This is a genomic window from Phaeobacter sp. JH20_26 (assembly GCF_048056275.1).
GTDB classification, from domain to species: Bacteria; Pseudomonadota; Alphaproteobacteria; order Rhodobacterales; family Rhodobacteraceae; genus Phaeobacter; species Phaeobacter bryozoorum.
Map to the genome: position 1 here is coordinate 56,860 of NZ_JAYMWL010000025.1, position 111,754 is coordinate 168,613.

A 111,754-nucleotide genomic window follows, 5' to 3' on the forward strand; every position below is an offset into this window, starting at 1 on the left:
GGTCAATGGCGAGAATGCCTCAAACGGTATGGGGCTCAATGGCGAACACGCCAAGCTGCTGCTGGATGCCGGGGCCGATTGCCTGACGCTTGGCGATCATGCCTTTGACCAGAAGGACATGTTGCAGGCCATTGAGAAAGAGCCGCGCATCATCCGGCCGCTGAATTTTGCCAAAAACGCGCCGGGGCGCGGCTACCGGCTGTTCAATGCTCCGGGCGGGCGCAAGGTGCTGGTGGTGCAGGCGCTGGGGCAGGTGTTCATGAAACGGGCCTATGACGATCCCTTCGGCGCCGTTGAGGCGGTGCTGAAATCGCACCCACGCGGTGGGCTGGCGCAGGCGGTGATCGTGGATATGCACTGCGAGGCCACCTCCGAGAAGATGGCGATGGGCCATTTCTGCAATGGCCGCGCGTCGCTGGTGGTGGGCACCCATACCCATGTGCCGACGGGCGATGCGCAGATCCTGTCGGAGGGCACCGGCTATCTGACCGATGCTGGCATGTGCGGCGATTACAACTCGGTGATCGGCATGGAGAAAGCCGAACCGATGCGCCGTTTTCTCACCGGCATGCCCAAGAACCGCTTTACCCCGGCCGAAGGCCCGGCAACCCTGTCGGGTGTTTTTGTCGAAACCGATGATCGCACCGGGGCGGCCAAATCGATCCGCATGATCCGGGTCGGCGGCCTTCTCGAGCAGGCAACTCCCTGACGCTGGCCACCCGATCCAGGCCCCCTAGTGCAGGCCACGGCAACCCCGCCCGTTCCATGCGCGAAATCTGGGCAGGCGGGGCGGGATATTCGCCCGCCAAACCCCTCAAATTCCGAAGCTTATTCGCAAAGGACCGCTAAATAGGGACCAGATGCTCCCATCGTGTTGCGAAACACTTGCCTCCGGTGACCGGATCAGGTTCACTCCCTTGGGCCGCGCGATATGCGAGGCGGTTCGCGCAGTTCTTTCAGGTCGCCGATGATTGATCTCTCAACCTCTTGGATGTCTTTACCCCTGATGCAGTTCATTCCCCTTGGCGAAACCGGTGGCGCGGTTCTGACGTTGCTGATCGTGGTGGCCATGTTTGCCGCTTTCCTGCGGGAAACCTTCCCGACCGAGGTGGTGGCGCTGGCCGGTGTCTCGGCGATGCTGGCAACCGGCGTTCTGCCCTATCAGGCGGCATTGCCCGTGCTGTCGAACCCGGCGCCCTGGACCATTGCGGCCATGTTCATCATCATGGGCGCGCTGGTGCGCACCGGCGCGCTTGATGCCTTTACCGCGCAGGCCCGCAAACAGGCCGAGGTCAATCCGAAACTGGCCATTGCGCTCTTGATGGTCTTTGTCGTTGCCGCCTCGGCGGTGGTGTCGAATACGCCGGTAGTGGTGGTGATGATCCCGGTGTTCATCCAGATCGCCCGCACAATGAACGTTTCCGCCTCCAAGATGCTGATCCCGCTCAGCTATGCGGCCATCCTGGGCGGCACGCTGACGCTGATCGGCACCTCTACCAACCTGCTGGTTGACGGTGTTGCGCGGGCGCAGGGGCTGACGCCTTTCACCATCTTCGAAGTGACACCGCTTGGCATCATTCTGGTGATCTGGGGCATGATCTACCTGCGCTTCATCGCGCCGCGCCTGCTGCCGGATCGCAGCAGCATGGCCAGCCTGCTCAGCGACCGGTCCCGCATGAAGTTCTTCACCGAGGCGGTGATCCCCCCGGACAGCAACCTGATCGGCCGCGAAGTCACCGGCGTGCAGCTGTTCAAACGGCCCGGCGTCCGTCTGGTCGATGTCATTCGCGGCGATATCTCGCTGCGCAACGCGCTGAAAGGGGTTGAGCTTCAGGTCGGCGACCGCGTGGTGCTGCGCACCCAGATGACCGAACTCCTCAGCCTGCAACGCAACAAGGAACTGAAGCGCGTCGATCAGGTCTCCACCGTGGAAACCACAACCGTGGAGGTGCTGATCACCCCCGGATGCCGCATGGTGGGACGGTCGCTCGGCGCGATGCGCCTGCGGCGGCGCTATGGCGTTTATGTGCTGGCGGTGCATCGGCGCAATCAGAATATCGGTGTGCAGCTTGAGGATCTGGTGGTGCGCGTAGGCGATACCCTGCTGCTGGAAGGCAATGTCGAGGATATCCAGCGACTGGCCGCCGATATGGATATGGCGGCCGTCTCGCAACCCTCGGTGCGCGCCTATCGCCGGCGCCACGCCCCCATTGCCATTGCCGCGCTGATCGGGATCGTGCTGCTCGCCGCGCTCAATGTGGCGCCAATCCTGCTGCTGTCGGTGCTGGCCGTCTCCACCGTGCTGATCACCCGCTGCATCGACGCGGATGAGGCTTTCTCATTTGTCGATGGGCGCCTGCTGACGCTGATCTTTGCCATGCTCGCGATCGGGGCCGCCCTGGAAAGCTCGGGTGCGGTGCGTCTGATCGTGGATGCCGTGGCCCCCTCGCTGTCGCTGCTGCCGCCGTTCCTGCTGGTCTGGGCGGTCTATCTGTTGACCTCGATCCTGACCGAGCTGGTCTCCAACAATGCCGTGGCGGTGGTGGTCACGCCGATTGCGGTCGGGCTGGCACAGGCCATGGGCATTGATCCGCGCCCGCTGGTGGTTGCGGTCATGGTTGCGGCCTCGGCCTCTTTTGCGACGCCAATCGGCTATCAGACCAATATGCTGGTCTACGGTCCGGGCGGTTACAAATTCACCGACTTCCTGCGCGTTGGCATTCCGCTGAACTTCAGCGTCGGCCTTCTGGCCTCCATCCTCATCCCCTTCTTCTGGCCGCTTTAACAACGGCCGGTAAGGGTTTGTTAACCATGAGTTACCGCAGGTTTTGGCCGCTCATGCGATGGCGCGGGACCGGCCTGCCTGACGACCGGTAAACAGGCAGCCGCCCAGAAAGCTGCCCTCCAGCGCGTTGTAGCCGTGATAGCCGCCACCGCCAAAGCCTGCGACCTCTCCGGCGGCAAACAGTCCCTGCACCGGCGTGCCATCGGCGCCAATCAGCTGCCCGTCAAGATCGGTCTGCAAACCGCCCAGTGACTTGCGGGTCAGGATATTCAGCCGCACCGCGATCAGCGGCCCATTGGCGCGGTCCAAAATCCGATGCGGCTTGACGGTGCGGATCAGCCGGTCGCCCCGGTAGTTGCGCGCGGCATTGATGGCGATGATCTGCGCATCCTTGGCAAAGGGATTGTCGGCCTGGGCATCGCGCGCTTCGATCTGACGCCGCAGGTGGGTTTCCTCCAGTGCGACATCGCCGATCTCGTTCATGCCCGCCACCAGCTCGCTCAGCGTGTCGGCCACCACAAAATCCGCACCATGTTTCTTGAAGGCCTCAACCGGGGCAGGGGCCATGCCCCGCGACAACAGCCGGGCGCGCAGCACCTCGCCCCATTTGCCGGAGGTGAGATCGGGGTTCTGTTCGGACCCCGACAGGGCGAATTCCTTCTGGATGATCTTCTGGCTCAGGATGAACCAGCTGTAATCATGGCCCGTCTTCAGGATCTCGCGCAGCGTCCCCAGCGTGTCGAACCCCGGCAGATAAGGCGCAGGCAGCCGGTCGCCTCTGGCGTCAAACCACATCGACGATGGCCCGGGCAGAATGCGGATGCCGTGGTTGGGCCAGATCGGATCCCAGTTGCGCAGCCCTTCGGTGTAATGCCACATCCGGTCGGCATTGATGACATGGCCGCCCGCCGCCTGCGCAATCGGGATCATCCGCCCATCGACGTGAAAGGGCACGCCTGCCACCATGCGGCGCGGTGCAGGTCCCAGCCGCTCCACCGGCCAGTTCTGGCGCACCGCATCCAGATTGCCGCCAATCCCGCCCGAGGCGACCAGCATCGAGGGAGCATAGACCTCGAATTCGCCGATTTCCTGACGGTTGGTGCGGGCCCCCTGCGGCGCGTCATCTGCCGCCAAGACCTCGCCGGAGACACCTTTGACAGTGCCGCCCTGAGTGATGATATGGCTCACCTGATGGCGAAAGCGCGGCTGGATCAGACCAGCCTCGATATGGGCTTCGACCCGCGCGGCAAAGGGGGCGACCACCCCCGGTCCGGTGCCCCAGGTCAGGTGAAAGCGCGGCACCGAATTGCCATGCCCCTCGGCGTCGCCACCGCCCCGTTCGGCCCAGCCGACCACCGGAAACCAGCGCATTCCCAGACCATGCAGCCAGGCCCGCATCTCGCCGCTGGCAAAGTCCAGATAAGCGCGCGCCCAGCGTTGCGGCCAATGGTCTTCGGGGCGGTCAAACTGGGCGCTGCCGAACCAGTCGCGCCGCGCCAGATCGGGACAGTCGCGAATGCCCATGCGGCGCTGCTCGGGCGTGTCGATCATGAACAGCCCGCCCAGGCTCCAATGCGCCTGACCGCCCAGGAAATGTGCAGGCTCCTGATCCAGCAGGATCACCCGCTTGCCCCGGTCGCCCAGTTCGGCTGCCGCCACCAGTCCGGCCAGCCCGGCCCCGACGATGATCACATCTGCGCTGTTGTCCGTCGGCTGTCCCATGGCGTGCCTCTGCTGTTGGTCCCGGTTGTGGGATCAGCCTAAGCGTGCAGAGGGGCGCGGCGCAAACCCTGCGGTCCCTGCCGTTGGGTCACAGCAGCGCCACAGCGCCGATCACAGCGCCGATCACAGGGGCCAGAACAGCAGGATTGCGGGGATGGAGACCGCGATGATCAGCACCTCCAGCGGCAGGCCAATGCGCCAGTAATCGCCAAAGTGATAGCCGCCCGGACCCAGCACCAGCGTGTTGTTCTTATGCCCGATGGGGGTCAGGAACGCCGCCGAGGCCGCCACCGCCACCGCCATCAGGAACGGATCCGGCGACACGCCCAGACCATTGGCCATCTGGATCCCGACCGGGGCCGCGACAATGGCCGTAGCGGTGTTGTTCAACACATCCGACAGCGTCATGGTGACCACCATCAGCACGGTCAGAATGGCCCAGGCGGGCATGCCTGCGGTCAGCGTCAGCAGGCTCTCGGCGATCAGCGCAGTGCCGCCGGCACTGTCCAGCGCCGCCCCCAAGGGGATCATCGAGCCGAGCAGAACCACCACCGGCCATTCGATATGGTCGTATAATTCCGCCAGCGGCAGGATCTTGGTCAGCACATAGGCCACCACCACCAGCCCCAGCGCAATCGGCAGGTAGATGATACCCAGCGAGGCCGCCAGCACCGCGCCTGCAAACAGCGCGATGGCAAGCCAGGTCTTGTCATTGGCCGTGACCGACAGGCCGCGTTCCGCCAGCGGCAGGCAGCCCAGCCATTCGGTGACATCGGCGCCGCGATCGCGCGGGCAGAGCAGCAGCAGGATATCCCCCGCCTCGATCTGTTCCTGCCGGATATGCCGGGTCAGGCGGCGGCCCTGCCGCGCCAGCCCCATCAGCACGGTGTTCTGCCGCCAGGCCAGACCCAACGCCTGCGCGCTGCGCCCCTTGATACGGGCGGTTTCCGGCACCACCACCTCGACCAGCTCCAGCCCATCACCCGCGGCGCCCAGCTTCTCCTGCCGGGCGGCATCGGCAAAATCGAGCGAGGCGGCGGTGCGGAATTCATCCAGCGCCTCGGGCGTGGCCTCCAGCACCAGCGCATCACCGGCCCGCAGCAGCTGACCCGCCGCGCGCCCATAGAGCCGCTTGCCGTCGCGGATCAACCCGAGGATCGCCACATCGGCCTTGTCGGCTTCCGCGTCCAGCTCGCCCAGACGCTGACCGATCAGGCCCGATCCTTCGGGCACCGTCAGCTCGGCGATATACTGCGACAGCTGTGCCTCCGAGTCGCCGGCCGCATTCTGGCGCAGCGGGATCAGCCGCCAGCCGATCAGCGCCACAAACAGCAGCCCCGCCAGCGCCGCGATGCCGCCCACCGGGGCAAAGTCGAACATTCCGAAGGGTTCGCCCAGAGTTTCGGCCCGGATCGACGCGATAATGATATTGGGGGGCGTCCCGATGAGCGTCACCATACCGCCCAGAATGGTGGCAAAGGACAGCGGCATCAGGCTCAGCCCCGGCGCCCGCCCGGCCTTGCGCGCGGTCTGGATGTCCACCGGCATCAGCAGCGCCAGCGCCGCCACATTGTTCATAAAGGCCGACAGCACCGCGCCAATACCGCCCATCAGCGCGATATGTGCGCCCAGATTGCGGCTGCTGTCGACCAGCGTGCGGGTGATCAGAAACACCGCACCCGAGCGCACCAGCCCGGCCGAAACCACCAGCACCAGTGCCACCACCAATGTTGCCGGATGGCCAAATCCAGCAAAGGCGTCATTGGCAGGCACCACCCCCAGCAGGACCGCCACCATCAATGCGGAAAAAGCCACGATATCATAGCGATACTTGCCCCACAGCAGCAGGCCAAAGACAGCAGCGAAGAGGGCGAACAACACAATCTGGTCAAATGTCATGGCGCCACTCTAGCGGTTGCGCGCTGCGGGACAAGCGCCTCCCTGCACGCCGGATGCAGTGCGGCTCACGGCTGTCACCGCCCGCATGGTGCGCCGGGCCGGATATGGGGCGCTTGAAAGCCCCCCGGTGTCGGGGCTATATGGGCGCCAGATCCGAAATTGAATTAGCAAGGATGCACCATGGCAGGCCATTCCAAATGGGCGAACATCCAGCACCGCAAGGGCCGTCAGGACGCCGCGCGGTCGAAACTGTTCTCGAAACTCTCCAAGGAAATCACCGTCGCCGCAAAGATGGGCGACCCCGACCCGGACAAGAACCCGCGTCTGCGTCTGGCCGTCAAAGAAGCCAAGAGCCAGTCCGTCCCCAAGGATGTGATTGACCGCGCGATCAAGAAAGCCACCGGCGGCGACGCCGAGAACTACGACGAAATCCGCTATGAGGGCTATGGCCCCAACGGTGTCGCCGTGATCGTCGAAACCATGACCGACAACAAGAACCGCACCGCTTCCAACGTGCGCTCCACCTTCTCCAAGAACGGTGGCAACCTCGGCGAAACCGGTTCCGTGGGGTTCATGTTCGAACGCAAGGGCGAGGTGACATATCCCGCCGCTGTCGGCGATGCCGATACCGTCATGATGGCCGCCATCGAAGCCGGTGCCGAGGATGTCGAAAGCGCCGAGGACGGGCATCTGATCTACTGCGCCGACACCGACCTCAACGAGGTCTCCACCGCGCTTGAGGCTGAACTGGGCGAATCTGAATCGACCAAGCTGGTCTGGAAACCCACCACCACAACCGAGCTGGATCTCGAAGGCATGCAGAAGCTGATGAAGCTGGTGGATGCGCTGGAAGATGACGACGACGTGCAGCGGGTCACCACCAATTTTGAAGCCTCCGACGAGGTGATGGCGCAGCTCTGAGCCAGCGTCCGATGCGATTTTCAAGGCCCGCCAGCCCGGCGGGCCTTTTTCTTTGAACCCCTTGGGAATGCTGTAGAAAGGCCGCCCGATGCAGATCAGAGAGTTCCGCGCCGAAGATGCCGCCGCAGTGGCGCAGATCTTTCATGCCGCCGTGCATGGTGTTGCGCGGCAGGACTACACCGCCGCTCAATGCGCCGCATGGAGCCCGGAAGCCGCCCCCGCCACGGTCTGGCAAAGCCGCGCTCTGGACGGGCGGGTCATCTTCGTTGCGGTTGACGGCCGCGATCAGCCGCAGGGCTTTATCGAGCTGGAGCAGGACGGCCATATTGATTGTTTCTACTGCCACCCGGATGTGGCGGGCACAGGCGTCGGCGTGGCGCTCTATCGTCAGCTGGAGATCCGGGCGCGCGATCTGGGGCTGAAGATCCTCTATGTCGAGGCCAGCGAGGCCGCAAAGCGCTTCTTCACCCGGCAGGGCTTCAGCGATGAGGGGCGGCGCGATTTCGAACGGCGCGGCGTGATGCTGCACAACTACCGAATGACCAAATCGCTGCAATAAACCCGCGCCTTAGGGCCGGGTCAGCACACCTGCGCGCCGCAGCTCGTCCGCATCCGGTGTCCAGAGCTGGCGATGGTCGGTGGCAAACAGCCGCTCGGCAAAATCGGCGCTGACCCCCTGTGCAATCAGAAAATCGCGGTCGCGGGCCTGTTCGCGGTTCAGATCGACCTGCGGCAACCCGCCGGGAAAGGCCAGCGCATAAGAATGGAACCCAAGGCTGCCTCCCTTGGCGAGCCTGCGCTGCTCTCCGGCGGCAAAGACCAAGGTGCAGGCCGAGGCGCAGGCACCCTCGGCCACCGTGTCCAATGCGCGCTCCCGGATCAGCCGGGCCACACCTCGCGCCTCATAGATCAGCCCGCCCGGACCGCTCAGCGCCACCTCGCGCAGGGCCGGGGCCTCGGCCATCATCGCCGCCACCCGGCGCGTCAGCCCATGCGGGATTTCCCCGGCAAAGACCAGCCGACGCCCATCCGGGGTGATCGACAGATCATATAGCGCCTCGCGCGCCAGCCGTTCGGTTTCGGCATAATCCGGCTCCTCCGGGGTGGTTGCGATCAGCACTGCGTCCCACCACAGGGTCACCGTGGCAAAACCGGCGAAGAGAATGGCCAGATAGCCGCCCCAGACCGGCGCCAGATGACCGGTGTCGCGAATATGGGCATCGGCGCTGCGCAGGAAACTGCGCGCCTGCCACAGCAGCAACAGCCCATCAATCAGCACCAGCGCATAAAGCAGCCGAAGCGGCAGCACGACAACCGTGTTCAGCAGCGCCCATGTCAGCAGCACCAGCAGCCGTGGCAACACCAGCTGCCACAGGAAACTGCGGCCCAGCGTCAGCATATGCAGCCGCTCCGGCGAGCTGCGGGCGGGATCTGTCTTCAGGCTGGATAACCTGCCGTCCGTTCTGTTGCCTTTGTGGTCCTCTGGCACTGTATTCGTGCCCCCGGTGGTTAGATCGGCGTCAGATGCCGACGGGCTGATTTGAGCACGGCACGGGTCACATCGGCAAGGGCCGGGGCCAGAACCCGGCTCACCTGCCAGGTCAGCGGTACATCCAGCGGGGTGTCTGGGATCAGCGGGCACAGCTGCTCGGCCGTCAGATAGGGCGCAGCCAGCTGCTCGGGGTTCATCCCCCAGCCGACGCCCGCCAGCGCCGCATCGACGAATCCCTGGCTCGACGGCAGGAAATGCGCAGGCGGCGCAATCCCCGGTCCCACATGCGCGCCAAGCCAGCGCGCCTGAAGCTGATCCTTGGCGTTGAAGATCAGACAGGGCGCACGACGCGCCGTCTCCGGGGTCACGCCGCTGGCAAACCAGCGGTCGCGGAACGCAGGCGAGGTGGTCGCGATATAGCGCAGCGCCCCCAGCGGGTGGGCATCGCAGCCGGTCACCGGCTTGGCGCGGGCCGTCACCGCTGCCGAAACCTCGCCCCGGCGCAGCCAGTCGGCGCTGTGGTCCTGATCGTCGATCACCAGATCAAACAGCAGCCCCTCGCAGGCCGCCATCACCGGAACGAACCAGGTCGCCAGACTGTCGGCATTGATCGCCACCCGCAGCCGCGAGGCACCGGGCGCGCGCTCCAGCCGCAGATCGTCGGACACTGCCGCCTCCAGCAGGGCGACATCCTCGGCATGTTTGGCGATCCGCAGACCGGCCTCGGTGCCCAGACAGGGGCTGCCGCGTTGCACCAGGCTGCTGCCAATGCGATCCTCCAGCGCCCGGATCCGCTGCGAGATCGCCGACGGCGTCACCCGCAAGGCCTGCGCGGCCGCCTCAAACGAGCCGAGCCGCAAGACAGCCGATAGCGCGGCGAGCTGATTGGGATCGAATTGCATTAGCAGATCTTAATTTGGGTAAGTCAGATTAATTTGCTTACACCCGCTCAGCGCCTTAGTCAAAGCACAGGCCACGACCACCACCAGGTCACCTGTTGGACCAGGCCGCCTGCACCAAGATAACAAAGGACAGATCCCATGCCTTCCAGCCTGATTGCCGGTTTCTTTCTCGGCCTGAGCCTGATCATGGCCATTGGCGCGCAGAATGCCTTTGTGCTGCGGCAGGGGCTCAGACGCCAGCATGTGTTCTGGATCTGCCTCACCTGCGCCAGCTCCGATGCGCTGCTGATTACCGCAGGTGTGCTGGGCTTCGGCTCGCTGGCGCTGGCACTGCCGTGGTTCGAGCTGGCGATGCGGCTTGGCGGCGCGGCCTTCCTGCTGTGGTATGGCGCGCGCAGCCTCAGGTCGGCATGGCGCGGCGGCGCGCATCTGGACAGCGCAGACGGGCAGGGCGCGCCGGTGACACTCTGGCCGATGCTGGCCACGGTGCTGGCGCTGACCTGGCTCAACCCGCATGTGTATCTCGATACCGTGGTGCTGCTTGGCTCGATCTCGGCGCAATATCCGCAGCCGCTGGTCTTTGGCCTTGGTGCGGCGCTGTCGAGCTTTGCCTTCTTCTTTACGCTTGGCTACGGGGCCAGCCTGCTGGCACCGGTCTTTGCCCGACCCCGAGCCTGGCAGCTGCTGGACGTGCTGGTGGGGCTGACCATGTGGGCCATCGCCATCAAGCTGCTAATGATGTGACAGTGCGGGGTGTCATACAGGTTCTGATGCGCCTCTGTGCGCGTCACGCACAAACCCGGTCTTGCCGCCTGGGACAAGAACATATTTCATATGTGAAGGGTTGTTCTGCGACCGCCCCGGTGCTCTCATGCGCGCCATGACCACTCCATCCGACGACCACCCCACATCCGACCGCGCCGCCGCCGCCGCCGCCGTAAGGCCGCCGGCGCCCGCCGTCGGCAACCCGGTAAAAGGGGTGTTCTGGATGCTGGTGACGGGGCTGTGTTTTGTCGCGGTGACCGCCCTTGTCAAATACCTCGGCAATCGCATCCCGCCTGCGGAATCGGCCTTTCTGCGCTACCTGATGGGGCTGGTGTTTCTGGTGCCGATGGTCGCGACGCTGCGCCGGTCGCGGCTCACCGCCCGGCTCTGGGGGCTGTTTGCCATGCGCGGCTTTGTGCATACGCTGGGGGTGATCCTGTGGTTCTTTGCCATGACGCAGATCCCATTGGCCGAGGTCACGGCGATGAACTACCTGTCGCCGATGTATGTCTCCATCGGTGCCGCCCTCTTTCTGGGCGAACGGATGGCCCTGCGGCGTGTGGGCGCCATTCTTGTGGCGCTGCTGGGCGCGCTGATCATCCTGCGCCCCGGATTTCGCGAGGTAGAGGCAGGCCATCTTGCCATGCTCTTTACCGCGCTGGCCTTTGGCGCGTCCTACCTTCTGGCCAAAACAACGGTTGATGGCACCAACCCGGTGGTTGTCGTGGCGATGCTGTCGATCTGGGTCACGGTGTTTCTGGCTCCCTTTGCCGCCGCGGTCTGGGTGACCCCGAACATCTGGGAGCTGGCTGTCCTCTTTGCGGTCGCCTGTTTTGCGACAGCGGGGCATTTCACCATGACGCTTGCCTTTGCGTCAGCGCCGGTGACGGTGACCCAGCCGGTAACCTTTCTACAATTGCTTTGGGCGACACTTCTCGGCGCCCTCGTCTTCGAAGAGGCGGTGGATATCTGGGTTGTCGCCGGTGGCTGCCTGATCCTGGCGGCTGTCAGCTTCATCACCTGGCGGGAGGCGGTGCTGAAACGCCGGGCGCTGACACCTGCCAGCCTCGCCACAAAGGTCTGATTTCGCAAAACCGTCACAGAGCACTGATAGGGACACCGGAATAATTCGAGAATAGAGGTGAACGACATGCGCGTCCGATGGATCTTGGCTCTTCTGATTGCACCGGCGGCGCTGGTGCAATCGGCTTGGGCCGACACCGGTCATGTCGGGCTGGAGATCTGCAATGACACCGCAGTGCCGCAGTCGCTCAGCCTGGCGTTCCGCGATGACGGGCGCTGGATCTCCCGTGGCTGGTGGCAGTTGCCACCCGCCACCTGCGAGCGGGTGATCGACGCCCCGCTGCGCAACCGCTTCTACTACTTCCGAAGCGAGGCACAGGACTGGCAGTTTCAGGATGAGCGGATTTCCTTCTGCACCGCGCCGGATGAGTTCACCATCTATGGCGACCATGATTGCGCCATACGTGGCTATGACAGCGCATTTTTTGCCAAGATCGACACCCAGGCGCCCGCCACCACCACCGATGCCCCCGGCGCCAAAATCGCCTATGTGGCGCAGCTCAGCGAACATTCCCGCCCGCGTCACGCCCCGCCTGAAAGCGCGGCGTCAGGTGCCACCGCGCCGCCGGGCAGCGGGTTTGATCGGGATGTCACCTTTCAGGGCTGCGAAGTCCGGCAGAGCGACGGGCGGGTGATCTGCAAGCTGGTGATGGAGGAGGGGCAGATCTGCGTCATCAATGACGGCGCGACAGAGCCTGCCATCATCGAGCGTCTGCTGACGCTGGATGCAGGCGCTCCGGTGCGGGTGGCCGGCAATCGTCTGGCGATCGGGGATCGCGTCATCCAGGCCAGCATCAGCGCGCTGACAGAGCGGGACGAGACCCGATATGACACCCTGCTTACTCAGCTGGCGGGCAGGTGGGTCTCACAGTCGGATGCCTACGATCTTTTTGTGGTCGAAGGGGCGGCGCGGCGCAATTTCTACGGCTCGGTCGAAACCATGACCGAACTGCTTTCGGTGCAGACCGCCTGCGCAGATGCTGCGGGTGCGGGCCCGTTCCTCGTCGCCCAGGCCGAGGACGGCGGGCCGACCCATTGTTACCGCATCCTCTCCCTCACGGAGACCGATCTGGTGCTGGGCTACATGCCGCGTGACAGCCGATTGCACTATCGCCGTCAGGACCTGCCGCTGAACTGAACTGCCATCCGGTCGACGGGCCAGATCGTCGGGCAACGGCCCGGCTCAGTGGCTGTCAGCCGATCGCCAGATCCACAACCCGATGTGCCGCCCGGCGCGCCTGTTCGGGATCCAGCGGCGTTTCGGACTGGGCCGCCTGAAGCCAGACACCATCCATATAACATTGCAGCGCCTGACGGGCGGTTTCGACCCGGTCCTGCGGCAACAGGCATTTCAGCTCGGCCCGGAAATGGCTGCGCACGCGGCTGCGGTTGATTCTGTGCAGCCGCGACAGACGACTCGAATAAGGCGCGCTGGCCCAGAACTGCATCCACAGGCTACAGGGCGCGACACGAAACAAATCATCGTCAAAATTGGCGTCCATCACCGCATAAAGCCGCTCTTTTGGCGTCTGCGCCGTGGCATATCCACGAATCATCGCCAGGCGCAGCTTGTTCAGCAGATGGCGCATCGTGGCCTCCATCAGCCCTTCCTTGGAGCCGAAATAATAGTTGATCGAGGCTGCCGAGGCCCCCGCTTCCTTCGCGATTTCCGCCATGGTAACAACACCATAGCCGCGGCGGTGGACCGCAACGATGGTTGCTTCGATCAGCTCTTCGTTCCGGATGTCGCGAATTCTTTTTCTAGCCATATAGAAGTCTTGCGCCAGCTCGGTCTGCGTTTCAACTCCTGTTATGACTATTCCGGATCTTGAATGGTCATTTAAAAACTATTTGGGGACCTCCCGTTTTCTGCTATGTCTGTCGCACACGTCAAAAGGGCGACCAACGCCCATCCAAGGGAGGGACGTATGACAACAATCATCTCAGCCGGGATCTTGCTGGCCTTTGCGCTGGTGATTTTCTGCGTGATCAAATGGTGGAACATGCGCATCGTCGGGGTCACCCCGGTGCCGCTGTTCACCTTCATCGCTATTCTTTTCACCTCGGGTCTGGATGTGGGGCTGATCATGTTCCCACTCGCCTTCGACTTCCCGCTTTACGCGGATACGGCGACAGAGCCCGCCTATGCCTTCACCAATCCGCTGGCGCTCGAATTTGGCTTCTGGGGCTTCCTGATCTGGGCGTTCTACTTCCTGACCGCCTTCTATTTCTGCGCCATCGAGCCGCGGGTGAAGTTCTTTGAAATCGGCATCGTGAAGCTGCTGAACAATCTGGTGATCATCACCACCTGCGCCTTCACCGGCGCGCTGTTCCTGATCTACATGCCATATTACATCGCCGAAGTCGGCGACGGCGAGACGGTCATCCCGGCCTTCTATGTGATCTGCTTCCTGGTGATCCTGGCGGCGGCCTATTCCTCGACCGATATCAAATACGTCCGTATCCTGTCGGTGGCCTCCACCTTCCTGTTCTTCGCGCTGATCCTCGGCATGTGGGCCTATGCAGGTATGGGGCTGGGTGAGTTTGTCACCACGGCCGGCAATATCGGCGGCTACTTCGGCAATATCCACAAATTCATCCTGCCGCTGACCGAATACCATGAATTCTACCTGTTCTGGTGGTTTGCATGGTCGATCATGATCGGCCAGTTCACCTCGCGCTTTGTCGGTGGCCTGACCACATGGCAGCTGCTGGCCTCACTGCTGGTGTTCCCGTCGATCCCGCTCGCGGTCTGGTTCTCGGTGCTGTATTTCTACCACCTCAACACCATTCCCACCGCTGGTCTGATCAACTGGTCCATGACGGTTGTTGGCATCCTCTTCGTGATCAACTCGTTTGACTCGCTGATCCGCCTTTACACCGACAACATGAACCTCAGCGCCGAACGTCTGGGCAAGCTGCCTTACGTGCTTGGCAACGCCGTGGCGCTCTTTGCCCTGACCCTGGCCTTCCAGAGCCAGTGGCTGCAGATCCAGTGGGTCGGCACCGTGGTGATCGGCATCTACATCGCCTGCCTGATCTACATCTTCATGAAGAAGCGCAGCGAAGTTGCGGCCATCACTGCCTCGCCTGAGGAAAACACCCTCGATTTCGATCGTATCAAGACAGCCCACTAAAGACCGGGCGCCCCGGCCCGCCAGATGGCAGGGCCGGGGCCTTTCGCGGCATCGCCGCACCGAGATATCCGACAGGTTTGGTCTTTTGCGCCATGGGCCTCGCGCCTTGGCTCTCTCCAATCTGTCGCCCCAGATCACCCGGCCACAGGCCGCATCGCAGACCATAAGGAGCGCTTCGACATATGACTGCCCCGAACATCCTGATCGTGATGGTTGACCAGTTGAACGGCACGCTGTTCCCCGATGGTCCCGCCGAGTTCCTGCATGCGCCGAACCTGAAAAAACTGGCCGCCCGCTCCACCCGTTTTGCCAATGCCTATACCGCCTCGCCCCTCTGCGCGCCGGGGCGGGCGTCTTTCATGTCCGGCCAGCTGCCCTCGCGCACCGGCGTCTATGACAACGCCGCCGAATTTCGCAGCGACATCCCCACCTACGCCCATCATCTGCGCCGTGCGGGCTATTACACCTGCCTTTCCGGCAAGATGCACTTTGTCGGCCCCGACCAGCTGCACGGGTTTGAGGACCGGCTGACCACCGACATCTATCCGGCCGATTTCGGCTGGACGCCGGATTACCGCAAACCGGGAGAGCGGATCGACTGGTGGTATCACAATATGGGATCGGTCACCGGCGCAGGCATCGCCGAGATTTCCAACCAGATGGAATATGACGATGAGGTCGCCCATCACGCCAAGGCCAAGCTCTACGATCTGGCCCGTGGCAAGGACGATCGCCCCTGGGCGCTGACCGTCAGCTTTACCCATCCTCATGACCCCTATGTGGCGCGCCGCAAGTACTGGGACCTTTACGAGGACTGCGAGCACCTGCTGCCCGAAATCCCGGCAATGGCCTACGCCGACCACGACAACCACGCCAAACGGATTTTCGACGCCAACGACTGGCGCAGCTTTGATATCTCGCAAGAGGACATCAAACGTTCCCGCCGTGCTTATTTCGCCAATATCTCCTATCTTGATGACAAGATCGGCGAGATCCTTGAGGTGCTGGAAACCACACGGCAAGAGGCGATCATCCTCTTTGTCTCTGATCACGGCGACATGCTGGGCGAGCGTGGATTGTGGTTCAAGATGACCTTCTACGAAGGCTCCGCGCGGGTGCCGCTGATGATCTCCGCGCCGGACCTGCCCGCGGGCCGGATCGACACCCCGGTCTCCACCCTCGATGTGACGCCAACGCTGGGCGCGCTGGCCGGTGTGGATATGGCAGAGATCGAACCCTGGACGGATGGGCAGAACCTGCTGCCTTTGGCCCTTGGGGAGGAGCGCAGCGCACCCGTCGCCCTGGAATACGCAGCCGAGGCCTCTTATGCGCCGCTGGTCTGCCTGCGCTATGGCAAATGGAAATACACCCGCTGCGCGCTCGATCCCGACCAGCTGTTTGATCTGGAGGCCGACCCGCACGAGCTGACCAATCTGGCAGCGGACCCGGCCCATGCCGGCACGCTGAACTCCCTGCGCGCCAAATCCGAGGCCCGCTGGAACCTTGAGACTTTCGACGCAGAGGTGCGCGCCAGTCAGGCCCGCCGCTGGGTCGTCTACGAAGCCCTGCGCCAGGGCGGCTATTTCCCCTGGGACTACCAGCCGCTGCAAAAAGCATCCGAACGCTACATGCGCAACCATATGGATCTGAACGACGTTGAGGACGGCAACCGCTTTCCTCGCGGCGAATAGACCACTCACACATACTCGTACGCCAGTTCTTCTGGCCCTAAATATCCCCGCCGGAGGCATAAAATCATGACACACCCCGCACAGCCCAAAGCCAGCCATTTCATCAATGGCGCATATGTCGAAGACACCAGCGGCACCCCGATCCCGGTGATCTATGCCGCCACCGGCGAGCAGATCGCCACGGTCTACGCGGCCACGCCCGCAATCGTCGAACAGGCGCTCTCCACCGCCAAAGCCGCGCAAAAGGCATGGGCCAAGATGACCGGCACCGAGCGCGGCCGCATCCTGCGCCGGGCCGCCGACATCATGCGCGAGCGCAACCATGAACTCAGTGTGCTGGAAACCTACGACACCGGCAAGCCGCTACAGGAGACGCTGGTGGCCGACGCCACCTCCGGCGCCGATGCGCTGGAGTATTTCGGCGGCCTTGCAGGCTCCCTCACCGGCGAGCACATCCCGATGGGCGAAGACTGGGTCTATACCATCCGCGAGGCACTGGGCCTGTGTGTGGGCATCGGCGCGTGGAACTACCCGACCCAGATCGCCTGCTGGAAAGGCGCGCCTGCGCTGGCCTGCGGCAACTCGATGGTATTCAAACCCTCCGAGACCACGCCGCTCTGCGCCCTCAAGGTGGCTGAGATCCTGCATGAGGCGGGCGCTCCGGCCGGTATCTACAATGTCATTCAGGGCATGGGCGAGGTCGGGGCTGCGCTGGTCACCGACCCGCGCGTCGACAAGGTCTCGCTGACCGGCTCGGTGCCGACCGGCAAGAAAGTCTATGCGGCGGCGGCTGAGGGCATGAAGCATGTCACAATGGAGTTGGGCGGCAAGTCGCCGCTGATCATCTTTGACGACGCCGATGTGGAAAACGCCGTCGGCGGCGCCATCAATGGCAACTTCTATTCCTCCGGTCAGGTCTGCTCCAACGGCACCCGCGTGTTTGTGCAGAAGGGCATCAAGGAAAAATTCCTGGCCCGTCTCGCTGAACGCACCGGCAATGCAATCCTCGGCGACCCGATGGATGAGGCCACCAGCTTTGGCCCGATGGTCACCGAAAACCAGATGAACATCGTGCTTGGCTACATCGAGAAGGGCAAAGAAGAGGGCGCCCGCCTGATCTGCGGCGGCAAGCGCGCAGACATGGATGGTTTCTTTGTCGAACCGACCGTCTTTGCCGATGTAACCGACGATATGACCATCGCCCGCGAGGAGATCTTTGGCCCGGTGATGTCGGTCCTCGACTTCGACACCGAGGAAGAGGTGATCGCGCGCGCCAATGACACCGAATTCGGCCTGTCGGCTGGCGTCTTCACCAATGACTTCAGCCGCGCCCACCGGGTGATCGGCCAGCTGGAGGCGGGCAGCTGCTTCATCAACTCCTACAACGACGCGCCGGTCGAGGCGCCGTTTGGCGGGGTGAAAGCCTCCGGCGTGGGGCGAGAGAACTCGAAAGAGGCGATCAAGCACTTCAGCCAGGTGAAATCGGTCTACGTCCGCATGGGCGACGTCGAAGCGGCGTTCTGATTGCCCTTTTGGGCAACGCCCACCCACCCGCCCCGTTGCCCAAAAGGGCAAGAGGGAAGGGGATGCTGAGGGCGCTTCGCGTCCTCGGCGGACCACAACAATGATGAGGCAGATTCGGGGTGCCTCAAGGACAGGCCGCGCCATGGCGCGGTGCCACAGGCATCCTTGACCCAACCCGGATCCGCAATGGAGAGACGCAATGAACGCGGATTATGTGATTGTCGGTGCCGGCTCTGCCGGCTGTGCCATGGCTTACCGCCTGTCCGAGGCAGGAAAATCGGTTCTGGTGATCGAACATGGCGGCAGTGATGCCGGACCGTTCATCCAGATGCCGGGGGCGCTGAGCTACCCGATGAATATGTCGATGTACGACTGGGGCTACAAATCGCAGCCGGAACCGCATCTGGGCGGTCGCGAACTGGTCTGCCCGCGCGGCAAGGTGATCGGCGGTTCCTCCTCGATCAACGGCATGGTCTATGTGCGCGGCCACGCAGGCGATTACAACCACTGGGCCGAGACCGGGGCGACAGGCTGGTCCTATGCCGACGTGCTGCCCTATTTCAAACGTATGGAAACCTGGGACGATCGCGGCCATGGCGGCGATGCGGACTGGCGCGGCACCGACGGCCCGCTGCATGTGACCCGCGGCCCCCGCGACAACCCGCTGCACGCGGCTTTTGTAAAGGCGGGCGAACAGGCCGGCTATCCGGTGACCGAGGATTACAACGGCGAGCAGCAGGAAGGCTTCGGCCCGATGGAAATGACCGTCTACAAGGGTCAGCGCTGGTCCGCCGCCAATGCCTATCTGAAGCCCGCGCTGAAGCGTGACAATTGCGATCTGATCCGCGCCTTTGCGCGCAAGGTGGTCATTGAAGAAGGGCGCGCCGTCGGCGTCGAGGTCGAGCGGGGCGGCAAGATCGAGGTGATCCGCGCCAACGCCGAGGTCATTCTTGCGGCTTCATCGCTGAACTCGCCCAAACTGCTGATGCTCTCGGGCATCGGTCCGGCCAAACATCTGGCCGAGCATGGCATCGACGTTGTCGTCGACCGTCCCGGCGTGGGCCAGAACCTGCAGGACCATCTGGAATTCTATTTCCAGTTCGCCTCCAAACAGCCGATTACCCTGTTCAAATACTGGAACCTGCTTGGCAAGGCGATGGTGGGGGCGCAGTGGCTGTTCACCAAAACCGGTCTGGGCGCTTCCAACCAGTTCGAAAGCGCCGCCTTCATCCGCTCCGACAAGGGCGTCGATTATCCGGATATCCAGTACCACTTCCTGCCCATCGCGGTGCGCTATGATGGTCAGGCCGCAGCCGAGGGCCACGGTTTTCAGGCCCATGTCGGCCCGATGCGCTCGGACTCGCGCGGTGAGGTCACGCTGGCTTCCAGCAATCCCAAGGATGCGCCAAAAATCCTGTTCAACTACATGTCGACCGAGAAGGACTGGGAGGATTTCCGCAAATGTATCCGCCTGACCCGCGAGGTATTTGCACAGGATGCGATGAAGCCGTTCGTGAAATATGAAATCCAGCCCGGCGATGGGCTGCAATCGGATGACGAGCTGAACGGCTTTATCCGCGAACATGTCGAAAGCGCCTATCACCCCTGCGGCACCTGCAAGATGGGCGCGGTGGAGGATCCGATGGCGGTGGTTGATCCCGAATGCCGCGTCATCGGCGTCGAGGGGCTGCGCGTCGCCGACAGTTCGATTTTCCCGCGCATCACCAATGGCAATCTCAACGGCCCCTCGATCATGACCGGCGAGAAAGCCTCCGACCACATCCTCGGCCGCCGCCTGCCGTCGTCAAACGCGCAGGCCTGGTTCAACCCGAATTGGCAAACCTCCCAGCGCTGAACAGCCGGGGGATAGCCCTGAAACGCCCGCTGCACCCCGTTGCGCGGGCGTTTTTTGGTCGGACGAAGCTGCCGGTTTGATCCGCGTCAAAGTGGGCAGGGGCAGGGCTGGCTAAGGTCCGTCTGACGCTGAAAAATCAAGGAGCGAGCAGATGTCCAATACCCCCCACGAACTGGCCGAAGAATTCCCCGACAAGCAGTCGCAGATCCATGCGCTGAAGCAATCGGACGCCCATTTTGCCAAGCTTGCGGACAGCTATCACGCGGTGAACCGCGCGGTGCATCGCGCCGAAACCAATGTCGAGCCGATGTCCGAAACTGCCGAAGCCGACCTGCGCAAACAGCGCGCCGCCCTTAAGGATGAGATCTGGGGCTTGTTGTCAAAGGCGTAAGAAACCCAGCCAACAACAGCAAAGAGGGGCGCCGCCGGTGCCCCTCTTTTCCTGTCACCCGCGCGATTATTCCTGCGATATCATGCCGAAGACCGGGGCCGAGATATCGCTCAGCCCATTTCTTCCTGACATTCGATTGCCGCTTCAAGCGCCTTGTAACTCCCGGTGAGGTCAATCGACATGACTTCGCCCTCGGTCGTGTAGAGCGTCATCGTCTGTTTGATCGCGAGGTCGAACAGGAAATCGGGGTTGTCAAAGGCGATATCCGCCCCGGGCACATCCTCAAGATAGATGCCCGTGGCATCGGCATCATAATCCTGACCGTCAAGCGAGAAGAGAACCGGATAGGAGGCCCCTTCCTCGATGTCCCCCCAGCCCATGTTGAAGGCAGTGACATAGCCCGTGCCTTCGGTGCGGTCAAAACCGATGCGGACAACGGATCCATCGGTGAATTCCGACTGGATCAGGCAGCCGTCGCCCAGTGAGGGATCAATCAGAACATCCCAGTAATCAGAGGCCCCCCATTGCTCCAGTGTCTGGGCACCGACGGCGTTGGTATGGACCGCACCGATCAACAAGAAACTGGCGGCAATAGCTGGGATTTTCATGTGGTTACTCTCTTTTCCGGGGGACACTCGTATCTGGCTGCCGAGCTTGGAGGCTTGCCCCTGTTTCTGCAAGAAACTTTTCTGCCGGGGCGCTCAGGTCCTGCTGGGCACCGCGGCTGGGTGTTCCGCATCCTTTCAGCTCACCTCATAAGGCAGCACGCCGCGCTGGTCGGTGTTGATGCTCAGCCGCCGTTCCAGCGGTGGCACCGATCGCTGATGGCAATCGCGTCGTTCGCAGATCCGGCAGGAGATGCCAATCGGCTCATAGGCGCTGTCCTGACTCACATCCAGCGTATCGGCATAGACCAGAGCGTCGGCATGGCGCACCTCGCAGCCCAGGGCAATCGCGTAGCGCCGGACAGGAGAGCCAAAGGAACCGCCCGGTTTCGACACATCCCGCGCCAATGAGATATAGCGCACCCCGTCCGGCGTCTCCGCCAGCTGCCGCAGGAACCGGCCCGGCGTCTCAAAGGCGCGGTGCACATTCCACAGAGGGCAGGCGCCGCCAAATCGCGCAAATTGCAGCCGCGTGGCCGAGTGCCGCTTGGTGATGGTGCCCGCCTGATCAACCCGGACAAAGAAGAACGGCACCCCCTTGGCGCCGGGGCGCTGCAATGTGGACAGGCGATGCGCCACCTGCTCGATCGATGCGCCAAAGCGGGTGGCGAGCAGCTCCAGATCGTGGCGGCAGTCCACGGCGGCATCCAGAAACTGCCGGTAGGGCATCATCGCGGCCCCGGCGAAATAGTTGGCGAGGCCGATCTTGGCGATCGAGCGGGCCGCCTCGCTGTGAAACTTGGCAAAGTCCAGCGTGGCCTCCAGCAGGTCGTTCTGATGCAGCAGCGCCACCTGCAACAGCAACTGGAACAGCTGCGTCTGCGGTGAGGCACGGTTGGACAACCGCAGCACCTTGCCTGCCGGATCAAACTTTCGCAGCCCGTCGATATCGCCGAAAACCACGCTGATCCCGGCCTGATCCAATGCGGCGATGGCGGCGCTGCGGGCATCTAGCCTGCCGCTGAAATTCTCTGCCGCGCGATCCACCGCATCAATGTAGTTGTCACAATAATGGAAGAAATCGCGCACCTCTTCCCAGGGCGAAGCCTGAATGCGCGCATCCTCGCGCCCCAGCGCCTCATCCAGCGAGGCCAGCCGCTCATGGGTCTGACGGTAGGCGCGATGCAGCGTCAGCAGCGCGCGCGCCAGCGCCGGCGCGTTGGAAGCCGTCAGCCGCAGATCCGCCATTGGTACTGCCGCATCGGCAAAAACCGGGTCGGCCATCACCTCTCGCATGTCGCTGACCAGTCGTTCGCTGTCACCGGTGGACAGCTCGGTGACATCCAGCCCGAATTCCTGCGCCAGCGCCAGAACCACGGTCGTGGAAACCGGGCGGTTGTTGTTTTCCATCTGGTTGAGATAGGGCAGGGAGACCCCCAGCTTGGCGGCGAACTCCTTTTGCGTCAGCGACAGGCGCAGCCGCATTTCCCGCAGCTTGGCTCCGGCATAGAGTTTCTGTTGCGCCATGGGTATCCCCTTTGCAAATCTTGGATATTGCAACTGTAGAATTGCAAATCATGCGGTGCAAGAGCGGCACGCCCATCGGACGCGCTGGCGGGGAAAGTGCAAGGTGATGATGGGAGGGCGTTATGCGAACACCCGAACCGGGCAGGGCGGCGCAAATGCCGCTCAGATCCCGAGGTTTTTCTCGCGGCGGATAACCACCTGGATCGACACAAAGCCCAGAACGGCGGTGGCCAGCATGATGGTCAGCAGCGGCACCGGCGTCGATCCCGGCACCAACAGGTAGCCCGCATAGGCGCTAAGCCCGGCGCCAACGCCAATCATGATCGCACCGGCAAGCCCTGAGGCAGTGCCCGCGAGATGGGGCCGCACCGAAATCGCACCGGCGGTGGCATTGGGGATCGCCATGCCGTTGCCCAGCCCGACAAAGGTCATGAAGCCAAAGAAGGAATAGACGCTGTCGGCACCCGCCAGCGCCAGTGTGAGCGACAGCGCCACGCCGATGCCGTTGATCAGACAGCCCCAGAGCACCATCCGATTGAGCCCGATCCGGGTCGAATAGCGCCCGGACAGGAAATTGCCGATGAAATACCCCACGGCCGGCGAGGCAAAATAGACCCCAAGCTCGGCAGCAGACAGACCATAGACCTGTGTGCCGACAAAAGGCGCGCCGCCCAGATAGGCAAAAAACGCGCCCGACGACAGGCCCGAGGCCAGCGAATAGCCCCAGAACCGCGGCGACCGCAGCAGCTCGGGATATTCGCGGAACTGCGCCATCAGGGTCTTGCCGCTCTTGCGGGCGGTTTCGCCAAGGTCGAGATAGGCAATCACGAATGTTGCCGCCCCCAGCACCATCAGCAGCCAGAAATTGGCTTTCCAGCCGAGGGTCTCTTCCAGCGCGCCACCGATCACCGGGCCGATCATCGGCACCACCGCCATGCCCATGGTGACATAGCCGATCATGCTGGCGGCGGCATCATTGTCGTAGATGTCGCGCACGGCGGCACGGCTCAGCACCATCGCAGAGGCGACAATCGCCTGACACATCCGAAACAGCAGAAAGATCTCCGCCGTCGGCGCATAAAGACAGCCCAGCGTCGCCAGCAAGAACAGCGCCACGCCCCACAGGATGACCGGGCGGCGCCCCAGCTTGTCGGAAATCGGCCCGACAAAAATCTGCACCGCCGCGCTGACGGCAAGGTACAGCGCGACCGACAGCTGCATCAGGCTGTAATCGGCATCAAAATATCGGGCCATCCCGGGCAGGGAGGGCAGAAAGATATTCATCGCCAGCGCCGACAGCCCAGAGAGCAGGATCAGCGTGCCGATATTGGGGTTGGACCGACGGTCCAGAAATCGCCGCGGAATGGTTCGCATGTGAACGAATTAGGTCACACCGCGGCGATTGTCCATAATGCGCAGCCTCAGACCAGCAGATCGTCGCTGATCTGATCCAGGGTCATATTGCGCAGCGTGATGCTGTTGTTGCCATCAAGGTCGAAGTATAGATCGTCGCCCACCTCGCTGGCGCGGGCGAGCACCTCGGCTCTGCTGCCGTGGCCGACGATGCGCAGCGTGTCGATGTCGTCCTGAAAGTCGCGGATGGTGTCATTGCCGCCATTGCGGGCAAAGATGAAGATATCGGCGCCGCTGTTGCCCACCAGACGATCATTGCCGCCGGCGCCGTTCAGGCGGTCATTGCCGCCGCCACCGATGAGCAGGTCAATCCCGCTGTTGCCGTTCAAGGCATCATTGCCGCCATCGCCGCGCAGGGTGTCCCGTCCGCCGCCGCCGACCAGCCGGTTGTTGGCGTCATTACCGATGATCAAATCCCGGCCTCGCCCGCCGATGGCGTTCTCGATGGTGACGCCATGTGCAATTGTCACATCGCTTTCGGTGTCAAAGCTCGAGAAATGCATCTCGCGCAGATCCAGTGTCACCGCCGTGCTGCGGTCGCTGGCGTTGAAGGTGTCGCGGCCACTGGTGTCCCAGATCACATCCACGGTGTCGGTGCGCGATCCGCGATAGGTAGAGTTGCCGGTGTTGTAATCGACGGCACCCCAGATGTCCTGCAGCGCCAGCACGTCAAACAGCATCATCGCATCGCTGTCCTGACCGTTCAGCGGGTTCTCGCGGTAGGACATCACCGAATAGAGGTTGCTGTCATAGCCTTCGGGCAGGCTTGAATCATGGGTGTGCTGAAGACCAAGAGCATGTCCCAGTTCATGTAGGATGAGGCTTTCACGGCTGTCCTGTGACATATCCAGGGTGTTGTCAAAAACCGCATAGCCGTCCCAGCTGCTGATATCACTGCCGCGAAAGCTCATGCTGTAGCCGCCGATCCCGACCGTGCTGCCGGGGATGGTGACGGAGCCGAGGTTCAGGTCGGGATCAGCCGCGCCCCGCACCTCGACAAAATCGACGTTCAGGAAGGTTTCGATATGGTCGAACGCCTCGGCAAAGGCAGCCCGTTCCGCGGCGCTGAAACTCTGCCAGCCGGAATATGTGCTGCCGGTCGGCAGATCGCCGGGCGCGGAGCTGCCCGCGAATTGATAGGTGATGGTCAGCCGGGGGGCGTTATCCGTGTTGATCGGATTGCGGGTGTAGAACCCGTCGAACTGCATGGCCTGTATGATCTGGGAAGGGTGTAACATGGGGGGTGTTCCGTCTCCGTTGCTCGGCCCCGGTGATACGAGCACATCGGTCAGCACATCAAGAACACCCGCCGCTTCGGCGGTTTCTGCGCGGTTCCGTGCCTGTTTGCAAATTAGCGCATCTGTTACGCAAATGCTTTGCAAATTTGCCATTATTGACTTTGGCTTCTCCTGTGCAGCGTCTATGGTCGCCTGAAATTCAACAGGGGGCATGGCCATGAAAGATATCCTTTCCGAGCTGGAAGACCGTCGCAACGCAGCGCGACTGGGGGGCGGACAAAAGCGGATCGACGCTCAGCATGGGCGCGGTAAACTGACCGCGCGCGAGCGGATCGAGCTGCTGTTGGACGAGGGCAGTTTCGAAGAATTCGACATGTTCGTGGCGCATCGCTGCACCGATTTCGGCATGGAAAAACAGCGCCCGGCGGGCGATGGCGTGGTTACCGGCTGGGGCACCATCAATGGCCGGATGGTCTATGTCTTCAGCCAGGATTTCACGGTGTTTGGCGGCTCTCTGTCGGAAACCCACGCGCAAAAGATCTGCAAGATCATGGATATGGCGGTGCAGAATGGCGCGCCGGTCATTGGCATCAACGATTCCGGTGGCGCCCGTATTCAGGAAGGTGTCGCCTCGCTTGCGGGCTACGCCGAGGTGTTCCAGCGCAACATTATGGCTTCGGGCGTGGTGCCGCAGATTTCCGTCATCATGGGCCCCTGTGCCGGCGGCGCGGTCTACTCGCCCGCGATGACCGATTTCATCTTCATGGTGAAGGACACATCCTACATGTTCGTGACCGGCCCCGATGTGGTGAAGACCGTCACCAACGAGGTCGTCACCGCCGAGGAGCTGGGCGGCGCCTCGACCCACACAAAGAAGTCCTCGGTGGCTGATGGCGCCTTTGAAAACGACGTCGAAGCCTTGGCGGAGGTCCGCCGGCTGGTCGACTTCCTGCCACTGAACAATCGCGAAAAACCGCCGGTTCGCCCCTTCTTTGATGAGCCGGGCCGCGTCGAAGCCTCGCTCGATACGCTGATTCCAGAGAATCCCAACACGCCCTACGACATGAAGGAGCTGATTCACAAAGTCGCGGACGAGGGGGATTTCTACGAAATTCAGGAAGATTTCGCCAAGAACATCATCACCGGCTTTATCCGCCTTGAAGGGCAGACCGTGGGTGTTGTTGCCAACCAGCCGATGGTTCTGGCGGGCTGTCTCGATATCGATTCCAGCCGCAAGGCGGCGCGGTTCGTGCGCTTCTGCGACTGTTTCGAGATCCCGATCCTGACGCTGGTTGATGTGCCGGGCTTCCTGCCGGGGACCAGCCAGGAATATGGCGGCGTCATCAAACATGGGGCAAAGCTGCTGTTTGCCTATGGCGAGGCGACGGTGCCGAAGGTTACCGTGATCACCCGCAAGGCCTATGGCGGCGCCTATGACGTGATGGCCTCCAAACATCTGCGTGGCGATTTCAACTACGCCTGGCCGACGGCGGAGATCGCCGTGATGGGGGCCAAGGGCGCGACCGAAATCATCCACCGCGCTGATCTGGCGGATGCCGACAAGATTGCCGAGCACACGAAGGATTACGAAGAACGCTTTGCCAATCCCTTTGTGGCGGCGGAACGCGGCTTCATCGACGAGGTGATCATGCCGCAATCCACCCGCAAACGCGTCAGCCGTGCCTTTGCGTCGCTGCGGGGCAAGCAGCTCAAAAACCCGTGGAAGAAACACGACAATATCCCGCTGTAACACCCGGACCCGTTCCGGATTTCCTGACCCAGACCCTTGCGGCCAAAGGTAAATATCGCCTTGGTTGCGAGGGGTGATGAGGATACAACTCAGATGTCAGCGCCTGCCTATGCCGCGATCTGCCGCCACCCCGATGGCAAAAGCCTGTTGGAAATCAGCGGGCTGGAACCAATCGCCGGCATATCGGGTGGATTGTTCGCAAAATGCGATCAATTTGAACAATCTCAGATGTTTGCGCCCACATTTGTATCTTTGTTTGACACCGGAACCGAATCTGACACATGATCCGCGCCAGCTCATATCGGACAGCGCGCACCGCGTGTGCAGCGCCTGCAGCCCCGACAGGAGGAGCCCATCGTTTTTGGGGTCGGGGCTGCGGTATTGGGCCTGCCATCAAATCTGCCGTGACGGCCTCCGGGGTCTCGGTTCTGCTTGCCCTTGGCGCGGCTGCGCAGGCCGGATCGCTGCCGATTGATCTGCCATCGGGGCAGGAAGTCGATCTGCATGAGGTTCTTCTGGACGACAGCACCGGCGAGCTTTGGGTGCGCTTTCGCTTTCTTGCGCCGCAGATTGCCCGCGACGCGGCGCTGATCAGCTATGAGCAGGCCGCCCCGGATATGGATCACCTGTGCCAGACCCTGGTTCTGGCCTATCTGCACCAGCATGGGCTGGAGCCGGTCCGGGTGGTGATCTCGCTGTCGGACCGCGAAGTGCCCTTTGGGGCGGCGGATGCGGCGGCGACACAGTTCTTTGAAAGCTACCGCCCCGAGGGTGACAGCTGCATCTGGGAGGCATTCTGATGATCTGTTGTCTGCCCCGCGGGCTGCGGGCCACTACAGCCCGGCAGCTGCCGCCGGTTCTGGTGCCCCCCGGTGTCACAAAGACGCCGATGCAGGCTGAAAACTGGCGCTTTTTTGCAGCTTTGCCCGCCGAAGTGTCGTCGGATCCGGCTTTGGGATGTGAAACCCCGCGCATCTCCGCTACTCTCTCGTCAGATCACATGAGCGTGATCTGTTATTTGAGGATGAGGCAGGCGCCGGCCGTGGCCCGCGCAGGTTTCAAAGACACAATTGGGAGACAGAAATGTCCAAGAGCATCAAACTCGTTGCCCTGGCGGGCCTGCTTGCAGCCGCCGCAGCCTGCGCACAGCAGGAAGAAGAATACGTCGTTGTCGAGCCCGAGCCGATTTCGGCTGAGCCCGTTTACACCGGCAAATACAAGTAATCACGACAGGGGTCCGGCCCTGCGGCCGGACTCTACCGTCCCGCGGGGTGCCGGATCGGAGGCACCATCATGCTAAAACACCGCGGTTTCCCCGGCCGTCTGCCGGGCACCGATTTTCAATTCGTCATCCGCCGTCCCAATCCCAAGGGGGTTACGCCGATCACCCGTCGCGAACGGTTCCGCGACCGTCGCCCGGCAGACCGGCGCGCCGATGCGGGCTTCATGCAGGCGCTGTGGGACTGCTTTGGCGATCAGCCCTTTGAACGTGGTAATCTGGATGCAGGTCGTCTGAGCTGGCTGTTCGGCCGCGAAGTGATCCCGGCCGAGGACCCGTTTGATCCCGAAAGCTATGAGGCGCTGCTGGTCATCAATGTCGATGTTGCCCAGCTGTCCTTTCCCGAAGTCTTCGACGGGAGCGCGCGCTGAGATGTTTGCCGGGCCTGACCATATCCCTGTGCAGAGCTGTCGTCGCCTCGCGCGACCGCCGCGCGGTGGCTGTGATCGGGCCCCGGCGAATCTCTTGACCCTGCGCGATGTGACGAGCCCCGCGGCAAACCCGGCCGCAGGGAGGGTCAGATCGCGGGGCGGTGACACTATATGCGGCGCGAGCCGGGCATTCCGGGCCGATTTCGGCGTAATCCTGCAGGGCAGATCCCGGTTTGCGCAACTTCTCGCCAAATTGGCGTGTTTTGCAACTCAGGGGATGTTTCTGTGGCGCGGGCTGTGCACTCTGGTCGTGACAGGTCAGCCTGTCGTGCATCTGATCCAGCCCCTTCGCCTGGAAGGGCAGGTTTGCCCCCCCAATCGCGGCCTGCCCATTTTTTCCTTGGATGCAAAGGCGGAAGCTTGCCAATTGCCCCCCAGTGTTTGGCAGGCTTCTGCGCATTCCCCTGATCCGCAACAGAAATCCTTGTTTGCTCTGGACCGTGCTGCGAACAGTTGCGCAGAGCTTGGATCACAAAACGAAGGATCATTCCAATGCAGGCAAAACTCATTCTTGCGGCTTTTGGCCTCTGCACCGCGCTTGCGGCCTGTGGCGACACCACCGGCGAACAGGTTGTTTACGGGGCCGGTGCCGGTGCCGTCGGCTCGGCGCTGCTCAACGGCAACCTGGTCACAGGCGCCGCTGTTGGTGCTGCGGCCAACGTCATCTACTGCAAGGAAAATCCGCGCAAGTGCTAGGCCTGCCGGTGGCGCCGCAGGCACGCGCCTGTATCGCCGCAGCCATGCCCTGACAGCAACGCCGTCTGACCGCCTCGCCGCAGGGGCGGTGGCCGCGCGCCACATATATATCACCGCACAAAGGCCGCACCCGGAGACCCCTCCGGCGCGGCCTTTTTTGTGTTCTGACGAAGCCAAGACCGTGACGGGGCAGGGCTCCGTCACCCACCGAAGACAAGGGACAGCCAATGTTTGAAAAGATCCTGATTGCCAACCGGGGCGAAATCGCCTGCCGGGTCATCAAGACCGCCCGCAAGATGGGCATCAAGACCGTTGCCATCTACTCGGACGCCGACAAGCAAGCCCTGCATGTCGAAATGGCTGATGAAGCTGTCCACATCGGCCCGCCGCCCGCCAACCAGTCCTATATCGTCATCGACAAGGTGATGGAGGCGATCCGCAAAACCGGTGCGCAGGCGGTGCATCCGGGCTATGGCTTCCTGTCGGAAAACGCCAAATTCGCCGAGGCGCTGGCCGCCGAAGGCGTCGCCTTTGTCGGCCCGCCGGTGGGCGCCATCGAAAGCATGGGTGACAAGATCACCTCGAAGAAGATCGCGCAGGAGGCTGGCGTCTCCACTGTGCCCGGCTACATGGGCCTGATTGCCGACGCTGACGAGGCGGTGAAAATCTCCAACGAGATCGGCTATCCGGTGATGATCAAGGCCTCTGCCGGTGGTGGTGGCAAAGGGATGCGGATCGCCTGGTCCGATGAGGAGGCCCGCGAAGGGTTCCAATCCTCCAAGAACGAGGCGGCGAACTCCTTTGGCGACGACCGGATCTTCATCGAGAAATTCGTCACCCAGCCGCGCCATATCGAAATTCAGGTGCTCTGCGACGGCCATGGCAATGGTATTTATCTGGGCGAGCGCGAATGCTCGATCCAGCGCCGCAACCAGAAAGTCGTCGAAGAGGCGCCGTCGCCCTTCCTCGATGAGGACACCCGCCGCGCCATGGGCGAACAGGCCGTCGCCCTGGCCAAGGCGGTGGGCTACGCCTCTGCTGGCACGGTGGAATTCATCGTCGATGGCGACAAGAACTTCTACTTCCTGGAAATGAACACCCGCCTTCAGGTCGAACACCCGGTCACCGAGCTGATCACCGGTGTCGATCTGGTCGAACAGATGATCCGCATTGCCGGCGGTGAGCCGCTGTCGATCACCCAGAACGACGTCAAACTGAATGGCTGGGCCATCGAAAACCGCCTCTATGCCGAAGATCCCTATCGGGGTTTCCTGCCCTCCATCGGCCGCCTGACCCGCTATCGTCCGCCCGCCGAAGTCGCCGCAGGCCCGCTGCATGACAGCGGCAAATGGCAGGGCGACGCCCCTGCGGGCGAACTCGCCGTGCGCAATGACACCGGCGTCTTTGAGGGGGGCGAGATCTCGATGTATTATGACCCGATGATTGCCAAGCTCTGCACCTGGGGGCCGACACGCGAGGCGGCGATTGCCGCCATGCGCGATGCGCTTGACGGCTTCGAGGTTGAAGGCATCGGTCACAACCTGCCGTTCCTCAGCGCGGTGATGGATCACCCGATCTTTATCGCGGGCACCATGACCACCGCCTTTATCGAGGAGCAATATCCCGAAGGGTTCGTCGGGGTGGAGCTGCCGGAGCAGGATCTGCGCAAGATCGCCGCCGCTTCTGCCGCCATGCACCGGGTTGCCGAAATTCGCCGTACCCGCGTGTCGGGCCGGATGGACAACCACGAACGCAAGGTTGGCAGCGACTGGGTGGTCTCGCTTCAGGGCATGGATTTCAACGTCATCATCGACGCTGACCGCGACGGCTCCACCGTGCGGTTTGACGATGGCAGCACCCTGCGCGTCACCTCGGACTGGACCCCCGGCGATCAGCTCGCCCGGCTGACGGTTGGCGGTGATGCTCTGGTGGTGAAGGTCGGCAAGATCTCCGGCGGGTTCCGCATCCGCTCGCGGGGGGCCGATCTGAAGGTTCATGTGCGCACGCCACGACAGGCGGAACTGGCCAAGCTGATGCCCGAGAAAGTCGCCCCCGACACCTCCAAACTGCTGCTCTGCCCGATGCCGGGTCTGGTGGTGAAACTGGAGGTCGAAGTCGGCGACGAGGTTCAGGAAGGTCAGGCGCTCTGCACCATCGAGGCGATGAAGATGGAGAACATCCTGCGCGCCGAGCGGAAAGGCGTCGTCAGCATGATCAACGCCGCCGCCGGTGACAGCCTCGCCGTTGACGAAGTGATCATGGAATTCGAATAACACCAGATGATGTTGGTGCAGCCATATCGCAAACTGGCGCGTGTCGCCTGTCTGGCGCTGGTCCTTTCGGGGCTGGCGGGCTGTGCCATGCAAGATGAGGCGGCGGCCCGTGCCGCCGTCGGCGACTGGGTGCAGCTGGGGGAGACACAGTATTACTTCTCCCGCCGCAACTGCGCCGCAGGCGTGTTCGAAATCAAGGCCACCCGGATTTCATCGCTGCTGACCAAGGCACGGTCGGTCCGGGCGGGGCTGCGTCATCTCGATGACGACAAACCCGTCGCCTTTGAGGTGCCCGGACTGTCGCCCAATATGGTTTCGGTTCAGGTGATGACGATGGATCAGGGGCGCGGCAATGGCATCTTTGCCGCCGGGATCGTCGGCAAGGACTGCATGTTGGAGGAGGTGAGCCGCGCCTATCTGATCGCGCTGCTCGATCCGACATCGGTGTTGATCTATGAGCCACGCGCCCGGTTCATGGCGGTGGTGGACCGCACCAACAGGCGTCTGTTCTACGCGCAGGGCGGGGCAGTGTGATGGGCCTGCGATCTGCCATCCAGCCGCTGCGGGACGCGGCCCCGGATCACGGCGCGTTTCATCGCGCGGGTGCGGGGCACGGTGCATCGGCGGCGGCTCAGCTGCCGCGCCGTTCCTTCACCTCGCGCAGCCGGTCGGGGAATTTGTCGATCGTCCGGCTCAGCTCGCGCACGGTCCAGGGCTGCGGCTTGCGCAGTTTGACGCCGCCGTCCTTGCCGATCAGAACCAGCATGAACCCGCGCGGCCGCAGTGTTTTGCGCAGCGCAGACGTCACGCTTGGATTGGTATCGGTCAGCACGATGACATCGCGATCCAGCAGCGCCTCGGCGCCGTCGGTCAGCCGCTCCATCTGCTCGTGGAATCGCGGATCGGCAGGGCTGTCGGCAAAGACCACGATGGGGCGGTATACCCACAGGAGACTGTCCAGATCGACGCTGTCACCGGCGCGGATCAGCTGGGTGATGGGATCCTGCGCCAGGTTTTCTGCGGTCTGCGGCAGCTCCTGCGCGGCGCTGGCGGGATCGGTGCCTTCGACCATCATCGTTGCGGTCTCACCGCGCGCGCCATCTGCGGCCTCGGTTGTTGCAGGTTCCTGCGCCATGGCCGGGCCGGGCAGCGCCAGCAGCAGCGCCAACGCGGCGCCCGCAGCTGGGACTGCGGGCCAAAATCGGGTTTTTCCAAAGACAAACAACTGTTTCATCGGCTCTCCTGTAGCGATGAATATATGCTCCGCCCCGCCAATTGCGATGGGCAATCCGGCTTGCCGGGCAAAAAAATCCACCCCGCACTTCGGGGCCAAAGCCGCCGTTAACCCTATTGTCAGCCTGCCCATGTCATCCTCCCGGCCTCTGCAAACCGGGCTGTCCGCCTCGCGCGGCGCCACCAACGGGACGGGACCGGCTATGGATATCATGCTGCACATCGGCGCACATCGCTGCGCTACGGGATATTTTCAGGGCTTTCTTGCCCATCATGAAACGGCGCTGCGCCGTGACGGGCTGGCGGTCTGGGGACCGGCCCAGACCCGCGACGGGCTGTTCCACGGCATCCATCCCGGCCCGGCCCCGGTAACAGGCCGTGACCTGGCAACCCGCGCCCGTGGTCGTCTGCGCCTGCGCCTCGCGACCGAGGCCGCCAGCGGCAGCACGCGGCTGCTGATCAGCGACGCCAATATGATGGGCAGTCCCAATGACCTGCTGCAACAGAGCCAGCTATATGGCAGCATCGGCGTGCGTATGGCGCGGTTCGATGCCGCCTTTGACGGGCAGGTGCGCGATGTGATGCTGAACCTGCGCAGCCCGGAGCGGTTCTGGACCTCGCTGCTGACCCGGATGGTGACCAATGGCCACCCGTTGCCCTCGGCCGCGCTGCTGGGGCGGATCGCCGCCCATCCGCGCAGCTGGCGCGATGTGATCACCGATATCGCCTGCGCCATGCCCAATGCCCGCATCCGGGTGCTGCCCTATGAAACCTATGGCGACCGGCCAGAGGTGCAGATGGCGCTGCTGACCGGGACGCGGCTGGCGCGGTTCACCTGTTCGGATCGACTCAACCGCTCAGACGGGCTGCCGACCCTGCGGCATCGCCTGTCGGCAGCCGTCGCCCGCGACCTGCCGCGCGGCGAGGGCCGCTGGACCCCGTTTTCCGACATTCAATCCGCAGCGCTGCGCGAGCGCTACGCCGATGATCTGATGTGGCTGCAAGGCGGCGCGGACGGTCTGGCAGAGCTGATGCGTGACCCTGACAAACATGCGGTGGGCTCGAACCCGCCCTCATACGACCTGACAAGAGGAACTTCCGATGACGACCAAAACCGACGATTGGCGGGCTCTGGCTGAAAAAGAGCTGCGCGGACGCCCGCTGGACGCGCTGACCTGGAATACGCTGGAAGGCATTGATGTAAAACCGCTTTATACTGAGGCCGACAGCAAGGATCTGCCTCATATGGGCACGCTGCCCGGCTTTGGACCCTTTACCCGGGGCGTGAAGGCCACGATGTACGCAGGCCGCCCCTGGACCATCCGCCAATATGCGGGCTTTTCCACGGCTGAGGAATCCAACGCTTTCTACCGCCGCAACCTCGCGGCCGGGCAGCAGGGCGTTTCGGTGGCCTTCGACCTTGCCACCCACCGCGGCTATGACAGCGACCACCCCCGCGTGATGGGCGATGTCGGCAAGGCCGGTGTGGCCATCGACAGCGTTGAGGATATGAAAATCCTGTTTGATGGCATTCCGCTGGATCAGGTCTCGGTCTCGATGACGATGAACGGCGCAGTGATCCCGATCCTGGCCAGCTTTATCGTCGCGGGCGAAGAGCAGGGCCATGACAAGGCGCTGCTGGCAGGCACCATTCAGAACGATATCCTGAAGGAGTTCATGGTCCGCAACACCTATATCTATCCGCCGGAACCCTCGATGCGGATCATCTCGGACATCATCGAATATACCTCGAACGAGATGCCGAAATTCAACTCCATCTCCATTTCCGGCTATCACATGCAGGAAGCCGGCGCCAATCTGGTGCAGGAGCTGGCCTATACGCTGGCGGACGGTCGCGAATATGTCCGCGCCGCGATTGAGGCAGGCATGGATGTTGACAAATTCGCAGGCCGCCTGAGCTTCTTCTTTGCGATTGGCATGAATTTCTTCATGGAAATCGCCAAACTGCGCGCCGCCCGCACGCTCTGGCACCGGGTGATGACCGACTTTGGCGCCAAATCCGACCGCTCCAAGATGCTGCGCACCCATTGCCAGACCTCGGGCGTGTCCTTGCAGGAGCAGGACCCCTACAACAACGTGATCCGCACCGCCTATGAGGCGATGTCGGCGGTGCTGGGCGGCACGCAGTCGCTGCACACCAACGCGCTGGACGAAGCCATCGCGCTGCCCACCGATTTCTCTGCCCGCATCGCCCGCAACACCCAGCTGGTGCTGCAGGAGGAAACCGGCGTCACCAATGTGGTCGATCCGCTGGCTGGCTCCTACTATGTCGAAAGCCTCACCAATGAGCTGATCGAGAAAGCCTGGGCGCTGATGGAAGAGGTCGAGGAGATGGGCGGCATGACCAAGGCCGTGGCCTCCGGCATGCCGAAACTGCGCATCGAGGAAAGCGCGGCCCGTCGTCAGGCGATGATCGACCGGGGCGAAGAGGTGATCGTCGGGGTCAACAAATACCGCAAGGAAAAGGAAGATCCGATCGACATTCTGGATGTCGACAACGTCAAGGTGCGCGACAGCCAGATCGCCCGGCTGGAACAGATCCGCGCCAGCCGCGACAGCGCCGCCTGCGAGGCCGCGCTGGACAATCTGACCCGCGTCGCAAAGGAAGGTGGCAACCTTCTGGCCGCCGCCGTCGAAGCCGCCCGCGCGCGGGCCTCAGTCGGAGAGATCTCCATGGCAATGGAAAAGGAATTCGGCCGTCACAGCGCCGAGGTCAAGACCCTGGCCGGTGTCTATGGCGCCGCCTATGAGGGCGACGAAGGCTTTGCCGCCATTCAGAAATCCATCGAAGACTTCGCCGAGGCAGAGGGCCGTCGCCCGCGTCTTCTGGTGGTCAAGATGGGGCAGGACGGTCACGACCGGGGGGCCAAGGTGATCGCCACCGCCTTTGCCGATATCGGATTTGACGTTGACGTCGGCCCGCTGTTCCAGACCCCGGAAGAGGCCGCGCAGGACGCCATCGACAATGACGTCCATGTGGTCGGGATTTCGTCGCAGGCCGCAGGGCACAAGACGCTGGCCCCGCAGCTGGTGCAGGAGCTGAAGGCGCAGGGCGCCGAGGATATCATCGTGATCTGTGGCGGGGTGATCCCGCAGCAGGATTACCAGTTCCTCTATGACAATGGCGTCAAGGCGATCTTTGGCCCCGGCACCAATATTCCCGAAGCGGCGCAGGACATCCTGAAGCTGATCCGCCAGGGTGGGTAACCGGCGCGGCTGATCAGGACCGCCGGCATTTGCGGCCCGGCAAGGGCGGCGCTGCGGCCTGACCGCCTTGCCCATGCTCATAAGCGCTCCCGCGCCCGCGGGGGCCTTTGCCCGATGGGCAAATCCCCCCTTGCGGCCTTGGGCGCGGCAGCCAGCCTATCCGGCTGGCTGCCGACATCGCGCGATGCGCGATGCCATGCCCAACGGGAGCGGGGGCGTCTGTGACGCCGCCGCCGACGGGCGGGAGAGCTGCTGCCTCCCATCTGTGCCCGGATGTATCTGTGCCCGGATGTTAGGCAGCCACCTGCCGTCACATCGCCAGTGTTGGGGGCGCCCGCACGTGGTTCCAACATTGCCGCTTGCACCCCGGCGGCGGGTGGCTAGTCTCGCCGCCATCAGCGGGGAGCATGTCATGGAACTCGATCATCTGGCCGTTTCGGCCGCGACACTGGAAGAGGCGGTTGCCCATGTGGAGGAGAGCCTCGGCGTGCCGATGCAGCCGGGCGGCAGCCATGCGGTCTTTGGCACTCACAACCGGCTTCTTGGGCTTGCTGATGGCCTCTATCTCGAGGCCATTGCCATCGACCCCGCCGCCACACCGCAGCGCAGCCCGCGCTGGTTCGATCTGGACCGCCGCCACGGCCCCGCACGGATCACCAACTGGATCTGCCGCTGCGCCGATCTCACGGCCGCGCTGACCGCAGCCCCGGAGGGCGCGGGAGAGATTGTCGATCTGCAACGGGGTGATCTCAGCTGGCAGATGGCGGTGCCGGCTGATGGCATCCTGCCGTTTGACAATATGTTCCCGGCCTTGATGCAATGGCACAGCCCCCATCCCGCCGCCGCGCTGGTCCCGCAGGGCTGCACCCTGCGCCGTCTGCATCTGTCGCACCCGGACAGCACAGCACTGGCGCAGGCGCTGCCGTTTGATGATCCGCGGGTCGAGATCCACAGCGGCCCTGCCGCCTTCGAGGCTGAGTTCGACACGCCCCACGGGCGCCGGGTGCTGCGATGATCGTCCGGGCGGCCACCGCAGCGGATGCAGAGGCAATCGCCGCGATCACCAACCAGATCATCCGCGACACGCTGATCACCTTCACCACGGCGGAAAAAACCGGCGCGCAGGTCAGCGATGAGATCGCCAAGAAAGGCGCCTATGTGCAGGTGGCCGAGGAGGCGGGCCAGATCCTCGGCTATGTCAGCCTTGGCGGGTTTCGCACCGGCCCCGGCTATGCCCGCACCGCTGAACATGCGATTTACCTCACCGAAGCGGCCCGTGGCCGGGGCACCGGCCGGGCGCTGATCGCCGCCATCGAGGAGGTCGCGCGCCGGGACGGCATCCACGTGCTGGTCGCAGGCATCAGCGCGCTCAATGCAGGCGGGCTTGGCTTTCACGCGGCCATGGGATTTGTCGAGGTCGGACGGATGCCGGAGGTCGGCTACAAATGGGGCCAGTGGCTGGATCTGGTGCTGATGCAGAAAATTCTCTCTCCCAAAGGGGTTGGCCCCGCTGACAGTTCGGCCAAAGCAGGCTAGGCTGGCCATATGTCACTTTGGACCCGCATCACCGAAGCGCTCGCCGCGCTGGCCTCTGGCCAGAGCCTCAGCGATGTCTTCGACAGCCTGCGCGCGCCACCGGAACGCACCGTTGCCTTTGCCATCGCGGTGATTGCGCTTGGTGCCAAAATGGCCAAGGCGGACGGGCAGGTCACCCGCGACGAGGTCACCGCCTTTCGCGAGGTGTTCCAGATCGCGGCGGAGGATGAGGCAGGTGCTGCGCGGGTGTTTGACCTCGCCCGAACCGATGTTGCGGGCTATAAGGACTATGCCGCGCGGATCCAGAAGATGTTTGCCAATGACCCGCAGACGCTGTGCGATCTGATGGAAGGACTGTTTCACATCGCCATGGCGGACGGGTTTTATCATCCCGGCGAAAACGAATTCCTGTCCGAGGTCAGCCGCATCTTCGGTCAGAGCGAGCAGCAGTTCATGGCGCTGAGGGCGCGGTTTGTTGCCGATGCGCCGCGCGATCCCTACACGGTGCTGGGGGTGACCCCAGAGATGCCGCGCGAGGAGATCCGCAAACATTGGCGCAAGCTGGTGCGAGAGACCCACCCGGATGCGATGATGGCCCGTGGCGTCCCCGAAGAGGCGGTGCGGCTGGCGGAAAAGCGGATGATCGACATCAACCGCGCCTGGGATGAAATCAACGGATGTGCGGCCCATGCGGCTCGTCACGTATAACGTCGAATGGTTCTCCTCGCTGTTTGACGCCGGGGACCGCCTGCTGATGGACGCTGGCAGTTCGGGCCGCTACGGGGTGGATCGCAGCAGTCAGACACGCGCGCTGGCGCGGGTGTTTCAACGCCTCGATGCCGATGGCATCATGGTGATCGAGGCCCCGGATACCAATGGTCGCCGCCAGACCGTGCGCGCGCTGGAACACTTCGCGCGAGAGGCGGGGCTGCGCAGCACCGACGCGCTGATCGGTTTTGCCAATGACACCCAGCAGGAAATTGCCTTTCTCTACGATCCGCAGGTGCTGCGGGTGGCCCATACACCGGCGGAAACCACCGAGGCACCGCGTTTCGACGGTGTCTTTCACATTGATCTGGATATTGATGCCAAAAAGGATGCGGTGCGGTTTTCCAAACCGCCGCTGGAGCTGACCCTGACCACAAACGGCGGGCGCGAGGTGGCGCTGATTGGCGCGCATCTGAAATCGAAAGCGCCCCATGGCGCGCGCTCCGAAGGGCACGCGGTCAGCCTGTCGATTGCCAACCGGCGCAAACAGCTGGCACAGGCGATCTGGCTGCGCCGCCGGGTTGAGCAGCTTCTGGCCGAGGGGCGGGATGTCATCGTGATGGGCGATCTCAATGACGGGCCGGGGCTTGACGATTATGAGCAGCTGTTCAATCGCTCCTCGGTCGAGATTGTGATGGAGAGCGATCTCTATGATCCGAACGCCCAGAGCCTGCTGCAACCCCGGCTGCGGGTAATGCCCAGCACGGCACGCTTTTATGACAAGGCAAACAAACGCTATTTCAGTGCCTTGCTGGATTATGTCATGGTCTCCTCCGGGCTGCGCCAATCGGCGCAGAGCTGGCGGATCTGGCACCCGTTCGAGGATGCCGCCTGTTATGAGGATATCGATCTGCGCGAGGCGCTGCTGGCGGCCTCCGATCACTTTCCGGTCAGCCTTGATCTCGATCTTGGGTGAAGGCCCTCAAAGGTTCACCGGCGGCACCGGGGGCTGCGCGACGCCGCCGGTGGTGGTTGCCACTTCAATCCTGACGTGTTTCGCCTATATTGACGGCAAGCAATCCCGTCCAACCCTAAAGGGGGCAATGACATGATGCCTAGGTTCCGAATGACGCCTCAGTCGATGCGCGGCCTTGCGCTTGCGGGGCTGCTGGTGCTGCCGCTGACAGCGCCGGTGGCTGCCGAAACCGCACCCGCGCCAGAGGACGAAGGCAGCAGCCTGATGCAGCGCGGGGCAGAGCTGTTCTGGGAGGGGCTGCGTCAGGAAATGGCGCCCGCGCTTGACGATCTTCAGGCGCTGGCGGATGAATTCGGGCCAAGCCTGCAAGGGTTCCTGTCGGAGATGGGGCCTGCACTGGCCGAGATCGCGGGCAAGGTCGAGGACTGGAGCGTTTATGAACGTCCCGAAATCCTGCCCAATGGCGATATCATCATTCGCCGCAAGCCGCAGCACGCTCCAGACGTGCCGCCGGGTGGATCCCCGCAGGCCAGCCCGGACACCGATCTGCCCGAAGGCACAACCGACCTGTGACGCGCTGAAGATCGGCCCAGAGCGGCGAGGGAGGGTCTGACCCGATGCGGGGCAGGCGCTGCGGTTACTTGCGGATCTTTACCCGCAGCTCGGCCTCCAGCGAGCGGGCGAGCGAGGCCAGACGGGCCTCTGCCACCTCGCCAAACAGCGGCTCCGCCTCGGCCGGCAGTTCCAGCAGCAGGTGTTTCTTGCGCGGTTGCCAGACCAGCTTGCCGATGTTGCCATCCTTGCTGACCATCAGCATGGCGCCGAACCGCATCGCCTTGCCCAGGATCTCGGCCTCTTTCTTGCCGCGCTCGTCCAGAAGATCATAGAGATATTCAAACGCCGTCCCCTGCCGCTTGTTGCGATAGCGGTGCAGCAGCGCAAGGCCGAGAAAGATCCGTTCGGAGTGTTTCAGCCCGCCCAGATTGGCCCGTGTGGCGTTGTCGAAACAGACCTCGGCGCGATAGTCGGGATGGGCGCGCCAGCTGACGTCATGCAGCAGGCAGGCGGCTTTCACCAGCCGGGTCTTGGCATGGTCGGAGGATCTGAACAGCGGCGAGACGAATTCATACAGCGTGCGGCCAAAACCGGGGATGCGGGCATCCTTCTGCTCGGCAAAGCGGCTGGCTTCGATCAGCGGATCGCGGTCGCGCAGGCGCTGGGGCATCTGCTCGTAGAGCAGCCCCTCGCGGATGCCATAGCTGGAGACCGCGATATCCTTGGGCCGAAAGGTCTTGACCAGCCGCGACAGCACATCGGCGGCATAGGGCACCAGCGACATCCGGGCGCTGGAAACACCGCAGTCGGCGCGCAGCTCTTCCAGGTCCTGGGTCTCGATATAGCGCAGGGTCTCGCGCACGGATTGGGCGCTCATGCGGTATTCATGCAGGACCCGCAGCGGGTAGCCGCGCCGCGCCATGTCGATCCGGGCAATCGCCCGCCAGCTGCCGCCGACCAGAAACAGCCGGTCGTTCTGCTGGCCCATCTCGCTGCGCAGGCCCTCCATCACCTCGGTGATATGCGCCTTGCGGCCACGCCTGCCTCCCGCAACGTCGCGCAGTTTCAGCGGGCCGAGTGAGGAGGTCACCCGTTTGCCGACCTCACCGTCATGGATTTCTGCCAGCTCCATGGAGGAGCCACCGATATCGCAGACCAGACCATAGGATCCGGGCCAGCCCAGCAGCACGCCCTGCGCAGACAGGCGCGCCTCTTCCTGACCGTCGATGACCCAGATCTTCAGCCCGGTTTCGCGCAGCACCTCGTCGCAGAAATCCTGCCCGTCGCTGGCATCGCGCACCGCCGCAGTGGCCACCACCGACAGCGGCGGCATGTCCATGCCTGCGGCCAGATGCTGGAACCGGCGCAGCGCCGACAGGGCGCGGATGCGCCCCTCCGGGTTCAGCCGCCCGGTCTCCGACAGGCCAGCGCCCAGGGCACACATGATTTTTTCGTTGTAGAAATAGGCGGGGCTACGGGCGGCCCCGTCAAAGATCACCATCCGCACCGAGTTGGAGCCGACGTCCACCACGCCCACCCGTGACAGGGCGCGGGCGCCCGGATCGTCAAACAAGGGTCGGCCAAAAGGCCCCCAATCGGCGGTGGCAGGCTCCGGTGTCACGTGCATGTTGGCTCCGTTACGTGTCGTCAGGATGGGGGATCGGCAAAGCCGGGTCAATCGCAGGCTGCGGCAGCGCCGGACCTGTCTTCGGCATCGGCTGATGCGGTGGCGGCTGGTTTCTCCGCAGGCCGCGACGGGCTGCGCGCGGTTCGGGCAGGGCGGTCCGACATCAGCTCGACCGCCAGCACCCGCGACACCATCCGCCCTTCGGCGAGGGACAGGCGGTCCAGCTCCTCGACGATCTGCGAGGCCGCGGCAAAGGAGCGGTCCATATGCGCCACCAGATAGGGGATCACATCGGGTTTCGGGGTGATCTGCCGATCGTTGAACAGTTTTGCCAGCACCACCGACAGCAGCGCGTCATCCGGCGGTTGCAGCTGGGCATGGGGTGCGCCTTCGACCCTGCTTTGCAGATCGGGCAGCGACATCGCCCACAGATGCGGTGCGGCCCGCCCGGTCAGCATCAGCGCATGGCCATTGGCCAGAACCAGATTGTGCAGGTGAAACAGGGCATCCTGCGCCTCGGCGTTATCGGCAATATCCGGCACGTCCTCGATGGCGATCGGGCCGTCAGCCAGATGCGGCACATCCGCCTTGGTCAGCTGCCAGGCGGGCAGGATGCGCGCGCCGGAGTTGCTGGCCCAGACATGCACCAGATGGGTCTTGCCGGAGCGTTTCGGCCCGCTCAGCACCAGCTTGCCGCCGGGCCAGGCAAAGGCGGGATCCAGCATCGCCACCGCCATCGCATTGGAGGGCGCGACAAAGAAATCGTCCCGTCCAAGCGCCGGTTTCGCCGGGAGGTCAAAGCTCAGCTGTTGTGCCATGGGTCAGGTTCAGTCCGCGTCGTGAAAGGCTTTGCCCTGGTAGAGGCGACTGTCCAGATAGCGCTCAACCAGGAACCGCGCAATCACCCCGAGTGCGGCGGCAACCGGCACCGCGATCAACATGCCGACAAAGCCGAACAGCGCGCCAAAGACCGACAGCGCCAGCAGCAGCCAGACCGGATGAAGCCCAACCGAATTGCCGACCAGCTTGGGGGTGAGCAGATTGCCCTCAACCACCTGACCGATCACGAAAATGCCTGCGACCATGCCGATCGACCACCAGTCGCCCCAGAACTGGAACAGCGCCAGCCCGATGGCCAGCGCGCCGCCGATCAGGGCGCCGAGATAGGGGATAAAGGTGACCAGACCGGCGATGAACCCCACCGCAAGACCGAAGTTCAGCCCCACCAGCATCAGCGCCACTGCGTAATAGGTGCCGAGAATCAGGCAGACCGTCCCCATGCCGCGGATAAAGGAGGCCAGCACCTTGTCGATGCGCGCGGCCAGCTCGCGGATGGTGGGGGCGTGATCGCGCGGCAGCAGCTCGTCGATCCGCGCAACCATGCGATCCCAATCGACCAGAAAATAGACCGCGACCACCGGAACAATCACAAACAGCACCATGACGTTGACCAGCGAAACCGCGGAGCCGACAACGCCCTCCAGCACGCTGATCGCCTTGCTTTGCAGGGTCTGGGCGATGGACACGATGGTCTGCTGGGCACGGCTGCCCTCGTCAAACAGGGACGGGGCCTGTTTCTGGGCAAAGTCGCGCAGGTTCTTGAAGGCCTCCGGCAGCACCTGCGCGAGGTCGATCATCTGGTAGATCAGCGTCGGCACCACCACCAGCAGCAGCACCACAAACAGCAGCACCGCCGCAACGGTGATGGTTGCGGTGGCCGCCGTGCGGCTGAGCCCCGCCGCTTCCAGCCGGTCGGCAATCGGATCAAGGAGATAGGCAATCGCGGCGCCCAGGACAAACGGCAGCAGGACATCGCCCAGTGCCCACATGGTCACCGCAAAGACGACAGCGGCAATGCCCCAGTATTTCAATTGCTTCTGTGCCGGAAGTGCCATGTGTTGCGTCCTGCTCTCAGCCTGATCCTAGGGGCCTGTTTGGGCAGAAGTCTTCGCCCATGCGCCCCGTCGATGCAACCCCAATGACCCGCCGCCGGTTCCCGCAGGGGGGGCGGTCAGGTCATCCGCCCGGTCAGCCACGTGCCGAAACGCAAAGCACGATTGCCTGAGGCGCGTCGATGGCTTAGACCGCTTGCGAACCCAGATTGATAAATGAGACCGCCATGCGCCTGTCCCGCTATTTTCTTCCCGTGCTGAAGGAGACCCCCTCCGAAGCCCAGATCGTCAGCCACCGTTACATGCTGCGCGCCGGCATGATCAAACAGTCCTCTGCCGGGATCTATTCCTGGCTGCCCTTGGGCTTCAAGGTGCTGAAGAAGATCGAAACCATCGTCCATGAAGAGCAGATGCGCGCGGGTCATATCCCGATGCTGATGCCGACGCTGCAATCGGCGGATCTGTGGAAGGAATCGGGGCGCTATGATGACTATGGTCAGGAAATGCTGCGGATCTCCGATCGCCATGGCCGCGACATGCTCTATGGTCCCACCAACGAAGAGCTGATCACCGATATCTTCCGCAGCCATGTCGGCAGCTACAAGGATCTGCCGCTGACGCTCTACCACATCCAGTGGAAATTCCGCGACGAGATCCGCCCGCGGTTCGGTGTCATGCGGGGCCGCGAATTCTACATGAAGGACGGCTATAACTTCGACCTGACCAAAGAGGACGCGTTGCACGCCTATAACCGTCATCTGGTCAGCTATCTGCGCAGCTACGAGCGTATGGGGCTTCAGGCGATCCCGATGCGCGCCGATGGCGGGCCGATTGGCGGCGATTATACCCATGAATTCCTGGTTCTGGCCGAGACCGGCGAGAGCGAGGTGTTCTATGACAGCGCAGTCACCGATCTGACCTTTGGCGATCGCGAAATTGATTACGACAGCGTCGAGCAGTGTCAGGGCGTGCTGGAGGAGTTTACCTCGAAATATGCCCGCACCGATGAAACCCATGACGAGGCGCTGTTCAACGAGGTGCCAGAAGACCGTCGCCGGGTGGCGCGCGGGATCGAGGTTGGCCAGATCTTCTACTTTGGTACCAAATATTCCGAAGCGATGGGTGCCAATGTGCAAGGCCCCGATGGCAAGCAGTCGCCGGTCCATATGGGCTCGCACGGGATCGGCGTTTCGCGTCTCCTTGGCGCCATCATCGAGGCCAGCCACGACGAAAAGGGCATCATCTGGCCCGAAGGGGTGACGCCGTTCCACTGCGGGATCGTAAACCTCAAACAGGGCGACGAAGAAGCCGACGCCGCCTGTGAGAGCCTTTATGACGCGCTGACAGCTGTCGGGCTGGAGCCGCTTTATGATGATCGCAAGGAACGGGCGGGCGGTAAATTCGCCACCATGGACCTGATCGGTCTGCCCTGGCGCATCACCGTCGGCCCGCGTGGTCTGAAGAACGGCGTGGTCGAACTCACCTCGCGCCGCAGCGGCGAAAGCGAGGAACTCTCGCCCGAGGCGGCAGTGCAGAAGATCGTGGAGATCTATGCCGCCCACCGGACCGGCCGGGGCTTCTGAAGCGGCGCATAACCCGCGACACGCCCTTATGGAACGATCAGCACGGTCCGCGCCCCATTGGTGCGGACCGTTTGCGTCTGGGCCTGGAATTTTGCCAAAAAACCCAGCGCCCGGCCGATGGCGGTGGATTGGTGTCATCGCCGGGGAATGCTGCCGGGGCGGAAACCAGATCTTGACCTCGGGCCGTGGGCAGCACAGGTTGCGCTGAACTTTGCCCGGCAGGATCATTATGGCCACACCACTCCCTTTTTCCCGTTTTGAATGGCTGATCGCCTGGCGTTATCTGCGGGCGCGCCGGGCCGAAGGTGGCGTCAGTGTGATGACCTGGATCAGCCTCATCGGCATTGCGCTTGCCGTCTTTGCGCTGATTGCCACATTGGCGGTGCGCACCGGGTTCCGCTCGGAATTTGTCGGCACCATTCTGGGGGCCAATGCGCATGTGACGCTCTATTCACATGGCACGGTGACCGAACAGGGCCAGCTGGACCGCAAGCTGACAGAGTATGACGCCCTGGCCGAGGCCGCCGCAGCGGTGCCCGGCGTGATCCGCAGCGCGCCGCTGATCAAAGGGCAGGTGATGGCAAGCCTGCGCCAGCGCAGCGCCGGGGTTGAGGTTTTTGGCATCTCGGCTGCCAATATCGCCAGCCTGCCGGGGATTGCCCAGAGCGAGGCGGCGATTGGTGACCTGTCGCGGTTTGACGAAGGCGTGGCGCTGGGATCCGGCGTGGCCCGTGAACTGGGCGTGAGCGTCGGCGACCGGATCAAGCTGATTTCCCCCGATGGGGTCAAGACCGCCTTTGGCACCAGCCCGCGCGTCAATGCCTATGAGGTGGTCTATATCTTCACCGCCGGGCGCTATGACATCGACCGCACCCGGCTTTACATGCCTTTTGCCGAGGCGCAGAGCTATTTCAACCGCGAAGGCTTTGCCGATGAGATCGAGGTGATGGTGGAGGATCCCGAAACCGTCGATCGCATGGTGCTGCCGCTGTTGAAGGCCGGGGATGAGGTTGCCCCGGGCATCGGCGTCTGGACCTGGCGCGATGCCTCGGGTGGCTTCCTGCGCGCGCTGGAGGTCGAGGACAATGTGATGTTCATCATCCTGTCGATCCTGGTGCTGATTGCCACGATGAATATCGTCTCCGGGCTGATCATGCTGGTCAAGAACAAGGGCCGCGATATCGGCATCCTGCGCACCATTGGCCTCAGCGAAGGATCGGTGATGCGGGTGTTTTTCCTCTGTGGGGCCTGCACCGGCGTGATCGGCACTGTGCTTGGGGTCATTCTGGGCTGTCTATTCGCGATCTACATTGATCCGATTTTCTCCTTTGTGAACTATGTGGTGGGGGGCGGGGTCTGGGATCCGGCGATCCGGGGCATCTATGCGCTGCCCGCCGAGCTGCGGCTGGCGGATGTGCTGTCGGCGGTGGCGCTGTCGCTGACCTTGTCCTTTGTCATCACCATTTTCCCGGCCCGGCGCGCGGCGCGGATGAACCCGGTGGAGGCGCTGCGCTATGAATAATTCCGAAACGCAGACAGGCGCGCAATCTGCCGTATTGCAGCTGAGCCAGGTCGGCAAATCCTACAACCACGGCCTGCCAACGCAGGTGGATGTGCTGACTGGCATTGATCTGACGGTGAAGCCCGGAGAAATCGTGGCGCTGGTGGCGCCCTCTGGTGCCGGCAAATCCACCCTGCTGCATACGGCCGGCCTGCTGGACACGCCCGATCGCGGCACGGTGCGGATTGGCGGGCAGGATCTGACCGGCAAATCCGAGCGGCGGCGTACGGCGGTGCGGCGGCAGGATGTGGGGTTTGTCTACCAGTTCCATCATCTGCTGGCGGAGTTCACCGCGCTGGAAAACATCGTGTTGCCGCAGCTGGCCAATGGCATCAGCCAGGCCAAGGCAGAGGCGCGGGCGCAGGATCTGCTGGCGCGTGTCGGGTTGAGCGACCGCGCCGGGCACCGCCCTGCGGCGATGTCGGGCGGCGAGCAGCAGCGGGTGGCGTTTTGCCGGGCGCTGGCCAACGGGCCGCGTCTGCTTCTGGCGGATGAGCCGACAGGCAACCTCGATCCCGCTACCGCCGATCAGGTCTTTGCGGTGCTGATGGAGCTGGTGGCCGAGACCGGCATGGCGGCGCTGATTGCCACCCATAATCTGGAGCTGGCAGAGCGCATGGACCGGGTGGTGCGGTTGGACGGCGGGCAGCTCCATCCGGGGCTCTGAGCCGCATCGGTCAGGCGCAGATACCGCCCAGCTCGGCGCCTTTCCACGGCAGGTAGACATCGCTTTCGCGGCTTTGCGGCAGGTCTGAGACGGGCATCGCCGCCTTCAGCATTCCATGCAGCCGCTTGGTGCGCGCGCCGGTTGGGTCCAGCGCGCGGCAGCAGACGTATTCTTCGACAATCGCGCCCTGCTGTTCATAGGCAAAGTCGATGAAGCGGTCGTCGCCTTTCAGATCAAACAGATAGGGATCATTCGTCGCCCGGTGTTCGGCGGCGGCGCGCAGCGGGTGATAGCCGGTCTTGGCGCGTTGCTGCCATTGCCAGACATGGGTCGCCTCATGGGCCAGCAGCATCGCCTCCACCAGATAAAGCCGCTCGGGGTAGGCGGGCATGTAGTCGTCGATATACCAGTCGCGCACGAAGAAGATGCGGTTGAACAGCGCCAGTGCGGCGGGGGAAGAGGTGACGATCTCATCTTTTACGGGCGGCAGGATGCGTTCGCGGCAGGTCACGCGGGGGCGTGGCTTGCGGCGAAATGTGACCTGCGAGAGCGGCGCGCCCTTGACGATGCGCAGGCGGTTCATATCCAGTTCGGGCCCGTGAATACGGCTGAGGAACTGCTGTTCGCCTTCGGACAGCGGACGCCCGCAGGACAGCAGGGCAAGACACCCCAGGACAAGACAGAACCGCGCGATCATGGACCCACCCTAGGACAAGTTGCGCCTGGGTGGGAACTGGTTTTGCGAGCTTTGTTGCGTGGTCAGCTGGCAGCGCGGCGCAGGTCCACGAAGGTCTCGTTATAGCAGGCGCCATCTTCGGTATCGGTGCGGATATCGGCGGGGATCAGCGCGTTCACGGTCAGACCCGTGGCGCTGCTGGCGCGCCAGGTGCCCTTGGGGCTGTAGAGCACGCCAGGTCGGGTGGCATCGCTGATTTTCAGCCGCAGGGTGACGGTGGCCCGATCGTTGAAGACCTCCAGCAGATCGCCATCGGTCAGCTCACGGCTGGCGGCATCCTTTGGGTGCATTTCGAGCATTTCGGCCCCATCTGAGGGTGGCTGATCGCCAAAGGTGGCATTGGTGCGTTTCGCAGAGGACGGCGTGATCAGCACAAAGGGGGCGCTGCGCGGCACCGGATCATAGCGCGGCACGCCAAAGCCGTAGCGGGTCTCGTAGTCCTCGCTGAACAGCTCGATCTTGCCCGAGGCGGTGGCCGGCGCAATCGTATCACAGAGGATTGGTGCGGCGCCCTCGGCAGCGGTGATTTCCAGCGCCCGGTCGAGGGGGATTTCACTGGGGCGGTGGCCCTGAAGCTGTGGATGATTGCCGTCCAGCGCCTGATCCATCAGCTCGGCATCGCTGGCCTGAAACAGCGGGTCGTCATAGCCGAACCGCGCGGCCAGACGGCGGAAAATTTCAGTATTGGGCAGGCTGTCGCCCACCAGTGGGATCACCGGGGCGGCACGCTGGATGAAGTTCTGGCCGTAAGCACCATAGACATCGTCATATTCAAAATGGCTGGCGGCGGGCAGGATCACATCGCACATCCGCATGGAATCGGTCATCGCCACATCGCAGCCCGCGATAAAGATCTCTTCCTGACTGAGCGCTTCGATCAGGCGGGCCTGATCGGGGTGGGTGGCGACCGGGTTGTGATTGTAGATCATCACCGCCTTGACCGGGATGCGCATATCGCGATCCAGTAGTTTGCGTGCCACATCGACGATGTTGAACACCCGTGTGTCCGGGTCGATCAGGTGGCTGGCCTGCAAGCGGTCCTGTGTTTTGGGGGCGGCGAGGCCGGGTTTGGCCAGCACCCCGGCGCCCAGCCGCCCGTGATGGCCGGTCAGCGCCTGGAGCGCCATGGCCGCACGCAGGCCGGAGCCGCCGGAGCGTCCGCGTTCGATCCCGTTGCCAAGCGAGGTGGACATGCAGCGGGCCTGTGCGATCCAATCCGCCAGCTGGTGGAACTGCGCCAGCGGGATGCCGCAGACCTCGGCCACCTGATCGGGGGTATAGCTGCGGGCAGCCTTCAGGTATGGTTCTGATCCGGTGGTCCATTGGCCGATAAACTCATGGTCCAGCGCGCCGCGCCGCTCCAGCTCAGCCGCCAGTGCCATCGCCAGCACCACATCGGTGCCCGGCACCGGTTGCAGATGCAGGTCGCAGTGTTCGGCAATCTTGGTGCGTTTGGGGTCGATCACCACCAGCCGTGCGCCCTCGGCGCGGGCTTGTTTCAGCAGCGGCGCCATATGCAGGTTGGAAACCGTAATGTTATTGCCCCAGACCAGCACCAGATCCGAATGCAGCAGCTGCTGTGGCGGCATGCCGGGGGCGGCGCCGAACAGGCTCTCATAGGCGCCACCGCGCACCCCGCCGCAGAGCGGCCCGCGGTTCAGCCGGGTTGCGCCCATGTGGTAGAAAAACCGCCGGTCCATCGACCCGCCGGCCAGCTCGCCGTGGGGGCCTGCGTAGTTGAAGGGCAGCACCGATTGCGCGCCGTGGGCGGTGATTGCGCGCATGAACCCGGCGTGGATCAGGTCCAGCGCCTGCTCCCAGCTGATCGGCTCATAGCTGCCGCTGCCGCGCGGGCCGCTGCGGCGCAGCGGCTGGGTCAGCCGGTTGGGACCATGCACAAAGCCTGCAAAACTGCGCGCCACCTTGTTGCAGATCACCGCGTCGGTCAGCGGATTGGCGTGTGATCCGCGCACCGCCGTGATCTCGCCATCCGTGACACTGACGCTGAGGCTGCAGGTGTCGGGGCAATCCAGCGGGCAGACGCTGGGCAACTGGGTGGTCGGGCTATCGGCAGGGGCGTTGTCGCGCATGGCTGGGCTCGCAAATCTGAAAGGGTCTGTTGCGGCCAGCCTAGCCTGGAATTTGACCTTGTCGAAATGGCCAGTTCGGTGAGTTTTGATAAGGCCAGGACCTAGCGCAGATCCACCACCGATTTGCCCAGCCGGAACGGCGCGGCAAAGGCCACCATGCAGAGCGCGAGGATCTGCAACACCAGAATATGCGCGTTGTCCTGAAGATATTCCCATTCGCTCTTGAGCTGGGTGATCTGCCCGATCAGCGCGTCATAGGCGCGGGCCAGGATCAGAAAATCGCCCGCAATGGTCGGCACCTTGCGGCGCAGGGTGTCGACGGCGGCTTTGGTCGGGGCATCCAGCGCGGTAAAAACGGTGAAGGCGGCGGGATCGAAGGCATCCGCCTTGGCGGCCATTTCCATCATCTCAGGCGTGTGGTCGGCGCGGCCAAAGATCAGCCGCAGCCCCTGCAGCGGGGTGACCTGATCGGTGACGGCGATGAACAGCGGCAGCTCGGCATTGCCCGCGGTGGAGGCGGAGAGAAACTCGATCTTGTCGCAGAGCGTGGCGATATCGCTGTCATAGGCCGGATCGCAGAAGCGCAGGCGAAAGCGCGCGGCGTCGCGGTCAAAAGAGGCGGTGGCGGCATAGGCGATGTCGATCTGCCGTTCCAGCCGCCCGGTGTCGGCCTTGTAGATGCCCGCCAGCACAGCGACCAGCGCGCCGATACCGCCGAGCACCACCCAGCCCAGATCCGCCAGCCGCCAGACCCGGTGTCCTGCTGGATGGCGAAACAGCAGCGCGGTGCCGAGGCTGCCCGCGCCGAAACACAGGAGGATCAGCAGCAGCTGATTGTCGGCGATGGTCATCATGGCGGCGGCTCCTGCGGGTGGGTCCGGGGTGGGCTGGCTCAGGGGAAGTGTAGAAAGACCAGCGCCTTGCAGGCAAGCGCTATCACCGCGCGGCCGGTGATGCCCAGTGGCGCGGTGGGGGATGTCCTGATTGTGATGTCACCCGCGTGGTGGGGAACGGGTCGGTGCTGCGGGCAGCAAAGAGCAGGCGGCGCCGCCAAGGGCCCAATGTCTCCACTGGGGCCAGAGGCGGAGGGTGGGATGGGGATTGCCCATCTTCGCGAGATATCTGCGAACCGCCCCGGTTGCTGGCCGTGGCGTCCGATCTCCAGGTGGTGGGGCGGGGTGTCAGTCCGCCCCGGATGTCGCGACGGGATCAGCCTGGCAGATCGGGTTTAAGCGAAGGTGGAAGGGGCGTGCGGTGGTCCGGGGGCTGGCGCAACGGGGGTACGAGCCACCTTGACCGGGCCGCGTGCCAGCCCCCGGCAGGCGCAGACCTATAGGCGGGATGCCTTCCCCCTCTCGGCGGCAAAGCCGCCTGCCGGGCTGGGGGCGGGAGTATTTTCAGAAAGGTGAAGGAGCTGACGGTGTGCCCCTTTGGGACGTGGGGCGCAGCGGCACGGCCCGCGCCTGACCTTCCCCCCGGGAAGGCGCTTCACGCCTCCCCAAGGTCAGGCGCGGGCCTTGTGTTGCGGGAGGAAGCAGGAAAGCGCGCCTCGGGCTCCGCCCGTTCAGGTCTGCTTTTGGATTTCGCAGTGTAAAAGTTCTGGGGTTAGCGGGAGTTAGGTACTCTTAGCCTTATTTTCCTCATCAAGCCAACGGGCCAGCATAGGATGTTGACCCACAGGGTGCAAAGTGGAAAGGAGTCCCCGCCTAATTCCATAGGCGTTTTTCTTCATTGGCAGTGGGGTGTTGAAAAGAACAACAAACACAGCAGCGGCGGCAAGAGTGAATGCCCCAAAACAAGCTGCTGCTTGATGGATTGAGGAAAACTCGCCAGATAGTGCGATTTTAAGTTGCAGCTTGAATAGGAAAATCCACATCCCCAAAAACGGAAAGAGGACACTGATGTAAACCATCTGAGTAAGGAAATCTAGAATTTTGGTCGTAGGTAATTTGGGGGAAAGAAACTGATTGAGCACGACAGGCGTCACGAGAGCCATCTCGTCCTTCCCGTGATAGAGTTTGTATAGTCCAGAATTGAAGCCACGAAGCCTAACTCTCAGGCTTTCATTCGAGAGCGCTGAAATCAGCATCGCGCACGTTTGTAAGTGTTGAAGCGCAATAAAGAGTATCAAACTGGCCGCTACTGTCACGTAGCCCGTGGGAAGGGAAGCCGTGACACCAGATACAGTAACGCTAACTGTGTTTTCATCGCCAAATGCAGTCAAAATTAAATAAATGACAAAAAGAGATGAGGCGAGCTTCATCGCGCGAGTAATCGCCTCATGGAGAATTTCACTAAGGCGTGTAATTGAAGAATGCCAGTTTTCTCCGCTCGCCCGGATGTGGCGAAGGGTTGTATGGAATTCGTGTTCTTTAAGCTTTTTGATAGAAATCCACTTTGTGTTCATCCTCAAACATCCAGCTCCTCCACGAACTTCGCGTTCTCCTGGATATACTGGAAGCGGAGCTCGGGTTTCTTGCCCATCAGACGCTCGACCAGGTCGCCGGTTTCGCCGGGCTCGTCCTCGTCGATGGTGACGCGGATCAGCTTGCGGGTCTTGGGGTCCATCGTGGTCTCTTTCAAATCCTTGGCGTCCATTTCGCCAAGACCCTTGAAGCGGGAGACGTCGATCTTGCCCTTGCCGCCGAGGCCCTTTTCCAGCCATTTGTCGCGCTCGGCCTCGTCCAGGCAGTAGACGCGTTTCGCCCCTTGGGTCAGGCGGAACAGCGGCGGGCAGGCGAGGTAGAGGTGGCCGCCGTCAATGAGCGGGCGCATCTGGGTAAAGAAGAAGGTCATCAGCAGCGAGGCGATATGGGCGCCGTCAACGTCCGCATCGGTCATGATGATGATCTTGTCATAGCGCAGATCGTCGAGGTTGAATTTGGTGCCAAGGCCGACGCCAAGCGCCTCGCAGAGGTCGTTGATCTCCTGATTGGAGCCGAGTTTGTTGGAGGCCGCGCCCAGCACGTTCAGGATCTTGCCCTTCAGGGGCAAGAGCGCCTGATTGACCCGGTTGCGCGCGCCCTTGCCGGAGCCGCCCGCGGAGTCGCCCTCGACAATGAACAGTTCGGTGCCGGCGCGGTCCTTGGAGGTGCAGTCGGTCAGCTTGCCGGGCAGGCGTAGCTTTTTGGTGGCCGATTTGCGCTGGGTCTCTTTCTCCTGCTTGCGACGCAGGCGTTCCTCAGCCCGCAGCACAAGAAAGTCGAGGATGGCGCCGGCCGATTTGGTATCGGCGGCCAGCCAGTTGTCGAAATGATCGCGGACCGAGTTTTCCACCATCTTGGCGGCGGCCTCGGTCGAGAGGCGGTCCTTGGTCTGGCCGACAAAGGCGGGATCGGCGATGAAACAGGAGACCAGCGCGCAGCCGCCCGCCATCAGGTCGTCGCGGGTGATGTTGCCGGCCTTCTTGTTGCTGACCAGCTCGCCGTAGGCCTTGATCCCTTTTAGGATTGCGGCCCAGAAGCCCGCCACATGGGTGCCGCCCTCGGGTGTGGGGACGGTGTTACAGTAGGACTGGGTGAAGCCGTCGCGGGACGGCGTCCAGTTGATCGCCCATTCGACATAGCCCGGCGCGTTGAATTTCTCGCGAAACTCAACCTTGCCGGCAAAGGGCTGGTCGGCGTAGACGGAGGATTTGCCAAGGACTTCGGTGAGGTAGTCCTTGAGGCCGCCGGGGAAGTGGAAGGTGGCCTCGGTCGGGGTCTCATTGTCGTCAATTTCCGATTTCCAGCGGATTTCGACGCCGGAGAACAGATAGGCCTTGGAGCGCACGAGGGTAAACAGGCGCTTGGGCTTGAACCGGTGGGAGCCGAAGATCTGCTCATCGGCGTGGAAGGTGACGAAGGTGCCGCGCTTGTTGGGGGCGGCGCCGATTTTTTCCACCGGACCCTGGGGGAGGCCGCGCGAGAAACGCTGTTCGAAGAGTTCCTTGTTCTTGGCCACTTGCACGACCATGGAATCCGACAGCGCGTTCACCACGGAGGAGCCGACGCCGTGCAGACCGCCAGAGGTCTGATAGGCCTTGCCGGAGAATTTGCCGCCTGCGTGCAGGGTGCAGAGGATCACCTCAAGTGCCGATTTGTCCGGGAACTTCGGGTGCGGGTCGATCGGGATGCCACGGCCATTGTCGGAGATGGTGACGGAAAAATCGGCGTGCAGCGTCACCTCGATCCGGTTGGCGTGGCCGGCGACGGCCTCGTCCATGGAGTTGTCTAGGATCTCGGCGACCATATGGTGCAGCGCGCGCTCATCGGTGCCGCCAATATACATGCCGGGGCGCTGGCGGACCGGTTCGAGGCCTTCCAGAACCTCGATCGAGGAAGCGTCATAAGTCTCAGAAGCGGGCGTGCTGAGGAGGTCGTCGGCCATATGCGGGGCTGCTCTTGGTTGGTTTTGATTGGCCGCCATTATGGCAGGTGTTGGGGCCGGGTGGAAGAGGCACGCAAGGGGCTGTGGATAAGGCAGGGCAGGGTGCGCGGCGATCAGTTCATCGGCAGTAAGGCCGGGCAACTGGGTGCGGCGATATTCTTCGTGCGGTGCCTGGGCTTGCGGGCTACACCTGTGGGCAGCGGCAGGCAGGAGGAGGGCGCGCGGGTGGCTGAGACTGGGATCAAGACGCAGGATTGGGCGGTGTTCCGCGCTGAGGCGCAGCGGATGCTGGAGGCGGCGCTGGACCAGATGCAAGAGGCAGCGGAGCGCCCCTGGCAGCCGGTGCCGGAGGATATTGACGCGCGCTATGCGGTGACGGCGGAGGCGCTGGGGCCGCAAGAGACGGTCGACCGGATCATCCGGGACGTGCTGCCCTATCACGGTGGCAACACCCATCCGCGGTTCTGGGGCTGGGTGCAGGGATCGGGTCTGGCGACGGATCTGATCGCCTCGGTTGCGGCGGCGGCGGTCAATGCCAATATGGGCGGGCGCGACCATGGCGCGAACTACATGGAGCGCGCGGTTGTCGACTGGACGCGCCGCAAAATGGGGATGCCGGAGGGGGCCAGCGGCATTCTGGTGACCGGCACCTCGCAGGCGACGGTGATTGCCTTTCAGGCGGCGCGGCTGCGGGTGCTGAAGGATGTCCGCAAGACCGGCCAGGGCGCGGTGCGGCTGACCGCCTATGCGGGCGAGGGCGTGCATAATGCCTCGCTGAAGGCGGTGGAGCTGTTGGGTATCGGTTCGGACAATCTGCGCAAGGTGCCACTGGTCGATGGCCGGCTGGACTGCGCGGCCTTGGCCCGGATGGTGGCCGAGGATCGGGCCAGGGGCGCGCTGCCCTTTCTGCTGGTGGGCAATGCGGGCACCGTGGATCTGGGGCAGTTTGACGATCTGAATGCCTTGGCCGATGCGGCAGCGGATCTGGGGCTGTGGCTGCATGTGGACGGGGCCTTTGGCGCCTGGACGCGGATCGCGGCGGAGCCTTACCGGTCGCTGAGTGACGGGATCGGGCGGGCCGACAGCATCGCGCTGGATTTCCACAAATGGATGTATGTGGGCTATGACTGCGGCATGGCGCTGCTCAGGAACGAGGAGGAGCACCGGGCGGCCTTTGCGGCGCGGCCTGCCTATCTGGAAGGCGCCGAGCGCGGGCTGGCGGGCGGTGAGCCGTGGTTCTGCGACTATGGCATTGACCTCAGCCGTGGCAACCGGGCGCTGAAGGTCTGGACGGCGCTTGAGACCTATGGCGAGGCGGCGTTCTGCGAGGCGATCACCGGCAATTGCGAGCTGGCGGCGCTGATGGCGGCTGAGGTTGAGGCGCAGCCGCTGATGGCACTGGGCGCGCCGGTGGTATCGAATATCTGCGTCTTCACCGCGCGCAGCGATCTGGCGCCGGAGGCGCAGTCTGTGATCAACGCGCATATTGCCCAGACCCTTCAGGAAAGCGGCGAGGCGGTGTTCTCGACCACCCGTGCGGATGGCCGCGTGATGCTGCGCGCTGCGATCACCAACCACCGCAGCCGCGCGGCGGATGTGCGGGCGGCGATTGCCGCGGTGGCGCGGGAGGCGTCGGCGTAGGGTCTTTTGCCGGTCCTCCGAGGTACAAGGTCAGGCGCAGGCCGTGCGGCTGGCGCCTCACGTCCCGGGACTGGGCGGGACCTGACGCTCCGTTTTGCCTTCCATTGCCGTTGGCAGCCGCTACTCTCGGGTCAGACAATCAGGGAGAGTGACATGGCCTGGATCAGGACCGTTCCGTTTGAAGAGGCAACCGGCAAGCTGAAAAAGCTCTACGAGCGGGTGACCGGGCCGGGCAACAATGTCGACAACATCATGATGGTGCACAGTCTGCGGCCGCATTCGATGGAAGGGCATATGGCGCTTTACAAGAATGTGCTGCACCACAGCGGCAACAGCCTGCCGAAATGGTATCTGGAGGTGCTGGGAGTCTGGGTCTCGTCCCTGAATGACTGCGCCTATTGCGTGGAGCACCATTTTGCCGGCCTCCAGCGGCTGCTGACGGATGAGGCGCGGGGGCAGGAGATCCGCGCCGCGATCGAGGCGCGCAACCCGCAGCTGGCGCCGTTGGATCCGGCGCAGCGGGCCGGGCTGGTCTATGCGCGCAAGCTGACCGAGGCCCCGGCCGCGCTGATCGAGGCGGATATCCATGCGCTGCGGGCCGCCGGTCTGGATGACGGGCAGATTCTGGAGATCAATCAGGTCTGCGCCTATTTCTCCTATGCCAACCGCACCGTGCTGGGGCTGGGCTGTTCGATCCGGGGGGATGTGCTGGGGCTGAGCCCCAACAACAGCGACAATCCGGAGGACTGGGGCCACAGCTGATCCCGGCGATCAGGCAGCGACCGGCTTGGTCAGGATCGGGCGCAACAGGGTGAAGACGGGTGCCAGCACGAGGGCCGCACTGCAGATCGCGGCCTTTGGATCCACCGGCGACGTGAGGTCGAGATCAGACCACAGGGTCAGCGACTTGCGGCGCAGGAGATCGGCGTGGGGATGGGTCTGATCCTGTGGCCCCGGCACCCGTTTCAGCTCAGCCGCATTGGGTCGAAACCCCTTGAGGGTGAGGATATCCAGCAGCGCCGCCAGCTCATCGGCAAAGCCGCTGTCGGGGGGCTGTCGGCGCCCGTCGATCTGGTCGAGGCCTGCCGTCGGATAGACCCGGACCAGCGGCCGGCCCGCAACCGCAATGCGCCAGCGGCTGAGCACAGCACCGTCAAGGCTCATGACACCGCCGCCGACGCGCAGCCGGGCCGGGTCGATGCCAAAGAACAGTCCGGCCCCCGGCAGCAGCGGCAGCTTCCACAGCATATGCAGATGGGTGTGATAGGGGGTCTTGTCCCTGGAAAACCGCAGATCGCGCTGGGGCCGGAACAGCTTGCCCTGAATGCCGGGATGATGCGGGCGCAGGTAATCGGCAACCTCAGCCAGCAGCGCCTCTGCTGGGCGGCGCAGCTGGTCGTCATAGCGGGCCTTATGCGTCTGGAACCAGTCGCGGCTGTTGTTCTGCGACAGCTCCGTCAGGAAGGCCTGCGCATCAGGGATCAGCTGGCGTGTGAGATCGGACATGCAGGCGCTCCTTGCTGGCGATGATCGGCACCGCCAGCATATCACATTTGCCGCAGATCGTACGCATAAGACGGCGCGCATGACCGGCACGGCAGACGTCGGCGGGCAGATTGCAACCGGAGCGGAAATGAGGCTTGCCGTCCTGTCGACCCGTGCCTAAGGCTTGCATATGACACAGAGATTGCCCGCGCCCGCCCCGAACACACTCCTCGCCCATAGTCGCGCCATTGCCGTGCTTGGCCTGCCGTTGATTGGCGGGCATGTGGCGCAGTTTGCCATCGGGCTGACCGATACGGTGATGCTGGGCTGGTATGGGGTCGATGAGCTGGCGGCGGTGACGCTGGGCTCGTCCTATTTCTTCTCGATCTTCCTGTTCGGATCCGGCTTTGCCTTTGCGGTGATGCCGATGGTGGCCGCCGCAGCCGGTGCCGGCGAAGAGCGTCAGATCCGGCGTTCTACCCGCATGGGGCTTTGGCTGTCGCTGGTCTACGGGGTGCTGGCGATGCCGCTGTTGTGGTGGTCAGAGGCGATCCTGCTATTGCTGGGCCAGGAGGAGAAGGTGGCGCATGACGCGGCGGAATACCTGCGGATTGCAGGCTGGGCGCTGTTTCCGGCGCTGCTCTATATGGTTGCGAAATCCTATCTGGCGGCGCTGGAACGGACCCAGATCGTGCTGTGGCTGTCGGTCTTTGGGGCGGTGGTGAACGGGCTGGTGAACTATGCGCTGATCTTTGGCAACTGGGGCGCACCTGAACTGGGGATTGCCGGGGCGGCGCTGGCCTCGCTGGTGACCAATGGCCTGTCCTTTGTGCTGGTGCTGGTCTACGCGCTGAAGGCCTTGCCGGAGCATGAGCTGCTGAAGAATTTCCAGCGTCCGGACTGGGAGATGCTGGGCCGGGTGCTGCGCATGGGGCTGCCGATCGGGCTGACCACGCTGGCCGAGGCCAGCCTGTTTGCGGCCTCGGCGATGATGATGGGCTGGCTGGGCACGGTGCCGCTGGCGGCCCATGGTATCGCGATTTCGCTGGGCGGGCTGACGTTCATGGTGCATCTGGGGCTGTCGAATGCGGCGACCATCCGGGCGGGCAATGCCTATGGCCGCGGCGACCGCGCGCATCTGGCACGCGGCGGCAAGGTGGTGACGCTGATGTCGCTGCTGGTATCGTCGGTGGCGATTGTCCTGTTCCTGACCGTGCCCGGCCCGCTGATGTCGCTGTTTCTGGACAGCGCCGACCCGCAGAAGGCCGAGATCCTGCTGATCGGCGGCGTGCTGCTTGCGGCGGCGGCGCTGTTTCAGCTGATGGATGGTATGCAGGTCATCGCGCTGGGCCTGTTGCGCGGTGTGCAGGACACTGGCGTGCCGATGGTGATTGCAGGGCTCAGCTATTGGGCGGTGGGGATACCGGCCTCTTATCTGCTGGGCTTTACCTTCGGCATGGGCGGGCTTGGCGTCTGGCTGGGGCTGGTGATCGGCCTGTCGGCGGCGGGGCTGTTCCTGATGATCCGGTTCTGGCGCCGCTCGATCAAGCGGGTGGGCGCCCCCTCCGCAACGCTGACCACCGGATAACGGCACGAGGCACCTGTCAGTCGCGCACCGGAAAGGGGGCGGTATCGCCCCCTTTGGTCCTGTTGCCGGGTCATCACCGCGACCACCGGTAGCCGTGGCGGCGCGGGCTAGTTGCTGATCGGTGCCAGCAGATCGGGGTTGGTCACCAGATTGCGGACGCCATGGGCGTGGGTCTCGTTGAAATAATTATGCTCGAGCCAGGTGCCGACGCTGTGGATATTGACGCGGATCACCTTGGGTCGGACGCTCCAGGTGACCTGAAACGGGGAGCCCGTGGTATTGTACCCCGGACCGGTGGTGGAGCCGGCATAGCTGATCGGGGTGCCGGAATTGGCCGGGATGTTCTGCGCCTGATAGAGGTTGTTTCGGACGGTGAGTCGGGTCAGCTCGGTGAAATCGGCGGCGTTTTCGTCATTGACCAGCACATAAACCTGCGCCTCAACCCGCAGCTGCGGGTTCTTGATCGCATCGCTGAGGCAGGCGCCCAGCGTTGGCCCCGGGGTCACCTGCGCGGTGGTGTGGACGTAATGCACCTCGATGGTGTCGCCCGGTTGCAGATCGCCGTGGCCGCCCTCGGCGCCGATGGGGCTGTCCAGCGGCGCCAGTTCCGCCTCGCTCAGCGTGCCGTCGTATTGATAGCCGGTGCCATAGCCCTTGCCATCGCCATTGCCCGCGTAGCTGGTGAATTCACCGCCGCGATGTTCTGCGTTTTCATGGAAATGGATATTGCAGAGGTTCATCTCGGTGGCGGGCGGTGCCGCGCTGAAGACGCGCAGGTTCTGCCCCTCGACCATGTCGATGTCGCGCGGCGATTGCGGACCAAATCCGGCCCCGAAGGTGCTCATGGCCAGTGCCGCACGTTGCCGGTCGATTTCGCTGTCCTTGACGGTCTGCGCACTGTCTGCGGCCAGTGCGACACCGCTGGCGAGGGTCAGGGCGGCAAAAGCGGGCATGATCGAAATATATGACGTCATCGGGAATCCTGTTGTGACTGAATGATACTGGTAACAGTGGCGGCAGTGGCGGATCTGCGCAGGACCAGAACAGGGGGCCGGGGTGATCGCGCTACAGTCCGAAACTGCCGCCAATGGTTCCTATAATGATTGTGTGATAAAAATATTAATCGCCTTATGGTTGCCATTGCAACCCACCCCTCACCGAAGGGCTGGCGGTGGCGTCCAGCGACAGAGGACGTAAGGAGCGGCCGCGCGACACGCATGATGTGCAAGCCGCCAAAGATCCGCGCGTACGGATCGGGTGATGTTCAGATCCGGCGCCACCGATGGCCGGTCATGCCCACGCTGATCAGGAGGGGTCGCTGTCCTTGGCGCCACGGGCCAGATGATCGGCCTTCTTGCGCACCAGCACCGAGCGCAGGTCGTGCATGGCGAGCAGCAGCTGGTCGGTGATCTCCTCCAGCTGCGCGGCGCTGGCCTTGCTTTGTGCCCAATGGGCGGTGCTGTTCAGATGCTCGATGGTGCGGTGAATGCCATCCATCTCGCGCATGGCCAGCGTCTCGCGGCGCTGATCCATCCAGCTGCGGATCGCGTTCAGATCCTCGGCACTGAGGTCACGGTCGCCATGGGCGCGGATCTCGCCGCTGCGCAGCTTCACCACGGCGATCTGATCCATGTCCAGCCGCCGCTGCCGGTTCTCACTATCGACGCGGAACACAAAGGCTCCGTTGTCGCGCACGCGAAAGTAATAGTCTGGCAGGGAGGCAGCCATGCGAAACGCTCCGTTCAGCGCAGCGCGGCGCAGAAGGCCTGAATGCGGCGGCAGGCCTCGGTCAGGACGTCATCGGCCGCGGCGTAGCTGATGCGAAAGTTCGGCGACAACCCATAGGCGGCGCCATGGACCACGGCCACATTGGCCTCCGCCAGCAGCGCCTTGGCAAAGGCCTCGTCGTCGGTGATCTTGACGCCCCCGGCAGAGGTCCGCCCGATCAGCGCATGGATGGAGGGGTAGACATAGAAGGCCCCATCAGGCACCGGGCAGGCTACGCCTTCGATCTGGCTGAGCATCGAAATCACCAGATCGCGGCGGCGGCGGAACACGGCGGTATTGGGCAGGATGTAATCCTGGGTGCCATTCAGCGCCTCAACCGCAGCCCATTGGCTGATGGTGCAGGGGTTCGATGTGGATTGCGACTGGATCTTGCGCATCGCGTCGATCAGATGCTTGGGACCGGCGGCATAGCCGATCCGCCAGCCGGTCATCGCATAGGCTTTGGAGACGCCATTGCAGGTCAGCGTGCGGTCATAGAGCCGCGGTTCGATCTGCGCCGGAGTGCAGAAGGTGAAATCATCGAACACCAGATGCTCATACATGTCATCGGTCATCACCCAGACATGCGGGTGGCGCAGCAGCACCTCGGTCAGCGCCTTCAGCTCCTCCGGGTGGTAGCCGGCCCCGGTCGGGTTCGAGGGTGAGTTGAAGATGAACCATTTGGTCTGCGGCGTGATTGCCTCCTCCAGCTGGGCCGGGGTGATCTTGAACCCGGTGTCCAGCGAGGAGTCGACACAGACCGGCGTGCCACCGGCCAGCCGCACCATATCCGGGTAGGACACCCAATAGGGGGTCGGGATCACCACCTCATCGCCGGGATTGAGCGTTGCCATCAGCGCATTGTAGAGGATCTGCTTGCCGCCGGTGCCAACCGAAACCTGCGCCGGGGTATACTCCAACCCGTTGTCGCGGGCGAATTTATCGCAGACCGCCTGCTTCAGCTCGGGGATGCCGTCGGGGGCGGTGTATTTGGTCTTGCCTGCCTGAATGGCACGGATCGCGGCGTCCTTGATATTGTCGGGCGTGTCAAAGTCAGGCTCACCGGCGCTCAGGCCGATCACGTCACGGCCCGCCGCACGCAGTTCAGCGGCCAGCGTGGTGACGGCGATCGAGGGTGACGGTTTGACGCGGGAGAGGCTATCGGACAGAAATTGCATGGAAAGACCTCTGTTTGAATGTCATCTAGAACTGTCATAGGGTGCCGCTAACTTCCGATCAAGCGGGATCAGGAGACCGACAAACCGATAGGCCAACAGGAGCGGGCAAATGAGCAACGACGACATGAATTGGTATGGCCCCGACGCGGCAACCTTTGGTGACCGGGTGGCCGCTGCACGCGATGCAGCAGGCATGACCCAGGCGCAGCTGGCCCGTCGGCTGGGCATCAAGAAATCAACCCTGACCGGCTGGGAACAGGATCTGTCGGAACCGCGCGCCAACAAGCTGTCGATGATGGCGGGGCTGCTGAATGTGTCGATGCGCTGGCTGCTGACCGGCGAGGGCGAAGGCATGGAAGCCCCGGCTGGCGAACAGATGCCGCAGGATCTGGCGGCGGTGATGACCGAGCTGCGCCAGCTGCGCGAGGATCTGCGCAGCAATGCTGACCGGGCGGCGCGGCTGGAAAAACGCCTGCGCCTGGTGATGGAAGGCAGCGCACAATGAGCGAACTGCCTGCCCACCGGCTGAAGCGGTTGCAGATGCGCTCAATGCGGCGCGGAATCAAGGAGATGGATATTCTTCTTTCCGCCTATGCCGAGCGGACACTGGCCACGATGGGCCCGGCGGATCTTGATCTCTACGACCTGCTTTTGCAGGAGAATGATCAGGATCTGTACCAGTGGGTGACGGGGCAGGTGGCGGCGCCGGATCGGTTCTCGGCGCTGATCGACGACATAGCGCAAACCCATCAAAAAGAATAAAATTTCAGCTTAACGGATTTTTCGGGAATTTTCCGCATTGTTGCTCTCAGACACCATCGAGTCGGAGATGCGGATGAGTATGGAAATGCCAATCGGCCAGCAGGACACCAAAGGGTTCATGACTGGCTACCTTGAGGCGCTCGCAATGGTTGAGCGTCTTCACCGTCTGCTGCTGGACGTCATCAAGGACGAGTTTGAGCGTGTCGGCGTGCTGGAGATCAATGCGGTTCAGGCACTGCTGCTGTTCAATATCGGCAACAATGAGGTCACGGCGGGCGAATTGAAATCACGCGGCTACTATCAGGGCAGCAATGTCAGCTACAACCTGAAGAAACTGGTCGAGATGGGCTATATGCACCACCAGCGTTGCGAGATTGATCGCCGTTCGGTCCGGGTGCGCCTGACCGAGCGCGGTCGCGAGATTCGTGATATTGTTGCGGCGCTGTTTTCGCGCCACGCAGAAGGCCTGGAAGGCAAAGGTGTGATCAGCAGCGAGGGCATCGCGGATATCACAGCCTCGCTGAAGCGGGTGGAGCGTTACTGGTCCGACCAGATCCGCTACATCTATTGAGCCGGGTTTTGCACGCCTGAAACGGGGCGTGTTCCATCGGTCGCAACGCATATCCCTCTCGGCAGAACGCCGACTATCACCGATATGCCTGACCCTTTTGATTTGCTGCGCGGCAGCTGATCTGACCAAGCCATACCGACGCTGACCGGGCAGAAGGCCGGGAGCGGAGCGGATCCGGGGACCAGAAGGCCCATCAGGCTTGGACCATCTTTTCGGACAGCAGCATGGCTGACACACCACCGGGGCAACCGGCTGGTGCAATTTTGCGTGCCCTGCGGGTTGGCATGCCCTGATGGTGCGGCTGGGACACTGCTGGGACAGTGCGGTGCGGCTGGGACAGTGCGGTGCGGTGCGGCTTGGCGGCCTGCGCGCAGGGCGGCACAGATATGCCGCAGAGGTCAAGCGCCGCGCCGTCAGGCGCCGGGAGGACAGGGCGCGCGATGACGGTGCTGCCCTCCTGGCGGTTGCGGCTTACCAGCTGCCGGTGTTTTCCATGCTGGCCCAGGGTTCTGCCGGGTCCAGCGCGTCGCCGTTCTGCAGCAGTTCGATCGAGATATTATCGGGCGAGCGGACAAAGGCCATGTGGCCGTCGCGCGGCGGGCGGTTGATGGTGACACCATTGTCCATCAGATGCTGGCAGGTGGCATAGATATCATCCACACCATAGGCCAGATGGCCGAAATGGCGGCTGTCGCTGGGCAGGCCATCATCGCCGTCCCAGTTATAGGTCAGCTCGATCGGGGTTTCTTCCTGCCCTTCGGCGGCCATGAAGATCAGCGAGAAGCGGCCTTTTTCGCTGTCGTAGCGTCGGGTCTCCTTGAGACCCAGCAACTGGTAGAAGGCCATGGATGTCTCCAGGTCTTTGACGCGAACCATAGTGTGCAGATATTTCAGCGGCATCGGTGTGTTCCTCATGTCAGGACGGCTGGCCCAGGGGCGCGGCCTCGTGTCAGATATCTCAGGCCCCTGACCATAATGCGTCCGGAGCCGGTGACCAGAGCGATTGCGGGATCCGCTTAGAATTTGGACTGAACACCCAGCGAGAGCGATAGCTCGCGCGACTGGAAACGGCTGTGATTGCTGTCTTTTTTGCCCGCGCGCAGGCGCAGCGTCGGGGCAAATCCGGCATAGTCGTAGTCCTCGAAGAAGAGGTTCACATCGGCATAATAGGACCGGTCTTCGCGGCCATCGGCCAGGTAGCGGGCGGGGAAGCCTGCGATGAACTGCGGGTAGTCGGATTGGCCAAGGATCAGTCCGGTGCTGATTTTGGCCGGCCCCAGCGGTTTGGCGAAGTGATAGCCGAGCCGCAGCGTGGCGCTGCGGCTGGAAGTGTTCACATGGCCCGATCTGCTGTCGCGCAGCGCAAGGCTGACGTCGATCTGATCGCCATTTTGCAGCGCGCGATTGACACGGAGGCCCAGGCCGAACACCTCGCCATCCTGCGAGGGGCCGCGCGGGTCGAGCCGCTGTTCTGCCATGCCATCCAGTGTCAGTCCGGTGCGCGCTGACAGCTGCCAGCTGCGCCGGGCGGTCAGTTTGACCAGATCATAGCTTTTGTCGCCGCCATACCAGGCGGTCCCAAAGCTGAGCCCGAGGGCGGCGGAGCCTTTGCGTTCGGGCGGGCCAGCGGCAAAGGCATGGGTCAGGGTGATCTCGCCGTAGGTCGATCCGAATTCGCTGTTGCGCGGCACCGTGGTGCCGGACTGCTGGGCGAGGGGGGCGGCCTTGGCCTTGGCGGCTGACGACAGTGCCACCCGCTGGACATAGCCGCGCGCCCTCAGCGTGGTGAGGCTGCTGCGGCTTTCCCGCAGGCGGTAGCCGATCGCGGCATCGAGCACGGCAACGGTCCCCTCCAGTGCCACCGACCGGGGACCAAATCGGCCCAGTGTCGGCACGCCGTCGATCACTTCCAGCGTGTTGTCGGCGCCGTTGTTGACGTTGTTTGAGGGCTTCAGCTCGCCGCGCAGCTGGAAGGACCAGGGGTTGATCCGCCGCAGGACCTTATAGTCGGCGGCAATGCGTGTTTCGCTGATCTCATCGGGGGCGTGAATGACGGTGCGGCGCAGCCAGACCTGCGCCAGCGTCGGCCGGGCGTCCTGCACCGCCAGCCGTGCGGCCAGCTGGGCTGCGCGGAATTTGCCTGCGCTGTCAGGGGCAAAGCGATAGGCGCGCGCCGCAGAGCGGCGCCCGGCGCCGGGCGATTTCAGCTGCGCCTGCGCGGCGGCCCGCAGGTACCAGGCCAGGTGATCGCGCCGGTCGGCCCGCAAGAGGGCGCGGGTCAGGTCCAGAGTCAGCTCCGGTTTGCCGGTGCCAAGGGAATGCGCCGCCAGCAGGCGGCCCTGTTCCAGGCTGAGATGATGTTCGGGGGTCGGCTCGGTCGCCGTTGCCGGCGCTGCGTGCAGCAGCGCCAGCGTCAGGGCTGCGGCCAGACAGCGCCGCATGAGATCAGGGTACCGGCTGATCGCAGACGGCCGAACTTTCTGCGGTGCCGCATTGGCCCAGAACAAAGATCCCGTATTCCTCGATGCCGTCGATATTCTCGACGTGGTTCTGGGCAAAGACGGACCCGGCAACCGATGTGGCATCGGTCCCAGCGAAGATGCCGCCATAGGTGCCGACATTGGTGCGGGTGCCGTTGACCACCTGCGAGGCGGTGCCGGTAAAGGTGCCATTGTCGGCAATATCGGTGGGCGCGAGGTCGAGTGTCACCAGCGTCTGCGGGGTGCCGCCCGCTGTGGTCGGCTCAATCTGGCGGTTGTAGATGGTGCCATTGACGACATTGTCGCGGAAATCGGCATTGACGAAGGCATCGCCGGTGACCTCGGCCGACTGGGCCGGGCGAATGTCAGCCGGGGTGCCGGGGGCGACGGGCAGCAGATCGCCGCCATCGCCTGCAATGTTCATCAGGCCCACATAGGTGCCAGCATAGCTCACCACACCTCCGGAGGCGACGTCTTCGGTCGGGGCGGAATAGCCGCCGCGACGGCCAAAGCTGGTGCCGGCAAAATAATAGGAGAACTGACCGCCGGTGGCGACGGCCACTGCAAAGCCGCCGTTTTCGATTTCACGGACATAGGCGGTGACATGACGGTCAAGCGAGCTGTCCTGCGCGGTATAGGCCTGATAGCCCTCGCGGTCGAGCGCCGGGCGGCGGCGGTAGTTGGCGGAAAACGGTGTGTCGTCAAGGCTGAGACCGCTGATCACCAATGTGCCCGCAGCGGCGTCATAGGCGACGCTATCAACGTCAGATGCCAGCACTTCGGGGACAATCGGATCGGTGGTGCCACCATCGGTATCATCCCCCGTGTCAAAGGGGTTGGTGCCCCCGCCACATGCCGACAGCAGCGTTGCTGCCGCAAGTCCAAGCATTGCCCGCTTCATATGAACTGACCTCAAATTTTCTTTGTTTGCGGCAGTGTCTTGTCATGGTTGCGGAAAGTCAATTGAATTGCCGCGCCGCCTGGGCTGTCCGCAGCCGACCGTGGCGCATCGGTGACCTTTTTGTTGCGGGGTGCGCGGGGCAGGGCAAGCCGCTAGGGTGTGGATCAGCTGCGCCACTTTGGGGGCAGATGTCCGAATGGATGTCGGGCCGGTGTCTGGCCGACTGTCTGGGCAGGTGTCTGGGTGCGGGGCGCCCTGCGGCTGCGGCTTACACACTCTTGAGATCGGGGGCGGCGGCAGGCTAGACAGAGGAGAAAACCTGCGGGCGCGCTCTGCGCCCCGACGGCAGGCAGATCACGAGGGAGAGATCGCAATGCGCCAGTACCATGAGGCCCTGCAGTATATTCTGGAACACGGCGAGGCCAGCAGTGACCGCACGGGCACCGGGACCATCTCCTGTTTCGGGATGCAGACCCGCTATCCGCTGGCCGATGGATTCCCGCTGGTGACCACCAAGAAGCTGCATCTGCGTTCCATCATCCACGAGCTTCTGTGGTTCCTGTCCGGCGACACCAATATCGGCTACCTGAAGGACAATGGCGTGTCGATCTGGGACGAATGGGCGGATGAGAACGGCGACCTCGGGCCGGTCTATGGTCATCAGTGGCGGCATTTTCCACGGCTTGAGCTGGTGCCCGGCACCAGTGGCGATGAGCCGCTTTATCGGGCGGGCACGGTCGATCAGATTGCGCAGCTGGTGGAGATGATCCGCAAAAGCCCCGACAGCCGCCGCCTGATTGTCACCGCCTGGAACCCCGGCGACGTGCCCGATATGGCGCTGCCGCCCTGCCATACCCTGTGGCAGGTGCGGGTGCAGGGGCGGCGGATGCACCTGCAGCTCTACCAGCGGTCGGCAGACATGTTCCTCGGCGTGCCGTTCAACATCGCCTCTTATGCGCTGCTGCTGAAGATGCTGGCGCATGTGACCGGCTATGAGGCAGGGGATTTCATCCATACCATCGGTGATGCCCATATCTATTCCAACCATATGGATCAGGTGACCCTGCAATTGTCGCGTACGCCGCAGCCGCTGCCGGAGCTGCGCATCACGCGCGACGTGCCCTCCATTTTTGACTTCAAATATGACGATTTCGAAGTGCTGAATTACACCCCCGATCCGGGCATCAAAGCTCCGGTTGCGGTTTGAGAGAGGACTGACATGATCACGCTTATTGTTGCCCGCGACCAGAATGGCGCCATTGGCAAGGACAATACGATCCCCTGGCAGGCGCCGGAGGATTTGAAGTCTTTTCAGCGCGAAACGCTGGGCGGGGCTTTGATCATGGGGCGCAATACCTGGGACAGCCTGCCGGTGAAGCCGTTGAAGAACCGGCTTAATCTGGTGGTGTCCTCAAACCCGGATGCCGCCGATCTGGTCTGCCCCAGCATCGAGGCCGCCCTGGCGGAGGCGCGCGCGCAGGGCTATCACCGGATTTACGGCATTGGCGGCGCGCGGATCTACGAAGGTCTGATGGAGATCGCTGACCGGATGCTGATCACCGAGGTCGAGACCGAGGTCGAGGACGCCGATACCTATTTCCCGCCGTTCCGGGCCGGGCAGTGGGGGATCGCCAGCCAGACCCAGATCCGCAGCGAGGCACCGGCCTGCGTGGTGGTGGAGTACATGCGCCGCTAGGTCTGTGCCGCGCGCCGGTCTGTCACAGCTCAGATCACCGGCAGCTCTGGCGCCGCACGGGTGCTGAGCAGGCGGCCCCCCTGCGGCGTCACCACGATGTTTTCCTCATGGACCATCATCAGCCCGTCGCCATAGGACAGCGATGGCTCCAGCGTCAGGACCATGTTCTCTTGCAGCTCGGTGGTGTCAAAGGCGGCGTGTGAGGGCTGTTCGGTCAGCTGCAAGCCCAGCCCGTGACCCAGACGGCCAATGTCGCCGCCGCTGTCGTCCATCTCTGCAATCACCGCAGACATCGCCTGAAACAGATCGCGGCAGCTGTTGCCGGGGCGGGCGGCGGCCAGTCCGGCTTCGGTTGCGCGCCACAGCACATCATAGGCGCGGCGCGCGGTGTCATCGGCATGGCCAATTGCCCAGTTGCGGTCGAAATCGCAGTAATAGCCGTCCAGCACCATGCCGCTGTCCAGCATCAGGATATCCCCTGCCGCCAGCGGTGTGGCATCGGGCGGCGAGATCACATCGGCATAGCCGCCCTGCGCGCTGGCCCCGACCACATAGGGCGCGCCATCGGCCCCCTGCGCCAGCGCCTCGCGGCGAAAGGCGCGGAACACCTCGTCCAGCGGCACATCTTCGCGGGCGAATTCCGGCACCGCAGCAAAGGTCGCAGAGCCAATGGCGCAGATCCGGGCGAGCTTGTCGATTTCCGCCGGGGATTTCACCATCCTCAGCCCCTGCACCAGCCCGGTTGCGTCGGCAATGCGAAGGTCGGGCAGGGCGTCCATCAGCCGTTCCCAGTCGCCCAGCGGCATCCGCAGATGGGTCTCATGTCCCTTCATCACGCCAAGCGTCTTCAGCGGCGACAGCGCCTCGACCAGCAGGCTGATGCCGTCATCTTCGGGCGCGGGCGCCGACCAGCAGCGAATATCGTCAAGCCAGCTGCGCCGCATCAGGCTGGCGCCGATTTCGGGAATGATGGCAATCGGTTTGCCGCTGGCGGGGATCAGCACAAACCACGGGCGCGTCGGGCTTTGCCAGAACAGCGTCTGAAAACCGGTGAAATACTGCACGTCGGGTTCGGTCATCAAGAGCAGCGCGTCGAAACCGGCTTCGGCCATACGGGCCTGTGCCCGCCTGGTACGGGCGGCGTATTCTGTTTCGGGAAATCCGCGCATCGCGAGAGGTGCTGTCATGGTGATCTTCTTTGCAGGTGGACCGCCCGTCGGGCGTTGAGGGCTCAGAAACCGGCACCGGGAGGGCTCCGGCCGGGGGCAGAGTGTCGGGGTCAGAGGGTTGGCGTCAGCGCGTGGCCGGGATGTTGGAAAATCTGCCCAAACCCCTGCAACTGATCGGTGATTCCGGCCCGGCGCAGGCAGGACCACATCAGCGCCTGATTGGACGTGATCACCGGCTTGCCTGCGGCCTGTTCGATCTCATCCACCACCTCAAGCGCGCGAATGCCGCTACAGGAGAGAAAGATCGCATCGGCCTCCGGCTGATCAATCTCCAGCGCAAATTCCTTCCAGTAGGAGGGTTCGACCCGGCCGAATTCCAGACCGGTTTCCAGCCGCAGCCCCTGAATGTCGAGGATATCAAACCCGGCCGCCAGCAGATATTCCGCCTCGGCGGTGTTGATATCGTCAAGATAGGGCGTGCCGACCACGATCCGCTTGGCGCCGACTTCGCGCAGCGCGTCCATGACGCCGGTAACAATGGTCATCGGCTGCGTCTGCGGCGCGCCCTTGCGGATTTCGCGAAAGACGTTCTCTTCCCGGCAGACAATCGAGCCGGAGGTGCAGCAATAGGCGATGACCTCAGGGTTCATATCCGGTTGCAGCCGGCCGGCCGCCTCGGCCATGTGGTCGATGTGCCGCGCCAAGGTCGCGTTGGTGGTGTAGTCATCGGTCCTGAGCCGGGTGATATGCACGCCGACCCCTTCGGGCGCCATGGCAAAGAGGTCGGTTTCGCAGGCCAGATCGGTGGACATCAGGATAAAGCCGAGACTGGCGCGATGGGCGGTGCCCTTGCCCATCAGCGGGGTGCGGGGGCTGGACTGAACGGTTTGACCGGATTGAAACATCTGAGAAGGTACCTCGCTGTCGGCTCTTGGCCTGTTGACGTTGCGCTGTGAGGAGGGGGAGGACTGGCTTCTGCGGGCCGGTGCGGCTGCGGTGTCAGCCCGCGTCTGTCTGGTCCAGAACCGTCCGGGCGGCGCGGAAACACTCCAGCCCCTGCGGAACGCCGCAATAGATCGCAACCGCGTGGATAATCGCGCGGATCTCTTCGCGGCTGACACCATTGTTCACCGCCCCCCGGCAATGCAGCTCCCATTCGTGCATCTTGCCAAGCGCGCCGATCATGGCAAGGTTCATCATCGACCGGGTCTTGGCATCTATCGTGTCATCGCCCCAGCCAAAGCCCCAGCACCATGCGGTCATCGCCTCCTGAAAGGGGCGGGTGAACTCATCCGCGGCGGCGAGGTTCTTTTCCACATATGCCGCGCCAAGGGTGGCCTTGCGCTGCTCCAGACCCTTCAGGAACAGATCCTCGTCAAAGGTGCTGGTCCGGTGGGCTGTGGCGCCGGGTGTGTCAGGTGTCGTTGGACGGCTCATCTGCTGGCTCCTTCAGGAAGCGTTCGGCCGTGCGGGCAGCATCGGCGATATGGGTCTCAACCGCCCGGCGCGCGGCCTCAGGGTTGCGGCTGAGAATGGCATCGTGAATGGCGGTCATATGGCTCATGCCGGAGGTTTCGCGGTCCTTTGCCGCGATGGTAAGGGCGCGCAACCGGCTGATCCGACCGTTCAGCCGCTGCACGATATCCCAGGCAATCGTATGGCCGGCCTCAAGGAATATGAGCTGGTAAAAGCCGGTGGTGGCGCGCAGCAGATGGCCCCATTCGGTGTCACTCATCGACGCCTCGACCTCGGCAAGCGCGCGGCTGAGGTCGGCGGCAAACTCCGGCCGCTGCACCTCGGCGCTGGCCGCTGCCGCTGCCGCTTCCAGCTGGCGGCGCACATCGTAGATCTGCCGCGCCTGATCCCAGGTCAGGCGGGCCACGACCGGGCCGCGATTGGGGATGATCTCGACCAGCCCCTCAGCCTCAAGATAGCGGATCGTCTCGCGGATCACGGTGCGACTCACACCCAGCTGATCGCAGAGCGGGCGTTCCACCAGCCGCTCCCCGGGGGCGAAATGGCCGTCGATGATCGCCTCCCGCATCCGTTCCTGCACGATATCGCGCAGGGTTTGCGGGGCTCTTTCGATTTTGCGGAGCGTTGTCTGGCTGGGTTCCATGGGATTTCCATAGCAGCGCGTCTGGGCTGCGGCAAGTATGATTGACATATCGTATAATGGTATACCATGATACCGCAGAGCTGCCGATCAGGAGATTCCCATGCCCGCCATCATCCGCAAAACCCTGCTTCACGTCGAAAAGACCCTGATCGAAGGCGGCAAGGCGGCGCCGGTGCCGCTGACGCTGATTGCCGCCATCGCCGTTATTCGCAATCCTTGGGCAGGGCAGGGGTTTGTCGAGGATCTGACGCCGCAGATCCGGGACTGCGCACCCGGTCTGGGTGCCCTGCTGACCGGGATGATTCTGGAGGCCGCAGGCGGTGGTGACCGGGTCGAGGGCTATGGAAAATCCGCCATCGTCGGGATGAACGGCGAGGTGGAACATGCCTCCGCCCTGATCCACACACTGCAATTCGGCAATCCCTACCGCAGCGCTGTGGGGGCCAAATCCTACCTGTCATTCTGCAATACGCGCGGGCCTGCCAATGCGCCGCTGATGATCCCGCTGATGGATAAATGCGATGGCGGCAGACGGTCGCATTACCTCACCATCCAGACCTCCGTCGCCGATGCGCCCGGTGCCGATGAGGTGCTGATCGCGCTTGGCGCGTCGATCGGCGGGCGGCCGCATCACCGGATCGGCGACCGCTATCAGGATCTGAAAGAGCTTGGCAATGATGTCGACAACCCTGCAGCTGTCTGAGCCCACCCGCAGCGTCGCGCTGCGCGACTGCGGGCAGGGGCCTGCGCTGGTGCTCCTGCACGGTGTCGGAATGCAATCGGCAGCCTGGGGACCGCAGATCGAGGATCTGAGCCGGACCCATAGGGTGATTGCGCCGGATCTGCCGGGGCATGGCGGCAGCGCGCCGCTGCCTGAGGACAGCGAACTGCCGGATTTCGTGGTCTGGCTCAGGGATGTGCTGCGGGCGCTGGACCTCGGCCCGGTCAGCCTGGCGGGCCATTCGATGGGGGCGCTGATCGCGACCGGTTTCGCAGTGAGCCACCCGGCGCTGACCACACGGGTGGCGCTGTTGAACGGCGTCTTCTGCCGTGATCCGGCGGCGCGGACGGCCGTTCAGTCCCGCGCCGCTGAGATCGCTGCGGGTCGCTGCGATCTGGACACGCCGCTGGCCCGCTGGTTCGGCGACAGCCCGACCGATATCGACGCCCGTGACCGGGTTGCGGGTTGGCTGAAATCGGTTGATCCCGCAGGCTACGCCACCGCCTATGCGGCTTTTGCGCGGGGCGATGCGACCTATGCCGGGCGGCTGGCCGAGATTGCCTGTCCATTTCTGGCCATCACCGGCGATGGCGATCCCAATTCCACGCCTGAGATGTCGCAGGCCATGGCGCTGCGGGTGCGCCGGGGGCGCGCGGTGACCATCACAGGGCACCGCCATATGGTGAACCTGACCGCGCCGGATCTGGTCACCGCCCATCTGCGCGACTGGCTCGCCACGCCCACCCCTGAGGAGGATCCGTCATGACACCCCTTGATCCACGCGCCCTGCGTCAGGCCTTTGGCAGCTTCATGACCGGGGTGACGGTGGTCACCTCCCATGATGCCGGGGGTCGGCCCATCGGGTTCACCGCAAATTCCTTTACCTCCGTTTCGCTGGATCCGCCGCTGCTGCTGGTCTGTCTGGCCAATAGTTCGCGCAACTACGACGCGCTGGTCGGCGGCGAGGGGTTTGCCGTCAATGTGCTGGCGGAGACGCAGATCGAGATTTCCAATACCTTTGCCCGCCCGGCTGAGGACCGGTTTGCGGGCATCAGCTGGCACCGGGGGCCTGCGGGCTCGCCGCTGATCGACGGGGTGTCGGCCTGGTTCGATTGCAGCCTGCACAAGACGGTTGAGGCGGGCGATCATGTGATCCTGATCGGCGAGGTCCGCGCCTTTGGCACCGGCACCAGCCCCGGGCTTGGCTATGCGCGCGGTGCCTATGTGACGCCTGCAATGACCGCAGAGGCGGCGGTGGCCGGTCCAGATCTGGTGATCTCGGCCCTGATCGAGCGCGACGGCGCGGTGCTGCTGGTCGATGACGGATACGGCGGATCTACGTTGCCGGAGGCCTTGGTCGATGCCGAAGGCGCTGCCGCAACCATGCGCCGACTGATCGCCGAAACAGGGCTGAGCGGCGAGCCGGGCTTTGTCTATTCGATCTATGAGGACGTTGCCCGCAAACGCCAGCATATCGCCTTTCTGTGCCATGGCGCCACCGGCACCCCGTCGCGCGGGGTCTTTGTGCCGCTGGACAGCAGCGCGCTGGACGATGTCAGCGATCCGGCGATCCTTGCTATGCTGGACCGCTTCACCCGCGAGGCGGCTCTCGGCGATTTCGGCATCTATTCAGGCAATCAACGCAGCGGCGAAATCCGCCAGATCGCATAACGGCAGGTGGCATCATGCGCTTTTCTCTTTTTGTCCATATGGAACGCACGTCGGCGGAGCAGGACCAGCGGGATCTCTACGATGATTTCGTCACCCTGGCCAAAATCGCCGATCAGGGCGGGATGCACGCGGTCTGGACCGGGGAGCATCACGGGATGGATTTCACCATCGCGCCGAACCCTTTCCTGAACCTTGTCGATCTGGCGCGCCAGACCCGCAACGTGCGGCTTGGCACCGGCACCATCATCGCGCCGTTCTGGCATCCGATCCGCCTTGCAGGGGAGGCGGCGATGACCGATATGATCTTGGACGGGCGGCTGGAACTCGGCATTGCGCGCGGCGCTTATAGCTACGAATACGAACGGATGGTGCCGGGCATGGATGCCTGGGACGCAGGCCAGCGGATGCGCGCGCTGATCCCGGCGCTACGGGGGCTGTGGCAGGGCGATTACGCGCAGGAGGGTGCCTATCATTCCTTTCCGGCCACCACCTCCTCGCCCAAACCGCTGCAACCGGGCGGCCCGCCGATCTGGGTCGCCGCCCGCGATCCCAACAGCCATGAATTTGCCGTTGCCAATGGCTGCCATGTGCAGGTGACACCGCTGTGGCAGGGGGATGAGGAAATCACCCGGCTGATGGAGACCTTCAAGGCCGCCTGCGCCAAATTCCCGGATATGCCGCGCCCGGATATCATGCTGTTGAACCACACCTATATTGCCGCCGATGCCGCCGACGCCCAGCAGGCAGCGGAGGAGATCAACCGGTTTTACTGCTACTTCGGCGCCTGGTTCAAAAACGAACGGCCCGTGTCGCAGGGGCTGATCGCGCCGTTGAGCGAGGCGGAGATTGCCGCCCATCCGTTCTATTCGCCCGAGGCGATGCTGCGTGACAATGTGATCGCCACCGCCGAAGATGCGATTGCGCGGATCAAAGGTTATGAGGCGCTGGGGTACGATGAATACAGTTTCTGGATCGACAGCGGCATGAGTTCTGAGCGCAAGCGCGCCTCGCTTGAACGGTTCATTCGCGACGTCATGCCGGCCTTTGCCTGAAGGGGATCACCATGCAGCAGTTCCAGCAGTATATCGGCGGGGTGTTCTCGGATGGCTCCGCCCGTTTCGAGAGCCGCGATCCGGCAACCGGCGAGGTCTGGGCGATGATGCCAGAGGCCCGCGCGGCGGATGTGGAGGCGGCCGTGGCAGCGGCCCGTGCCGCGTTCCACGCACCGGACTGGGCGGGCATCACCGCCACCGCGCGTGGCAGGCTGCTTTACCGGCTGGCGGATCTGATTGCCGAAAACGCCGAGACCCTGGCCCGGATCGAGACCCGCGATACCGGCAAGATCATTCGCGAAACCTCGGCCCAGATCGCCTATGTGGCTGAGTATTACCGCTACTACGCGGGCCTCGCCGACAAGATCGAAGGCGCCCATCTGCCGATCGACAAACCGGATATGGAAGTCTGGCTGCGCCGCGAGCCGCTTGGGGTGGTGGCGGCGGTGGTGCCGTGGAATTCGCAGCTGTTTCTGGCCGCGGTGAAGATCGGCCCGGCGCTGGCGGCGGGCTGTACCGTGGTGCTGAAGGCATCGGAGGAAGCCCCGGCGCCGATGCTGGAATTCGCCCGCATCTTTGATCAGGCCGGTTTTCCGCCGGGGGTGCTCAATGTGATCACCGGCTTTGGCGCCGACTGTGGCGCGGTGCTGACGGCCCATGCCGGGATTGACCACGTGGCCTTTACCGGCGGGCCGGAGACCGCGCGCCAGGTGGTGCGCAACTCAGCTGAGAACCTTGCCTCCACCTCGCTGGAGCTGGGCGGCAAATCGCCCTTCATCGTATTTGAGGACGCCGATATCGACAGTGCGGTGAATGCGCAGGTCGCCGGGATCTTTGCCGCCACCGGGCAGAGCTGCGTTGCGGGCTCCCGGCTGATCATCTCAAACCGGATCAAGGCGGATTTTCTGCGCCGTCTGACAGAAAAGGCCGAAAGCGCCCGGATCGGTGCACCGGACGCGCCGGAGACCGAGATCGGCCCGCTCTGCACCGGCGCGCAGATGCGCCGGGCGGAGGATTTGCTGGCGGCCTCGGTTGCGGCGGGCGCGCGGATCGTGACTGGCGGGCAGCCGTTGCCGCAGGCCGGTCACTTCTTTCCGCCAACCATCGTGGATTGCAGCAACGCGCCGCAGGCGCCCTGTCTGAGCGAGGAATTCTTTGGCCCGGTCCTGTCGGTGTGCGGTTTTGACACCGAGGCCGAGGCGCTGGCGCTGGCCAATGACACCGCGTTTGGTCTTGCTTCTGGGGTGTTTACCCGCGACCTGACCCGTGCCCATCGCATGATCCGCGGCATTCGTGCAGGCATTGTCTGGGTCAATACCTATCGCGCGGTCAGCCCCATCGCTCCCTTTGGCGGGCACGGGCTATCCGGCCATGGCCGCGAGGGCGGGCTACAGGCGGCGCTGGATTACACAAGGGTAAAGACGGTCTGGCTGCGCACCAGCGACGATCCGATCCCGGATCCCTTTGTGATGCGCTAGGTGATGCGCTGGGGCAGGCCACGGAGTGGCTGCGCGCAAGGGGGAACCCCGGCGCAGCCGGAGTGTGGTCACAGTGGGCGGATGTCGCTGGCCATCTGGCGACCGTCACGCCCTTCGGTCATTTCAAAATCGACTTTCTGATTATCTGTCAGCCCGGTCAGCCCGGATCGCTCAACCTGAGAGATGTGCACAAACACATCCTTGCCGCCGCCTTCAGGCTCGATAAAGCCATAGCCCTTGGTTGTATTGAACCATTTCACGGTGCCACTCGCCATGTTCCCGTGTCTCCTTCCTGCTAGTGAGCCGCCCTGAATACACGATAATTTCGCGGCGCAGAGCGGGGTGATCGGTTTTGCCGCAGTGCGCAGACAAAACAGGCCGGGGAAGTTGTCCCAACCCGGTTTCAACTTTTGCACGGACCATGTAAAAATCAAGCAAAACAGTGCGGCTCTACCATAAATTGTGCTGAGCTGCCCCCTCGGGAAAGGAAAAAACGTGCAACTCTATGGATTGAAGACCTGTGACACCTGCCGCAAGGCGCTGAAACAGCTGCCGCAGGCGGAGCTGGTGGATGTGCGCGCCGATGGGGTGCCGGAGGCGATTTTGCAGGCCGCACTGGCGCAGTTCGGCGACCGGCTGGTCAACACACGTTCCACCACATGGCGCGGGTTGAGCGAGGCAGAGCGGGCGGGGGAGCCGCTGGATCTGTTGACGGCGCATCCGACGCTGATGAAACGTCCGCTGATCAGATCCGGTGACCATCTGCACCTCGGCTGGGACGCCAAAACCAAGGCCGCCCTTGGCGTCGAGGGCTAGAACCCCCATCTGCATATCGGATTAGGTAAGGAGAGCGGCAATGCGCAATGCAGCGCTGGTGCTGGGCATCGTGGCCGGGCTGATCGGCATGGTGGTGGGGTTTGCGGGCTATGGCTATACCGCCGCCGTGGAGTATTTTGGCGAAATCGACGGGGTGGCCCGGCAGGTCGACGATGTCGAACAACTGCGGCTCCTGGCCGTGATCTCGCCCATCCTTGCGCTGGCCGGTGGCGCGATGGCGCTGTCGCGGGCGCTCTGGGGCGGGGTGCTGCTGCTGGCCTCGGCGGCGGGGCTATATGCCGGGTTCGGGCTTAATGTCTTTACCATCTTCCCGATCTCGCTGGCGCTTCTTGGCGGGCTGCTGGCGCTTGCTGCCGGCAAACCGGATGAGCCGAAGGCGCATTTCTGAACCGGATCGAACGCAAGGAATGAAAAAAGGCGCCGCTGCGGATGCAGGGCGCCTTTTTATGTTTGAGGACTGGCCGGATCAGGCGGTGGCAGGCGCCGTGGCGCGCCGCGCCAGCGCATCAAGGGACAGCGGACCAGCCCCCTTGAACACCAGCACCAGCAGCAGGAAGGTCCACATCACCCGCTGGTCGACCAGACCAATGGCGTTGTCAAAGAGACTGCCCAGTTTCACGCCATGGCCGGTCACATCGACGATGGTCTGCACCCAGATGAAACCGATGGTGCCAAGAGCGGCCAGACGGGTGAGCAGACCAACAAGGATCAGCGCGGGCAGCACATATTCGGCGACAGTGCCGGCAAAGATCACCAGCCGCTGAAAGATATTGAGCTGGCTGACATCATAAAGCACCGCCTCGGCGGCCTTGGGGAAGATCTGACCAAAGGCGCCGGCAGAGGGCGAGAATATCGAACCATCCGTCTTCAGCCCGGCAGAGTTCCAGTAGTAGACCAAGAGCACCGCGGCAAAGACCAGCCGGGCCAGGGTCGGGACGATGATATCGGACAGCCGGTCAGCCTTGCCGAAGATCGAGGTATAGGAGGAAACAAGCGCGTGCATCGGTTATCCTTTGCGGTCTAGGTCAATGATTGCACCGCCTTGCAGCAACAGGGCGAGCGGGTGTGAGAGGTCGAAATCCGGCTGGTCGGCCTGAACGGCGGTCAGCGCCTCGTCCAGCGTGGCACCAGCGATGAGGGCGGTGATCCAGTCCGCGCCCCCGGCGGGCAGCTCCTGAACGATGGGGTCGAATTCGGGCCGGGTGATCAGCACGTCCTGCGCGATATGGCGGGGCTTGGGCGCGTTCTGTTCGGCGTTGAAGCGCCAGATGTCATAGATCGGCCAGGGCGAGCGCAGCAGGGTGACGGCGGGGGCCAGTGTCAGCCGGGTCGCCATCAGCTGATCGGGTGCAAGCGCTGCCAGACGCGCCGGGTCAACCGCCGTGGCGTCGGCAGCGTGATACGCCCGGCGCAGGGCAAGGTCGAGCCGCGCCGCATCGGGCAGATAGCCGAGATGTTTCAGCTGCTCCATCCCGGCGAGAAACGCGGGAAACTCAGCGCCATAGTGCATCATCAGCGGCGAGGAGGGCGGATGGGCGCGCAGATATATGCCCGCCAGCCCGTCGAGGTTCTGCTTGCCCAGCAGCTTGCCGATCAGGGGAAAGGCGCTGTGCATCGCCTCGGTCAGGGAGACCGCGATATTGTTGCGATAGACGCTGAACCGCCGCCCGGCCGGCTGGCCGGTCGCATCCAGCAGCCCCTCAGGCACCGGCTGGCCCGCATCCATCATGGCGTGGGCGAATTCTGTCTGGCTTACAGTCATGCCGGCACCCGCTCCAGCGCGGTTGCGGCACGGGAGGCCTCGGCCTCCAGCACCGGCCAGGCGGGCACATCGGTGTCCCACTCGACCAGCACAGGCTTGGGGCCGGATTTTGCCAGCGTATAATCCAGCAGCGCCCAGACCGGATCCACCACCTCGGCGCCGTGGCTGTCGATCAGCAGCGGTTTGCCGTGGTCGTCCTGATCCTCATCATGGCCGCCAAGGTGGATTTCACCAACCTGATCCAGCGCAAAGGCGTCGATATAGCCCTGCGGCGAAAAATCGAGATTGGTGGCGGAGACAAAGACATTGTTCACATCCAAGAGCAGCCCACAGCCGGTGCGGCGGGTGATTTCGGTTAGAAACTCAGGCTCTGACCAGCTGCTCTCGGCAAAAGCGAGATAGCTGGAGGGGTTTTCCAGCAGCATCCGGCGGCCGATGGTGTCCTGCACCTGATTGATATGATCGCAGACCCGCGCCAGCGTGGCATCCGTATAGGGCAGCGGCAGCAGGTCGTTGTAGAAATGGCTGTCGTGGGTGGACCAGGCCAGATGTTCGGAGAAGCTGGCGGGATTGAGCCAGCCCACCAGATGCGTCAGCCGGGCGAGGTGATCGGCGTCCAGCGGCCCGTCGCCGCCGATAGAGAGGCCGACGCCATGCACCGACAGGGCAAACTGTTCAGCCAGATGACGCAGCTGCGCGATCGGGCGGCCACCGTCGCCCATGTAGTTTTCGGCGTGGATTTCCAGCCATTTTACCGGGCTCGGCCGCTCAGCGCCGACCGTTGCAAGAATATCGGCGAAATGCTGCGGCTTGTAGCCAACACCGGCTGCGGCGGGCAGGGAAGGGGCGGCATCCAGCATGACAGGTCCTCTGATCCGGTTACAAAAAGGGCGGGAGAAATCCCCCGCCCCGCTGGTCTGGCCTGTGCTTATGCAGGCAGGTCACGTTCCAGCGGCTCCAGCGAGCCCTTGCGGTCGCTGCCATCGGCCATTGCGGGCAGTTCCATACCTTCGCAGCTGCCGGCATCGACCAGGGTCCAGGCGTTGCCCTGATAATCGACGGTCGAGGTGCCGGCGCAGGTGGTGCCGGGACCGGCGGCGCAGTCGTTCTGACCGGCGAGGGAGACGCCATAGCATTTCTCTTTGGACTGGGCGGCAGCCGGGGTGACCATGGCAGAGGTCAGTGCGGCAGCAACGGCACCAGCGACGGCGAGGGATTTTGCGGTGTTGGACATCGGTGTCTTCCTTCTTTGGAATTTGGTTGCGAGGCGGTTGTTACAGGTCAGACATTAGCTCAGCCTGAGAAGTGTTTGAATTCACGAGCCTGTGTCTCACGCGGGCGTCAGCAGCCGTGACCGCTTATTACAGCGAAGTGGCTGCTGAACCCTTAAAACCATGCGCAAAAAGAAACCGGCCCCGCAAGTGGGGGCCGGTAAAAAGGCAAAGATCAGCAAAAGACCGCAGGAATGTTACAGAAGATCCGGCGGAGTTGCCTCAACCGCCAGCGCTTTTGTTACAGCCTCCAGGGTTTCGACCTTGGTCTGTTTTTCGCCAAGACGGCGGACGGAAACGGTGCGCTCTTCGACCTCGCGGTGGCCGACGGCGAGGATGACCGGCACCTTGCCCACCGAATGCTCGCGAACCTTGTAGTTGATCTTCTCGTTGCGGATGTCGGCCTCGGCGCGCACACCGGCGGCGCGCAGGGTCTCAACAACCTCGTTCACATAGTCATCGGCGTCGGAGGTGATCGAGGCGACAACCACCTGACGCGGCGCCAGCCAGAACGGCAGCTTGCCTGCGTGTTCCTCGATCAGGATACCGATGAAGCGCTCGAAGGAGCCCAGCGTGGCGCGGTGCAGCATGAAGGGGCGGTGCTTGTTGCCGTCCTGGCCGATGAAATTCGCATCCAGCCGTTCGGGCAGGTTGGGATCCACCTGCAGGGTGCCGCACTGCCAGTTCCGCCCGATGGCGTCGGTGAGGGTGAACTCCAGCTTCGGACCGTAAAAGGCACCTTCGCCCTCCAGCAGCTCGTAGTCATAGCCCGCCGCCTTGCAGGCATCGCCTAGCGCCTTTTCCACCAGATCCCAGCTCTCATCGCTGCCGATCCGTTTTTCCGGGCGGGTCGAGAGCTTGATGGTCCAGTCATGGAAGCCGAGATCGGCATAGACCTTGGACAGGAAGGCGATGAATTTTGCGGTTTCAGACTCGATCTGATCCTCGGCGCAGAAGATATGGCCGTCGTCCTGGGTAAAGCCGCGCACCCGCATGATGCCATGCAGCGCGCCCGAGGGCTCATAGCGCGCACAGGAGCCGAACTCAGCCATGCGCAGCGGCAGGTCGCGGTAGGATTTGAGGCCCTGATTGAACACCTGCACATGGCAGGGGCAGTTCATCGGCTTCAGTGCGTTCACGGCCTTTTCACGGGCGTGCTCCTCATCGACTTCGACGATGAACATGTTCTCCTGGTATTTGTCCCAGTGGCCCGAGGCCTCCCACAGCTTGCGGTCCACCACCTGCGGGGTGTTCACCTCGACATAGCCGTCGCGGTCCTGCATGCGGCGCATGTAGTCCTGAAGGGTGGTGTAGATGCGCCAGCCGTTGGGGTGCCAGAAGATCTGGCCCGGCGCCTCTTCCTGCATGTGGAACAGGTTCATCTCGCGGCCCAGCTTGCGGTGGTCGCGTTTGGCGGCCTCTTCCAGCATGGTGAGATGCGCCTTCAGCTTTTCCTTTCCGGTGAAGGCAACGCCGTAGATCCGCTGCAGCATCTGGCGGCTGCTGTCGCCGCGCCAATAGGCGCCTGCGATGCTCATCAGCTTGAACGCATCGCCCGGCAGCTGGCCGGTGTGCTGCAGGTGCGGGCCACGGCAGAGGTCCTGCCAGTCGCCGTGCCAGTACATCCGCAGCGGCTCATCGCCCGGGATGCTCTCGATCAGCTCGACCTTATAGGGTTCGTTGTTGTCGGTGTAATGCCGGATCGCGCGGTCGCGCTCCCACACCTCGGTCCGGACCTCATCACGCTTGTTGATGATTTCCTTCATCTTTTTCTCGATGGCGCCGAGGTCCTCGGGGGTGAAGGGCTCGGACCGGTCGAAGTCGTAGTACCAGCCGTTTTCAATGACCGGGCCGATGGTGACCTTGGTGTCGGGCCAGATGTCCTGCACCGCGCGCGCCATCACATGCGCCAGATCGTGGCGGATCAGCTCGTTGGCCTGAACCTCATCCTTCATGGTGTGGATGGCAATGGCGGCGTCCGCGTCGATCGGCCACTGAAGATCCCAGTGCTGCCCGTTGACGGTGGCGGAGATGGCCTTTTTGGCCAGCGAGGTCGAGATGTCAGCGGCCACCTCGGCAGGGGTGATACCTGCGTCATAGGAGCGTGCATTGCCATCGGGGAAGGTGAGAGAGATTTGGGCCATATCGGCTCTCCTCGTCGGTTTGGCGCCCACAGAACGCCCGGTTGCGGGTTATGGTGTTCTGCCCGTTTGGCAGGGGTATGCGAGGCTGTCAAGCAGGCGAGGGGCCAGCCCCTCGCGCTCCCCGGGATATTTTTTGCCAGAAGATGCAGTAGCGGGATCAGGGGGGGTGGATCAGCGGGCGGGGGTTGGGACACCTTTGCGGATCAGGGCTGAGTAGTCTTGCGTGATGCCCCGGGCCTGCGCCCTGGCGGTGATGCTGCCGCGTTCGCGCAGGTCTTCGGTGCTGTAGCCTGCGGCCAGAACGCCCTGTTCATGGGCATATTCCGGCAGGTAGCCATTGGCCAGCAGCCGCCAGTCCAGCGGCACATCCTGCAGGATGGTGCGGATCATCGTCATCACCACGGTGGTGCAATTCGAGGTGAGTGAATTATACCACTGCGGCTGTGCGGCCAGCCGGTTGGCGGCCTCGACATATTGCATCAGCAGCGCGCGGGCAGTGTCGGGGTCGGTATTGATGCGAAACAGCTGCACATCCTCGCCGCGGGCATTGGTGCGGGTGCCCACCACATCGCGTTCATCGGCGGCGATCAGCACCAGCGTATTGGTCTTGAACAGATCCGCGACGGGGGAGAAGCCGCCGCCGACCTGACGCCGCACCTCGACCGACCAGGCGATATGGGCGCCATCGGCAAAGCCGAAGCTGACCACCATATGGGCCATCTCCGGTCCGGCCCAATAGGACATGAAGAGATCGACGGTGGTCAGCTGGCTGAGATCATAGCTGCGGGTCTCCCAGCGCGGGGTGAAGTCGGTCGGTGTGGTCCAGTCGAAATTGCGCACATCTGTCAGCGTCAGGATATCGCCGTCGCGGGTGCCGGTGACCTGGCGGGCCACATCGGGGGACCAGTTTGCCTCGGCCGGCGGGGTCAGGCTTGCCCACCACCAGATCAGCGCGGCCAGCGCCAGGCAGAAGGTGGCCAGCCCGCGCAGCGCACGGCCGCGGATCACCGCCCAGAGCGTGGCCAGACCAAGGCCCGCAAAGCCGGATGCCGCAGCTGTACGCCAGAGGCCGTCCACGGGCAGCCGGTACCAGAGCGCCAGCGCGCCCCAGAGAGTGGCGAGCAGGATCAGCAGGCAGAGAAGCCCGAGGCAGAGAAGGCGGAGGGCACGGGTCAAGGGAGGCTCCTGATTTGCGGCGGTTCTGATGTCGCGCGGACCCTAGGCAGCGCTGCGGCTGGCTGCAAGGGCATCAGGCGGTCGGGGCGGCGGCATCCGGGCGCCAGCCATCTGCCGGCGGTGCCTCCTGCGGTGAAACCGGCCATTGCGGCGGCGCGGCTGCCGTGGCAGATCTGACATCAGCATAATGACCGGACTGCATCGCGGGGGAGACCATGGCAGCAACCGAATTTCTGGACTGTGACAGCGGCCGCCGTCTGGCCTATCACCTGAGCCCGGCCACCGGCGCGGCCAAGGATGCGCCGACGCTGGTGTTTCTGGGGGGGCTGAAATCCGATATGGAGGGCACCAAGGCGGTGCATCTGGAGGCCTGGGCCCGGGCGCGGGGTCTCGGGTTTCTGCGGTTTGACTATTCCGGCCACGGTGAAAGCTCCGGCCGTTTTGAAGAGGGCTGCATCGGCGACTGGCATCAGGATACGCTGGCGGCGGTAAAGGCATTGACCACAGGGGCGATCCTGCCGGTTGGCTCCTCCATGGGGGGCTGGCAGGCGCTGCTCCTGGCGCGGGCGATGCCCGAGCGGGTGGCCGGGCTGGTCACCATCGCCGCCGCGCCGGATTTCACCGAGGATGGCTATTGGGCCAATTTCACCGATCCCCAGAAGGCGGAGCTGGAGGCGCGCGGGCAGGTCGAACTGCCGAGCGACTACATGGAGCCTTATGTCATCACCAAACGGATGATCGAGGACGGGCGCAACCATCTGGTGCTGCGCGATCCGCTGGTGCTGGCGATGCCGGTGCGCTGCCTGCAGGGCACCGCCGACACCGCCGTCAGCACCGAGACCGCGCTGCGGCTGCTGGATCATGCCACCTGCGCCGATATGCGCCTGCATCTGGTGAAGGACGCCGACCATCGGTTCTCCGACCCGGCCTGTCTGGCGCTGATCGAAACCGCCGTGGCGGAGGTGCTGAGGCTATCTGGCGCGCCAGATATCGGTTAGGTTGAGTGGCGGGGCGGGCGCGCAGGTTCTGGTGTACTGACCTGCATCCACCACGCGACAGCTGACGCAGGCTATGGCAGAGTGTCCGGGATGATCTGGCACAAGATCTGCCACATAGCGCAGGTCGGCCCGAAAGGGGGCCAGCCGACAGGAGCAGGACAGAGGCAGGAGAAGGGCAGGAGAGGATCCGATGGAGCAACGTATCAGCCTGATCACACTGGGCGTGCCGGATATGGAGCGGGCGGCGGCCTTTTATGAGGCGCTTGGCTGGCAGCGCGCAGACAGCCCCGACGGGGTCATTGCCTTTGATCTGATGTCGCAGACGCTGGGGCTTTATCCGCTGGCGTCGCTGGCCGAGGATATTGGCCTGCCGCTGGATGAGCTGGGCACCGGCGCGATGACGCTGAGCCATAACACCCGCACTGCGGCAGATGTCGCGGCGCTGATGGCCCGGGCGGAGGCGGCTGGCGCCACGGTGCTGCGCCCGGCAGGAGAGGTGTTCTGGGGCGGCACCATCGGCTATTTCCGCGCCCCGGACGGCCATATCTGGGAAATCGCGCATAACCCGTTCTCGCCGCTGTCCGATGACGGCGCGTTCCGCTGGAACGGCTATGGCGCCCAAACCGAGGGATAAGCACAGGTGACAGACCGGTCAGGCGACGCACCGCAGAACATGAGCCGCCCTTCGCAGGCCCCGGCAGAGCGCGCCGCTGGCGCCCCGCTGGTGATGCTGCCCGGTCTGATGGGCAATGCCGAGGTGTTCCTGCCGCAGCTGCGGGCACTGTCCGGGGTGGTGCCAACGATGATTGCGCCGCTGCTCGGCGGCGACCGGATCGAGCTGATCGCCGATCATCTGCTGGCCCGGCTGCCGGCGCGGTTTTCACTGGCCGGGCTGTCGATGGGCGGCATTGTTGCAATGGAAATCCTGCGCCGCGCGCCGCAGCGTGTCAGCCGGCTCTGCCTGATCTCCACCAGCCCCTTGCCCGACACGCCTGCCCAGGCCGCCGAATGGGAGCCGCTGATCATCGCGGCCCGCAGCGGTCGTCTGGCGGATGTGCTGCGCAGCTGCCTGCCGGTGGAGTGCCTGGCCCCGTCGCCGCAGCGGCTGGATATTCTGAACTCGATCTATGAGCAGGCCCTTGCGCTGGGGCCGGAGCTGTTCGTGGCGCAGGCGCGGGCGTTGCAGCGGCGCACCGATCAGCAGGCGGCACTGCGTCGTTTCAAAGGGCCCTCCCTGATCCTCTGTGGGGCGCAGGACCGGCTGACGCCGCTGAAACGCCATGAATTCATGGCCGCGCTGATGCCCAATGCGCGGCTTCATGTGGTGGAGGAGGCCGGACATCTGCCGACGCTGGAACAGCCGGATCAGGTGACCGGGGCGATTGCGGAATGGCTGGCGGAGGAAGACCGGCAGCTGGGCTGCCCGGCGGATCTGCCCGCAGACCGTCAGAGCGCTGCCGCCACAACCCAGCCGCAGCGGATATCGACGCCACCGGCGGAACCTGCGGCGGCATCGCCGTCAAAACCGTTGCCGCCCCTGACACTCACCAACCCACTAAAGCCATCAGATCCAATCGGTTAATCTGCAAAGCTTATGCGGATCGCGGCCCGGTCGGCCGCAAAGACGGCACGGCGCTACCTGCGCAGCAGTTCCGCGCGCGCCTCCTTGCTGATCACCTCCGGTTCGCTGATCGGCGCACCGCTGGCGATGTCGAAGAATGGCGTCTCTTTCCAGCGGCCGGAGAGGCGCGCCGATATCATCCGGCTGAGCAGCGAGATGACCATCCGTGCCGCGCCTTCGGTGCGGGGCTGTTTGCCTGCCTTCGGAACAAAAGCGCGGGCGCGCACCTTGCCAAGCGCGGATGGGTCGGCAAACCGGTCCGACCGCATCCCGGCAAAGGGCAGGGTGGGTTTGGCCAGCGTATTGGCCATCGGGGTGCCGCAGCAGCCCGCATACCAGCGCAGCAGCCCCTTCGGGCTGAGCCGCATCACCCGCAGCAGATCCTGCCCCTGATGAAAGGTTACCCCATCGGGATTGACCTGAAACAGATCAACCGGTCCCGGGGCGGGGTCCGGCTGGTTGTGGTACAGCTCATTGGCGCGGCAATCGGCGCAGAAACAGACAACGCGGGTGCCGGCCTTGCGGGCCTCTGGCGACAGCGCGCCACGGATCTGGCCGCAGTCACAGGCGAAACTCAGGGGATCGGCCATTGCTGAAATGGTCCTTGGGCTGAAATGGGCTTTGGTCAGGGCTGGTCGCCCGTCTTATTTGGTCTGGCCTCAGCCTCGCCGGTCAGGCGGTCGCCTTGGTGCGTTTTGCTGCGGCTTTCTTCGGCGTGCGGGCATTGGCGTTCATGAATTCGATCACCAGCGGGCGGATATTATCGCGCCAGCTGCGGCCGGCAAAGATGCCATAATGTCCTGCACCCGGCTCCACATGGCTGGCCTTCTTTACCTCCGGCAGGCCGGTGCAGAGATCCAGCGCCGCGATACATTGTCCGGGGGCCGAGATATCATCATTGGCGCCTTCGACGGTCATGACCGCCACATCGGAGATCTTGCCCATATCGACCTTGTGACCGCCGACAACAAAGTTGTTGCCGGCAATCTCGCCGCCCTTGAACACCCGCTCCACCGTCGACAGGTAGAACTCCGCCGTCATGTCCATCACGGCAAGATATTCGTCATAGAACCGGTTGTGGGCATCATGATCCGATGCTTCCCCCCGGCTGACCCGCTGGATCTGATCCATGAAAGCCTTGGAATGGCGCTCGCCGTTCATCGACATAAAGGAGCTGAGCTGCAACAGGCCCGGATAGACCTTGCGGCCGACGCCCTTGTATTTGAAGCCGACACGCTGGATCATCGTCTCTTCCAGCTGGCCCATGGTGACCCGGCGGCCAAAATCGGTCACATCCGTCGGGGTTGCATCGGGATCCACCGGTCCGCCAATCAGGGTGAGCGACGACGGCTGCGCGCCCGGATCCTGCTCTGCCAGATAGGCGGTGGCGGCCAGCGTCAGCGGGGCCGGCTGGCAGACCGCGATTACATGGGTGTCGGGGCCCATTTCACGCATGAAATCAACCAGATATAGCGTGTAATCCTCAATGTCGAATTTGCCCGCTGAAACCGGAATATCGCGGGCATTATGCCAGTCGGTGACATAGACTTCGCAATTCTCGATCAGGCTCTTGACGGTGGAGCGCAGCAGGGTGGCGTAATGGCCCGACATCGGCGCGACCAGCAGAACCTTGCGCGGCTGCTCGGCGCGGCCTGCGACGCGGAAATGGATCAGATCGCCAAACGGGCGCTCAACCACCGTGTCGATTTCCACCACGTGATCGCGGCCATCGGCGCAGGTCTGGGTATAGATGCCCCAATCCGGTTTGGTCACCATGCGCTGAAAACTACGCTCCGTCACCTCGCCCCAGGCGGCCATCCAGGCAATGGCAGGATTGGGGATTGCGGCCAGCGCCGGGTTCGATGCCATCGACAGGGCGGTGGCCCCCAACCACTGATTGGTGTTACGCATTGTTTCCATCAGATCGTACGACATCATGTAACGCATGTTATATCTCCATTGCGTTGGCCGCTTGGATCCGATCTGAATCCACGTGCGGTTGTGTCACAACCCATCGGACGTTTCATGGCTTTGTCGTATGATGGGCGGACAGTATTCTGCATAGCAGAAAGATTACGGGGGATTTGTTAAGATGACAACAAGCGACAGTACGGATCCGGCAGTCTCGCCGGAACATATTGAACGAATTAAAAAAAATATGGAGCAGGTTGAGCAACTTTCAAAACGCCTGATGGATGTTCTGGCTCAGAAAAAATCTCACCCCCCTTCTCTGGACGGTCCGAATCAAGAGCTTTTTGCACGCGCAGCAACCGCCTATTGGGCCGAAATGGCCAAAAATCCCGCCAAGCTGTTGGAAAAACAGGTGTCTTACTGGGGGCAGGCGGTGGTGAATTTCGCCGAAGCCCAGGCGCTTCTGGCCAAATCCATGGAGGGCGACAGCCCCGAGGACGCCGATGAGGGCGCGCCCGATGACCGCCGCTTTGCCAATCCGATGTGGCAGTCCAACCCCTATTTTCACTACATCAAGAAACAATATCTCACCAATGCCGAGGCAATTCGCAACGCCGTCGCCGAGGTCGATGATCTGGAAGATGTCGACAAACGCCGCCTTGGCTATTTCGCCGATCAGATCGTGCAGATGATGGCTCCCACCAATTTTCTGGCAACCAACCCCGATGCGCTGGAAAAAGCGGTGGAGACCGAAGGTCAGTCACTGATCAAGGGGCTGGAGAATCTGGTTGCCGATCTGGAGGCCAACGACGGCGAACTGGTGGTGCGGCTGGCGGATGAGACCGCCTTTGAGATCGGTCGCAATATTGCCACCACACCCGGTGAGGTTGTATTTCGCAACGAGATGATGGAGCTGATCCAGTACCGGCCGACCACCGAAACCGTGCATGAAACCCCCATCGTGCTGTTTCCGCCGTGGATCAACAAATTCTACATCCTCGACCTCAAGGCGCAGAACAGCCTGATCAAATGGGTAACCGAACAGGGCTATACGCTGTTTGTGGTGTCCTGGGTCAACCCCGGCGAGGATCAGGCGGACCTCGGTCTGGAGGATTATATCGAGAAGGGCTATCTGACCGCGATCGAAACCGCCAAGTCGATCTGCAAGGTGAAACAGATCAATGCCGTTGGCTACTGTATCGCGGGCACCACGCTGTGCCTGACGCTCTCGTTGCTGAAACAGCGCGGCGATACCTCGATCAAATCGGCGACCTTCTTTACCGCGCTGACGGATTTCTCCGATCAGGGGGAGTTCACGCCCTTCCTGCAAAATGATTTCATCGACGGCATCGAGGAGGAGATCACCAACAACGGCCTGCTGCGCTCGTATATCATGGCGCGGACCTTCTCCTTCCTGCGTTCCAACGATCTGGTCTACGGGCCTGCGATCCGCAGCTACATGATGGGGGAGACGCCGCCGGCCTTTGACCTTCTGTACTGGAATGGTGACGGCGCGAACCTGCCGGGGCGGATGGCGATGCAATATCTGCGTGGCCTGTGTCAGCGCAATGAGTTCGTGCGCGACGGGTTCGAGCTGATGGGCCATACCCTGCATGTGCGCGACGTCACCGTGCCGGTGATGGCAATCACCTGCGAGACCGACCATATTGCCCGCTGGAAAGACTGCTACCGCGGTGTTCAGCAGATGGGCTCGCGCTCCAAGAGCTTCGTTGTGGCGCAGTCGGGTCATATCGCGGGCATCGTCAACCCGCCGACCCGCAACAAATACGGCCATTACACCAATCCCGATATGAAAGGTGACGCCGAGACCTGGAAAGAGGCGGCGAGCTTTCACGAAGGCTCCTGGTGGCCACGCTGGGAAAGCTGGCTGAAGAAACGCTCCGGCAAGCAGGTCGAGGCCCGCGAACCGGGCGATTCGCAGCATCCCCCGCTGACACCGGCCCCCGGCGACTACGTCCGGGTAAAGGCAAAGCGGTCCGCAAAGCCCTGATTTTCCGGACATTCGCAAATTATTCTGCATCGCAGCAAGAAAAACCTTGAAATGCTGCGATGCAGAAACAATATTGGGGTCATGCGAAGGCGGCAGAACGTTCTGGCCGCGTAACCAAGAGGAACCAGTACAATGGCTAAGACCCAAGATTTTACCGCGATGATGAAAGACATGATGGGTGCATTCCCGGTTGACACAACCGCGATGGAAGATGCGTTCAAATCGACCGCAGCCCTGAACGAAAAACTGTCCCAGGTTGCCCTGCAGGCTGCCGAGAAATCCGCCGAGATTTCCAACAGCTGGGCCAAGGAAACCCTGACCAAGTTGAGCGACGTCTCCAAGGCACAGGCCGAGCCTGCTGACTATGCCAAGGCAGCAACCGATTTCGCCTCCGCCTCCGCTGAAGTGGCCGCCGAGAACATGGCCGCCTTCGCCGAAGTTGCGAAAAAAGTTCAGATGGACACCGTTGAGCTGCTGATGTCGGCTGGCAAGGACATGTCCGAAGAAGCGTCTGCCGCCGTGAAGAAGGCCACCAACGACGTGACCTCCGCTGCGAAAAAAGCCGCAGCAAAGTAAGCGCTGAGCGCATCTGCAAAGGGGTTTTGCACTCCTCCCAATGAAATCTCTTTGCACCGAAGGGGGCAGGTCACCGGACCTGCCCCTTTTTCATTGGGCCACAGACCGCCTGGGGCCGCCCGCGATGGCCAGCCCGCTGATATTGGATCCGAGGATCATTTGTTGCGCGTTCCGGCGTAACGCTTCCCTTTTGTTCTGCGCTCGCATAGGCTTTGCTGCAATGCATCATGTCTGGGGAGAAATGACATGTCGGTTCAGGATAAACCCTTGTTGATCAAACGATATGCCAGCCGACGGCTCTACAATACGGAGACCAGCGACTATGTCACGCTGGAGGATATCGCCGGTTTCATCCGCGAGGGGCGTGAGGTGCAGATCGTTGACCTCAAGACCGGGGACGACCTGACCCGCCAGTATCTCCTGCAGATCATCGCCGAACACGAAAGCCGGGGTGAGAACATTCTGCCGGTCAATGTGCTGAACGATCTGGTGCGCAGCTACATGGTGCCCGGTGGCGGGGTGATGCCGCAGTTCCTGCAAAGCTCCTTTGAGATGCTGCGCGAAAACCAGAGCAAGATGGTCGAGAATATGAACGCCATGAACCCGATTGCGCAGATGCCGGGGTTCGAGGCGATGAAGGCGCAGCAGCAGGCGTTTCTGAAGGCGATGACCGGCGGGTTCTCCGGCAACTGGCCCGGCGCTGCGAAATCATCCGGCGACAGTGACAGCGGCGAAGACGGCGACGGGCTGGACGATATCAAGCGGCAGCTGGCCGAGTTGCAGGACAAGCTCTCCAAGCTGAAGTAAGATCCGACAGCGGCACGGGTGTTGATCCTGCGACCAAAGTCGCAGGGCTGCGCGCGTGTTTTTGATCCCGCTTGCGGGGCGGCGGCGTTAGACTCGGCGCGTCCCGTCTGCGGCCGGAATGTCACCTGCCATGGACCACATACGGCAATCGCCGCAACCCCGAGGTTCCAGATGCCCATGTCCAGTATCGCGCCCAGCATCGCGTCCAGTATCGAGCGTTTTGATGCCATCCCCGAAACCGCCCTGGCGTGGTATCGCGCGGGCCGGGCAACCGGCGGCGGGGCGGCGCTGGCGACGGTGGTCGAAACCTGGGGATCCGCGCCGCGCCGCGCCGGCGCGCAGCTGGCGGTTGCCAGCGATGGCCGGATCGAAGGGTCCGTTTCGGGGGGCTGCGTCGAAGGCGCGGTGATCCTGGCCGCGCAGGAGGCGATCGCCTCGGGGCGGCATCAGCTTCTGGAATTCGGCGTCAGCGACGGTGATGCCTTTGCGGTCGGGCTGGCCTGTGGCGGCACCATCCGCATTCTGGTCGAACCGGTGGGCGGCTCCCTGTCAGAGGCGACGCTGGCCGATCTGGTCGCTGCCCGCGCGGCCCGCCGCGCCTTGGCCTATGTGGTTGATCTCGACAGCGGTGCCGGGCGGCTGGAGACCGACGCCCACGCCGAGCGAAAACGCATGGACCGCTCCGGCGTCGAAGAGGACGGCAAGACCTTTGTCGCCGTTCACAACCCGCCCCTGCGCCTGATCGCGGTGGGGGCGGTGCATATCACCCAGGCGCTGGTGCCGATGGCGCGGATTGCCGGCTACGATCCGGTCATCCTCGACCCGCGCGCGGCCTTTGCCTCGGCGGCCCGGTTCCCCAATGAACGGCTGATCGAGGACTGGCCCGACGAGGCGATCGCGGAGCTTGGTCTGGATGGGCGCAGCGCGGTGGTGCTGCTTACTCATGATCCGAAAATTGACGATCCCGCGCTGGAGGCCGCCCTGCGCTCGGACTGTTTCTACATCGGCGCGCTCGGTTCGACGCGCACCCATGCCAAACGGATTGCACGGATGCAGGAGGCTGGTTTTGACGAGGCGACGCTCGCCCGTATCCACGGTCCCATCGGGCTTGATATCGGTGCCGCAGGCCCGGCGGAAATCGCCGTGTCGATCATCGCCGAGATGACGGCGGTTCTGCGGGGGCGGCGCCCATGATCTTTGGCGAGGTGCCCCTCAATGAGGCGTCGGGATGCTATCTGGCCCATTCGCTGCAGGGGGCGGAGCACCGCATTGCCAAGGGCACCAGACTGGCAGCGCAGGATCTGGCTGACCTTGCCGCCGCCGGCCACCGCGCGCTGACCGTGGCGCAGCTGGAACCGGGGGATATCCACGAAGACCGCGCCGCAGAGCGGCTGGCCGAGGCGCTGTTGCCGGATCCTGCCGCATTGGGGCTGCGCATCTCCGGTGCCGGGGCAGGGCGGGTCAACCTTCATGCGCTTGGCCCCGGTCTGATCCGGGTCGATGCCGAACGGATCAACGCGCTGAATGCGGTCGATCCGATGATCACGCTGGCCACGGTGCCCGATTTCCACCGCGCCGATCCCGGCGGCATGGTCGCCACCGCCAAGATCATCTCCTACGCCGTGCCGGATGAGGCGCTGACGGCCGCCACCCGCGATGTGGCCGGGGCGATCCGCCTGATCCCGCCACAGCTGCGCCGCGCCACCCTGATCGAGACGCGCACCAGCGCGCAGACGCCCCCGGACAAGGGGCGCGCCGCGATGATCGGACGGCTCGACCGGTTCGACATGGCGATGGCGCCCCGGCAGGTGGTGCCGCACCGCGAGGCGGAGTTGGCCGCCGCGCTTGCGGGCCTTGGCGATGACAGCGATCTGATCCTGATCCTCACCGCCTCGGCCACCTCGGATCCCCTGGATGTGGCGCCCTCGGCGCTGCGCCGGGCGGGTGGAGAGGTTCTGCGCTTTGGAATGCCGGTGGATCCCGGCAACCTGCTGTTTCTTGGCCAGCTGTCCGGGCGGCCGGTGCTGGGCCTGCCGGGCTGTGCGCGCTCGCCTGCGCTCAATGGGGCGGATTGGGTGCTGGAACGGCTGGTCTGCGGCATCGAGGTCAGCAGCGCCGATATCGCCGCCATGGGCGTCGGCGGCCTGCTGAAAGAAATCCCCACACGTCCCCGCCCAAGGCGCAGCGATCTCTGACCCCGACCTGCGGCTGCACCTGCGACTTTAGTCGTGGCGATGCGATTAGGGCTTCGCGCCGGCAAGCTCCCCGTGCTTAACTTCGGCCAGCGAGTTTTTGCGAGCCAAGGGAGGAGTTGATGGTGAAAGTCACAATGACCGTAAACGGTCGGACTGCCAGCGGAGAGGTCGAAGGGCGCACGCTGCTGTCCAGTTTCCTGCGAGAAGATCTGGGGCTGACCGGCACCCATGTCGGCTGCGACACCAGCCAATGCGGCGCCTGTGTCGTGCATGTGGATGGCAAGGCGGTGAAATCCTGTACCATGCTGGCGGCCGAAGCCGAGGGCGCAGATGTCGCCACCATCGAAGGGCAGGCCGCCCCCGATGGCACGCTCAACGTCATTCAACAGGCGTTTCAGGACCACCACGGGCTGCAATGCGGCTTCTGCACGCCGGGCATGGTGATGTCCGCAGCCGCGCTGTTGAAGGACAATCCAAAACCCAGCGAACAGGAAATCCGCGACTACCTTGAGGGCAACCTGTGCCGCTGCACCGGCTACCACAATATCGTGAAGGCGATCATGGCGGCCTCGGGTCAGGACATCTCTGCGCTGGCGGCTGAATAACGCCCGCCGCAGCTGCAAAAGGACCCACGACTGAACCACAGCATGACCAAGAGGTCTGCCTCTGCGCAGACCGTCCAGGGAGGAAATTTGGACAATGCCAAAGGATAGCGGCATCGGCGCCAGCCCGAAACGGCGCGAAGACATCAGGTTCCTGACCGGAACCGGCAATTACACGGACGACATTAATCTCAACGGCCAGGCCTATGTGCATTTCCTGCGCTCGGATGTGGCCCATGGTCGGCTGACCTCGGTCGACACCGCCGATGCAGCCGCCATGCCCGGCGTTGTACGCATCTTCACCGGCGCGGACTTCGAAGGTGTCGGCGGGCTGCCCTGCGGCTGGCAGGTGACCGACCGCTTTGGCGAGGTGATGCAGGAACCGGCCCATCCGGTGCTGGCCCAGGGCAAGGTGCGCCATGTCGGCGATCCCATCGCCGCCGTTGTGGCCGAGACCCCGGAACAGGCGCGTGATGCCGCCGAGGCGATTGTGGTCGACATCGAAGAGCTGCCCGCCGTCATCAACATGAAAGAAGCGGTCAAGGATGGCGCCACGAAGGTGCATGATGATCTGACCTCAAACCTCTGTTATGACTGGGGATTTGTCGAGGATAACCGCGAGGCGGTGGATCAGGCGATCAAGGACGCCGCCCATGTCACCACGCTGGAGCTGGTCAACAACCGTCTGGTCGCGAACCCGATGGAGCCACGCGTGGCGGTCGGGGATTTCAACCGCGCCACCGGCGACAGCACGCTTTATACCACCTCGCAGAACCCGCATGTGATCCGTCTCCTGATGGGCGCCTTTGTGCTGGGCATCCCCGAACATAAACTGCGCGTGGTCGCCCCGGATGTGGGCGGGGGTTTTGGTTCCAAGATCTTCCACTACGCGGAAGAGGCCTTCTGCACCTTTGCTGCCAAGGCTCTGAACCGGGCGGTGAAATGGACCTCGTCCCGGTCCGAGGCGTTTATGTCCGATGCCCATGGCCGCGATCACGTGACCAAGATCGAACTGGCGCTGGACGCCGACAACAATTTCACCGCGCTGCGTACCGAGACCTACGCCAATATGGGCGCGTATCTGTCGACCTTTGCCCCCTCGGTCCCGACCTGGCTGCATGGCACGCTGATGGCGGGCAATTATAAGACGCCGCTGATCTATGTGAATGTGAAGGCGGTGTTCACCAATACCGTTGCCGTTGACGCCTATCGCGGGGCGGGTCGGCCAGAGGCGACCTATCAGCTGGAGCGCGTCATTGATAAGGCGGCGCGTGAGCTGGGGGTTGATCCGATCGCGCTGCGCCGCCAGAACTTCATCACCGAATTCCCCTATGCCACACCGGTTGCGGTGGAATATGACACCGGCGATTACCACGCCACGATGGACAAGCTGGAAGAGATCGCCGATCTCAGCGGCTTTGCCGCGCGCCGTGCCGCCAGCGAGGCCAAGGGCAAGCTGCGGGGCCTTGGGGTGAACTGCTATATCGAGGCCTGCGGCATCGCGCCCTCCAACCTTGTGGGGCAGCTTGGCGCCCGTGCCGGCCTCTATGAGAGCGCGACCGTGCGGGTCAATGCCACCGGCGGCATTGTTGTCATGACCGGTAGCCACAGCCACGGGCAGGGGCATGAGACGTCTTTCCCACAGGTGATCGCGGAGATGATCGGCATCCCCGAGGATATGGTCGAGATCGAACATGGCGATACCGACAAGGCACCGATGGGCATGGGCACCTATGGCTCGCGCTCGCTGGCGGTGGGGGGATCTGCGATGGTCCGTGCCACCGAGAAGATCATCGCCAAGGCGAAGAAGATCGCCGCCCATATCCTTGAGGCCTCGGACGCGGATATCGAACTGAAGGACGGCCAGTTCACCGTCGCAGGCACCGATAAGTCGCTGGCCTGGGGCGATGTGACCCTTGCGGCCTATGTGCCGCATAACTACCCGCTGGAGGATATCGAGCCTGGGCTGGAGGAAACCGCGTTCTATGATCCGGCGAATTTCACCTATCCCTCGGGCGCCTATGCCTGCGAGGTGGAGGTCGATCCGGACACCGGCAAGGTCACCATCGAAAGCTTTGCCGCGGCGGATGACTTTGGCAATATCGTCAATCCGATGATCGTCGATGGTCAGGTGCATGGCGGCATTGGTCAGGGCATCGGTCAGGCGCTGCTGGAGGCCTGTGTCTATGATGACGACGGGCAGCTGCTGTCCGCCTCCTTCATGGATTACGCCATGCCACGGGCCGATGATCTGCCGTTCTACAAGGTCGATCATTCCTGCCAGACGCCCTGTACCCACAATCCGTTGGGTGTGAAGGGCTGCGGCGAGGCCGGCGCCATCGGCACCCCGCCCTCGGTGGTCAATGCGGTGGTGGATGCGCTGCAATCCGCAGGCAAGGATGTCACCCATATCGACATGCCCCTGAGCCCCGCACGGGTCTGGGCGGCGATGAACGGCTAAGGGCTCATGGGGGCGCTGCCCCCATACCCCCGGGATATTTCTAGCCAGAAGAAGGGCCTCATGCGCTCTTTGGGAAGGAAGCGAAGATGTATGAATTTGAATTCGAGAAACCCGCAACCATCGCGGATGCGGTCAAGGCGCTGGGTGCGGAGGATGCCCAGGCTCTGGGCGGCGGGCAGACGCTGATTCCGACGCTGAAGCAGCGGCTGGCGATGCCCAGCACATTGGTGAGCCTGAGCGGGATTGCCGAGATGCGCGGTGTCTGCCCGGATGGCGATGCCATCGCCATCGGCGGCGCCACCACCCATGCCGAGGTCGAGGCGGCAACCGCCAAGAGCTATCCGGCGCTGTCGGCGCTGGCGGGCCATATCGGCGATCCGGCGGTGCGCAACCGTGGCACCATCGGTGGCTCGCTGGCCAATAACGACCCGTCCGCCTGTTATCCGGCGGCGGCGCTGGCCAGTGGGGCCACGATCGTGACCAACACCCGCGAGATTGCGGCGGATGATTATTTTCAGGGGCTGTTCACCACCGCGCTGGAGGAAGGTGAGATCATCACCAATATCCGCATGCCGGTGCCGCAGGCGGCGCATTACGAGAAATTCGTCCAGCCTGCCTCGCGCTTTGCCCTTGTGGGGGTGTTTGTGGCGCGGTTTTCTGACGGTGTGCGGGTGGCGGTCACCGGCGCCTCGGAGGAGGGCGTGTTCCGCTGGAGCGCGGCTGAGGCGGCGCTGTCGGCGAATTTCGCGCCCGCTGCGATAGAGGGGCTGAGCGTGGATGCAGAGGGTATGATCGGCGATCTGCACGGCAGCAAGGCCTATCGCGCGCATCTGGTCGGCGTGATCACCAAACGGGCGTTGGCGGCTGCGGCCTGAGCCATCAGCGCGAAACGGCAAGACGGCCCCGGCGATCTGCCGGGGCCGTTTGCTATCTGGTTGCTATCTGGGCCGGTACTGACTGCCGGCGGCGATGATTATCAGGCGCGCAGGTAGCCGGACATCGTGTCGAGCAGCGTCTGGGTGCGCCCGGAGAGGTTGCGGATTTCCGAGGCGATGACGGCAAAGCCCTTGCCCTGATCGCCGATGCGCGCGGCCTCGATCGAGGCGTTGAAGGCAATCAGCTGAATATGACGGCCGACGGTTTCGGCGTTTTCGATGGCTTCGCGCATCCCGTCATCCCGGGCGCTGTCGCGGGCTTTCTGCGCGTCGAACATGTCTTTGGTCATGTCGATCAGAAAGGCGGAGACCTCCGGTTCGACCTTGTACAGCGCCTGCGCCGTGAGGGAGGGCATGTCGCGTACCCGCTTCAGCACCTCGGCATCCGATTTCGCGTTCAGCACCTCGGCAAAAGGGGTCAGCGCGTCGATGGATTTCTTCCGTTGCAGGCAGAGATCCTCGGGCAGTTCGTATTCGCTTTCGGCCAGCAGCTTGTCCAGGCCCTGGGTCAGCATCTGATAGGCGGCTCTGATCCGGCTCACCGACTGGTCCAGCAGGTCTTTCATCGTGTCGGGCGCGTGCTGGGTGTCTTCATTGGCCAGCACCACCAGCGCGAGAGAGGCGGCGCGGCAGGGCGCGATGGCCATGAAGGCACTGTTTTGGACGTCGCTGAGAGGCTTCAAGGGAGGCTCCATATTTGGCGGTGATTTTATTGTCGGCGGCGACCGAACGTCCTCTATCAGGTAAGCTGCGGGCGTAAATAAAACGTGACCATAAAATACATCTAAGCCGTGTGGCGCGAAAAAATATCATCGGCGCCAATGGTGCAAGCCATTGCCGCGACGACGAAAAAACCCCGCTCCGATTGGGGCGGGGTTCGAACGGTCGCGCGTGTGATCGCGGTTATTTCTGCGGCAGGGGGCCGATCATCATGATCATCTGACGGCCTTCCATCTTGGGCATGTTTTCGACCTTGCCCAGTTCCTTGATGTCTTCTGCAACACGCAGCAGCAGGTCGCGGCCCAGGTTCTGGTGGGCCATCTCGCGGCCACGGAAGCGCAGGGTGATCTTTACCTTGTCGCCGTTTTCCAGGAACTTGTACACGTTGCGCATCTTCACTTCGTAGTCGTGGGTGTCCGTATTGGGACGGAACTTCACCTCTTTGACTTCGATGATCTTCTGCTTCTTGCGTGCTTCGCTTTCCCGCTTCTGCTGTTCATATTTGAACTTGCCGTAATCCATGATCTTGCACACGGGCGGGGTGGCATTGGGCGAAATCTCGACCAGATCGAGACCGGCCTCTTCTGCCATCTGCATCGCCTTGGCGGGGTGGACCACGCCAACGTTTTCCCCCTCAGCGCCGATCAGGCGAATCTCAGGAGCACGGATTTTTTCGTTGATGCGCGGGCCGGTGTCGCGTTGCGGCGGCGCATTATGGGGTCTGCGGGCTATGACGTCTATCCTTCTGTCACTTCGGAAAAGTGCCCGGAAAGTAACGGTCCCGGGCCTGCGATTCAAGTCAATTGCGGGTATGACTGCGCATACCGCTGTTTTCAAGGTTTGTTTGCACAGAACAGCGTCATCAACGGGTTAATTCTGCCTTGCGCTGATGTCGGCAGGCCGGGGTGGGCCAGACTGGCGGTGTTTGGCCGATGGCGGCGCCTGCCATTTATTCCCCTTGTAGTTTCAGGCGCCTAGCCCCAAGTGCTAAGCCATAAGCCTTGCCATGCTGCGGGGCATATGGAGAGATAAGGAGATCCATCATGAAACCGATCGTCATTGGCCTGGGTGTGGGAGCCGTCGCATTGGGCGGATATTTCTACGTCTCCTCCATGGGGACCGATCCCGAAACCGGCGCGCCTGCGACTGAAACCGTTGTGGTGACACCGGAGGCAGAACCTGCCGGTGAGACTGCCGCAGAGGTCGCTGCCGAAATCGAGAATGATGTGGCCACCGCCGCCGAAGAGGTCGAAGGCGCTGTCGACAGCTCCGTCGATGCGGCGGCAAAGGCCGTGAGCGATGCGGCCGCAGCGGTTGCCGAGGCGACCGAGGAAACCGTGAACGAGATTGCCGAAGGTGTCACCGACACTGCCAATCAGTTGCAGGACAGCACTGCGGCTGCTGTGGATGCGGCGGGTGACGAGGCAGCGGCGGCAGGTGATGCAGTTGCCGATACGGCAGCGGCGGCAGGCCAGGCGGCAGAGGATGTTGCCAATGACGCCGCCGAAACCGCCGAGGCGGCAGGCGATAGCGTGGCGGATGCCGCCTCCGATGCAACGGCCGCGGCTGAAGAGAACGGCGAAGCCGCCAGAGACGCGCTGCTGACGCCTGCGGGCTTTGACTATGACAAGGTGATCGCGATGATCGAGGACTCCTCGATGGAGGCGACACAGAAGGCGCTGCTGGTCACCACCCTGGGTCAGGCGCGTGACAATCCGGCCCTGCTGGAAGCGACGCTGAAACGCATCAAGGACGCGCTGCCGCAGTAACGCGGGCAGATGTGCCAGACGACAAAGGCCCCCGCCAAACTCTGGCGGGGGCCTTTTTTACATCAGTGCCGTCGCTGCGGATCAGTCGAGGAAGGCTTTTTCCACCACGAAATGCGCAGGCTTGGAATTGGCGCCTTCTTCCAGACCATAGGTGTTTTCAAACAGGTCCTTCAGTTCGAGGTTGAACGCCAGGTTGCCACAGATCATCGCGCGGTCGCTTTCGGGGTTCAGCGGCGGCACGCCAAGATCGGCAAAGGCCTCGCCCGAGCGCATCAGATCGGTGATCCGGCCCATCTTGGGGCTCTCCTCGCGGGTGGTGGTCGGGTAGTATTTGATCTTCTTCCAGAAGCCTTCGCCAATCACCTCATTGAGCAGCTCATCGGTCTTCAGGCTTTCGATCAGCTCGGCGCCATAGGTCAGCTCCCCGACTTCGCGGCAGGTGTGGGTGATGATCACCTCATCGAATTTCTCATAGGTTTCCGGTTCGCGCAGCAGGCTGGCAAAGGGCGCAAAACCGGTGCCGGTGGCAAAGAACCAGATGCGTTTGCCGGGGACCAGCGCGTCATGCACCAGCGTGCCGACGGGTTTGGGGCGCAGGATAATCTCATCGCCCACCTTGATGTGCTGCAAACGCGAGGTCAGCGGGCCGTCCTGCACCTTGATCGAGTAGAATTCCATTTCCTCGTCCCAGCTGGGCGAGGCGATGGAATAGGCGCGCAGCAGCGGTTTCACCTTACCGGTCTTGGGGTCGGGATCGTTCATCAGACCAATCATCACAAACTCGCCCGAGCGGAATCGCAGGGAGGCAGGCCGGGTCACCCGGAAGGAAAACAGCCGATCCGTCCAGTGCTTGACCTCGGTCACGGTCTGGGCGTCGGGCAGGGCCGGTACGGCTTTGGCCGGTTTCGGATCGTTGGCAATGTCGGTCACAGCTTCAGTCACGGGGGTCATCTCGTTCATCGGTTGCTCTGCCGGAGGAGTAGCCGGCACCTCTGATTAGTCTTTGATACAGGTCAGGAAAACCCCCTGTTTTGCGAAACCGGCTCCGCGCAGGGCGCAAGGGAGCCGGGCCGACAGCGGGTCGTCCCATGAAGCGGAAGGGGGGTGGCTCAGCGCGCGGCGGTGCCGCGCAGGCGGGCCTGATAGTCATGCGCCTGCCAGTTGGCACGGTCGAGCCACTGGTCCTCGGGCTGGCGGGTGGCCAGATCGTCGCTGATCTCCACCTCGTCAAACCCGGAGCGCCGCGCCATCGCATATTGATCGGCCAGCACATGGCCATAGGCGCGCAGACGGCCGGTGTAGCCGGCCAGCCGCAGGCGCCGGGCGAGGGTAAAGCCCCGGCCATCGGCAAAGCTGGGGAAATGAATACGGATCATCTCCAGCCCCGGCAGCTGGTTGGACAGCGCCGAAGGGTCGGCATCAGGCTGCATCTCAATGGCGGTGTCGCTGTCAAAGCCCGCTGTCCAGCTGTCGGGGCCAAAGCCCGTATCGGTCACAATCACGCTCATCTATCAGGCTCCTGTGCGAATGAATTTGCCATCCACCACGTGGATGCCGCATTCTTCCTTGTCTTGGTTGCGCCAGCGCCCGGCCCGCGGATCTTCGCCTTCCTTGACGGGCGAGGTGCAGGGGGCGCAGCCGATTGAGGGGTAGCCCTTGGCCACCAGCGGGTGACGGGGCAATCTGTTTTCATCCATATAGGCGCGCACATCCTGCGGCGCCCAATGGGCGAGGGGGTTGATCTTCAGCCGACCGGTGGGGCCGGTGGCGGCCTCTTCCACCTCGAAGAACTCCAGCGCCGCACGGGTGCCTGCCTGGAACCGCTTGCGCCCGGTGATCCAGCCGTCAAACCCCGCCAGCGCCTTTTGCAGCGGTGCCGTCTTGCGCAGGGCGCAGCAGGCGTCGGTATCCGAGAACCGCAGCGCGCCATAGGGGTCTTTTTCGGCGATATCAGCGGCGCGGATCACCTGCACATTGCGCAGGCCCAGCCGCTCGCTCACCTCCTGCTGGTAGACCAGCGTTTCGGTGAACAACAATTCGGTATCGACAAAGACCACCGGCGTCATCGGGTCGATCACCGCCGCCATATGCAGCAGCACGACCGATTCCGCGCCAAAGCTGGAGACCAGCGCGATATGGCCCGCATCCTTCAGCGCGCCTTCCATCACCGCGGTGGCAGAATGGTGGCGAAAGCGCGCATTGAGCGCATCCACCTTTGTTGCCAGTGCCAGTTGATGCGCACTGCTGGGGCCTTGGTGTGTGTCAGTCGGTAGTGCCGCTGCATTGACCATGGTGCTAAGCAACCTTTTTCTGGGCCTCGGGGTAAAGCGCGGCCTTGAACGGATCCATGCCGACGCGACGATAGGTCTGGAGGAAGGTTTCCTCGGCGCTGTCGCGCAGAGAGAGATAGGCGGTGATCAGCCGTTCCACCGCAGGCACGATTTCATCATAGGCAAAACCGGGTCCGGTGCGGGTGCCAATGGCGGCGGTTTCTGTCGCGTCGCCACCAAGGGTGATCTGGTAGTTCTCCACCCCGGCGCGGTCGAGGCCAAGAATGCCGATGTGGCCGACATGGTGGTGACCACAGGCGTTGATGCAGCCCGAAATCTTGATCTGGAGATGACCCACCTCATGTTCCAGCTTCAGCTCTTCAAACCGGGTGGCAATCTCCTGCGCCACCGGGATTGAGCGGGCAGTGGCCAGCGCGCAGTAATCCATGCCGGGGCAGGCGATGATATCGGAGATCAGCCCGACATTGGCGGTGGCCAGCCCGTGGTCTTTCAGCGCGGCATGCAGGGCCGGCAGGTCCGATTTATGGACATGCGGAAGGATGACGTTCTGTTCATGGCTGATGCGCAGCTCGTTATAGCCGAACCGTTCTGCCAGATCGGCCATTGCCCGCATCTGCGCGGCGGTGGCATCACCGGGTGTCTGGCCATGCGCCTTGATCGAGATGGTGACGATGGCGTGGTTGTCATCGCGGTGCGCGGCCAGATTGGTGTCTGCCCAGGAGCGGAACACCGGATCTGCATCATAGGCGGCCAGATAGGTCTCCAGATTGCCGCCGCGCAGTTTGGGCGGGGTGAAATGGGCCTTGATCTCCTCCAGCAGCACTTGATCGGTGCCGTCAAAGGTCTTGCGACGCTCTTCAAACCGCTCCTCCACCATCTCGCGGATGGTGTCGATGCCGTTTTCCAGTACGGTGATCTTGATGCGGGCCTTGTATTTGTTGTCGCGCCGACCCAGCAGGTTGTAGACCGCCAGCACGGATTCCAGATAGGGCAGCAGATCGGCCTGCGGCAGGTAATCGCGGATCACCTTGCCAATCAGCGGCGTACGGCCAAGGCCGCCGCCCACGATCACCTCAAACCCGGCAACGCCGTCGCGTTCGACCATGCGCAGACCGATGTCATGCGCGCGGGTCACGGCGCGGTCGTTGGAGCTGCCGGTGATGGCGATCTTGAACTTGCGGCCCAGGAACTGGAATTCCGGGTGATCGGTGGACCACTGGCGGATCAGCTCGGCATAGGGGCGGGGGTCGGTCAGCTCATCCTTGGCAGCAGCGGCGAAATGATCCGAGGTCACATTGCGGATGGTATTGCCGGAGGTCTGGATCGCGTGCAGGCCAACCTCGGCCAGCGCGTCCAGCATATCGGGCACATCGCGCAGCTTAGGCCAGTTGTACTGGATGTTCTGACGGGTGGTGAAATGGCCATAGCCCTTGTCCCACTTCTCCGCCAGCAGCGCGAGGGTGCGCATCTGGTCAGAGTTCAGCGTGCCATAGGGGATCGCCACCCGCAGCATATAGGCGTGCAATTGCAGATAGAGACCATTCATCAGGCGCAGCGGCTTGAACTCATCCTCGGTGAGAGAACCGTCAATGCGGCGCTCCACCTGGGCGCGGAACTGGGCGTTGCGTTCGGCGAGGAACGCGGTGTCGAAATCGTTGTACTTATACATTTGCTGCGGCCTCCTGCTTGCCGTGGCGATAGTTGGATGGGCCGGTGCGGCGGAAATCTTCACGGAAATGGGTGGGTTCGGGGCCGTCAGCCCCCGCTTTTGCATCGGTCAGGTAGATGCCCACCACATGCTGCGCGTCTTTCTCCGCTTCGAGCAGGCGCAGCTGGGCTTCGGCCTCATCTTCGATCAGCTCGGCCTCTTTCAGCTCGCGGCTCCAGCCGTTGGTGTCGGTGAAATAGATCACGTCGCCCTCAAGCAGGTCGTTGGCGGTGATGATTTTCGGGGTAAAGGGGCGGGGCATCAGGCAAGCTCCATTTTCAAATCTGTCAGGGCCTGGGCGTTGGCGCGCGGGGCAAGGCCGAGGAATGTCAGCGCCGGGCCGGTCAGTTCGGCGGCGGCAAGATCGGTGGGCAGGCGGTCCAGCGTGGTTTCGATCACCCGCTGATTGGTGCGCGAGGCATTTTCGACAATGGTCATCGGCGTGGCGCGGTCGGCGCCGTGCATGATCAGGCGGCCCTGCACGAAACGCGCGGATTTCTTGCCCATGTAGATGGCGGCAACCTCACCCGGACGGGCGAGAGCGGCCCAGTCGTGATCGGCAAAGCCCTTCATGTCGTGGCCGGTCAGAAACCGCACCGAGGCATTGCGCCCGCGCTGCGTCAGGCTCTGGCCGATGGAGGCCACGGCCGCGGAGGCGGCGGTAATACCCGGCAGGATCTGATAGGCGACGCCGGCCGCCTCGCAGGCGGTGAGTTCCTCATCGAGACGACCATAGACGGTGGGATCGCCGGATTTCAGGCGCAGCACCTTCTTGCCCGCGCGGGCATGGGCCACCATGCGGGCGCAGATCTCCTCCTGGCTCACCTGCGGGCCGAACCCCTCCTTGCCGACGTCTTCCAGCTGGGCCTGCGGACCTGCGAGGGCCATGATCTCGGCGCTGACCAGACGGTCAAAGAGGATCACATCCGCCTGCAACAGCGCGCGCGCCACCTTCAGCGTCAGGAGGTCAGGATCGCCGGGGCCGGAGCCGGCAAAGGCGACCTCGCCTGCCACCAGCGACGTCGCGGCGACGGAGCCACAGGCCTGCGCGGGCATCGGCAGCGGCGCAGGGGGCGTTCTGGTGTCTGGACCGGTCATCTGGGGCCTCGTCTGGTTTGTTTGACTTACCCCTGAATATAGGAAATATTCCCCCTTATCCGCTATATGGCGCGGCAAATAAGGAAGATTGTTCCAGCTGGCGGCAGATGCAGGCGGGTTGATCCCCAAACAAGGAGAAAACAGGAATGACAGTGCGGATCGACGGCACGGACCGGAAAATTCTGGCGGAGCTGCAACGCGATGCGGGCCAGTCGCTGGATGAAATCGCCCGCCGTGTGGGCAGTTCCAAGACCCCGGTGTGGAATCGCATTCGCAAGCTGCGCGAGGCGGGCGTCATCGGGCGGCAGACCATGGTGCTGGATGCCGAGGCGCTGGGGTTTGAGGCCTGTTTCTTTGTGCTGATCCGCACCTCGGCCCATGAGGCGGAGTGGCAGGCGAAGTTCCTGAAGGCGTTGCAGGATCGCCCGGAGGTACAGGAGGCGCACCGGCTGGCCGGGGATATCGACTATATCCTGAAGGTGCGGGTGAAGAACGCCCGTGCCTATGACAACTTCTATCAGGCGCTGATTTCCGAGGTGCGGGTGCATAATGTCACGGCCCTGCTGTCGATGGAGGAGATCAAATCCACCACCCTGCTGCCGCTAGAAGCCATCGCAGAAGAATAGCGCGCGGTCGTCAGATGGTGGCAAAGGAAAGGGGGCGCTGCCCCCTTTTTTGTGACCCACGCCTGCGGCGCAGGTCACATCTCCCGGAGTATTTCTGGAAAGATGACGGGGCGGCGGGGCAGCCAGTCTGGACGCTGGGCTTGCGCAGCGGGGGCGCTCCGGCAATGGTGAGGCATTTGCAGTTGAGTTGACTTGATCATGGCCATTTCCCCATCCTCTGCGGCACCTGTGGGTGCGGTGACGGCGCGCCTGCTGTTTCTGCTGCTGTTGTTCTGCGGCACGATCTGCACCGCCATGATTGTGCCCTTCATGAGCTATTTTCTGGTCAGGGGGTTGGGGTATGAGCCCTGGATCATCAGCGTTTATGCCGGGATGGCGATCAGCCTCACCCTGGTGGCCAACCGGCAGTTTGCCCGCCGCATCGATGCCGGCGCGCGGGTGTTTCCCTTGATCGGACTGGCCGCGGCGGGGTTTGTGTTTGCGGCCGGATCGCTGGCGCTGCTGCCTGCGCTCTGGGTGGTGCTGACGGCGGGTGTTATAGGGTTCGGGATCAGTTCCAGCGCGGTGTCGACCATGTTCAGCCTGGGCGGCAGTCTGGCCGAGCGTCACAAGGTGGAGCGGGTGCGGTTCAATGCGCATATGCGGGCCACGACTTCAACGGCCTGGATGATCGGCCCGGCTGTCACGTTTCTGATTGCGGATGGGATTGGTCTTCGGGCGGTGTTTGTGATGGCTGTTGCGGTGTCGATGGTCTGGATCTCTTTGTGGTGGTTTACGCTGCCCCGTGACATCACCGCGATGCCGGGCCGTGCGCCCGCGCAGGACAGCGCCGGCCAGACCGCAGTGGCGCCGCAGGGTTTGTGGCTGGCGGCCGGGTTTGTGTTCTGCCTGTCGAGCGCGCATTCGCTGACGTTTTCCGCCTTGCCGATCTTTTACGTGGAAGAGGTGGGGCTGCCCGGCTATGCGCCGGGGTTTGCCTTTAGCATTAAAACCTTTGTCGAGGTGATTGCGATCTTTTCCACCCCTTGGGTGATTGCGCGCATCGGCATGTGGCGGGCGCTGCTGGCGGTGACCGGGCTGGCGGTTGTGACGATCCAGCTGCTGGCGGCGGTGCAGAGCTTTCCGCAGATGCTGGCGGGGGCGGCGCTGGAGGGGCTGTATTACGGGTTCTATGCCAGCCTTGGCATCAGCTATGTACAATCCTTTGCGCCTGACACACCCGCCCGCGCGACGGCGATTTACTGGAATACACTGATGGTGAGCGGGGTGATGGCGGGCCCGGCGGTCGGGCTGATTGCGCAGGCCTATGACTTTCAGACCGTGATCCGCTGCGCGTCGGCTGTGGCTGTTGTCGCTGCTGCGGTGCTGATCTTTGGACGGCCGCGAAGCCCAGCCTGAGGGGGGCGGTGGTGTTGTGGCAGGCCGCGCCGGCCCGCCACGTTGGGGGATCAGACCTGAACCATCAGGCCTGTCAGCCCGTGGAAATGGTAGGTGTTGTTATACTCCGGCGCGGCGGCCAGTTTCAGGTCCGGGCAACGCTCGAACAGGATCGGCAGGGCGATCTGCATCTCCATCCGCGCCAGCGGTGCGCCGACGCAGAAATGCAGCCCTGCGCCAAAGGAGGTGTTCACCTTCGCCGGGCGCGTGGGATCGAAGCGCTCGGGATCCTCCAGCATTTCGGGGTCGCGGTTGGCCGCCGCCAGCAGCAGCGCCACCTCATCGCCGCGCTGGAAGCTATGGCCGAACATCTCGACCTCTTCATAGGCGTAGCGGGTGAACATATGCAGCGGCGGGTCATAGCGCAGGATTTCCTCAACCAGACCTTCTATGCCGTCGGGGGCAAGCCAGCTTTTGTCCCAGCCCTGTTGCAGCATGGTTTTCACGCCATTGCCCAGCGAATGCACCGTGGCCTCATGGCCTGCGTTCAGCAACAGGATGCAGGTGCCGATCAGCTCATCGGTGGAGAGGCTTTCGCCGTCTTCCTCGGCCTGAATGAGGCGGGTGATCAGATCCTCACCCGGGGTCTTGCGGCGTTCGTCCACATAGGCGGTGAGGAAGTCGATGAATTCCTGGCTGGCGCGGGCGGCGGCATGTTCGGTCTCAACCGTCTTGGAGGCCTGATACATGGCGACCATCTTGTGCGACCAGTCCAGGAGCTGCGGCGCCATATCCTCGGGCACGCCCAGCAGGCGGCAGATCGCGATCACCGGGACCTGAGTGCAATAGGTGGACAGGAGGTCAAAGGGCGCGTCCTGAGGGAAGGCGTCGATCAGCTCGTGGCAGAGGGTTTCGAGACCGGGCGCCAGTGCCTTGATCTCGCGGCTGGTGAAGGCGCGCAAGACAAGGCGACGCAGGCGGGTGTGGCGGGGTGGCTCTGCATCCAGGAGCGAATGCGCCTCGACCTGCAGGAAGGGGGCGAGATGGGCGGGGCTTTCGCGCGCCATCTCCGGGGGGATTTCGCGGCCAAAGCGGCGGTCGCGCAGCAGGGTATGAACAGCCGGGTGCGAGAAGGCCGCAACCATCTTGTAGTCCTGCCAGTAATGCAGATGTCCGTTCGCGCGGGCCTCGGCGTAAAAACCGTAGGGGGATTGGACAAAATCGGGGTCGGTGGGGGATTGGGTCAATGTCTTCATCTGCGCAGCTTTTGCCAAGGCGGCTGGTCAATGCAAGGGGGGCTTTGCTACTGTGCGGCCAATGACGCAGTTTCACGCACATCGCTGGATCATTCTGGCGCTTCTTCTGGGGGCGGTGACGGCTGTGGCAACGGGTGTCTACCGGCTGGGCTATCGCCAAGCGCTTGATTCGCTTGCCGAACGCAGTGCAGCGGATCTGGCGCTGGCCTCGGACCGGGTGACCACGCAATTGCAGGTCTATCAGGAGCTTGCCGTGCTGATGGCTGATCACCCGACGCTGAAGCGGCTGGACCGCGCCGAGGCACGGGCGGCGGCGCAGGGGCTGCTGCGCGAGGTGGCGGACAAGACGGCGGCGCTGGATGTGTTCTTTGTCGACCGGGCGGGGCGGGTGGTTGTGGCCGCCGAAGGGGTGATGGGGCGCGATGTGACCCAGAGCCGCTACTTCCACCGTGCGATGCAGGGGGCGCTGGGCACCGGATATGATGTGCTGCAACCGGATGGGCGGCGGGCCTATGTCTATGCGGCCCCTGATTTCGACGGCGATGGCCGGGTGCGCGGTGCCTTGGTGGTGGTGGCTGATGTCGAGGATGTTGAGCAGACCTGGCGCGGCTCGCTGCCGGCGGTGTTTTTCACCAACCGGGGCGGTGAGGTGTTCATTGCCAACCGGCGGGAGCTGTTGTTCTGGCAGCGCAGCACCGACGGGCCGGGGTTGTCGCCGCCCGATGGGCGACAGGTGGCGCTTCGGTCCTGGCTGGAAGGGCCGCATGAGATCTGGGATCTGCGCTGGTCGCCCTATCTGCCGGAGCGGGCGCTGCATCAGGCGGTGAACCTGCCGCAGATCGGCATGGTGGGGGAGATCCTGGTGGATGTGGCCCCGGCGCAGCGTCTGGCAGGATTGCAGGCGGCGGCGATGGCGGCGATCGTGCTGGCGCTGGGCACGATGCTGGCGCTGGCGCTGGAACGGCGGCGCACGCTGGCGGAGGCCAATGCGGCGCTGGAAAGCCGGGTCGAGGCCCGCACGCGGGCGCTGTCGGCCACCAATATGCGGCTGACCCGCGAGGTCCAGGAACGTCAGGAGGCGGAGGCGGCGCTGAAACGCGCGCAGGAGGAGCTGGTGCAGGCGGGCAAGCTGTCGGCGCTGGGGCAGATGTCGGCGGGGATCAGCCATGAGCTGAACCAGCCGCTGATGGCGATCCAGCAATATGCCGAGAACGGCGAGGCTTTTGTAGCGCGCGGCAAGCCGGAACGGGCGGGCGAGAACCTGGGCCGGATTGCGCAGATGGCCGGTCGGATGGCGCGGATCATCAAGAACCTGCGTGCCTTTGCCCGCAACGAAAACGAACCGATGGGCCGGGTCGATCTGGTGCAGGTGATCAATACCGCCGCCGAGCTGACGGAGCAGCGGTTGCGGCAGGACGGGGTGGCGCTGGTCTGGCAGCCGCCTGCGGAGCCGGTCTTTGCCTGGGGCGGCGAGGTGCGGCTGTCGCAGGTGTTTGTGAACCTGATCAACAATGCCGCCGATGCGATGCTGGATCAGGAGCGCCGCGAGATCAGGATGGCGATTGAGACCCGCGGCGGGGATGCTGCTGCGCGGCTGGCGGTGACGGTGCGCGATATCGGTCCGGGGCTGAAGGAGCCCGAGAAGATCTTTGAGCCGTTTTATTCCACCAAGGCGGTCGGCAGCGCCGATGGCATGGGGCTGGGTCTGTCGATCTCTTACGGGCTCGTGCAGAGCTTTGGCGGCGATATCCGGGGCGTCAACACCGGCGATGGCGCCGAATTCACGGTGGAGCTGGACCGCTGGCGTGCGCAGGCAGGTGCCGAGCCGCAACAACAGGATGAGGTGGCATGACCAATCGTGTCTTGGTGGTGGACGATGATGCGGCGGTGCGGGCGGCGCTTGGCCAGACGCTGGAGCTGGCGGAGTGTGACGCGATCACGGTGGGATCCTTTGTGGCGGCCAAGGATCTGATCACGCCCGATTTTGACGGGGTGATCCTGTCGGATATGCGGATGCCGGGACGCGACGGGTTTCACCTGTTGCGCTATGTGCGAGAGGTGGACAGTGATCTGCCGGTGATCCTGCTGACCGGCGAAGGTGACATCCCGATGGCGGTGCAGGCGATGGCGGAGGGGGCGTTTGATTTCCTCGAAAAACCCTGCGCCACTGCGGATCTGATGGCGGTGGTGCGCCGGGCGCTGAAGACGCGGGCATTGGTGCGGGAGAACCGCGCACTGAAGTCGCGGCTGGAAAGCGGCGATGCGGCGGCGCGGATGATCTTTGGCACCTCGGCGCAGGTGGCGGAGCTGCGCGCCCGTGCCCGCGCGGTGGCGGCCACCGGGGCCGAGGTGCTGGTGACCGGTGCACCGGGTGGCGGGATCTCCAAGGTGGCGGAGGTCATTCACCTGATGTCGCCGCGTGGTCAGGGCGCGTTTGTGAAACGCCCGGCGGCGGGGCTGACCCCTGATGGGTTTGCGGATCTGTGCCGCGAGGCGGCGGGCGGATCGCTTTACCTGGATGAAATCGCCGCCCTGCCGAAAGAGACGCAATATGCCATGCTGGAGGCGCTGGAACAGCGAGTGGAGGCGCGGGTTCTGGTTGGGACTGTCGCGGATCTGGCCGAAGAGGTGACGCGTGGCGGATTTCTGGCGGATCTGTTCTATCGGCTAGACGTGATGCGGGTGCGCATTCCGGCACTGTCGGAGCGGCCCGAGGATATCCCGGTGCTGTTCAGCCATTACGTGGCGCAGGCGGCAGAGCAGGCGGGCATTGCCGTACCGGATATTCCACCGGACCATCTGGCGGCGCTGATGGCGCAGGATTGGCCGGGCAATGCGCGATCGCTGATGTCGGCGGCCATGCGTTTTGTCCTCGGCATGCCGGAGGAGGCGGCGCAATCGGCGGAACTGGGGCTGGCGGAGCAGCTGGCGCAGGTGGAGCGGTCCTTGCTCATAGCAGCGCTGGGGCGGCAGAACGGCCATGCCTCTGCCGCGGCCAAAGCCCTGAAGCTGCCGCGCAAGACGTTTTATGACAAGCTGGCGCGCTATGGCATCCGGCCTGAGGACTATCGCCGCTGAGCGCGGTCTGCTGTGTCTTTCGCTGTTTCTCGCCACGCCTGATCGGGCGGCGAGGGCAGTGAATGGCGGCGCCGCCGGATGGCCCCTAAGGGCGCATGGGCGGAGG

108 protein-coding genes (1 of these 108 cut by a window edge) are annotated in these 111,754 nt (G+C 63.4%); 61 read left to right on the forward strand and 47 right to left on the reverse strand.

The features are described from left to right. Both VWY60_RS18295 and VWY60_RS18300 read left to right on the forward strand, forming a co-directional pair. On the forward strand, positions 1-709 hold the 3' portion of the coding sequence (locus VWY60_RS18295; RefSeq protein WP_340546057.1) for a TIGR00282 family metallophosphoesterase. It extends 104 nt beyond the left edge of the window; 709 of the gene's 813 nt are visible here — the last part of the coding sequence; its start codon lies off the left edge, out of view; its stop codon occupies positions 707-709. Between the two features lie 297 nt (positions 710-1,006). Beyond that, positions 1,007-2,785 carry an SLC13 family permease gene (locus VWY60_RS18300; RefSeq protein WP_340546056.1) on the forward strand — a complete coding sequence of 593 codons (1,779 nt, stop codon included), beginning with the start codon at positions 1,007-1,009 and terminating at the stop codon, positions 2,783-2,785. Positions 2,786-2,836: 51 nt separating this feature from the next. Here the strand turns inward: VWY60_RS18300 and VWY60_RS18305 are convergent, their stop codons facing one another. Further along, entirely contained in the window at positions 2,837-4,507 is a 1,671-nt protein-coding gene (locus VWY60_RS18305; protein WP_416541372.1) for an FAD-binding dehydrogenase, read from the reverse strand. Between the two features lie 123 nt (positions 4,508-4,630). Next, positions 4,631-6,406 carry an SLC13 family permease gene (locus VWY60_RS18310; protein ID WP_416541373.1) on the reverse strand — a complete coding sequence of 592 codons (1,776 nt, stop codon included), beginning with the start codon at positions 6,404-6,406 and terminating at the stop codon, positions 4,631-4,633. Between the two features lie 180 nt (positions 6,407-6,586). On the opposite strand from VWY60_RS18310, the gene VWY60_RS18315 reads away from it, so the two are divergent. Both VWY60_RS18315 and VWY60_RS18320 read left to right on the forward strand, forming a co-directional pair. Further along, positions 6,587-7,327 carry a YebC/PmpR family DNA-binding transcriptional regulator gene (locus VWY60_RS18315; RefSeq protein ID WP_340546053.1) on the forward strand — a complete coding sequence of 247 codons (741 nt, stop codon included), beginning with the start codon at positions 6,587-6,589 and terminating at the stop codon, positions 7,325-7,327. 88 nt (positions 7,328-7,415) lie between these two features. Further along, on the forward strand, positions 7,416-7,886 hold the full coding sequence (locus VWY60_RS18320; RefSeq protein WP_416539047.1) for a GNAT family N-acetyltransferase: 471 nt from the start codon (positions 7,416-7,418) through the stop codon (positions 7,884-7,886). 9 nt (positions 7,887-7,895) lie between these two features. Here VWY60_RS18320 and VWY60_RS18325 read toward each other — a convergent pair whose 3' ends face one another. Together VWY60_RS18325 and VWY60_RS18330 are read right to left on the reverse strand one after the other, a co-directional pair. After that, positions 7,896-8,726 carry a hypothetical protein gene (locus VWY60_RS18325; protein WP_416541374.1) on the reverse strand — a complete coding sequence of 277 codons (831 nt, stop codon included), beginning with the start codon at positions 8,724-8,726 and terminating at the stop codon, positions 7,896-7,898. A gap of 110 nt (positions 8,727-8,836) precedes the next feature. Then, positions 8,837-9,721, reverse strand: a complete 885-nt coding sequence (locus VWY60_RS18330; protein ID WP_416541375.1) for a LysR family transcriptional regulator ArgP — start codon at positions 9,719-9,721, stop codon at positions 8,837-8,839. Between the two features lie 138 nt (positions 9,722-9,859). Between VWY60_RS18330 and VWY60_RS18335 the strand changes: the two genes are divergently transcribed. From VWY60_RS18335 to VWY60_RS18345, 3 genes are all read left to right on the forward strand, one after another. Next, entirely contained in the window at positions 9,860-10,465 is a 606-nt protein-coding gene (locus tag VWY60_RS18335; RefSeq protein WP_416541376.1) for a LysE/ArgO family amino acid transporter, read from the forward strand. A gap of 136 nt (positions 10,466-10,601) precedes the next feature. Further along, positions 10,602-11,570: a DMT family transporter gene (locus tag VWY60_RS18340; protein ID WP_416541377.1), complete on the forward strand. Its 969-nt coding sequence runs from the start codon at positions 10,602-10,604 to the stop codon at positions 11,568-11,570. Positions 11,571-11,636: 66 nt separating this feature from the next. Further along, positions 11,637-12,707 (forward strand): DUF1036 domain-containing protein, encoded by a 1,071-nt coding sequence (locus VWY60_RS18345; RefSeq protein ID WP_416535109.1) that lies wholly within the window; start codon positions 11,637-11,639, stop codon positions 12,705-12,707. A 55-nt stretch (positions 12,708-12,762) separates the two neighbouring features. Here the strand turns inward: VWY60_RS18345 and betI are convergent, their stop codons facing one another. After that, positions 12,763-13,338 (reverse strand): choline-responsive transcriptional repressor BetI, encoded by a 576-nt coding sequence (gene betI, locus VWY60_RS18350; RefSeq protein WP_340546046.1) that lies wholly within the window; start codon positions 13,336-13,338, stop codon positions 12,763-12,765. Positions 13,339-13,497: 159 nt separating this feature from the next. On the opposite strand from betI, the gene VWY60_RS18355 reads away from it, so the two are divergent. The 5 genes from VWY60_RS18355 to VWY60_RS18375 all read left to right on the forward strand — a co-directional run bounded on the left by VWY60_RS18355 (position 13,498) and on the right by VWY60_RS18375 (position 20,167). Next, the gene (locus tag VWY60_RS18355; RefSeq protein WP_416541378.1) at positions 13,498-14,706 is read left to right on the forward strand and encodes a BCCT family transporter; all 1,209 of its coding nucleotides are present in this window, start codon (positions 13,498-13,500) and stop codon (positions 14,704-14,706) included. A gap of 182 nt (positions 14,707-14,888) precedes the next feature. Further along, positions 14,889-16,397, forward strand: coding sequence for a choline-sulfatase (gene betC, locus VWY60_RS18360; RefSeq protein ID WP_340546044.1), 1,509 nt, complete (start codon positions 14,889-14,891; stop codon positions 16,395-16,397). A gap of 66 nt (positions 16,398-16,463) precedes the next feature. Continuing rightward, complete coding sequence (gene betB / locus VWY60_RS18365) at positions 16,464-17,921, forward strand: betaine-aldehyde dehydrogenase (protein WP_416541379.1); 1,458 nt, start codon at positions 16,464-16,466, stop codon at positions 17,919-17,921. 199 nt (positions 17,922-18,120) lie between these two features. Further along, positions 18,121-19,776, forward strand: a complete 1,656-nt coding sequence (gene betA, locus VWY60_RS18370) for a choline dehydrogenase (protein ID WP_416541380.1) — start codon at positions 18,121-18,123, stop codon at positions 19,774-19,776. A 151-nt stretch (positions 19,777-19,927) separates the two neighbouring features. Beyond that, complete coding sequence (locus VWY60_RS18375) at positions 19,928-20,167, forward strand: YdcH family protein (RefSeq protein WP_416541381.1); 240 nt, start codon at positions 19,928-19,930, stop codon at positions 20,165-20,167. 110 nt (positions 20,168-20,277) lie between these two features. Here the strand turns inward: VWY60_RS18375 and VWY60_RS18380 are convergent, their stop codons facing one another. From VWY60_RS18380 to VWY60_RS18395, 4 genes are all read right to left on the reverse strand, one after another. Continuing rightward, complete coding sequence (locus tag VWY60_RS18380; RefSeq protein ID WP_340546040.1) at positions 20,278-20,775, reverse strand: hypothetical protein; 498 nt, start codon at positions 20,773-20,775, stop codon at positions 20,278-20,280. Positions 20,776-20,910: 135 nt separating this feature from the next. Next, positions 20,911-22,299 (reverse strand): helix-turn-helix domain-containing protein, encoded by a 1,389-nt coding sequence (locus VWY60_RS18385; protein ID WP_340546039.1) that lies wholly within the window; start codon positions 22,297-22,299, stop codon positions 20,911-20,913. A gap of 162 nt (positions 22,300-22,461) precedes the next feature. Then, a complete protein-coding gene (locus VWY60_RS18390; RefSeq protein ID WP_416541382.1) occupies positions 22,462-23,673 on the reverse strand; it encodes a multidrug effflux MFS transporter in 1,212 nt (403 codons plus the stop codon). Between the two features lie 47 nt (positions 23,674-23,720). Then, the gene (locus VWY60_RS18395) at positions 23,721-24,950 is read right to left on the reverse strand and encodes a M10 family metallopeptidase (protein WP_416541383.1); all 1,230 of its coding nucleotides are present in this window, start codon (positions 24,948-24,950) and stop codon (positions 23,721-23,723) included. Between the two features lie 217 nt (positions 24,951-25,167). Between VWY60_RS18395 and VWY60_RS18400 the strand changes: the two genes are divergently transcribed. The 7 genes from VWY60_RS18400 to VWY60_RS18430 all read left to right on the forward strand — a co-directional run bounded on the left by VWY60_RS18400 (position 25,168) and on the right by VWY60_RS18430 (position 31,913). Next, on the forward strand, positions 25,168-26,700 hold the full coding sequence (locus VWY60_RS18400; RefSeq protein ID WP_416535113.1) for an acyl-CoA carboxylase subunit beta: 1,533 nt from the start codon (positions 25,168-25,170) through the stop codon (positions 26,698-26,700). A 404-nt stretch (positions 26,701-27,104) separates the two neighbouring features. Continuing rightward, on the forward strand, positions 27,105-27,500 hold the full coding sequence (locus tag VWY60_RS18405; protein ID WP_260104883.1) for a DUF6497 family protein: 396 nt from the start codon (positions 27,105-27,107) through the stop codon (positions 27,498-27,500). 283 nt (positions 27,501-27,783) lie between these two features. Next, on the forward strand, positions 27,784-27,924 hold the full coding sequence (locus VWY60_RS18410; RefSeq protein WP_014880466.1) for a hypothetical protein: 141 nt from the start codon (positions 27,784-27,786) through the stop codon (positions 27,922-27,924). A 69-nt stretch (positions 27,925-27,993) separates the two neighbouring features. After that, positions 27,994-28,350, forward strand: a complete 357-nt coding sequence (locus VWY60_RS18415; RefSeq protein WP_416535115.1) for a hypothetical protein — start codon at positions 27,994-27,996, stop codon at positions 28,348-28,350. A gap of 552 nt (positions 28,351-28,902) precedes the next feature. After that, positions 28,903-29,106, forward strand: coding sequence for a hypothetical protein (locus tag VWY60_RS18420; protein WP_340546034.1), 204 nt, complete (start codon positions 28,903-28,905; stop codon positions 29,104-29,106). Between the two features lie 227 nt (positions 29,107-29,333). After that, positions 29,334-31,379, forward strand: a complete 2,046-nt coding sequence (locus VWY60_RS18425) for an acetyl-CoA carboxylase biotin carboxylase subunit (RefSeq protein ID WP_416541384.1) — start codon at positions 29,334-29,336, stop codon at positions 31,377-31,379. 9 nt (positions 31,380-31,388) lie between these two features. Next, positions 31,389-31,913, forward strand: coding sequence for a hypothetical protein (locus VWY60_RS18430; protein ID WP_340546335.1), 525 nt, complete (start codon positions 31,389-31,391; stop codon positions 31,911-31,913). 97 nt (positions 31,914-32,010) lie between these two features. Here the strand turns inward: VWY60_RS18430 and VWY60_RS18435 are convergent, their stop codons facing one another. Further along, positions 32,011-32,613 (reverse strand): DUF4174 domain-containing protein, encoded by a 603-nt coding sequence (locus tag VWY60_RS18435; RefSeq protein WP_416541385.1) that lies wholly within the window; start codon positions 32,611-32,613, stop codon positions 32,011-32,013. A gap of 202 nt (positions 32,614-32,815) precedes the next feature. On the opposite strand from VWY60_RS18435, the gene VWY60_RS18440 reads away from it, so the two are divergent. From VWY60_RS18440 to VWY60_RS18470, 7 genes are all read left to right on the forward strand, one after another. Further along, the gene (locus VWY60_RS18440; protein WP_416535117.1) at positions 32,816-33,751 is read left to right on the forward strand and encodes a hypothetical protein; all 936 of its coding nucleotides are present in this window, start codon (positions 32,816-32,818) and stop codon (positions 33,749-33,751) included. Further along, on the forward strand, positions 33,714-35,840 hold the full coding sequence (scpA, locus tag VWY60_RS18445) for a methylmalonyl-CoA mutase (protein ID WP_416535118.1): 2,127 nt from the start codon (positions 33,714-33,716) through the stop codon (positions 35,838-35,840). Before VWY60_RS18440 ends, scpA begins: the two co-directional genes overlap by 38 nt. A gap of 412 nt (positions 35,841-36,252) precedes the next feature. After that, positions 36,253-36,855, forward strand: coding sequence for a VOC family protein (locus tag VWY60_RS18450; RefSeq protein ID WP_340546030.1), 603 nt, complete (start codon positions 36,253-36,255; stop codon positions 36,853-36,855). Beyond that, a complete protein-coding gene (locus tag VWY60_RS18455) occupies positions 36,852-37,376 on the forward strand; it encodes a GNAT family N-acetyltransferase (RefSeq protein ID WP_416541386.1) in 525 nt (174 codons plus the stop codon). Before VWY60_RS18450 ends, VWY60_RS18455 begins: the two co-directional genes overlap by 4 nt. 9 nt (positions 37,377-37,385) lie before the next feature. Then, complete coding sequence (locus VWY60_RS18460) at positions 37,386-38,084, forward strand: TerB family tellurite resistance protein (protein WP_416541387.1); 699 nt, start codon at positions 37,386-37,388, stop codon at positions 38,082-38,084. Then, positions 38,065-39,060 carry an endonuclease/exonuclease/phosphatase family protein gene (locus VWY60_RS18465; protein WP_416541388.1) on the forward strand — a complete coding sequence of 332 codons (996 nt, stop codon included), beginning with the start codon at positions 38,065-38,067 and terminating at the stop codon, positions 39,058-39,060. The genes VWY60_RS18460 and VWY60_RS18465 overlap by 20 nt, the downstream gene beginning before the upstream one ends. 132 nt (positions 39,061-39,192) lie before the next feature. Then, the gene (locus VWY60_RS18470) at positions 39,193-39,633 is read left to right on the forward strand and encodes a hypothetical protein (protein WP_416541389.1); all 441 of its coding nucleotides are present in this window, start codon (positions 39,193-39,195) and stop codon (positions 39,631-39,633) included. A gap of 64 nt (positions 39,634-39,697) precedes the next feature. Here VWY60_RS18470 and VWY60_RS18475 read toward each other — a convergent pair whose 3' ends face one another. From VWY60_RS18475 to VWY60_RS18485, 3 genes are read right to left on the reverse strand one after another with little or no spacing between them, the layout of a single operon-like run. Beyond that, positions 39,698-41,242, reverse strand: a complete 1,545-nt coding sequence (locus tag VWY60_RS18475) for a Ppx/GppA family phosphatase (RefSeq protein WP_416541390.1) — start codon at positions 41,240-41,242, stop codon at positions 39,698-39,700. A 47-nt stretch (positions 41,243-41,289) separates the two neighbouring features. Next, entirely contained in the window at positions 41,290-42,060 is a 771-nt protein-coding gene (locus VWY60_RS18480) for a chromosomal replication initiator DnaA (RefSeq protein ID WP_416541391.1), read from the reverse strand. A 9-nt stretch (positions 42,061-42,069) separates the two neighbouring features. Continuing rightward, on the reverse strand, positions 42,070-43,137 hold the full coding sequence (locus VWY60_RS18485; protein WP_340546023.1) for an AI-2E family transporter: 1,068 nt from the start codon (positions 43,135-43,137) through the stop codon (positions 42,070-42,072). 224 nt (positions 43,138-43,361) lie between these two features. Between VWY60_RS18485 and proS the strand changes: the two genes are divergently transcribed. The 3 genes from proS to VWY60_RS18500 all read left to right on the forward strand — a co-directional run bounded on the left by proS (position 43,362) and on the right by VWY60_RS18500 (position 46,945). Next, entirely contained in the window at positions 43,362-44,717 is a 1,356-nt protein-coding gene (proS, locus tag VWY60_RS18490) for a proline--tRNA ligase (protein ID WP_340546022.1), read from the forward strand. A 229-nt stretch (positions 44,718-44,946) separates the two neighbouring features. Further along, positions 44,947-46,239 carry a lipoprotein-releasing ABC transporter permease subunit gene (locus VWY60_RS18495; protein ID WP_416541392.1) on the forward strand — a complete coding sequence of 431 codons (1,293 nt, stop codon included), beginning with the start codon at positions 44,947-44,949 and terminating at the stop codon, positions 46,237-46,239. Further along, complete coding sequence (locus tag VWY60_RS18500; protein WP_416541393.1) at positions 46,232-46,945, forward strand: ABC transporter ATP-binding protein; 714 nt, start codon at positions 46,232-46,234, stop codon at positions 46,943-46,945. Before VWY60_RS18495 ends, VWY60_RS18500 begins: the two co-directional genes overlap by 8 nt. A gap of 10 nt (positions 46,946-46,955) precedes the next feature. Here VWY60_RS18500 and VWY60_RS18505 read toward each other — a convergent pair whose 3' ends face one another. The 5 genes from VWY60_RS18505 to parE all read right to left on the reverse strand — a co-directional run bounded on the left by VWY60_RS18505 (position 46,956) and on the right by parE (position 54,139). Then, complete coding sequence (locus VWY60_RS18505; RefSeq protein WP_416541394.1) at positions 46,956-47,642, reverse strand: hypothetical protein; 687 nt, start codon at positions 47,640-47,642, stop codon at positions 46,956-46,958. Positions 47,643-47,704: 62 nt separating this feature from the next. After that, positions 47,705-49,771, reverse strand: coding sequence for a molybdopterin-dependent oxidoreductase (locus tag VWY60_RS18510; RefSeq protein WP_416541395.1), 2,067 nt, complete (start codon positions 49,769-49,771; stop codon positions 47,705-47,707). Between the two features lie 101 nt (positions 49,772-49,872). Continuing rightward, complete coding sequence (locus VWY60_RS18515; RefSeq protein WP_416535130.1) at positions 49,873-50,625, reverse strand: hypothetical protein; 753 nt, start codon at positions 50,623-50,625, stop codon at positions 49,873-49,875. Between the two features lie 761 nt (positions 50,626-51,386). Beyond that, positions 51,387-52,178, reverse strand: coding sequence for a hypothetical protein (locus VWY60_RS18520; protein WP_416541396.1), 792 nt, complete (start codon positions 52,176-52,178; stop codon positions 51,387-51,389). Between the two features lie 2 nt (positions 52,179-52,180). After that, on the reverse strand, positions 52,181-54,139 hold the full coding sequence (gene parE / locus VWY60_RS18525) for a DNA topoisomerase IV subunit B (RefSeq protein ID WP_416541397.1): 1,959 nt from the start codon (positions 54,137-54,139) through the stop codon (positions 52,181-52,183). A 225-nt stretch (positions 54,140-54,364) separates the two neighbouring features. Between parE and VWY60_RS18530 the strand changes: the two genes are divergently transcribed. Together VWY60_RS18530 and VWY60_RS18535 are read left to right on the forward strand one after the other, a co-directional pair. Continuing rightward, positions 54,365-55,780, forward strand: a complete 1,416-nt coding sequence (locus VWY60_RS18530) for a pyridoxal phosphate-dependent decarboxylase family protein (RefSeq protein ID WP_416541398.1) — start codon at positions 54,365-54,367, stop codon at positions 55,778-55,780. A 153-nt stretch (positions 55,781-55,933) separates the two neighbouring features. Beyond that, complete coding sequence (locus VWY60_RS18535; protein WP_416541399.1) at positions 55,934-56,542, forward strand: carboxymuconolactone decarboxylase family protein; 609 nt, start codon at positions 55,934-55,936, stop codon at positions 56,540-56,542. A gap of 9 nt (positions 56,543-56,551) precedes the next feature. Here VWY60_RS18535 and VWY60_RS18540 read toward each other — a convergent pair whose 3' ends face one another. After that, positions 56,552-57,286 carry a DUF2461 domain-containing protein gene (locus VWY60_RS18540; RefSeq protein WP_416541400.1) on the reverse strand — a complete coding sequence of 245 codons (735 nt, stop codon included), beginning with the start codon at positions 57,284-57,286 and terminating at the stop codon, positions 56,552-56,554. Here VWY60_RS18540 and VWY60_RS18545 point away from each other — a divergent pair. Both VWY60_RS18545 and VWY60_RS18550 read left to right on the forward strand, forming a co-directional pair. Beyond that, the gene (locus tag VWY60_RS18545) at positions 57,285-57,446 is read left to right on the forward strand and encodes a hypothetical protein (protein WP_416541401.1); all 162 of its coding nucleotides are present in this window, start codon (positions 57,285-57,287) and stop codon (positions 57,444-57,446) included. The two genes, VWY60_RS18540 and VWY60_RS18545, sit on opposite strands and share 2 nt — an antisense overlap. Positions 57,447-57,455: 9 nt before the next feature. Continuing rightward, positions 57,456-58,853: an MATE family efflux transporter gene (locus tag VWY60_RS18550; protein ID WP_340546010.1), complete on the forward strand. Its 1,398-nt coding sequence runs from the start codon at positions 57,456-57,458 to the stop codon at positions 58,851-58,853. Between the two features lie 107 nt (positions 58,854-58,960). On the opposite strand, the gene VWY60_RS18555 is transcribed toward VWY60_RS18550, so the two are convergent. From VWY60_RS18555 to VWY60_RS18565, 3 genes are all read right to left on the reverse strand, one after another. Next, complete coding sequence (locus VWY60_RS18555) at positions 58,961-59,827, reverse strand: delta-class carbonic anhydrase (RefSeq protein WP_416539020.1); 867 nt, start codon at positions 59,825-59,827, stop codon at positions 58,961-58,963. Between the two features lie 331 nt (positions 59,828-60,158). Further along, positions 60,159-60,581 (reverse strand): hypothetical protein, encoded by a 423-nt coding sequence (locus VWY60_RS18560; protein WP_416541402.1) that lies wholly within the window; start codon positions 60,579-60,581, stop codon positions 60,159-60,161. Between the two features lie 14 nt (positions 60,582-60,595). Continuing rightward, a complete protein-coding gene (locus VWY60_RS18565) occupies positions 60,596-61,798 on the reverse strand; it encodes a pyridoxal phosphate-dependent aminotransferase (protein WP_416539018.1) in 1,203 nt (400 codons plus the stop codon). A 109-nt stretch (positions 61,799-61,907) separates the two neighbouring features. On the opposite strand from VWY60_RS18565, the gene VWY60_RS18570 reads away from it, so the two are divergent. The 3 genes from VWY60_RS18570 to VWY60_RS18580 all read left to right on the forward strand — a co-directional run bounded on the left by VWY60_RS18570 (position 61,908) and on the right by VWY60_RS18580 (position 63,131). Then, positions 61,908-62,303 (forward strand): helix-turn-helix domain-containing protein, encoded by a 396-nt coding sequence (locus tag VWY60_RS18570; RefSeq protein ID WP_416535692.1) that lies wholly within the window; start codon positions 61,908-61,910, stop codon positions 62,301-62,303. Beyond that, positions 62,300-62,560: a succinate dehydrogenase assembly factor 2 gene (locus VWY60_RS18575; RefSeq protein WP_340546005.1), complete on the forward strand. Its 261-nt coding sequence runs from the start codon at positions 62,300-62,302 to the stop codon at positions 62,558-62,560. Before VWY60_RS18570 ends, VWY60_RS18575 begins: the two co-directional genes overlap by 4 nt. Before the next feature lie 73 nt (positions 62,561-62,633). Further along, complete coding sequence (locus tag VWY60_RS18580) at positions 62,634-63,131, forward strand: MarR family winged helix-turn-helix transcriptional regulator (protein WP_416535690.1); 498 nt, start codon at positions 62,634-62,636, stop codon at positions 63,129-63,131. A gap of 471 nt (positions 63,132-63,602) precedes the next feature. Here the strand turns inward: VWY60_RS18580 and VWY60_RS18585 are convergent, their stop codons facing one another. The 3 genes from VWY60_RS18585 to VWY60_RS18595 form a co-directional block, all read right to left on the reverse strand. After that, positions 63,603-64,031: a VOC family protein gene (locus VWY60_RS18585; RefSeq protein ID WP_340546003.1), complete on the reverse strand. Its 429-nt coding sequence runs from the start codon at positions 64,029-64,031 to the stop codon at positions 63,603-63,605. Between the two features lie 116 nt (positions 64,032-64,147). Then, the gene (locus VWY60_RS18590) at positions 64,148-65,572 is read right to left on the reverse strand and encodes a hypothetical protein (protein ID WP_416541403.1); all 1,425 of its coding nucleotides are present in this window, start codon (positions 65,570-65,572) and stop codon (positions 64,148-64,150) included. A 4-nt stretch (positions 65,573-65,576) separates the two neighbouring features. Beyond that, the gene (locus VWY60_RS18595) at positions 65,577-66,512 is read right to left on the reverse strand and encodes a thymidylate synthase (RefSeq protein WP_340546001.1); all 936 of its coding nucleotides are present in this window, start codon (positions 66,510-66,512) and stop codon (positions 65,577-65,579) included. A 373-nt stretch (positions 66,513-66,885) separates the two neighbouring features. Here VWY60_RS18595 and VWY60_RS18600 point away from each other — a divergent pair, with 373 nt between their 5' ends. Together VWY60_RS18600 and VWY60_RS18605 are read left to right on the forward strand one after the other, a co-directional pair. Further along, on the forward strand, positions 66,886-67,719 hold the full coding sequence (locus VWY60_RS18600) for a thymidylate synthase (RefSeq protein ID WP_340546000.1): 834 nt from the start codon (positions 66,886-66,888) through the stop codon (positions 67,717-67,719). A gap of 12 nt (positions 67,720-67,731) precedes the next feature. Continuing rightward, positions 67,732-68,208 carry a dihydrofolate reductase gene (locus VWY60_RS18605; RefSeq protein ID WP_340545999.1) on the forward strand — a complete coding sequence of 159 codons (477 nt, stop codon included), beginning with the start codon at positions 67,732-67,734 and terminating at the stop codon, positions 68,206-68,208. Positions 68,209-68,237: 29 nt separating this feature from the next. Here VWY60_RS18605 and VWY60_RS18610 read toward each other — a convergent pair whose 3' ends face one another. The 4 genes from VWY60_RS18610 to VWY60_RS18625 form a co-directional block, all read right to left on the reverse strand. Then, a complete protein-coding gene (locus tag VWY60_RS18610; protein WP_416541404.1) occupies positions 68,238-69,395 on the reverse strand; it encodes a M24 family metallopeptidase in 1,158 nt (385 codons plus the stop codon). A 92-nt stretch (positions 69,396-69,487) separates the two neighbouring features. Continuing rightward, positions 69,488-70,282 carry an arylmalonate decarboxylase gene (locus VWY60_RS18615; protein WP_416541405.1) on the reverse strand — a complete coding sequence of 265 codons (795 nt, stop codon included), beginning with the start codon at positions 70,280-70,282 and terminating at the stop codon, positions 69,488-69,490. A gap of 94 nt (positions 70,283-70,376) precedes the next feature. After that, positions 70,377-70,814: a carboxymuconolactone decarboxylase family protein gene (locus VWY60_RS18620; protein WP_340545996.1), complete on the reverse strand. Its 438-nt coding sequence runs from the start codon at positions 70,812-70,814 to the stop codon at positions 70,377-70,379. After that, on the reverse strand, positions 70,792-71,496 hold the full coding sequence (locus VWY60_RS18625; RefSeq protein WP_416541406.1) for a GntR family transcriptional regulator: 705 nt from the start codon (positions 71,494-71,496) through the stop codon (positions 70,792-70,794). Before VWY60_RS18625 ends, VWY60_RS18620 begins: the two co-directional genes overlap by 23 nt. A 100-nt stretch (positions 71,497-71,596) precedes the next feature. On the opposite strand from VWY60_RS18625, the gene VWY60_RS18630 reads away from it, so the two are divergent. Genes VWY60_RS18630 through VWY60_RS18650 form a run of 5 tightly spaced genes read left to right on the forward strand, consistent with a single transcriptional unit; the run spans position 71,597 to position 76,418 of the window. Continuing rightward, the gene (locus VWY60_RS18630) at positions 71,597-72,199 is read left to right on the forward strand and encodes an amino acid synthesis family protein (protein WP_416541407.1); all 603 of its coding nucleotides are present in this window, start codon (positions 71,597-71,599) and stop codon (positions 72,197-72,199) included. Next, positions 72,171-72,983 carry an alpha/beta fold hydrolase gene (locus VWY60_RS18635; RefSeq protein ID WP_416541408.1) on the forward strand — a complete coding sequence of 271 codons (813 nt, stop codon included), beginning with the start codon at positions 72,171-72,173 and terminating at the stop codon, positions 72,981-72,983. Before VWY60_RS18630 ends, VWY60_RS18635 begins: the two co-directional genes overlap by 29 nt. Beyond that, positions 72,980-73,888 (forward strand): flavin reductase family protein, encoded by a 909-nt coding sequence (locus VWY60_RS18640; protein WP_340545992.1) that lies wholly within the window; start codon positions 72,980-72,982, stop codon positions 73,886-73,888. The genes VWY60_RS18635 and VWY60_RS18640 overlap by 4 nt, the downstream gene beginning before the upstream one ends. 14 nt (positions 73,889-73,902) lie before the next feature. Next, positions 73,903-74,940 (forward strand): LLM class flavin-dependent oxidoreductase, encoded by a 1,038-nt coding sequence (locus VWY60_RS18645; RefSeq protein WP_416541409.1) that lies wholly within the window; start codon positions 73,903-73,905, stop codon positions 74,938-74,940. A gap of 11 nt (positions 74,941-74,951) precedes the next feature. Then, positions 74,952-76,418 (forward strand): aldehyde dehydrogenase, encoded by a 1,467-nt coding sequence (locus VWY60_RS18650; protein WP_416541410.1) that lies wholly within the window; start codon positions 74,952-74,954, stop codon positions 76,416-76,418. 68 nt (positions 76,419-76,486) lie between these two features. Here the strand turns inward: VWY60_RS18650 and VWY60_RS18655 are convergent, their stop codons facing one another. Then, positions 76,487-76,693: a cold-shock protein gene (locus VWY60_RS18655; protein WP_340545989.1), complete on the reverse strand. Its 207-nt coding sequence runs from the start codon at positions 76,691-76,693 to the stop codon at positions 76,487-76,489. A gap of 220 nt (positions 76,694-76,913) precedes the next feature. On the opposite strand from VWY60_RS18655, the gene VWY60_RS18660 reads away from it, so the two are divergent. Next, on the forward strand, positions 76,914-77,234 hold the full coding sequence (locus VWY60_RS18660; RefSeq protein WP_340545988.1) for an arsenate reductase family protein: 321 nt from the start codon (positions 76,914-76,916) through the stop codon (positions 77,232-77,234). 40 nt (positions 77,235-77,274) lie between these two features. Then, on the forward strand, positions 77,275-77,643 hold the full coding sequence (locus tag VWY60_RS18665) for a hypothetical protein (protein ID WP_260102341.1): 369 nt from the start codon (positions 77,275-77,277) through the stop codon (positions 77,641-77,643). A gap of 78 nt (positions 77,644-77,721) precedes the next feature. Here the strand turns inward: VWY60_RS18665 and VWY60_RS18670 are convergent, their stop codons facing one another. The 6 genes from VWY60_RS18670 to VWY60_RS18695 form a co-directional block, all read right to left on the reverse strand. Further along, on the reverse strand, positions 77,722-78,258 hold the full coding sequence (locus VWY60_RS18670) for a DoxX family protein (RefSeq protein ID WP_260102340.1): 537 nt from the start codon (positions 78,256-78,258) through the stop codon (positions 77,722-77,724). A 3-nt stretch (positions 78,259-78,261) separates the two neighbouring features. Continuing rightward, positions 78,262-79,017 (reverse strand): putative DNA-binding domain-containing protein, encoded by a 756-nt coding sequence (locus VWY60_RS18675; protein ID WP_416541411.1) that lies wholly within the window; start codon positions 79,015-79,017, stop codon positions 78,262-78,264. Then, positions 79,014-79,877 carry a DUF692 domain-containing protein gene (locus VWY60_RS18680; RefSeq protein ID WP_416541412.1) on the reverse strand — a complete coding sequence of 288 codons (864 nt, stop codon included), beginning with the start codon at positions 79,875-79,877 and terminating at the stop codon, positions 79,014-79,016. The genes VWY60_RS18675 and VWY60_RS18680 overlap by 4 nt, the downstream gene beginning before the upstream one ends. Positions 79,878-79,945: 68 nt before the next feature. Continuing rightward, positions 79,946-80,251, reverse strand: a complete 306-nt coding sequence (locus VWY60_RS18685; RefSeq protein WP_340545985.1) for a DUF2282 domain-containing protein — start codon at positions 80,249-80,251, stop codon at positions 79,946-79,948. 234 nt (positions 80,252-80,485) lie between these two features. Further along, a complete protein-coding gene (gene thrS, locus VWY60_RS18690) occupies positions 80,486-82,432 on the reverse strand; it encodes a threonine--tRNA ligase (RefSeq protein ID WP_416541413.1) in 1,947 nt (648 codons plus the stop codon). A gap of 171 nt (positions 82,433-82,603) precedes the next feature. Continuing rightward, positions 82,604-83,608, reverse strand: a complete 1,005-nt coding sequence (locus VWY60_RS18695; protein ID WP_416535192.1) for a DUF4105 domain-containing protein — start codon at positions 83,606-83,608, stop codon at positions 82,604-82,606. 215 nt (positions 83,609-83,823) lie between these two features. On the opposite strand from VWY60_RS18695, the gene VWY60_RS18700 reads away from it, so the two are divergent. The 3 genes from VWY60_RS18700 (at position 83,824) to VWY60_RS18710 (ending at position 86,188) form a co-directional block, all read left to right on the forward strand. Further along, positions 83,824-84,606, forward strand: a complete 783-nt coding sequence (locus VWY60_RS18700; protein WP_416541414.1) for an alpha/beta hydrolase — start codon at positions 83,824-83,826, stop codon at positions 84,604-84,606. 190 nt (positions 84,607-84,796) lie between these two features. After that, a complete protein-coding gene (locus tag VWY60_RS18705) occupies positions 84,797-85,240 on the forward strand; it encodes a VOC family protein (RefSeq protein ID WP_340545981.1) in 444 nt (147 codons plus the stop codon). 39 nt (positions 85,241-85,279) lie between these two features. Continuing rightward, positions 85,280-86,188 carry an alpha/beta fold hydrolase gene (locus VWY60_RS18710; protein ID WP_416535207.1) on the forward strand — a complete coding sequence of 303 codons (909 nt, stop codon included), beginning with the start codon at positions 85,280-85,282 and terminating at the stop codon, positions 86,186-86,188. Positions 86,189-86,241: 53 nt separating this feature from the next. Here the strand turns inward: VWY60_RS18710 and VWY60_RS18715 are convergent, their stop codons facing one another. Together VWY60_RS18715 and phaZ are read right to left on the reverse strand one after the other, a co-directional pair. Beyond that, the gene (locus VWY60_RS18715; RefSeq protein ID WP_416535190.1) at positions 86,242-86,817 is read right to left on the reverse strand and encodes a DUF6151 family protein; all 576 of its coding nucleotides are present in this window, start codon (positions 86,815-86,817) and stop codon (positions 86,242-86,244) included. Between the two features lie 82 nt (positions 86,818-86,899). Continuing rightward, complete coding sequence (phaZ, locus tag VWY60_RS18720; protein WP_340545978.1) at positions 86,900-88,174, reverse strand: polyhydroxyalkanoate depolymerase; 1,275 nt, start codon at positions 88,172-88,174, stop codon at positions 86,900-86,902. 145 nt (positions 88,175-88,319) lie between these two features. Here phaZ and phaC point away from each other — a divergent pair, with 145 nt between their 5' ends. From phaC to VWY60_RS18760, 8 genes are all read left to right on the forward strand, one after another. Further along, a complete protein-coding gene (gene phaC, locus VWY60_RS18725; protein ID WP_416535188.1) occupies positions 88,320-90,149 on the forward strand; it encodes a class I poly(R)-hydroxyalkanoic acid synthase in 1,830 nt (609 codons plus the stop codon). A gap of 132 nt (positions 90,150-90,281) precedes the next feature. Beyond that, positions 90,282-90,725 carry a phasin, PhaP gene (locus VWY60_RS18730; RefSeq protein WP_340545976.1) on the forward strand — a complete coding sequence of 148 codons (444 nt, stop codon included), beginning with the start codon at positions 90,282-90,284 and terminating at the stop codon, positions 90,723-90,725. Between the two features lie 246 nt (positions 90,726-90,971). Next, positions 90,972-91,532, forward strand: coding sequence for a polyhydroxyalkanoate synthesis repressor PhaR (gene phaR, locus VWY60_RS18735; RefSeq protein WP_416541415.1), 561 nt, complete (start codon positions 90,972-90,974; stop codon positions 91,530-91,532). Between the two features lie 177 nt (positions 91,533-91,709). Further along, positions 91,710-92,726 (forward strand): XdhC family protein, encoded by a 1,017-nt coding sequence (locus VWY60_RS18740; RefSeq protein WP_416546264.1) that lies wholly within the window; start codon positions 91,710-91,712, stop codon positions 92,724-92,726. After that, on the forward strand, positions 92,723-93,727 hold the full coding sequence (locus VWY60_RS18745) for a molybdopterin-binding protein (protein WP_416541417.1): 1,005 nt from the start codon (positions 92,723-92,725) through the stop codon (positions 93,725-93,727). Before VWY60_RS18740 ends, VWY60_RS18745 begins: the two co-directional genes overlap by 4 nt. A 119-nt stretch (positions 93,728-93,846) precedes the next feature. Continuing rightward, positions 93,847-94,332: a (2Fe-2S)-binding protein gene (locus VWY60_RS18750; protein WP_260102333.1), complete on the forward strand. Its 486-nt coding sequence runs from the start codon at positions 93,847-93,849 to the stop codon at positions 94,330-94,332. Positions 94,333-94,426: 94 nt separating this feature from the next. Beyond that, complete coding sequence (locus VWY60_RS18755) at positions 94,427-96,790, forward strand: xanthine dehydrogenase family protein molybdopterin-binding subunit (RefSeq protein WP_340545971.1); 2,364 nt, start codon at positions 94,427-94,429, stop codon at positions 96,788-96,790. 86 nt (positions 96,791-96,876) lie between these two features. Further along, positions 96,877-97,665, forward strand: coding sequence for an FAD binding domain-containing protein (locus VWY60_RS18760; RefSeq protein ID WP_416541418.1), 789 nt, complete (start codon positions 96,877-96,879; stop codon positions 97,663-97,665). Positions 97,666-97,766: 101 nt separating this feature from the next. On the opposite strand, the gene VWY60_RS18765 is transcribed toward VWY60_RS18760, so the two are convergent. Together VWY60_RS18765 and infC are read right to left on the reverse strand one after the other, a co-directional pair. After that, positions 97,767-98,408 carry a methyl-accepting chemotaxis protein gene (locus VWY60_RS18765; RefSeq protein ID WP_416541419.1) on the reverse strand — a complete coding sequence of 214 codons (642 nt, stop codon included), beginning with the start codon at positions 98,406-98,408 and terminating at the stop codon, positions 97,767-97,769. Between the two features lie 220 nt (positions 98,409-98,628). Beyond that, a complete protein-coding gene (gene infC, locus VWY60_RS18770) occupies positions 98,629-99,177 on the reverse strand; it encodes a translation initiation factor IF-3 (protein ID WP_374015615.1) in 549 nt (182 codons plus the stop codon). A 311-nt stretch (positions 99,178-99,488) separates the two neighbouring features. Between infC and VWY60_RS18775 the strand changes: the two genes are divergently transcribed. Further along, the gene (locus tag VWY60_RS18775; RefSeq protein WP_416541420.1) at positions 99,489-100,214 is read left to right on the forward strand and encodes a hypothetical protein; all 726 of its coding nucleotides are present in this window, start codon (positions 99,489-99,491) and stop codon (positions 100,212-100,214) included. 81 nt (positions 100,215-100,295) lie between these two features. On the opposite strand, the gene VWY60_RS18780 is transcribed toward VWY60_RS18775, so the two are convergent. The 6 genes from VWY60_RS18780 to cobA form a co-directional block, all read right to left on the reverse strand. Then, positions 100,296-101,174 (reverse strand): ferredoxin--NADP reductase, encoded by an 879-nt coding sequence (locus VWY60_RS18780; protein ID WP_340545966.1) that lies wholly within the window; start codon positions 101,172-101,174, stop codon positions 100,296-100,298. Between the two features lie 149 nt (positions 101,175-101,323). Then, the gene (locus VWY60_RS18785; protein ID WP_340545965.1) at positions 101,324-101,722 is read right to left on the reverse strand and encodes a DUF934 domain-containing protein; all 399 of its coding nucleotides are present in this window, start codon (positions 101,720-101,722) and stop codon (positions 101,324-101,326) included. Positions 101,723-101,725: 3 nt separating this feature from the next. Further along, entirely contained in the window at positions 101,726-102,505 is a 780-nt protein-coding gene (locus tag VWY60_RS18790) for a phosphoadenylyl-sulfate reductase (protein ID WP_340545964.1), read from the reverse strand. Positions 102,506-102,509: 4 nt separating this feature from the next. Then, positions 102,510-104,174: a nitrite/sulfite reductase gene (locus VWY60_RS18795; protein WP_416541421.1), complete on the reverse strand. Its 1,665-nt coding sequence runs from the start codon at positions 104,172-104,174 to the stop codon at positions 102,510-102,512. Further along, positions 104,167-104,475, reverse strand: coding sequence for a DUF2849 domain-containing protein (locus VWY60_RS18800; RefSeq protein ID WP_260081637.1), 309 nt, complete (start codon positions 104,473-104,475; stop codon positions 104,167-104,169). The genes VWY60_RS18795 and VWY60_RS18800 overlap by 8 nt, the downstream gene beginning before the upstream one ends. Continuing rightward, positions 104,475-105,311, reverse strand: a complete 837-nt coding sequence (gene cobA, locus VWY60_RS18805) for a uroporphyrinogen-III C-methyltransferase (RefSeq protein WP_416541422.1) — start codon at positions 105,309-105,311, stop codon at positions 104,475-104,477. Before cobA ends, VWY60_RS18800 begins: the two co-directional genes overlap by 1 nt. Positions 105,312-105,457: 146 nt before the next feature. On the opposite strand from cobA, the gene VWY60_RS18810 reads away from it, so the two are divergent. Both VWY60_RS18810 and VWY60_RS18815 read left to right on the forward strand, forming a co-directional pair. Further along, a complete protein-coding gene (locus VWY60_RS18810) occupies positions 105,458-105,937 on the forward strand; it encodes an Lrp/AsnC family transcriptional regulator (RefSeq protein ID WP_340545961.1) in 480 nt (159 codons plus the stop codon). A gap of 198 nt (positions 105,938-106,135) precedes the next feature. After that, complete coding sequence (locus tag VWY60_RS18815) at positions 106,136-107,335, forward strand: MFS transporter (protein ID WP_416541423.1); 1,200 nt, start codon at positions 106,136-106,138, stop codon at positions 107,333-107,335. Positions 107,336-107,385: 50 nt separating this feature from the next. Here VWY60_RS18815 and VWY60_RS18820 read toward each other — a convergent pair whose 3' ends face one another. Next, a complete protein-coding gene (locus VWY60_RS18820; protein WP_416541424.1) occupies positions 107,386-108,570 on the reverse strand; it encodes a cytochrome P450 in 1,185 nt (394 codons plus the stop codon). Positions 108,571-108,631: 61 nt separating this feature from the next. On the opposite strand from VWY60_RS18820, the gene VWY60_RS18825 reads away from it, so the two are divergent. Beyond that, positions 108,632-110,422 carry a sensor histidine kinase gene (locus VWY60_RS18825; protein WP_416535178.1) on the forward strand — a complete coding sequence of 597 codons (1,791 nt, stop codon included), beginning with the start codon at positions 108,632-108,634 and terminating at the stop codon, positions 110,420-110,422. Beyond that, on the forward strand, positions 110,419-111,648 hold the full coding sequence (locus tag VWY60_RS18830) for a sigma-54-dependent transcriptional regulator (RefSeq protein WP_416541425.1): 1,230 nt from the start codon (positions 110,419-110,421) through the stop codon (positions 111,646-111,648). Before VWY60_RS18825 ends, VWY60_RS18830 begins: the two co-directional genes overlap by 4 nt. Positions 111,649-111,754: the final 106 nt, after the last annotated feature.

Coding starts and splice junctions, on each gene's coding strand:
- VWY60_RS18560 (WP_416541402.1), bottom strand. CDS start 60,581: ATGGCTGCCTCCCTGCCAGACTATTACTTTCGCGTGCGCGACAACGGA.
- VWY60_RS18730 (WP_340545976.1), top strand. CDS start 90,282: ATGGCTAAGACCCAAGATTTTACCGCGATGATGAAAGACATGATGGGT.
- VWY60_RS18680 (WP_416541412.1), bottom strand. CDS start 79,877: ATGCTGGATGCCGCCCCTTCCCTGCCCGCCGCAGCCGGTGTTGGCTAC.
- betC (WP_340546044.1), top strand. CDS start 14,889: ATGACTGCCCCGAACATCCTGATCGTGATGGTTGACCAGTTGAACGGC.
- betB (WP_416541379.1), top strand. CDS start 16,464: ATGACACACCCCGCACAGCCCAAAGCCAGCCATTTCATCAATGGCGCA.
- VWY60_RS18795 (WP_416541421.1), bottom strand. CDS start 104,174: ATGTATAAGTACAACGATTTCGACACCGCGTTCCTCGCCGAACGCAAC.
- VWY60_RS18615 (WP_416541405.1), bottom strand. CDS start 70,282: ATGTTTCAATCCGGTCAAACCGTTCAGTCCAGCCCCCGCACCCCGCTG.
- VWY60_RS18310 (WP_416541373.1), bottom strand. CDS start 6,406: ATGACATTTGACCAGATTGTGTTGTTCGCCCTCTTCGCTGCTGTCTTT.
- VWY60_RS18335 (WP_416541376.1), top strand. CDS start 9,860: ATGCCTTCCAGCCTGATTGCCGGTTTCTTTCTCGGCCTGAGCCTGATC.
- VWY60_RS18640 (WP_340545992.1), top strand. CDS start 72,980: ATGACACCCCTTGATCCACGCGCCCTGCGTCAGGCCTTTGGCAGCTTC.
- VWY60_RS18785 (WP_340545965.1), bottom strand. CDS start 101,722: ATGAGCGTGATTGTGACCGATACGGGCTTTGGCCCCGACAGCTGGACA.
- VWY60_RS18535 (WP_416541399.1), top strand. CDS start 55,934: ATGGCCTGGATCAGGACCGTTCCGTTTGAAGAGGCAACCGGCAAGCTG.
- VWY60_RS18745 (WP_416541417.1), top strand. CDS start 92,723: ATGATCTTTGGCGAGGTGCCCCTCAATGAGGCGTCGGGATGCTATCTG.
- parE (WP_416541397.1), bottom strand. CDS start 54,139: ATGGCCGACGACCTCCTCAGCACGCCCGCTTCTGAGACTTATGACGCT.
- VWY60_RS18595 (WP_340546001.1), bottom strand. CDS start 66,512: ATGAAGCGGGCAATGCTTGGACTTGCGGCAGCAACGCTGCTGTCGGCA.
- VWY60_RS18315 (WP_340546053.1), top strand. CDS start 6,587: ATGGCAGGCCATTCCAAATGGGCGAACATCCAGCACCGCAAGGGCCGT.
- VWY60_RS18710 (WP_416535207.1), top strand. CDS start 85,280: ATGAGCCGCCCTTCGCAGGCCCCGGCAGAGCGCGCCGCTGGCGCCCCG.
- thrS (WP_416541413.1), bottom strand. CDS start 82,432: ATGGCCCAAATCTCTCTCACCTTCCCCGATGGCAATGCACGCTCCTAT.
- VWY60_RS18540 (WP_416541400.1), bottom strand. CDS start 57,286: ATGTCCGATCTCACACGCCAGCTGATCCCTGATGCGCAGGCCTTCCTG.
- VWY60_RS18585 (WP_340546003.1), bottom strand. CDS start 64,031: ATGCCGCTGAAATATCTGCACACTATGGTTCGCGTCAAAGACCTGGAG.
- VWY60_RS18475 (WP_416541390.1), bottom strand. CDS start 41,242: ATGCACGTGACACCGGAGCCTGCCACCGCCGATTGGGGGCCTTTTGGC.
- VWY60_RS18545 (WP_416541401.1), top strand. CDS start 57,285: ATGCAGGCGCTCCTTGCTGGCGATGATCGGCACCGCCAGCATATCACA.
- cobA (WP_416541422.1), bottom strand. CDS start 105,311: ATGACCGGTCCAGACACCAGAACGCCCCCTGCGCCGCTGCCGATGCCC.
- VWY60_RS18665 (WP_260102341.1), top strand. CDS start 77,275: ATGCGCAATGCAGCGCTGGTGCTGGGCATCGTGGCCGGGCTGATCGGC.
- VWY60_RS18635 (WP_416541408.1), top strand. CDS start 72,171: ATGATGTCGACAACCCTGCAGCTGTCTGAGCCCACCCGCAGCGTCGCG.
- VWY60_RS18685 (WP_340545985.1), bottom strand. CDS start 80,251: ATGTCCAACACCGCAAAATCCCTCGCCGTCGCTGGTGCCGTTGCTGCC.
- VWY60_RS18600 (WP_340546000.1), top strand. CDS start 66,886: ATGCGCCAGTACCATGAGGCCCTGCAGTATATTCTGGAACACGGCGAG.
- proS (WP_340546022.1), top strand. CDS start 43,362: ATGCGCCTGTCCCGCTATTTTCTTCCCGTGCTGAAGGAGACCCCCTCC.
- VWY60_RS18825 (WP_416535178.1), top strand. CDS start 108,632: ATGACGCAGTTTCACGCACATCGCTGGATCATTCTGGCGCTTCTTCTG.
- VWY60_RS18775 (WP_416541420.1), top strand. CDS start 99,489: ATGAAACCGATCGTCATTGGCCTGGGTGTGGGAGCCGTCGCATTGGGC.
- VWY60_RS18495 (WP_416541392.1), top strand. CDS start 44,947: ATGGCCACACCACTCCCTTTTTCCCGTTTTGAATGGCTGATCGCCTGG.
- VWY60_RS18520 (WP_416541396.1), bottom strand. CDS start 52,178: ATGAACACAAAGTGGATTTCTATCAAAAAGCTTAAAGAACACGAATTC.
- VWY60_RS18425 (WP_416541384.1), top strand. CDS start 29,334: ATGTTTGAAAAGATCCTGATTGCCAACCGGGGCGAAATCGCCTGCCGG.
- VWY60_RS18740 (WP_416546264.1), top strand. CDS start 91,710: ATGTCCAGTATCGCGCCCAGCATCGCGTCCAGTATCGAGCGTTTTGAT.
- VWY60_RS18555 (WP_416539020.1), bottom strand. CDS start 59,827: ATGACGTCATATATTTCGATCATGCCCGCTTTTGCCGCCCTGACCCTC.
- VWY60_RS18330 (WP_416541375.1), bottom strand. CDS start 9,721: ATGCAATTCGATCCCAATCAGCTCGCCGCGCTATCGGCTGTCTTGCGG.
- scpA (WP_416535118.1), top strand. CDS start 33,714: ATGACGACCAAAACCGACGATTGGCGGGCTCTGGCTGAAAAAGAGCTG.
- VWY60_RS18645 (WP_416541409.1), top strand. CDS start 73,903: ATGCGCTTTTCTCTTTTTGTCCATATGGAACGCACGTCGGCGGAGCAG.
- VWY60_RS18780 (WP_340545966.1), bottom strand. CDS start 101,174: ATGAACGAGATGACCCCCGTGACTGAAGCTGTGACCGACATTGCCAAC.
- VWY60_RS18485 (WP_340546023.1), bottom strand. CDS start 43,137: ATGGCACTTCCGGCACAGAAGCAATTGAAATACTGGGGCATTGCCGCT.
- VWY60_RS18700 (WP_416541414.1), top strand. CDS start 83,824: ATGGCAGCAACCGAATTTCTGGACTGTGACAGCGGCCGCCGTCTGGCC.
- VWY60_RS18435 (WP_416541385.1), bottom strand. CDS start 32,613: ATGAAACAGTTGTTTGTCTTTGGAAAAACCCGATTTTGGCCCGCAGTC.
- VWY60_RS18575 (WP_340546005.1), top strand. CDS start 62,300: ATGAGCGAACTGCCTGCCCACCGGCTGAAGCGGTTGCAGATGCGCTCA.
- VWY60_RS18355 (WP_416541378.1), top strand. CDS start 13,498: ATGACAACAATCATCTCAGCCGGGATCTTGCTGGCCTTTGCGCTGGTG.
- VWY60_RS18505 (WP_416541394.1), bottom strand. CDS start 47,642: ATGATCGCGCGGTTCTGTCTTGTCCTGGGGTGTCTTGCCCTGCTGTCC.
- VWY60_RS18325 (WP_416541374.1), bottom strand. CDS start 8,726: ATGCTGACGCTGGGCCGCAGTTTCCTGTGGCAGCTGGTGTTGCCACGG.
- betA (WP_416541380.1), top strand. CDS start 18,121: ATGAACGCGGATTATGTGATTGTCGGTGCCGGCTCTGCCGGCTGTGCC.
- VWY60_RS18655 (WP_340545989.1), bottom strand. CDS start 76,693: ATGGCGAGTGGCACCGTGAAATGGTTCAATACAACCAAGGGCTATGGC.
- VWY60_RS18400 (WP_416535113.1), top strand. CDS start 25,168: ATGAAAGATATCCTTTCCGAGCTGGAAGACCGTCGCAACGCAGCGCGA.
- VWY60_RS18320 (WP_416539047.1), top strand. CDS start 7,416: ATGCAGATCAGAGAGTTCCGCGCCGAAGATGCCGCCGCAGTGGCGCAG.
- VWY60_RS18590 (WP_416541403.1), bottom strand. CDS start 65,572: ATGCGGCGCTGTCTGGCCGCAGCCCTGACGCTGGCGCTGCTGCACGCA.
- VWY60_RS18460 (WP_416541387.1), top strand. CDS start 37,386: ATGTCACTTTGGACCCGCATCACCGAAGCGCTCGCCGCGCTGGCCTCT.
- phaR (WP_416541415.1), top strand. CDS start 90,972: ATGTCGGTTCAGGATAAACCCTTGTTGATCAAACGATATGCCAGCCGA.
- VWY60_RS18450 (WP_340546030.1), top strand. CDS start 36,253: ATGGAACTCGATCATCTGGCCGTTTCGGCCGCGACACTGGAAGAGGCG.
- phaC (WP_416535188.1), top strand. CDS start 88,320: ATGACAACAAGCGACAGTACGGATCCGGCAGTCTCGCCGGAACATATT.
- VWY60_RS18390 (WP_416541382.1), bottom strand. CDS start 23,673: ATGCGAACCATTCCGCGGCGATTTCTGGACCGTCGGTCCAACCCCAAT.
- VWY60_RS18300 (WP_340546056.1), top strand. CDS start 1,007: ATGCAGTTCATTCCCCTTGGCGAAACCGGTGGCGCGGTTCTGACGTTG.
- VWY60_RS18630 (WP_416541407.1), top strand. CDS start 71,597: ATGCCCGCCATCATCCGCAAAACCCTGCTTCACGTCGAAAAGACCCTG.
- VWY60_RS18550 (WP_340546010.1), top strand. CDS start 57,456: ATGACACAGAGATTGCCCGCGCCCGCCCCGAACACACTCCTCGCCCAT.
- VWY60_RS18470 (WP_416541389.1), top strand. CDS start 39,193: ATGATGCCTAGGTTCCGAATGACGCCTCAGTCGATGCGCGGCCTTGCG.
- VWY60_RS18570 (WP_416535692.1), top strand. CDS start 61,908: ATGAGCAACGACGACATGAATTGGTATGGCCCCGACGCGGCAACCTTT.
- VWY60_RS18455 (WP_416541386.1), top strand. CDS start 36,852: ATGATCGTCCGGGCGGCCACCGCAGCGGATGCAGAGGCAATCGCCGCG.
- VWY60_RS18790 (WP_340545964.1), bottom strand. CDS start 102,505: ATGGTCAATGCAGCGGCACTACCGACTGACACACACCAAGGCCCCAGC.
- VWY60_RS18305 (WP_416541372.1), bottom strand. CDS start 4,507: ATGGGACAGCCGACGGACAACAGCGCAGATGTGATCATCGTCGGGGCC.
- VWY60_RS18515 (WP_416535130.1), bottom strand. CDS start 50,625: ATGATGACCATCGCCGACAATCAGCTGCTGCTGATCCTCCTGTGTTTC.
- VWY60_RS18650 (WP_416541410.1), top strand. CDS start 74,952: ATGCAGCAGTTCCAGCAGTATATCGGCGGGGTGTTCTCGGATGGCTCC.
- betI (WP_340546046.1), bottom strand. CDS start 13,338: ATGGCTAGAAAAAGAATTCGCGACATCCGGAACGAAGAGCTGATCGAA.
- VWY60_RS18830 (WP_416541425.1), top strand. CDS start 110,419: ATGACCAATCGTGTCTTGGTGGTGGACGATGATGCGGCGGTGCGGGCG.
- VWY60_RS18345 (WP_416535109.1), top strand. CDS start 11,637: ATGCGCGTCCGATGGATCTTGGCTCTTCTGATTGCACCGGCGGCGCTG.
- VWY60_RS18810 (WP_340545961.1), top strand. CDS start 105,458: ATGACAGTGCGGATCGACGGCACGGACCGGAAAATTCTGGCGGAGCTG.
- VWY60_RS18430 (WP_340546335.1), top strand. CDS start 31,389: ATGTTGGTGCAGCCATATCGCAAACTGGCGCGTGTCGCCTGTCTGGCG.
- VWY60_RS18395 (WP_416541383.1), bottom strand. CDS start 24,950: ATGTTACACCCTTCCCAGATCATACAGGCCATGCAGTTCGACGGGTTC.
- VWY60_RS18620 (WP_340545996.1), bottom strand. CDS start 70,814: ATGAGCCGTCCAACGACACCTGACACACCCGGCGCCACAGCCCACCGG.
- VWY60_RS18565 (WP_416539018.1), bottom strand. CDS start 61,798: ATGCAATTTCTGTCCGATAGCCTCTCCCGCGTCAAACCGTCACCCTCG.
- VWY60_RS18340 (WP_416541377.1), top strand. CDS start 10,602: ATGACCACTCCATCCGACGACCACCCCACATCCGACCGCGCCGCCGCC.
- VWY60_RS18380 (WP_340546040.1), bottom strand. CDS start 20,775: ATGAAAATCCCAGCTATTGCCGCCAGTTTCTTGTTGATCGGTGCGGTC.
- VWY60_RS18605 (WP_340545999.1), top strand. CDS start 67,732: ATGATCACGCTTATTGTTGCCCGCGACCAGAATGGCGCCATTGGCAAG.
- VWY60_RS18440 (WP_416535117.1), top strand. CDS start 32,816: ATGGATATCATGCTGCACATCGGCGCACATCGCTGCGCTACGGGATAT.
- VWY60_RS18510 (WP_416541395.1), bottom strand. CDS start 49,771: ATGCGCGACAACGCCCCTGCCGATAGCCCGACCACCCAGTTGCCCAGC.
- phaZ (WP_340545978.1), bottom strand. CDS start 88,174: ATGCGTTACATGATGTCGTACGATCTGATGGAAACAATGCGTAACACC.
- VWY60_RS18815 (WP_416541423.1), top strand. CDS start 106,136: ATGGCCATTTCCCCATCCTCTGCGGCACCTGTGGGTGCGGTGACGGCG.
- VWY60_RS18580 (WP_416535690.1), top strand. CDS start 62,634: ATGAGTATGGAAATGCCAATCGGCCAGCAGGACACCAAAGGGTTCATG.
- VWY60_RS18820 (WP_416541424.1), bottom strand. CDS start 108,570: ATGAAGACATTGACCCAATCCCCCACCGACCCCGATTTTGTCCAATCC.
- VWY60_RS18755 (WP_340545971.1), top strand. CDS start 94,427: ATGCCAAAGGATAGCGGCATCGGCGCCAGCCCGAAACGGCGCGAAGAC.
- VWY60_RS18625 (WP_416541406.1), bottom strand. CDS start 71,496: ATGGAACCCAGCCAGACAACGCTCCGCAAAATCGAAAGAGCCCCGCAA.
- VWY60_RS18675 (WP_416541411.1), bottom strand. CDS start 79,017: ATGACTGTAAGCCAGACAGAATTCGCCCACGCCATGATGGATGCGGGC.
- VWY60_RS18480 (WP_416541391.1), bottom strand. CDS start 42,060: ATGGCACAACAGCTGAGCTTTGACCTCCCGGCGAAACCGGCGCTTGGA.
- VWY60_RS18800 (WP_260081637.1), bottom strand. CDS start 104,475: ATGCCCCGCCCCTTTACCCCGAAAATCATCACCGCCAACGACCTGCTT.
- VWY60_RS18500 (WP_416541393.1), top strand. CDS start 46,232: ATGAATAATTCCGAAACGCAGACAGGCGCGCAATCTGCCGTATTGCAG.
- VWY60_RS18375 (WP_416541381.1), top strand. CDS start 19,928: ATGTCCAATACCCCCCACGAACTGGCCGAAGAATTCCCCGACAAGCAG.
- VWY60_RS18415 (WP_416535115.1), top strand. CDS start 27,994: ATGCTAAAACACCGCGGTTTCCCCGGCCGTCTGCCGGGCACCGATTTT.
- VWY60_RS18705 (WP_340545981.1), top strand. CDS start 84,797: ATGGAGCAACGTATCAGCCTGATCACACTGGGCGTGCCGGATATGGAG.
- VWY60_RS18715 (WP_416535190.1), bottom strand. CDS start 86,817: ATGGCCGATCCCCTGAGTTTCGCCTGTGACTGCGGCCAGATCCGTGGC.
- VWY60_RS18610 (WP_416541404.1), bottom strand. CDS start 69,395: ATGACAGCACCTCTCGCGATGCGCGGATTTCCCGAAACAGAATACGCC.
- VWY60_RS18385 (WP_340546039.1), bottom strand. CDS start 22,299: ATGGCGCAACAGAAACTCTATGCCGGAGCCAAGCTGCGGGAAATGCGG.
- VWY60_RS18670 (WP_260102340.1), bottom strand. CDS start 78,258: ATGCACGCGCTTGTTTCCTCCTATACCTCGATCTTCGGCAAGGCTGAC.
- VWY60_RS18750 (WP_260102333.1), top strand. CDS start 93,847: ATGGTGAAAGTCACAATGACCGTAAACGGTCGGACTGCCAGCGGAGAG.
- VWY60_RS18410 (WP_014880466.1), top strand. CDS start 27,784: ATGTCCAAGAGCATCAAACTCGTTGCCCTGGCGGGCCTGCTTGCAGCC.
- VWY60_RS18760 (WP_416541418.1), top strand. CDS start 96,877: ATGTATGAATTTGAATTCGAGAAACCCGCAACCATCGCGGATGCGGTC.
- VWY60_RS18465 (WP_416541388.1), top strand. CDS start 38,065: ATGCGGCTCGTCACGTATAACGTCGAATGGTTCTCCTCGCTGTTTGAC.
- VWY60_RS18420 (WP_340546034.1), top strand. CDS start 28,903: ATGCAGGCAAAACTCATTCTTGCGGCTTTTGGCCTCTGCACCGCGCTT.